The sequence below is a fragment of the Streptomyces sp. NPDC002276 genome (assembly GCF_053891435.1).
In genome coordinates, this window is the sequence record NZ_JBSFCQ010000012.1 from 227662 (window position 1) to 331897 (window position 104236).

Sequence of the window (104236 nt, forward strand, 5' to 3'; positions counted from 1 at the left end):
CGGCCGACGCCGGGCCGGCGAGCGCGGCGACGGTGGGCACGGCTGCCAGCGCGGCACCGCCGGCGAGGAAAGAGCGGCGATTCGTCGAGGACATGGTGATCTGCTCCAGTCGGTCGATGATGTGTGCCAAGGTTCTCCGCGGGACAGGTGAGCGGTCTTCACCGGATTCCGGTGATCTCCCGGACGGCGGTGCGGAGTTGGTGCGGGTGGCCGGTTCAGTAGGGTTCGCCGCCGACGAAGAGGAGAGGTGGGCGCACGGTGACGGACTCCTGGGAGCGGGCCCGGAGGATCCTCGGCGCGGCGGGCATTCCGCCGGACCGCCTCGCCCACCTGCGCCCGATGGGCGGCGGCACCTACAACACCGTCGAGGAACTCACCCTCACCGACGGCGGCCGCTACGTCCTCAAGACCGCGCCCACCGCCCCCGGCCTCGCCCATGAGCGCCAACTCCTCATCTCCGAGGCCGACTTCTACGGCGCCGCCGCCAAGGCCGGGGTGGCGGCACCGCGTGTCGTGGTCCTCGACGGCGACACCCTCCTGATGACCCTCTGCCCCGGCGAACCCTGGGACGACTCCCTCACGGACACCGAAGTACCCGCCCTGCGCACGGAGTTGGGCCGACAGCTGGCCCGCCTGCACGAGATCACCGGCCCCGGCTTCGGCTACCCCTCCGGCGCCCTCGGCCCCCTCGCCCCCGACTGGCGGACCGCGTTCACCACGCTCTACGACGCCGTCCTGGACGATGCCCGCCGCTACCGGGCCTGGCTGCCGCTGCCCGCCGACGACATCGCCCGCACGGCACGCTGCGCCCACGACGCCCTGGACGAGGTCACCGTCCCGCGCGCCGTCCACTTCGACCTCTGGCAGGGCAACATCCTGGTCGACCGCGAGTCCGGAACGCCCCGCATCGGCGGACTCATCGACGGCGAGCGCATGTTCTGGGGCGACCACCTCGCCGACTTCGTCTCGCTGGCGCTGCTCGGCGACATCAGGAAGGACGACGCGTTCCTCGCGGGCTACCGGGAAGCGGGCGGCCGGGCCGAGTTCGACCGGGCGGCCCGCCTCCGTTACGCGCTCTACCGCAGCTACCTCTACCTGATCATGCTCGCCGAGGCGGTCCCCAGGGAGTTCGGCGCGGAGGAGAACCGCTGGCGGCGCGAGCGGGTCGGCCCCGAGCTGCTCGCCGCCCTCGGAGAGATCGACGGGACGGCCTCCACCACGTAGTGTGCATTCCACCGCCCCTTAGTTCAGGGCGTGAATTAAGAGGGTGCGGGGTTCGGAAGGAGCCACATGGCGGGGCGGAACGGGCGCACGGTACGCGACCTCAGGCGGGCCAACCGCACGGCCGTACTGCAACGGCTGTACTTCGACGGACCCCTCAGCCGCTTCGAACTGGGCCCGGTGACCGGACTCAGCTCCGGCTCGGTGAGCAATGTCGTCGCGGACCTCGTCGCCGACGGCCTGGTGGAGGAGGCCGGCAGCGTCGACTCCGACGGCGGCCGACCCCGCACCCTCCTCCAAGTCGCCCCGCACAGCGGCCACATGATCGGCGTCGACGTCGGCGAGACCCGGGTCCGCGTCGAGCTGTTCGACCTCACCCTGACCGAACTCGCCCGCGCCGAACGCCCGTTGGAGCAGCAGCGCTACGAGGTCGAGGTCATCGTGGGCCACATCCGCGACGGCATAGCCGAGGTCCTCGCCGCCGCCGACATCGCACCCGTCCAGCTCCTCGGCGTCGGCATCGGCGTCCCCGGGATAGTCGAGCACACCCCGGACCACGGTGCCGTCGTGCACGGCCAGACCATCGGCTGGGACGCGGTCCCGCTCGAAGAGCTGCTTCGCTCCACCTCCCAACTCCCCGACGCCGTCCCGTACTTCATCGACAACGGTGCCAAGACCCTGGGCCAGGCCGAGATGTGGTTCGGCGGCGGGCGCGGTGCGCGCAACGCGATCGTCGTCCTCTTCGGCTCCGGCGTCGGCGCCTGCCTGGTGACACCCGAGGTGGAGAACGGCCGGGCCGTCGAGTGGGGGCATCTGACCGTACGGGTCCGCGGTCGCCGCTGTCGTTGCGGGGCACTCGGCTGCCTGGAGGCGTACGCGGGCGCCGAGTCGCTGCTCGACCGCTGGCGGGAGCAGGGCGGACGTCCGCCGGAGGGCACCGACGAGGAGACCGCGATGACCGCGCTGCTGGTCGCCGCCTACCCGGCCGAGGGCGCCGAGGCCGACCCGGTCGCGCTCGCCGTCCTGGAGGAGACCGCCGAATACCTCGGCGCGGGCCTCTCCGACCTGATCAACCTGTTCCAGCCCGAGCGCATCCTCATCGGTGGCTGGGCCGGACTCCAGCTCGGCTCCCGTTTCCTGCCCGCCGTCCGCCACCACGCCACCGCGTACGCGCTGCGCCACCCCGCCGGTCGCGTGACCATCGACCTGGGTCTGCTCGGTCCCGACGCGGTCACCGTCGGCGCCGCGATCCTCCCGCTCGCCGACTTCTTCGCCCGCGGGGGCCGCCGCGCCGAGCCCGAACCGGAGGGCCCACCGCCCGCCTGGCGCACGGCACTTGAGGAGCGTGCCCCGCACTGAGGCGACGGGCCGGTGGGAGATGATCACCTCATGAGTGAGAACATCCTGATGTCCGACGCCTGGGTCGCCGCCGTCCCCGTCGAGGAGTGCGGGGAGCCCCTCGTCGATGTGAGCGACGTACTCCTGGTCGACGACCGCAAGAACGAGGACTCCGACAACGGCGCCGAACTCCTCCTGCGCCAAGGCGTGTTGGACCGCCTCCTGAAGGCGCAGGCCCTGCTGCCCGACGGCCTGCGCCTGCTGTTCGTCGAGGGCTACCGCCCGCCGACCCTCCAGCGCCGCTACTTCGAGGGCTACGGCGACGAGTTGCGCGCCGCGAACCCGGACTGGTCCGTCGACCGGATCCGGTCCGCCGCCAGCCGCTATGTGTCCCCGCCCGAGATCGCCCCGCACACCGCCGGCGCGGCCGTCGACCTGACCCTCGCCGACGCCGACGGCCGCGAACTCGACCTGGGCACCCCGATGAACGCCAATCCCGAGCAGAGCGCCGGGGCCTGCTACACCGACGCCGACAACATCACCGCCGAGGCCAGGGCCAACCGCGCCGTGCTGGGCCGGGCGCTCGGCGCGGCAGGCCTGGTCAACTACCCGACGGAGTGGTGGCACTGGTCGTACGGGGACCGCTACTGGGCGCTGGCGACCGGTGCGCCCGCCGCCCTGTACGGGCCGATGGAGGCACCTTGAAAACGGTGTGCTCGGGACTAACCCGCGAAAGCGTTCACACCGGTTAGGTCAGCGGACACCGTCCAGAGACGTGCCGCCTGCTCGGGGTCGGTCGCCCAGGACTTGACCCCGGAGCGCTCTTCGCCGTCGGGGGCGGGCTCCGCGATGTCGCAGTCCTCCAAGTAGACGCCGCCCATGTCGGCGAGCTGGGGCGAGGTCGCCGCCCACACCTCGGTGGCCGCGCCCTGCTGCGGGGTCTTGAAGCCCTCGGGGTTCAGCACGTTGCCCTGCTCGTCGATCCAGCCGCGCTCGACCATCTCCGCCTTGGGGAGGTGGCGCTGCAACGGGGTGATGATGCCGCCGGGGTGGAGCGAGAAGGCCCGTACCCCACGGTCGGCGGCGAGCCTGTCGAGGTGGACGGCGAAGAGGACGTTCGCGGTCTTCGCCTGGCCGTACGCCTCCCACTTGTCGTAGCCGTGGGTCCACTGGACGTCGTCCCAGCGCATCCCGGAGAAGTGGTGGGCGCGCGAGGACACCGAGACCACGCGGGCGCCGCCCGGCTCGATGGCCGGCCACAGCCGGTTGACGAGGGCGAAGTGGCCGAGGTGGTTGGTGGCGAACTGCGCCTCCCAGCCGGGCCCGACCCGGGTCTCGGGGCAGGCCATGATCCCGGCGTTGTCGATCATGTAGTCGACGGTGCGGCCGGAGGCGAGGAACCGCTCGGCGAAGCCGCGCACGCTCTCCAGGTCGGCGAGGTCCAGCTCGTCCACCTCGACGCCGGGCAGCCCGGCCACGGCCTCCCGGGCGGCGTCGGGGCGCCGGGCGGGGACGACCACCCGGGCGCCCGCCTTGGTGAGCGCGCGGGCGGCCTCCAGGCCGAGGCCCGAGTAGCCACCGGTGAGGATCGCGAGCTTCCCGCCGAGGTCGAGGCCCTCCAGGACGTCGTCGGCGGTGCTGTTCGCGTCGAATCCGGAACCGATCTTGTGCTGTGCAGTGGTCATACCAGGAACGCTACGAATTGAAGTGCGCTCGAAGTCAAGCGGAGAGGACGCGCGGACCCGGACAGGGGGAAGCCCCGACCGCGACGGGGGAATCACGGCCGGGGCGGCCAAAGGGGTGGGCACGGAAGGCGGTCGCCTCGCGGCGAAAGGCTCCACAGGGCTTCAGCCGAACGATCTTCCCTGTGGGCGGAGGTTGAGGCCCGGGGACACTGTTCCCTCCGCACCCACGGTCTGTTCAACGGCGAACTACCGGCGAGTGTTCCTGCGCGGTCCGCCGTACTCGGTGATGTGCGTCACTTGCCAGTGGTCCAGTCCAGTAGCTCGTCCGCGGACCAGGTCGTCAGCACCCGTTCGGCGGGCACCCCGCACTCCTCCGCCCGCGCGCAGCCGTTGATCTGCCAGTCGAGCTGACCGGGCGCGTGCGCGTCGGTGTCGACCGAGAACAGCACCCCCGCGTCCACGGCCTTCCGCAGCAGCCGCCTCGGCGGGTCGAGCCGCTCCGGACGGCTGTTGATCTCCACCGCCGTCCCCGACTCGGCGCACGCGGCGAACACCTCGTCCGCGTCGAACTCCGACTCCGGCCGCGCCGCGCCCCCGTCCCGCCCGATGAGCAGCCGCCCGGTGCAGTGCCCGAGGATGTCCGCGTGCGGATTCCGTACGGCGGCCACCATGCGGCGCGTCATGGCGCGGGCCTCCATGCGCAGCTTGGAGTGCACGGAGACCACCACCACGTCGAGCCGCTCCAGCAGCTCCGGTTCCTGGTCCAGCGAGCCGTCGTCGAGGATGTCGCACTCGATGCCGGTGAGCAGCCGGAAGGGCGCCCAGGTCTCGTTCAGCGCGGCCACCACGTCCAGCTGTTCGCGCAGTCGCTCGGGGGAGAGTCCGCGGGCCACGGTCAGCCGGGGCGAGTGGTCGGTCAGTACGGCCCACTCGTGGCCGAGCCGGGCGGCCGTACGGCCCATCTCCTCGATCGGGCTGCCGCCGTCCGACCAGTCGGAGTGGAGGTGGCAGTCCCCGCGCAGCAGGGCCCGCAGCTCCTCGCCGCCGGGGCCGGCCGGGACGGGGGCCTCGGCCTCCAGCTGCTCCAGATAGGCGGGGACCCGTCCGTCCAGGGCCTCGCGGGCCACCTGCGCGGTCTTCGGGCCGATGCCCTTGAGGGACTCCAGCGTCCCGGCCGCCGCGCGTTCGGCGACCTCGCCCTCGGGCAGCGCCGCCAGGATCCTGGCCGCCGTACGGAAGGCGCGTACGCGGTAGGTGGGGGCCAGGGAGCGTTCCAGCAGGAAGGCGATCCGGTCCAGTGCCCGCACGGGATCCATCGAGCCTCCTCCCGCGAGGGGCCCCTGGCCAGGCACCTTGGACCACTCGCGACCGCGTGATGCGTTCTAGGCTCTATTGCATGACCGAAATCGCCAGCCCGCACATCTCGACCCCACGGATCATGGTGCTCAAGGTGCAGCCGGGCACCCCGCCGTTCCGCATCGTGCAGATCGACGGGGAGATGGTCTGCGAGGCCCAGGGCATCACCGACGTGCTGGAGGTCGCGGCCGTGTGCGGCATCACGGTCCGCGACCTGGACGACCCGGACGTGGTCCGCTGGGTCGGCGGGGACAAGTTCACCTGGTTGCCGCATTAGGCCTTACGGATTCAGCCGACCGTCCACTTCTGGTTGGCGCCGCCGGAGCAGGTCCAGATCTGTAGCGGGGTGCCGTTGGCCGAGTTGTTGCCGGTGACGTCCAGGCACTTGTTGGCCTGTGGGTTGACGATGTCGTTCGCCGAGCTGACGGCCCACTGCTGGGCGGCGGAGCCGTTGCAGTCGTAGAGCTGGACCTTCGTGCCGTCGGCGGTGCCGCCGGCGTTCACGTCCAGGCACTTGCCGAGCGCGCGGATCGTGGCGTCGGAGCCCACGGTCCACTGCTGGGCGGCCGAGCCGTTGCAGTCGTAGAGCTGTACGGCGGTCCCGTTGGCGGAGTTCGCGCCGTTGACGTCGGCGCACTTGCCGGCGAGGCCCTTGATCGCCACCCCGGTGGCCGTGTCGCTCGTGGTGACCGACACCGAGTCCACCACCAGCTTGGCCGGGAAGGCCGTGGCGCTGTTCGGGTCGCCCGGCCAGTCGCCGCCGACCGCGAGGTTGAGGATCAGGAAGAACGGCTTGTTGAACGCCCAGGTGTTGCCGCCCACGTCGGCGGGCGTGCGGGTCTGGTAGACGACACCGTCGACCGACCACTTGATCGAGTTGGGCGCCCAGTCGACGGCGAACGTGTGGAAGGCGTCCGCGAAGGCCGCGCCGTTCGCCAGCGTGTAGGCGGCGCCTATCCCGTTGGCGCCGGAGTAGCCGGGGCCGTGGATGGTGCCGTGGATCGTGGAGGGTTCGAAGCCGACGTTCTCCATGACGTCGATCTCACCCGAGTTGGGCCAGCCGACCGAGCCGATGTCGGTGCCGAGCATCCAGAACGCCGGCCACATGCCCTGCCCGCGCGGGATCTGCATCCGCGCCTCGACATGACCGTACTGCGCGCTGAACTTCCCGGAGGTGTTCAGCCGGGCCGAGGTGTACTGGCAAGTGCCGTACCAGCACTGGTAGTTGGCCGGGTTCTCCTTCTTGGCCGTGATCACCAGATGGCCCTGGCCGTCCAGCGCCGCGTTGTTGGTGCCGGACGTGTAGTACTCGCGCTCGTGGTTGTTGACGTTGTCGCCGGTCTCCTGCGTCCACTTCGAGGAGTTGACGGCGCTGCCGGCCGCTCCGTCGAAGGTGTCGGAGAACGTGACGGCGTCGGCCTGGGCGTCCGACGTGGAGGCCGCCCGCGCCGGACCGATCGCGGCGGACGCGACCAGTACGGCGGACAGGGCGGCGAAGAGGCATCTGCGGAGTACGCGTGGGGAGGCCACGGCATTCCCTTCTGTACGGCGGACGTGGGGACCGACACGCCGACTGAGGTGGGGGGTGAAAGCGTCGCCTCTTGATTTAAGAAGTGAGATAAGGAGAGCGTCAATACCTTGGTACGGACCAGTAGTTGAACGTTACGGGCCGGTAGGTGATCGTTACGAAGCGGCCTTCGGCGCTTTGGACGCCTTCGCTGCCTTTGACGTCCTTGCCGCCTTCACGGCCGGCTTCCGCGCGTGTACCGCCCGGCCGAGCCGGCGCCCCAGCAGGACCCAACCCACCAGCGCACCAGTGGTGTTGAGGATCACGTCGTCGATGTCGAAGGCGCGCCCGGTGATCAGCGCGCCCTGCGCGAACTCCACCAGGAGCATCACGGTCGCCGTCAGCAGCAGCACCTTCAGGATGCCGCGCGCCCGGGGCGCGAACACCGGCACCAGCACCCCGAACGGGATGCCGAGCACGATGTTCCCGCCGATCTGCTTCACGGCGTCGCGCATGGCCGGCTGGTCGAGATAGGCCTTCAGGGAGCGGCCCGGGTGCAGGTTGGTGTGCACGAGCGCCTTCGACGCGGGGGACGGCTCCAGGGTCAGCTTGGCCAGTACGACGGCGAACGCCACCATGAACACGAAGCCGAGCAGCATCGACAACAGGCGTAGCGGGAGGGGGAGTTGGTAGCGCTGGGGAGGTGCGGGCTTCGACGGGCGCGGGGCGCGGGCCGCTTTCGGCCCGGCCTCGGTCTTGGGCTCGGTCCTGGTGCGGCGCAGACGTGCGGCGGTACGGCCCATGCGTGAGGTCCTCCGGTCTTCAACTTCCCTGTGTCGTAGGGCGGTTACCCCCGAATCGGCGGAGGATGCCGTGGCGGCGGACGGAACCCGTGTACGGCGCGGGTGCCCGCACACGGGTTGCCGACGGCCGCTCAGGCCGCGTACGAGATGGTCACCGTCGTGAAGCCCAGCGAGCCGAGCAGGCCCTTGAGCATGTTGGTGGTGTTGGTCTCGGCGCGGGTGGTCAGACCGCTGGTCTTCGCCGCCTCGGCGATGTGCTTGGAGGCGAGTTTCTGCACGGCCTGCTCGCTGTTGGGGTTGTCGGAGAAGATGTCGCCCAGGCGGTCCAGCAGACCGCGCTGCTTGGACACCGTGTACGAGTGGTCCGGGTCCAGCGCCGGCTTGCCGAGCGTCGCGTGCGGCAGCGTGATGCTGGCCGACGTGCGGTCACCGTTGACCGTCACGTCCTGCTTGCCGAGCTTGCCCAGGTCGACATAGCCCTCCACGGTGCCCGCGCCGACGTACAGCGTGCGGGTGCCGCGGATCGCGGCGGGCAGGAACTTGGCGTCCTTCTCCAGGTCCACGACGACCTGGAAGTTGCCGGAGGCCGCGTCGTAACGGCTCATGTCCTGAATGGACTTGAGCAGCGCCGGACCCGAACGGTCGTGGGTCTCGGTGCCGAAGATGTCCCGCAGTCCAGGGAGCACGGCAAGCCGCAGCCCGGCGAACAGCACGGCGATGACAACGACGACGGCGGTGAGCACCTTCGCCCAGCCCGGCATGCGCCGGGGTATACGGCTGATGGAAGTCGTCATGGGGACGGCCCTCCCTTCCTCGGTATCCGCATGCCCCCCAAATGCCCGGTCAGGCCGACGCGTTGGTGGAACGGTCGGGCTGACGGGGGCACGGAGGGCGCACAGGCGTGGAAAGTCACTGTTCGGATCGCCAGAAGCCCTGGTCGACCGCGCAGACAGCATTTCCCGGCCGCCTCGCCCCATGCGTCCCGTGACCTTTCCGGATCACGGTCCGGTTCATGTTGTGACACTCGCCTCGGACGCCCCGAACACCCTTCAGCGCGACCGCAGTTCACGGTCACCGGACGGACGTGACCACCACACCCCCTCACCGCGCGTGAGCCCGGGCAGGGCCGACTCCACGTCCCGTACCCGCCGGGCCGGCAGCTCACCGGTGATCAGCCAGGAGCCGACGCCCCCGGTCGTCCCCGTGAACTCGGCGCGACAGGACGCGAGTTGCGAAGTCACCGGCGCGAGCGCGTCCTGCGGGACCTCCGTCTCGAACGCGACGTACGGCTCGTACAGCCGCGTTCCCGCCAGCCGCAGCGCCCGGCGCAGCACGATCGGCGTGAGGCCGCGGAAGTCCCCGGCCGTGCTGAGCGGACCGACGAAACCGGACCGGGTGAGGGTGACCCGGTAGTCCGTCACGGGTGCGCCGTGCAGTCCGCCGAGCAGGGTCGCGTGGACCGTGTCCTCGACGGCCTGGTGGAACGCGCGGGGGAGCGCGCCCAGTTGGGTCTCGTACGCGAAGATCCCGCCGGAGCCGCGCGGTCCCGGTTCGACGCGCAGCCCGATCGTCGCCCAGTAGCGGGTGCCGTCGTGCCACGGCAGTTCGTCGCAGGCCTCGCCGGTCCCGGCCGGGCGTTCCAGGAACCGCACCCGGCTCGGCTCGAAGTCGGCCTCGACGCCGAAGTCCTGGACCAGGGTGGCCGCCAGGACCTCCTTCTGGACCTCGCCGTACAGGAGCAGCACGGTCGCCCCGGAGGCGGCGGGCCGCGCGTGCAGCAGCGGGTCCTGGTCGGCCAGTGTCAGCAGTGCCGAACGCAGCGCCGCCGCCTGTTCGGGACACCGGGCCCGTACGACGGTCTCCAGGGTCGGCGGCGCGAACTGCGGTGCCCGCTCGGTGAGTTCGCCGAGCCGGTCGCCGACCCGGATGTCCTTCGGGCCGGTCAGCGCGCCGATGTTCCCGGCCGTGAGCGGTCCGGGCCGGCCGATCACATCGAGCCGCGTGACCCGCCCGGAGACCTCGACGGCCCGCCCGTCCGCTCCCTGCCGACGGAACGTGAGCCGCTGCTGCGGGGCCACCTCACCGTCGTAGAGCCGCAGATACGCCGTCCGTTCGCGGCCGGGACCGGGGCGTACCGCGAACACCGTGCCGCGAGGGGGGCCCGAACCGGCCGCCGCGGGCGGGATCAACTGGACCAGTCGTGCGACGAGTTCGGGGATTCCCTGGCCGCCGAGGGCCGAGCCGAACAGGAGCGGGTGGATCGAGCCGTCGGCGGTGCGGGTGGCGAGGGCCTTGCTCAGGTCGTCCGGTGTGGGGTGCGGGCCGTCGACGACGGCCGAGAGGACGGACGGGTCGACGTCGGCCAGGGCTTCGGCCAGGTCCGGGTCGCCGGGCGGGCGGGGCAGCACTCGGGCGCCGGGGGTGCCGAGGCCCGTCACGTCCGTCAGCGGTACGACGTGCGGGGTCAGCCGGCGTCGGATGTCCGCCAGGAGGTCGTCGGAGCGGGCGCCCGCGCGGTCGATCTTGTTGACGAAGACCAGCGTGGGCAGCCGTAGCCGCCGCAGGGTCCGCAGCAGGACGCGGGTCCGCGCCTGGACGCCCTCCACGGCGGACAGCAGCAGTACCGCGCCGTCGAGGACTTCCAGGGCGCGCTCGACCTCGGCGACGAAGTCCGCGTGACCGGGGGTGTCGATCAGGTTGATCTGGGTGTCGCCGACGGTGAAGGCGGCGACGGCCGAGCGGATGGTGATCCCGCGCTGTCGCTCGATCGCGCCGTCGTCCGTACGGGTGTCACCCGAGTCGACGCTGCCGAGCCGGTCGGTCGCGCCGTGGTCGAACAGCAGCCGCTCGGTGAGGCTGGTCTTACCGGCGTCGACGTGGGCCAGAATTCCGATGTTCAGGGTGTGCATGCGTGGTCGAGTCCTCAAGAACCGTCGTCCAGTGGGAAGGGCGGTGGATTCCGAGGAGTCGGCGCATGTGAGGGTTCCTGACGGGAGAGGGCACGGACGCGGCCATCATGGCGCCCCCGGCCGGTGGGTCCGCAACCTGTTTTCGGTGTCAGTAGCATGAGGCACGGCCGGGAATGATCATGCGAGGAGCAGATCGTGCGAGACATCGCCGTGTTCAGCGGGAGTGCCCACCCCGAGTTGGCGAAGGAGGTCTGCGCGCATCTCGGTGTACCGCTCAGCCCGACCCGGGTCAGCCGGTTCGCCAACGACTGCCTGGAGGTACAGCTCCAGGCCAACTGCCGGGAACGGGACGTCTTCCTGATCCAGCCGCTCGTCAAACCGGTTCAGGAGAACCTGGTGGAGCTGCTGTTGATGTGCGACGCGGCGCGCGGCGCGTCCGCCGGGCGGATCACCGTCGTCATGCCGCACTACTCCTACGCCCGCTCCGACAAGAAGGACGCCCCGCGCATCTCGCTCGGCGGACGGCTGGTCGCCGACCTGATGGTGGCGGCGGGCGCGAGCCGGGTCCTGGCGATGACCCTGCACTCGCCGCAGGTGCACGGCTTCTTCTCGGTGCCGGTCGACCATCTGCACGCGCTGCGCGAACTCGCCGCGCACTTCCGGCAGTACGACCTCTCGCGCACCACCGTCGTCTCCCCGGACCTCGGCAACGCCAAGGAGGCCGCCGCGTTCGCCCGGCTGATCGGCGCCCAGGTGGCGGCCGGTGCCAAGCAGCGCTACGCGGACGACCGGGTCGTCATCAGCTCCGTCATCGGTGACATCGCGGGCCGGGACGTCATCGTCCTGGACGACGAGATCGCCAAGGGCAGCACGGTGCTCGAACTCCTCGACCGGCTGCGGGAGTTGGGACCGCGATCGATCCGAGTCGCTTGTACGCACGGCCTGTTCGCGGCGGGCGCGCTCAAGCGGATCGGGGAGCAGCCCGACGTACTGGAGATCGTCTGCACCAACACGGTCCCGGTCCCCGAGGAGGAGCGCACCGAGAAACTGCGCATCCTCTCCATCGCCCCGGCGCTCGCCGAGGCCGTGCGCCGCATTCACAACGGCGAGTCCGTCAGCGCCCTGTTCGACGCGCCGCCGAACGAATAGACATGAGGGGACGGAGCAACGCTCGGCAGCACCGAGGTGATCAGGAGGACTCGCCGTGGCGAAGGCGAAGTTCCAGCGGACGAAACCCCATGTGAACGTCGGCACCATCGGTCACATCGACCACGGCAAGACCACGCTCACGGCGGCCATCACGAAAGTGCTCCACGACCGGTTCCCCGACCTCAACCCCTTCACGCCGTTCGACCAGATCGACAAGGCGCCCGAGGAACGGCAGCGCGGCATCACCATCTCGATCGCCCATGTCGAGTACCAGACCGAACGACGGCACTACGCGCACGTCGACTGCCCCGGCCACGCCGACTACATCAAGAACATGATCACCGGCGCCGCCCAGATGGACGGCGCGATCCTGGTCGTCGCGGCCACCGACGGGCCCATGCCGCAGACCAAGGAACATGTGCTGCTGGCCCGGCAGGTCGGCGTGCCGTACATCGTCGTCGCCCTCAACAAGACGGACATGGTCGACGACGAGGAGATCCTGGAACTGGTCGAGCTGGAGGTGCGGGAGCTGCTCACCGAGTACGAGTTCCCCGGCGACGACCTCCCGGTGGTCAAGGTGTCCGCGCTCAAGGCCCTCGAAGGGGACCCGGAGTGGACCGCCTCCGTGCTCGAACTCCTCGACGCCGTGGACGAGTTCGTGCCCCAGCCGGTACGGGACGTGGACCGGCCGTTCCTGCTGCCGATCGAGGACGTCTTCACCATCACCGGGCGCGGCACGGTCGTCACCGGCCGGATCGAGCGCGGGGTGCTGAAGGTGAACAACGAAGTGGAGATCATCGGCATCCACGAGCAGAAGACGAAGACGACCGTCACCGGCATCGAGATGTTCCGCAAACTCCTCGACGAGGGCCGGGCGGGCGAGAACGTCGGACTGCTGCTGCGCGGGGTCAAGCGCGAGGACGTGGAGCGCGGCCAGGTCGTCATCAAGCCCGGATCGGTCACCCCGCACGTGGAGTTCGAGGCCCGCGCCTACATCCTCTCCAAGGACGAGGGCGGCCGGCACACGCCCTTCTTCCACAACTACCGCCCGCAGTTCTACTTCCGCACGACGGACGTGACGGGTGTGGTGACCCTGCCGAAGGGCACCGAGATGGTCATGCCGGGCGACAACACGACCATGCACGTCGAGCTGATCCAGCCCATCGCGATGGAGGAGGGGCTGAAGTTCGCGATCCGCGAGGGCGGCCGGACCGTGGGCGCCGGTCAGGTCACCAAGATCCTCAGGTAGGCGTGGTCTCCGTCTGTTCCAGGGCCGCGTCCAGCGTGGGACGGGGCGGCAGCAGCTGCGCGAGTCCGGTGATCCGGAGGATGCGCAGGGTCAGCGGATGGGTGCAGACGAGGTGCAGCCTGCCGCCCTGGTCGAGCACCCGAAGGCGGGCACGGAAGAGCAGGCGGAGACCCGAGCAGTCGAAGAACTCGACATGCCGCAGGTCCAGCACGATCCGTGCGCCCGGCCTGCCGGTCACCCGGTCCAGATACGGGATGATCTCCACCGCCGCGGCGATGTCGATCTCGCCGCGTAACTCCAGCACCGTGAACCCCCGGTCCTGGTGGATGCGCAGATGCCGGGTGAGCGGCGTGGGTTCCTGCTGCACGACCACATCACCTCCAACAGTCCCCGCCCTGCAAGTTACCCTCGATGGAGTGAATTTGAGCATGTTCGATTGACATATGTCTTCGAATCGAGCCAGACCTTTCTGAGATGTTCCAGCCAGCACTACGACAGCGCGTGCCAGGCCTTGGAAAGTGCCTGGCGGAACTGCTCGCTCTGGTGCGCCGTGAGCTCGCGCACCATCCGCTCCTCCAGCGCCCGCACCGGCCCGGCGCAGCCCGCCAGCAGCTCGCGCCCCTCGCCGGTCAGCAGGATCAGCAGCTCGCGCCGGTTGCGCGGATTGCGCTCGCGGCGGATCAGCCCGCGCCCCTCCAGTGAGCGGACTAGATCGGCGATGGACTGCGCGGTGACGAAGGAGTCCCGGGCCAGCTGCGCCGCCGACAGGCCGTCGTGTCGCTCCAGAACCGTGAGCGCGGTGTACTGGAGTGCGGTGACGCCATAGGGCCTGACCAGCTCGTCCAGGCGTGAGCGGACGACCAGCTCCACCTGCTTGACCATGTACAGCAGGGACGGGAGTGTCTTCGTCGCTTGGGCGCCAACCAGGGATTCAGCCATGGATTCACCCTAGAGCATTGACAGGAAACCTGTCTGTAATGAGACTGCGGACCAGACGAGCAATCAACAGGAATCCTGTTGGTTGAAATCTTGGCAACGATGCTGAGGAGTGGCGATGACCGCCTTCGAGATCGAACCCGGCCGCCTGTTCGTCGGGGGGCAGTGGCGCGAGGCCGCCGACGGAGCGCGCACCGAGGTGGTCGACCCGTCCCGGGGCCGGGTCGTCACCACCGTCGCCGAGGCGGGCCCCGCCGACGTCGACGCGGCCGTCCGCGCCGCCCGCGAGGCCTTCGACAGCGGCCGCTGGTCCGGCCTCAGCGGTCGTGAACGCGGCCGGATCCTGCACCGCGTCGCCGAACTCATCCGCGAGAACGCCGACGAACTCGCCCACCTGGAAAGCCTCGACGTAGGCAAGCCCATCACTCTGTGCCACGCCGTCGACGTCACCAACGCGGCCAACGACTACGAGCACTACGCCGCCCTGGCGTTCTCCCTGGACGGCTCGACCCGCGACACCCCGCTCAACGCCCTCGCCTACACCAAGCGCGAGCCGCTGGGCGTGGTCGCCGCGATCACCCCCTTCAACTTCCCCCTGATCCTTGCCGGTTCGAAGCTCGCTCCCGCCCTCGCGGCCGGCAACACCGTGGTCCACAAGCCCGCCGACGAGACCCCGCTCAGCGCCCTCTACATGGCCGGACTGCTCCAGCGCGCGGGCGTCCCGGACGGCGTCGTCAACGTCGTCACCGGCACCGGACCGGTCGCCGGAGAGGCCCTGCTGCGGCACGCGGGGGTCGACAAGATCGCCTTCACCGGCTCCACCGCCGTCGGACGCCATGCCGCGAGCATCGCGGGCGAGAACCTCAAGCCCGTCACCATGGAACTCGGCGGCAACGCGGCCCACCTCGTCTTCGAGGACGCCGACCTGGAGAAGGCCGTCGGCGCGGTCATCAAGGGCTTCGTCTTCAACACCGGCCAGTTCTGCATGGGCGGCCCCCGCCTCCTGGTCGCCCGCCCCGTCTACAGCACCCTCCTCAACATCCTCGCCGACGCCGTCCCCGGCGTACCGCTCGGCGACCCCCGGCTGCCCGAGACCGTCGTCGGCCCGATGGCGGGGGAGAGGCATCTGCGGAAGGTCGAGGAGTACGTCGACCTCGCCCGCAAGGAGGGCGCCCGCATCGTCTGCGGCGGCGAACGCCTCGACCTGGACGGCGGCTACTACTACAAGCCCACCGTCATCGCCGACCTCGCCAACGACTCCCGGGTGATCCAGGAGGAGATCTTCGGCCCGGTCCTCACCGTGCAGCCCTTCGACACCGAGGACGAGGCCGTCGAACTCGCCAACTCCACACCCTACGGCCTGGCTTCGGGCGTCCAGACCGGCAACCTCGCCCGCGCCCACCGCATCGCGGACCGGCTCCAGGCGGGCATCGTCTGGGTCAACGACTGGGCGATGCTCGACCCCAACGTCCCCTTCGGCGGCGTCAAGGACTCCGGCTTCGGCCGCGAGTACGGCCCCGAGGGCCTCGCCGCCTACACCCGGACCAAGTCCGTCGTCGTCTCGCTCGACTGACCACGCCCACCAAGGAGTTCGTACGATGTCCACCACCACGCGCGCGGCCGTCGTCGAGTCGGGCGGCGCACCCTTCACGCTTGCCGACGTCGAACTGGCCGAGCCGGGCCCGCACGAGGCGCTCGTCCGGGTCGTCGCAACCGGCCTGTGCCACACCGACCTTGGAGTGGCGAGCGGCGGACTGCCCTTCCCGCTCCCCGGAGTTCTCGGTCACGAGGGCGCCGGTGTCGTCGAGGAGGTCGGCTCCGCCGTCACCGGAGTCGCACCCGGCGACCATGTCGTGCTGTCCTTCACGTCCTGCGGAGACTGCCGCAACTGCCGGGGCGGACACCCCGCCTACTGCGCGACCTGGCTGCCGCTGAACCTCATCGGCGGTCGCCGCGCCGACGGCAGCAGCACCATCAGCCGCGACGGGCAGCCCCTCGGTGGACACTTCTTCGGTCAATCCTCGTTCGCGGAGCGGGCGTTGGTCGACGAGCGCAGCCTCGTGAAGGTCGACCCGGACGTGCCGCTGGAGTCGATCGCCCCACTGGGGTGCGGAGTCCAGACGGGGGTCGGTGCCGTCTGGAACGTCCTCAAGCCCCGGCTCGGCGACACGGTCGTGGTGCTCGGCGCCGGGGCCGTGGGCCTGTCGGCGGTGATGGCGGCGGCGCTGACGCCCGCGTCCCGCATCATCGCCGTCGACAGGATCGCCGAACGCCTCCTGCTGGCAAAGGAGTTGGGCGCCACCCACACCGTCAACGCCGGGGAGGCCGATCTCGGGGAGACCCTTGCCGTACTGACGGACGGACACGGCGCCGACGGCGTCGTCGAGTCCACCGGCAGTGTCGCCGTCCTCCGCCAGGGCGCCGACGCGCTCGCCGCCCGGGGCACCCTGGTCGTCGTCGGGGCACCGCCGTTCGGCAGTGAAGTCGCCCTGGACGTCAACGGGTTGATCCCCGGGAGGCGGATCGAGGGCCTCACCCTCGGCGACAGCGAGACGCGGAGCTTCATCCCCGCCCTCGTACGGCTGGTGAAGGAGGGACGGCTCCCGCTGCACCGCCTGATCACGACCTATCCGTTCGCGGACATCGACCAGGCGGTGCGGGACATGAACGAGGGCAAGGCCATCAAGCCCGTGCTCACGTTCTGACGCATCGGCCCCTGCTCAGCTTCCGACCCGGTCAGTCGACCGTCAGCACCAGCTTGCCCGCGGTGCGGCCGGTGGCGCCGAGCGCGTGTGCCTCGGCGGCACCGGCCAGCGGGAACGTCCCGGCGATCGTCGCGCGCAGCTCGCCCGCCTCGACGAGTTCCGCGATCGCCTCCATGTCGGCGCGGTCGGCGTCGACGAGCATCCGGACCGCCCGTACACCGAGCCGCTCGGCCTCCTCGTAGAAGTCGTCCTTGCCGATCGGAATGATCGACACCACGACCCCGCCCGGCCGCAGCACCCGCAGCGACTTGAGTCCTGTCTCGCCGCCGATCGTGTCCAGGACCACGTCGACGTCCTTGACGGCCTCGGCGAAGTCGGTCTCCCGGTAGTCGATCGCCTCGTCCACGCCCAGCTCGCGCAGGAAGTCGTGCTTGCCCGCGCTCGCCGTGCCGATCACATACGCGCCGCGCGCCTTGGCGATCTGCACGGCCACGTGCCCGACCCCGCCGGCCGCCGCGTGGACCAGCACCCGCTGACCCGGCCTGACGTCCGCGTTCTCCACCAGGGCCTGCCACGCGGTCAGCGCGACCAGGGGCAGCGCACCCGCCTGGACGTGGTCGATCGCGGCCGGCTTGTGGACGAAGGCGCGGGCCGGGGCGGCGACGTACTCGGCGTGGGAGCCGTGGCCCCACGGGTAGGACAGCATCCCGAAGACCTCGTCGCCGGGCTGGAACCGGGCGACGCCCACACCGACGGCCTCGACGACGCCGGAGACGTCCCAGCCCAGGACGAAGGGCGGCTCGCCGAGGAATCCGCCGGTCTTCCGGTGCTTCCAGTCGGTGGGGTTGAGCCCGGCGGCCCGCACCCGGATCAGGATCTCGTTGGCGCGCGGCGCGGGCCGCTCGACCTCGACCACTTCGAGGACCTCGGGACCGCCGAGGACGTGCTGACTGACGGCTCGCATCGTGTTCACAGTGCTCATGGTCAACCAGCCTGCCGGGAGCCGCCCGACAAGAAAATGGCACGATGGCCAACCTTCGATAGAATCGTGCCATGCAGCATGTGGAACGGGTCGTGGTCCTGGCGCTCGACGGCGTCTACCCCTTCGAGCTGGGCATCCCCAGCCGTATCTTCGGCGCTGCCGACGGCCGCTACGAGGTGCTGACCTGCACGGTCGACGGCCGTCCGGTGCGCACCAACGCCGACTTCTCGGTCGCGGTGGAGCACGGGCCTGAGATCCTCGAAACGGCGGACACGGTCGTGGTCGCCTCCATGGCCACCCCGCGCATCCCCGAGGGCCTGCCCGCCGAGATCGCCGCCGCCCTCGCCCGGATCCGTCCCGACGCACGCATCGTCTCGATCTGCACGGCCGCCTTCGTGCTCGCCGCCGCCGGTCTCCTCGACGGCCGCCGCGCGACCACCCACTGGCAGGTCGTGGACCGCTTCCGGGCCCTGTATCCGCGGGTCGAACTGGACCCCGACGTGCTCTTCGTCCACGACGGCCGGATCCTCACCTCCGCGGGCGCGGCCTCCGGAGTCGACATCTGCCTGCACATCGTGCGTACGGACCACGGCAGCGAACTCGCCAACACGGTCGCCCGCCGCTGTGTCGTCCCGCCGTTCCGTGACGGCGGCCAGGCCCAGTACATCCAGCAGCCGGTCCCGGACTCCGGCGCCACCAGCACGGCCGCCACCCGCGACTGGGCCCTCGGCCACCTCGACGAACCCCTCGCCCTGAACGACCTGGCCCGCCACGCCGGCATGAGCCTGCGCACCTTCGCCCGCCGCTTCAACGACGAGGTCGGCCTCAGCCCCGGCCGCTGGCTGATCCAGCAGCGCGTCGCCCGCGCCCGCGACCTGCTGGAGGCCAGCGACCTGTCGGTCGACCAGATCGCGGGCCGCGTCGGCTTCGCGACCGGCGCCTCCCTGCGCCAGCATCTGCACGCGGCGATCGGGGTCTCCCCGCAGGCCTACCGGCGGACGTTCCAGGAAGCCCGCTGAACCCGAACGTTTCGGCCCGCCCCCGCGTCGTAGGAACGACACACGAGGGGGAGCGCATGCGCAGAGGGCTCACGGCGGTCGCCGTGCTGGCGGCCGTGACGGCCGTGGGGTGCGGTGACGACGGGGACGGGAAGAACGTCGTGGTCGCGGGCACCCCGCCTGCCACGCCCTACGGCGGACCGCTCTACGTACCTGCCACCGGCACCGACAAGTCGGGTGCCGCGGGACGGGCGCTGGAGTGCGAAGGGACGATGTACGAGGGCGGAGGCGCCGACGCCTGGAGCGAGGGCGACGGCGGCCGGACCCCCGAGGGCGGTCTGCGGGCCTACTTCGACATCGAGCAGCCGGAAGTGCCGCGCACGGGGTACCGGGTCGAGCGCGAGTCGGACGGGCGCGTGCTGTTCTCCTACGACGTCGACGGCCGCACGAAGGTCGCCGTCGTCGTCGCCAAGGACCGTAAGAACAGGCCGGGTTGGGGCCCGGAGTCCAGCGCCTCCTGCGATCCGGCCGAATTCCCGGCGGGCTTCGCGGAGGCGCACGGATACGAGATCTGGACCGACAAGGACGGCCGTCGCGTGGCGACCACGGTGGTGAGGAGCTCGGCCGGGGCCGCGCACTGCGACTGGCAGACGGCGCACTTCCTACAGACCGGTCGGAGAGCGGACGGCGTGACGTATGTCCGTGATCCCGAAGGGCTGTTCTCGACGGACACGCTCTCGGCCCCCTACGACGGCGACGTCCGCCTGCCCGAGGGGGCGCGCGACACCGGATACCGGTTCCACGACTGGCAGTTGTGGTTCACTCCGGACCGGTCGACGGCGTACATCCGTACCTCCGACGGCGTGGAGGCCTGGCCCTCGGCACCGTCCGGCATCGCCTGTCAGTGAGCCGCCGTCACCGGCTCATGTGCAGGGCGACCAGCAACTGCCATACCTGGTCGGCGATTTCCTCCGGCGTGCCCGCCAACAGCCCGTGCAGCCAGTCGGCCAGCACCCCGCCGAAGGTCCCGGCGACCGCCGAGGCGACCAGCGGGGCGTCCGCCGCGCCCGCGAGTTCGCGCTCGCGGAGGCTGTAGGCGCGCAGGTCCCGGTGCAGGACACGGCCCAGTGGACCGCCGCCGCCCGGGCTCAACAGGCCGCGGTACAGGGCCGCGTGGGGGAGCAGACCGGCGAAGAACTCCGGCAGCGCGGGCGGCGCGTGCACCGGGTCGGGCCGCCCGCGCCAGGCGTGCAGCGCCTCCACCGCGTCCCGTACGACGTCCGCGCAGGCGTCGACCGCGAGCGCCTCCAGACCGTCGTAGTGGACGTAGAAGGTGGCCCGGCCGACCCCGGCCCGGCGCGCCAGGGCGGCGACGCCGACCTCCTCCAGGGGGTGCTCGGCGCACTCGTCGAGGAGCGCCTGGCGCAGCCGTGCCCGGGTGCGGGCGGCCCGCGGGTCCTCGGGCTCGGCGCGGGTCACCGGGCGATCAGTACGGCGGCCAGGGCCAGCGCGCCGGGCAGCGCCTGCGCGAACAGGATGCGCCGGTTCGCCGTCACCGCGCCGTAAACGCCCGCGACCACGACACAGCTCAGGAAGAACACCTGGGCGCGGAAGCCGGTCGGGTCGGCGGCGATCAGGCCCCAGATCAGACCCGCGGCGAGAAAGCCGTTGTACAGCCCCTGGTTGGCGGCCATGGGTGCGGTGGCTCTGGCCATCTCGGGGTCGAAGCCGTGCAGGCCGCGCCCGGGCTTCTTCTGCCACAGGAACATCTCCAGCACCAGGATGTACAGATGCAGCGCGGCCACCAGGCCCACCAGCACGTTCGCGAGCGTTTCCACGATCAGCCGACCCCTCGTCGTCTTGGACAGGTGTCCACTATAGCTGGACACCTGTCCACCAACGACCGCTTCAGGCCGCGTACACCTCCGCCCCGCCCACATAGGTGAGCGCCACCCGCGTCTCCGCGATCTCCTCCGGCGGAGCGGCGAACGGATCGCGGTCCAGGACCACCAGATCCGCCAGCGCGCCCGCTGCCACCCGACCGGTGTCGTCGAGATGGTTCGCGTACGCCGAACCAGCGGTGTACGCCGTGAGCGCCTCCGCGAGCCCGAGCCGTTCGCCCGGCAGGAACACGGACTCGGAGCCCCCGGGGTGGACCCGGTTGACCGCGACATGGATGCCCAGCAGCGGATCGGGACTGCTCACCGGCCAGTCGCTGCCCGCCGCGAGGGTGGCCCCGGACCTCAGCAGCGCCCCGAACGGGTACTGCCACAAGGCCCGTTCGGGCCCGAGGAACGGAATCGTCAGCTCGTCCATCTGCGGTTCGTGCGCCGCCCACAGCGGCTGGATGTTCGCGACCGCGCCGAGCCGCGCGAACCGCGCCACGTCGTCCGGGTGCACCACCTGAAGGTGCGCCAGATGCGGCCGGGTGTCACTCGGCCCGTTCGCCTCCCGCGCCGCCTCGACCGCGTCCAGCGCGTTCCGTACGGCCCGGTCGCCCAGCGCGTGGAAATGGCACTGGAACCCGAGCGCGTCCAACTCGACGACGTACTTGGGCAGTTGCTCCGGGTCGATGAAGCTGGTGCCCCGATTGCCCGTGGCGCAGCCGCACTTGTCGAGGTACGGGTCGAGCAGTGCGGCGGTTCCGGTCTCGGCGACCCCGTCCAGCATCAGCTTCACACTGTCCGCCCGGAACCGGCCGTGGCTCAACGCGGCCCGCCGCTCGACGAGTTCGGGGATCTGCTCGGCCCCGCGCTCCCGGTCCCACCACAGCGCGCCGACCACCCGCGCGGTGAGCGAGCCGTCGCGGGCGGCCGTCAGATACGCGTCCGACGGATCGTCCATCCCCGCGAACTTCCCGACGATCGCGTCCTGCCAGGCCGTGATGCCGAGCGCGTGCAGATGCCGCTGGGCGTGCAGCAGCGCGGCCAGCCGGACGGCGGGTGTGGTCGGTGGCGTGAGCCTGCCGACGAGCTGCATCGCCCCTTCTTGGAGCGTTCCAGCAGGCTCGCCCGACGCGTCCCGCTCGATCCGCCCGTCCGCCGGATCGGGCGTGTCCCGCGTGATGCCCGCCAGCTCCAGGGCGCGGCTGTTGACCCACGCGCCGTGATGGTCCCGGTTGGGCAGATACACCGGCCGGTCCGGTACGACCGAGTCCAGCAGCTCCCTCGTCGGCGTGCCGCCCTCGAACGCCTCCATCGACCATCCGCCCCCGGTGATCCACTCCCGCTCGGGATGCGCGTCCGCGTAGGCACGCACGGCGGCCAGCGTGTCCGCCGCCGTCCTCGTCCCCGTCAGATCGCACTGGGTCAGCTCAAGCCCCGCCGGCACCGGATGCACATGCGCGTCCTGGAACCCGGGCAGCAGCAACCGCCCCGCCAGATCGACGACTTGAGTGCCAGGACCGGCGAGCTCGTGCACCTCGGCATGGCCTACGGCCGTGACGCGGTCGCCGGTGACGGCCACGGCGGTCGCCGTGCGGCCCTCGGGGGTGAGGACATGGCCGTTGGTGAAGAGGAGGTCTGCGTGCATGGTCCGTTTCCTTGCGGGGGTCATGAGGAGGTGACGAGCAGCTGCGGGGCGTCGGCGTCGGTGCCCCGACCGGACTGGAAGTAGGGCGACTTGCGTACCCACTTCGCCCAGGCGGCGGCCACGAAACCCGACGCGATCATCGCGGTCGGGGTGAGCAGCAGGAACCAGCCGTTGTCCGCGCTGACTTCGAGGTGGTCGATGGAGGTGTAGAAGGACCAGGCGAGATAGCCGCCGAGCCCCAGCAGGCTCAGGGCGCTCAGCGTGGGCAGCACCACCGCGCGGATGCCCTGTCGCCAGTCCTCCTGGAGGAGGGAGCGGAAGCGTACGGCGGCGGCGACGGCGGTGAGCGCGTAGGAGAGGGCGACGACGATGCCCACGGCGTTCACCGTCGCCATGATCATGTCGGCGAGGCGGGGGATCACCAGCGCCAGTGCGGCAACCGCCGTCGCCAGCGCGCCGATCAGCAGGGTGCCGAGGGCCGGAGTGCCGTAGCGCGCGCTGACCTTGGACCAGACGGGCCCGAGGGTGCGGTCGCGGCTCATCGCGAACATGCCCCGTGCGGTGGGGATCACCCCCGCCTGGAGGGAGGCGACCGCCGAGAACATCAGCGCCACCAACGGCAGCGCGGCCAGTGGCTGGGAGGCGAGGCGGTCGCCGAAGTAGGCCAGGCCCTGGGCGCCGTGGCCCGCCAACTCGCCCTCGGACAGCACCCGTTGGAAGGCGATCGAGCCGAGCAGGAACAGTCCGAGCATCGTCACGAGGGTGATCAGCCCGGCCCGGGACGCGTCGCGCGGGTCGCGCACCTCCTCGTTCACGGTGAACGCGGCCTCGAATCCCCAGTAGCAGAACACCGACAGCAGCAGGCCCTGTGCGAGCGCGGAGGCCGAGGGGATCGCGAAGGGGTCGAACCAGCTCAGGCTGAAGGAGTGCGGGCCGGTGACGATGCCGTAGCCGCAGAACCCGAGCAGGACGACGTACTCGAAGATCAGCAGTCCAGTCTGGAGACGGGCGGCGGTGCGGACGCCGGTGACCGCGGTGAGGGTGACGGCGACCAGGACGACGATCCCGACGGCGGTGGTCTGGGCCGTCGAGCCGGGGTCGAGACCGAGCCCGGCCAGCCGGTGCAGTCCGGCCTCTCCGGCGAGCTGGATCATCGCCGAGCCGGTGACCGCCGTGGTGTACGCGAGGAACGCGATCGTCGCGACGATGTTCACCCAGCCGACCAGGAAGCCGAGCCACGGAGTGAGTGAACGGCCCACCCACACATAGCCGTTGCCCGCGTTCGGCTCGACCTTGTTGAGCCGGGAGTAGGCGCCCGCGATGCCCAGGATCGGCAGGAACGCCAGCAGCATGATGGCCGGCAGATGCAGCCCGACCACCCCGGCGGTCACGCCGAGACCGATGCCGATGCTGGTGGTCGCGGCGGTGCTGGACGCGGCGATGGCGACGCCGTCCAGCAGACCGAGGGACTTGCGCAGTGCGGGCCCCGACGGGGGTGGCGTGTCGATCATGGCGTGCTCTCCGCTCGCACCGGGGGGCCCGAACGGCCCCGGTGAACGCACATGAAACTGCGCGGGCCCTTAACAGGTCAACGGTGTTGTCATAAGGTGCGGTCACCCGGACCCGAGCGACAGAGGAGGTCGTCGTATGAGCGAGCGTGTCGTCCCGGCTGCCGACCGCCGGCGCAGACGCCCCACCAAGCAGGGCGTCGTCCTGTCCGAGGAACTGATCGTCGAGACCGCTCTGAGGCTGATCGAGGAACACGGCGCCGAAGCCCTCTCCGTACGCCGTCTCGGCCGCGCCCTGGGCGCCGACCCCAGCTCCCTCTACCGCTACTTCCGGCACACCGACGACCTGATGCTGGCCGTCGCCGACGAGCTGATCGGCCGCACCCTGCGCACCTGGCGGCCCACCGGCGACTGGCTGGCCGACCTGCGCGACCTGGGCCTGCGCATGCACGCGGGAGCGCTCGCGCACCCGAGGGCGGCGATGCTCAGCTCCTACCGGGTGACCGGGCGGGTGTATGAGATCCAGGCCGTGGAGACGATCCTCGGGGTGCTGCGCGGGGCCGGTTTCCCCGACGCCGACGCGGTACGGATCTACCACGCCTACGTCGACCAGGCCCTCGCCTTCGGCGCCCTCGACTCCGCGAACACGGCGCTGCCGAAGCCCGCCCGCGACGCGGAGGCCGCCGTATGGCAGGCGATGTACGCCCGGTTGCCCGCCGACACGCACCCGCACATCGCGGCCACGGCCCGCCATCTCGTGGCCACCATGCGGCACAGCTCCTACCCGGCCGCGCAGGACCTGCTGCTGAGCGCGGCGGCGGCGCGGCTCGCCGAGATCCGCGCGGCGGCGGAGGGGTGAGCGGCAGACTGGAACCATGACTCAAGAGCCCGCACGCGGCGCGAAGCAGCGCAAGCAGGACACACTCCGCCGACTGGAGCACGACGAGGACGCGTGGCTCGCCACGGCCGGCGCGGACGGGGGAGCGCCCTATCTCGTACCGCTGTCGTTCGTGTGGGACGGCTCCACCCTGCTGTTCGCCACCCCGGCCGCGAGCCCCACCGGCCGCAACCTCGCGGCGACCCGCGTCGCGCGGCTCGGGATCGGACCGACCCGTGACGTGGTGATGATCGAAGGCACCGTGACCATGCTGACGCCCGCCGAGCTGCCCGAGGAGGACGCCGAGATCTTCGCCTCCAGGACAGGCTTCGACCCACGCCGACTCACCACGCCCTACAACTACTTCAGGATCCTGCCGCGGCGCGTCCAGGCCTGGCGGGAGGCCAATGAACTCGACGGGCGCGAGCTGATGCGCGACGGGCGGTGGCTGGTGGCCGACTGAAGGGTGAACCGGCGGGTTCACCGAGAGGTTCACCGAAAGGTTCGCCGATCCAGGCGGGCCGTCGGCATCAACCGGCCGAACGGGGATACCCGTTGGGTGCGTGGCAACCGAACTCGACGCTTGCGCGCCTGAATTCTCGGAGGAACCATGGCACTCGTGACCGCAAGCTTCGTGGTGCTCGACGCGGTCGAGCCGGAGAAACTCGCCGTGTTCTACACGGAGTTGCTCGACGGCGAACAGACGGACATCTCGCTCGACCAGGTGGAGATCAGGGGCGCGGACGGAACCCGGCTGGCGTTCCGCCGCGACGCCGGCGCCATCCCGCCGAGCTGGCCCCGCGCCGAGAACAACCAGCAGGTCCACCTGGACTTCCTGGTGGAGGACCTGGACGAGGCGGAGCGCAGGGTCATCGGCCTCGGCGGACGCGCGCTGGAGACCAAGGACATGCCGGGCCCGTACGAGGAGCGCGTGTACGCGGACCCGGCCGGCCACTCCTTCACTCTCCGCCCGGTACCGCCCACCGCGTCCGAACAGGGCTGAGGCCCCTCAACTCCCTTACTCCCGGCCGCCCTTGTCCTTCGCCGGCCAGACACCGGTCGACCGCTCGATGGCCTTCGCGCCGGTACGGTCCGCCGCGCTGCGCGCCACCGCGAACAGGGCGCCCTGGAGCGCGGCGGCGAACAGGATCTCGCCCCAGCCGCGGTCGCGGTCCAGCGGGTCGGGGGCGTCCTCCTCGTGCCGTATCGCCTTCCACGCAGCGCGGAAGGCGCGGCCCGCGAGGGCGCCGCTCACGATGCCCAGGACCAGGCCGACGGGCTGGTAGACGAGCGGGAGTTTCTTCTTCTTGCTCTTGGCCACGGAGGTCTCCTTCTGCGGACGCGCCGGTCGGGAACCCGACGGTGCCATCGAATCCGGGAGTTCGGTAGAGGGACAGGGATCTTCGGGAGTGGCGGCGCAACGATGTCCGGCACGAGCGGCGGGCGTCCAGGATCACCGGGCCGTTGGCGGGACCGGCGGGCAGCGGAAAGCCCCGCCGCGACGGGGGAGCGCGGCGGGGCCTGGACGTCGGGTGCCCGGCGGGCACCGGTTCATGCGCCTCGGGACAAGGGATTTCCCGGTGGACGCGGAACGGCTGTCGGCGTCAGCTTCCGTCGGCCGGTTCCAGGACGAACACGGGGATCTGCCGGTCCGTCTTCGTCTGGTACTCGGCGTACGGGGGATACGCGGCGACCGCCCGCTCCCACCACTCGGCCTTCTCGTCGCCGGTGACCTCGCGGGCCGTCAGGTCCCACTTCCGCGGGCCGTCCTGAAGCTCCACCCGGGGGTCGGCCTGGACGTTGAAGTACCAGACGGGGTGTTTGGGCGCGCCGCCCTGCGAGGCGACCACGGCATACCGTCCGTCGTGCTCGACCCGCATCAGCGGGGTCTTCCTGATCTTCCCGCTCTTGGCGCCCACGGTCGTCAGCAGGATGACGGGCAGGCCCGTGTCCATCAGGGTCGTCCCCTTGGTGCCGCCGGAGCTCTCGTACAGCTCGACCTGGTCGCGCACCCACTGCGACGGGCTGGGTTCGTACTCGCCCTCAAGAGGCATGGCATTCGTCCCATCTCGCGTTCTACGGCTGTCTCGCATCGGGATTCAACACCAGCGGGCGCGCGATTCATCCACACCGCGACTCTCTTCGGCCACGGCCCCTCCAACGGGCGATGACATCGGATCGGAGGGGACCGCGGGTATGCGAGTGCCCTTTCTCGTCCGGTGATCGTCTTGTGGTCGTGCGAGCCGAGCACGCCGACGCGGTCGTGTTCGGCGAGATCCGGCTGGCCGTCAGGTCCACCGGACGGCCGTATCGCGCCAGGTTCGCCCCGCATCTCACCGTCCGGGACGGGCTGATCGCGCGTCACCACGGGTACGAGGACTGCCTCGCCGTGGCCCGTGCCTTCAGCGACGGACCGGGTCCGCGGTGACCGTGGGACCGGCGAACCGGACCGTAGGGTTCAGCCAGATTGTAGGGACCACCGATCTGGCCGAACTTAAGGTGGCCCTATAGGTGCCTCGGGCATCTAATGAAGATCGGCACGACGCACTCTTCGTCTGCGAGGTCTTCCATGACGGATCTGACGGATCTGACAGCTCCGACCGACCTGACCGAACCCGTCGCCTTCCCCCAGAGCCGCACCTGCCCCTACCACCCGCCCACCGGCTACGACCCCCTGCGCGCCGACCGTCCGCTGACCCGCGTGACCCTCTACGACGGCAGCCCGGCCTGGCTGGTCACCGGCCACTCCACCGCCCGCGCGCTCCTCGCCGACCAGCGCCTGTCCTCCGACCGCACCCGCCCCGGCTTCCCCGCCACCAGCCCGCGCTTCGCGGCGTTCCGGAACCGTACGGCCGCACTCGTCGGCGTCGACGACCCCAAGCACCGCACCCAGCGCCGGATGATGATCCCCGGGTTCACCGTCAAACGCGCCACGGCGATGCGGCCCGACATCCAGCGGATCGTCGACGGACGGCTCGACGCGATGATCGCCGGGGGCGGGCCCGCCGACCTGGTGCCCTCGTTCGCGCTGCCCGTGCCCTCGATGGTGATCTGCGCCCTGCTCGGCGTCCCGTACGCCGACCACGAGTTCTTCGAGGCGCAGTCCCGGCGCCTGCTGCGCGGCCCCACGGCCGAGGAGAGCCAGGACGCCCGCGCCCAACTCGACCACTATCTGGGCGAGTTGATCGACCGCAAGCAGCAGGAGCCGGGCGAGGGACTGCTGGACGATCTCGTCCGGGAGCAGTTGAACGAAGGCGCCCTGGACCGGGACGAGTTGAGCGCCCTCGGTCTCATCCTCCTTGTCGCGGGGCACGAGACGACCGCCAACATGATCTCCCTCGGCACGTTCACGCTGCTGCGCCATCCCGAGCGGCTGGCCGAACTGCGGGCCGATACAAGGCTGTTGCCCGATGTGGTCGAGGAGCTGATGCGGTCGCTGTCGATCGTGGACGGGCTGATGCGGCTGGCCGTCGAGGACATCGACGTGGACGGCGTGACGATCAGGGCCGGTGAGGGAGTGCTCTTCTCCACCTCGGTCGTCAACCGCGACGAGGCCGTCTACAGCGCCCCGGACGCCCTGGACTGGCACCGGCCCGCCCGCCACCACATCGCGTTCGGCTTCGGCATCCACCAGTGCCTCGGCCAGAACCTGGCCCGCGCCGAACTGGAGATCGCCCTGCGCAGCCTCTTCGACCGGCTGCCCACGCTGCGCCTGGCCGCACCGGCGGAGGAGATCCCCTTCAAACCGGGCGACACGATCCAGGGGATGCTGGAACTCCCCGTGACCTGGTAAGAGGCTGCGTTCCATGCACACCGAAATCCACATCGACAAGGACCTCTGCATCGGGGCGGGCCAGTGCGCCCTGGCCGCCCCGGGCGTGTTCACCCAGGACGACGACGGCTACAGCACGGTGCTGCCCGGCAAGGAGGACGGCGCCGGTGACCCGATGCTCCGTGAGGCGGCCCGCGCCTGCCCGGTCACCGCGATCACGGTGACCGACTGACCCGACGGGCCGATCGGGGCCTCGTACGAGCCGGTCGGCCCGCCGTCCCCAGCACCGCCACCTCGACACCCCGCAGCCGCCCCCGGTCCGCGATCACCTCGTACGCCGCGACCCGCCCGCCCTCGACGGTCACCCGCAGCGCGAGCAGCAGCCGTCCGCCCGGGGCGACCACGATGCCCACGTCCCCGTCGACGAGGGCGAGCGCGGCGAACCGGGTCCGGGCGCGCAGCAGTACGGTCCCCTCGGCGACCGCCCGGGCCCCGCGCAGCTCGGCAGGGACCCCGGGCGGCAACGCGGCGGGTTCGGCGTGCCGGACCACGTCCGGGGCCAGGACGTCGAGCAGCGCACCGAGGTCACCGCCCCGCGCGGCGGCGAGGAAGGCCGCGACGACCTCCCGGTGCCGGTCCAGTTCCGCGCCCGGCAGCACCGGTGTGCCCCGCACCTTGTGCCGGGCCCGGCTGGCGAGCTTCTTCGCGGCGGGCAGCGAACGGTCCAGCACCGCCGCGATCCGGTCGAACGGCACCGCGAACAGATCGTGCAGCACGAACGCGACCCTCTCGGCCGGCCCCAGCGCGTCCAACACCACCAGCAGGGCGAGCCCCACCGAGTCGGCGAGCACGGCCTCGTCCTCGGGCACCTCACCGGCGCTCGGCTCCGGCAGCCCGTCGCCGTAGGGGTCCTCCCGCCGGGACGCGCGGGTGCGCAGCAGGTCGAGGCAGATGCGGGAGACGACCGTCGTCAGCCAGGCGGCGAGGTTGTCGATGTCGTCGCCGCCCGCGCGGCTCAGCCGCAGCCAGGTCTCCTGGACCGCGTCGTCCGCCTCGGCGAGCGAGCCCAGCATGCGGTGGGCGACGGCCCGCAGCCGCCCGCGCTCGGCCTCGAACCGCTCGGCCAGTTCGTCGTGCCCGCGCATGGGTCACCTTTCCTCGTCGTGCTCCGTCACCTCTCCGACGCACCCGAACCGACCGAGGTGACCACACCATGCTGCTGCACATCGACTCCAGCGCCGACACCACCGCCGACTCCGTGACCAGGCGACTCACCGAGACCTTCGCGCGGACCCACGGCACGGCGGACCACCGTCACCGCGACCTGTCCGCCGAACCGGTGCCGCCGATCACCCCCGCCTACACCACCCTCGGCCGCCGCGTGGAACGCGAGGGCTTCGTCCCGCCGGCCAAGGTCCCCGCGCTGATCGAGAGCGCCGCCGAGCAGCACGAGTGGGACCTGACCCGCCCGTACCTCACCGAACTCCTCGCCGCCGACACGGTGTTGCTCGGCGTCCCGATGTACAACTTCTCGATCCCCGCGAGCCTGAAGGCGTGGATCGACCGCGTCACCTTCCCCGGCGCACTCACCGATCCCGACACCGGCGAGAGCCTGCTGCGCGACACCCGAGTGGTCGTGGTCATGGCCCGTGGCGGCGGTTACGGCCCCGGCACCCCGCGCGAGCACTTCGACTTCCAAACGCCTTATCTGCGCGCCTACTTCGGCAACCTCGGCGTACCGCCGGAGCACCTCCACCTGGTCGCCGCCGAGCTGACCAGGGTCGACGTCATGCCCCAACTGGCAGGCCTGGAGGACCAGGCGGCGGCCTCCCTCGCCCGGGCCCGCGCCACGCTCACGACCCTCGCCGCCGCCTGACCTCAGCTGGCCCGCAGCAGCGACCGGACCGCCTCGCGCGCTTCCGCCGCCGGCTCCGCGCTCCCGGTGATGCCCGCCGTGACCATGGCCCCCTCGGCCAGCAGGAACACCTGCCCGGTCAGTACGGCGGGCAGCCCGGCGTCATCCACGAGACCGGCCAGATAGTCGCGGAACGCCCGCTTGTGCGCCCGGACTTGGGCCACCACGCGCTCCGAGCTCGCGCCGAGTTCGCCGTAGGAGTTGATCCATGCGCAGCCCCGGAAGTCGGGCTCGTCGAACCACTGCTCCAGCCAGTCGAAGACGGCCGGAATTCGCTCCCGTGGATCATCGTGCCGCTCGACGTGCTCGGCGAGGCGCCCGCGCCAGCGCAGGTCACGCCGTTCGAGGTACCCCTCCACCAACTGGTCCTTCGCCGGGAAGAGTTGGTAGAGCCGCTTGAGGGAGAGCCCGGAGGCGGTGCGGACGGCGTCCATGCCGACAGCCTGTATGCCCCGGCCGTAGAACAGCTTCTCGGCGGCGTCCAGCGCCTGCTTCCGGGCGACTGCGCTGTCCATGAAACGACCCCTCCTTGACGCGAGAACGACCGTTCTCTAGGTTAGCAGTCGCCCGGAGAACGCTCGTTCTCGCCCTGCTCCCCGCTCTGGAGACGACCATGGCCGACCGTCCGCCCCTCCCGCCCTTCACCCGCGAGACCGCGGCGCAGAAGGTGCAGGCCGCCGAGGACGCCTGGAACACCCGTGACCCGCAGCGAGTCGCGCTCGCCTACTCGGAGGACTCGGCCTGGCGCAACCGCGACACCTTCGTCACCGGCCGCGCCGAGATCGTCGAGTTCCTCACCGCCAAGTGGGAACGCGAGCACGAGTACGCCCTGCGCAAGGACCTCTGGGCCTACGACGGCAACCGCATCGCGGTCCGCTTCCAGTACGAGTGCCGGGACGCCGACGGACAGTGGTGGCGGTCGTACGGCAACGAGCTGTGGGAGTTCGACGAGCACGGGCTGATGACCCGGCGCGAGGCGAGCATCAACGACACGCGCATCGAGGAGAAGGAACGGCGTCTGTTCGGGGCACGGCCGGAAGCCGAACGCGGGCGGTCGTTCCCGCTTCAGTAGGCTCCCCGGGTGACCGAACAGGACTCGAAGGCCTTCCTCTACGTCGTCGTCTGCGCCGCCGGTATCGCCGCGGACGTCACCGAGCTGATCACCGCCGCACAGGAGCGGGACTGGGAGGTCGGGGTCATCGCGACGCCGGTCGCGATGGGCGGCTTCTTCGACACGGCCGCCGTCGAGGCGCAGACCGGCCGCCCGATCCGTTCGGCGTGGCGAACTCCCGGAGATCCGCGCCCCTTTCCGCCCCCGGACGCCGTGATCGTCGCGCCCGCCACCTTCAACACGATCAACAAATGGGCGGCCGGTACGGCGGACACCCTCGCCCTCGGCACCCTCTGCGAGGCGTACGGCCTCGGTGTCCCGACCGTCGTACTCCCTTGTGTGGCCGACGCGTTGGCCACCCACCCCGCGTACCGGGCGAGCCTGGCCCGACTGCGCGAGATGGGCGTCCGCTTCGGGGAGCCGTACTCCGGCGCGGCCCAACAGGACGGCGGGCGGCCGGAGTTCGGCTGGACGAAGGCGCTGGACCTGCTCTAGGAACAGGTCACGGTCGGCCCGGCGAGCATGCCCCCGGTGTAGAGCGTCTGGCCCTGGGGCATCCAGTAGCCCAGCTTCGAAACCACCGTGGAACAGCGGGACTTGAGGGTGACCCGGACCACCACGGTGTCCGGGTGCCCCGGCTGGAGATCGGTGAGCGCGCAGTCCAGGGCGTGCGGGAGCCGGTCCTGCGCGGGGTGGCGGCCGACCAGCGGATTGACGCAACGGGCGTCGTTCGTGGTCAGTTCCGCCCCCGTGCCCTCCTCCGCGATGAGCCCGAACCGCGCGCTGCCGTCGCCCTCGTCGCTGTGCCGCCGAACCGTGTACGTCAGCGTGGTCACGGAGTTCGGCGCCAGCGTGCTCCGGTCGACCTCGATGGAGTGCGTCGCCTTCGGCCTGGGCGCGGTCAGCGTGAGCGTCGCGCGGACCGTGCCCTGCACATCGACCCCCTCGGGCATCGAGCGGACGCGCACGGTGGCCGTGAAGTCGTACGTCCCCGGCCCCGGATACTGCCCCGACCCGGGCAGCGTGCCGGACGCGACCGTCTCACCGGCGCGCCGCGCGGTCCAGGTGCCCGAGGTGCGGCACGCGTAGTGGACGGTCGACCGGAGCTGCCGGCAGGTCGCGGGCGCCGAGACCGCCATGGTCGGGGTGCCGCTGCCCGCGCAGAGACTGACCATGGCATGCGCTCCGTGCGGGCCGTGCAGGGTGCCCGCGGGCGCGCACAGCGTCGACGGCGGCTCGGGCGGGGGCGGCGCAGGGTCGGTGTCACCCCATGCGGGCGACACCAGGGCCAGCGGCAGCACGGCCGCCCCCAGCAAGGTCCTCAGTCCGGTCCAACGTCTCGGCACGGCGTTCCTCCCGTACGGCCACGACCGGCCGGGCGCCGGTCGTCCGCACCGAGGATGCGCACCCGCGCGAGCCGCCCGACCGCTCCCACGCCGCGCGTCCGGGGCCGGTCACACCAACGCCGGACGCCGGTCGGTGCCCGAGGAGCGCGGCGCCCGCGGCTCTCCGGGCGCCCGCACCACGAGGCCGGTGACGGAGACGCGGCCGTCGTCGAGGGCCGCGGACGTGCCCGACTTCGAGCACTCGCGAAGTCGTACGCTCCAGAGCGGTACCGAACTCGAAGGCAGGAGCAGCAACGATGCAGTACGTGAAGCTCGGTTCGACCGGCCTGGACGTCTCGCGGATCTCTCTGGGCTGCATGACCTACGGACTTCCGGACCGCGGCACCCACGAGTGGACCCTCGACGAGGAGGCGTCGCGTCCGCTGATCCGGCAGGCGCTGGAGGCCGGGATCAACTTCCTCGACACCGCGAACGTCTACTCCGACGGCACAAGCGAGGAGATCACCGGCCGGGCACTGCGCGACTTCGCCCGCCGCGACGAGGTCGTGCTCGCGACGAAGGTGCACGGCCGCACCCGCCCCGGCCCCAACGGCGCCGGGCTCTCCCGCAAGGCGATCATGTCCGAGATCGACCACAGCCTCGCGCGCCTCGGCACCGACTACGTCGACCTGTATCAGATCCACCGCGCCGACCCGCACACCCCGGTCGAGGAGACCATGGAGGCGCTGCACGACCTGGTCAAGGCGGGCAAGGTCCGCTACATCGGGGCGAGTTCGATGTTCGCCTGGCAGTTCGCCAAGCACCAGCACATCGCGGAGCGGCACGGCTGGACCAAGTTCGTGTCCATGCAGAACCACTACAACCTCCTCTACCGCGAGGAGGAGCGCGAGATGCTGCCGCTCTGCGCGGACCAGGGTGTCGGGGTGCTGCCCTGGAGCCCGTTGGCGCGGGGCCGTCTCACCCGGGACTGGGGCACCACCACCGAGCGCAGCAGCACCGACAACTTCGGCAACCGCCTCTACCAGGACGGCGACCGGACGATCGTCGAGGCGGTCACCCGGATCGCCGGCGACCGGGGTGTCCCGCGCGCCCAGGTCGCCCTCGCCTGGCTGCTGCACCAGGGCACGGTGGCCGCACCGATCATCGGCGCGGCCAAGCCGCAGCACATCGAGGACGCCGTCGCCGCCGTCGAACTGGAGCTGAGCGACAAGGAGATCGAGGAGCTGGAGCAGCCCTACGTTCCGCACGCGATCAGCGGTCATTCCTGACGCATCGTCAACATGCTTGGTTTCAGGGTGAGTTGATACGAAGCGTCAGTGCGGGCCGTGCGGTGCGAACTCCGTGCCGCACGGTCCCGCTCCGGCGCTCTCCGCGAGCGGCACCCGTTCACCGCTCATCGTGATCGTGCGGTAGAAACTCCCGATCCGGTCGGCCGAGCGGCCCACGTAGTGCCCGATGAACGAACGCCGGAAGCGGTCCGTGCTGCGATTGGGCCCCGAGCCGTGCACCAGGCTGCCGTTGAAGAACAGGACGTCCCCGGGCGCCATGTCGACCGGCACCGCCGAGAGGCCGGGCGGCGGGGGAACGTACTCGCGGGCGAAGGACAGCCCGGCGTCCGCCTCCTCCGGGCAGAACACGTCCATGCGATGGGTGCCGGGCACGACCTCCAGGCCGCCGTTGTCCCGGTCGATCTCGTCGCAGGCGATCCACGCGGCCACACAGGTTCCGGGCTCGGCCCGCAGATAGAAGTTGTCCTGGTGCAGCGCCTGGCCCCGGGCCCCCGGCGGCTTGAAATAGAACATGCTCTGCGCGGCCAGCACCTCTTCGCCGAACAGGGTTTCCAGGATGGCCCGCAGCCGCGCGTCCAGCAGGAAGCGCAGGGCGAGTTCGTCGATCTCGTGCGGGTGCATCACCCGGGGGTACGCGAGCAGGGGATCGCCGCTCGGGCGCGGCGCGAAGTGGCCGGGCACCGGACCCGCCGCGTGCAGTGCCGTGAACCGGGCGCGGAGCCGGTCGATTTCGTCGTGACCGAACAATCCGCGCGCGACCGTGAACCCGTCCTCCTCGAACGCGCCGATGTCCGTGGCTGTCATGCGGGACCTCCTCGGTGTGGTGTCACTCCACAGTGTCAGGAGGTCGGGCGCCCGCCTATTGGTTGGTCGTGAACGCTCTCGACGGTGCGGGGGTGGCAGGTGTCAACTCCCGTGGCGGCACGGTCCGGTCGGGCGATCGGCCCGGCGGTTCGAACATGACCTGGGAAGACGGGAGGAGCGGCGGTGTCCCCGACCGGTGTGCCGGACGTGCCTGGCCGCCCCCGGCCAATGGTTTTGGGATTTCCCGTGTGGATACGGTGGCAATCCCATAACGGACCCCATTGACGAATCGTCAAATGAAGGGTGCCGGAACGCAATGCACAAAACCTCGGGAGACCTTGTTCCGTCTCGCTGACCTGTGCAAAGGTGTGCCTGTCGGCGTGCGGACATTAGATGATTCCCCTCTGCGCGCACGAGGCCGCTCCCGTACGCCACCCCCCTTGCTTCAAAAGAGCTGCCCCAGGCGGATGTTGGAGTTGCCGTCAATCGGACGGGCGGACCCTGTCGGCTCGTCGGCACAGTCGCATACCCGCCGGTATGGACTATATTCCGCGTTTCACCTGGAGGAATGCAGCCGTGACGGACCCAGGTCCCTCGAATTCCCCGACTTCCGCTCACCACTTCGAAGTGACCGACGAACAGCTCAGCGCCGAGCTGAAGAAGTGGACGGGGACGACGCCAGCGCTGCAACCGGTCGGCGAACTGCTGGACCGGCACTGGGAAGCCGCCTTCGCCTATGCGGGGCTGTGCACCGACGGGCCGCACCATGCCGGAATGCTCACCACGGCCGCTTTCACCCGGCTCTTCGGGGAATCCCTGCGGCAGTCCGGACCGACCGCCGCCTGGCGGCCCCAGGTTCTGGTCACCGTCCGCCGTATCGCCGCGGAATGGGACACCGACCGCCGCCAGGAAATGCTCCACCCCGACCTGCGCTCGGCGGCCGGTGACGGCGACCGCGTCGCGGCCCGGCTGCTCCCCGTGCCCGAACGGCGCCTGCTCTCCCGGGCGTTCCAGCGGCTGCCCCAGACCGCCCGCACCCTGCTGTGGCACCTGGAGGTCGAGAACGAGCCGGCCGCGATCGCCGCCGGACTCGTCGGTCTCGACGAGGAGGGCGCCCGCATCGAACTCGGCCGCGCCGTCGTCCGGTTGCGCGAGGAATGCCTCCTGGTCCACCGCGAACTCGCTCACGACGACGAGTGCCAGCTCTACATCCGGCTGCTGGACGTCACCTTCCGGCGCGGCGGCGCGGAGGTCGACCCGGACCTGGGCATGCACCTCACGGTCTGCAAGCACTGCCGGCACACCGCCGACCAGCTCAACCAGTTCAACGCCGGACTCGGTGTGGCGCTCGCCGAAGCGGTGCTCGGCTGGGGCGCACGCGCCTACCTGGAGGTCAGGTCTGGCAGCCGCAACCTGCCCGCGCAGGTGTCGTCCGCCTCGACCGAACTCGCCGTGCGCTCCGGTCCGCGCCGCGGCGAACTCAGAACGGCCCACAAGGCGGCCCGCCGCGTCCGCCGCCGCAACCTCACCGCGGCCGTGCTGACCGTGAGCGGACTGGTCGTCCTCCCGCTCGTCCTGTGGTCCGCCGGCGGCTCCGGCGGTGCCAAGAGCACGACCGAGAACCAGGCCACCGGCGCCTCCGGCACCGGCAAGGAGTCCGCCAACCCCTCCTGGGTGGGCGCCAACGACACCACGCAGGGCACGCTCAGCGGCCGACTGCACAACGTGGACTCCGGCCTGTGCATCGGCATCGAGGGCAACAAGCCGCTCAAGGGCGCCGAGGCCGAACTACAGACCTGCTCATCGGCGGCCGGCCAGCAGTGGTCGTACGAGACCGACGGACAGCTGCGCAGCACCGCCGACCCCGGCCTCTGCCTCGACTCGCATCTCGCCTACGAGGTGACGCTCGCCCCCTGCACGAGCGCGACCTCGGCGACCGCGAAGAACATCCGCTACGACTTCACCCTTCAGGGCATCCTCGTACCGCGCTGGAACCAGGACCAGGCACTGACCCCCGCCTCCACGGACGGCGGCGGCGCGCTCGTCCTGAAGACGCGGGCGGACGGCACGGCGCAGCGCTGGGTCTTCGACACGTCCAAGGCCGACCCGCAGATGCAGGTCGTCAACTGGGACACCGACAGCACCGACACGCCGACCGCCACCACCAAGAAGGCGTCCCCGACGGCGACGCCGACCCCGAAGGCCACGCCCACTCCGACGCCGAGCGCGTCGACCCCGCAGCCCGCTCCGACGACATCCGCGCCGACCTCGGACTACTGCGACTACTACCCGACCTACTGCTCGGGTGGCGGCAGCCAGGGCGGCTGGGGCGGAAACGGCGGTTGGGGCGGCGGCGGGCACTACGGCCACTGAGCCTCAGTGCGGATGCGGCGGTGGCGGCGGCAGGGTCGAGATGCCCGGCGCCGCCTCCGGCCACACCAGCAGCACCGGACAGGGCGCGTGATCGACGGCGAACCGGACGGCGGGCCCGAGACTGTGCGGGCCCAGCCGGGCCCGGTCGCCGTCGCGGGCCAGCACCAGCAGATCCGCGTCCCCGGCGGCGGCCACCACCTCCCGCTCCACCCGCCCGGCCCGCTCCATCGGGGTGCAGGGCCGCCCCAGCCGCTCGGCCGCCGCCTCCAGCAGCTCCGCCGCGGACGTGCTGCCCAGATCCTCCAGCCGGGTCCCGGGATCACGCGCCGGACTGCCCCGCCCGAGCAGCCCGGCGAACGCCCCGTGCGCGAGACCGGGCACGTCCGGCCCGCTGACATGCAACAGCACCACCTCGGCATCCTCCGGCGCATGCGTCCGTACGGCGTCCACACAGGCGGGCCAGGTGCCCTCGACCAGCCAGGCGATCACACGCATTCGGTCTCCCTCGGTGTCAGAGAACCTGGAGCGACACCCACAGTGCCACCGTCGCCGGGACGAGCGCGGACGGCACGGCGAGCAGCCCCAGCTTCGTGAACTCCTTGAGATCCACGCCGTGTTCGTGCTGATGCACGATCCGCCGCCACAGCAGCGTCGCGAGCGACCCGGCGTAGGTCAGGTTCGGCCCGATGTTCACCCCGAGCAGCACGGCGAGCACGGCCCCCGGCCCGGACTGCGCGGTCAACGGCAGCAGCACCAGCACGGCCGGCAGGTTGTTGATGAGATTCGCCAGTACGGCGGCCAGCGCGGCGATCCCGAGCAGGGCCGCGATCCCGGTCCCGCCGGGCAGCAGGTGTCCGAGCGCGTCGGAGAGCCCGTTGTCCACGACCGCCCGCACCACGATTCCGAGCGCCAGCACGAACGCCAGGAAGGACGGTGCGGCGGCCCGCACGACCGTCAGCGGGGTCGCCTGCCGCCGTAGGAGCCCCCGGACCGCCATGACGAGCGCCCCGGCGAACGCGGCCCACGCCGGGTCGATGCCGATCGCCGAGGTCAGCACGAACCCGGCGAGCGTGCAGGCGACGGTCGCCAGCGCGAACACCGGCAGCTCGGGCGTGTCGCCGGAGGACGGCGAGGGCGCGGCCGTAGCCAGATCGCGGGCGAAGAACTTGCGGAACACCAGATACTCGGTGCCGATCGCCACCAGCCACGGCAGCGCCATCAGCCCGGCGAACCGGGTGAAGCTCAGGCCGCTCGCCGCGAACGCGAGGAGGTTCGTGAGGTTGGAGACCGGCAGCAGCAGCGAGGCCGTGTTCGAGAGATGCGTGCAGGCGTAGACGTGCGGTTTGGGACGCACGCCCATCCGGGATGCCGTCGCGAACACGACCGGCGTCAGCAGCACGATGGTGGCGTCGAGGCTGAGTACGGCCGTGATCGCGGAGGCCAGCGCGAACACCGCCGTCAGCAGCCGACTCGGGCTGCCCTTCGCCCACTCGGCCATCCACGCCCCGCAGGCCCTGAACAGGCCCTCCACATCGCAGAAATGGGCGAGCACCAGCACCGCGGCCAGGAACCCGACCACCGGCCCCAGCTGCTCGGCCTCCGCCCGCGCGTGGTCGAGCGAGATCGCCCCGGTGGCCACGGCGATCCCGGCGGCCGGGACCGCCATCACCGCCTCCGGCCACCCGAAGGGCCGGACGACGGCCCACACGAGGACGGCGACGAGCAGGACGACGGACAGGGCTTCGGCGAGCGGGGTGTTCAGGGGACGGTCCTCCGGGACGCGGGACGTGGTGCCCGCCCCATGTAACCAGGCCGCGGCGCGCAACCCGTGCTCAGGCGCCCGTACCCGCGCTGAACACCGTCAGTCGTACCGAGGACGAGTTCCCCGACACCGGCACCGCGCCGTTCGTCCACGTCACCTTCAGCGGGTCCTTCTCGTCGGGCGGCGTCACCACCAGCGTGGCGGGGGTGGCCGTCTTCGCGCCGCTGATCTCGGGGTTGGAGAAGGTCAGGCCGGCCCAGGCGCTCTGGCCCGGCTTCAGCGTGACGGTGGTGGCGGTGCCGCCCGTCTCGCGCACGGGGTTCGGGCCCAGCTGGGCGCCGGACCCGTTCACGAACGCGGCGCCGGGAAAGCCGCGGACCGTGCAGGTACGGCCGGACATGTTGGTCAGGACGATCGGGAAGTTCTCCTGCCCGGCGCCCGGGTCGTTGCCGCCCACGTTCGCCCGCAGCTCGGAGGTGTGGCACCGGCTGCTGCTCGCGGCGGAGGTGTCGGAACCCGTGGAGGACGACGAGGAGGTGGAGGAACCCGACGAGTTCGAGTCGGACCCGGTGGCGGTGTCGGAGCCGCTCGACGAGGTGACCGGGGTACCGGACCCGTCGGCCGAGGGGTCGCCGCCGGCGGGCGCGGCCGTACCCGACTGGGTCTGCGGGCTGCTCACCGTGCCGCTTCCGTCGCCGCAGGCCGTCGTCAGGCCCAGTACGGCGACCGCGCTCACGAGCAGGGCCGCCCGGCGCAGGGACTGGGACGTGTTCGCCATCTTCAACACTCCTGGTGGTTCACCCCACAGCGCCTCGCGCGCTGTCACAGGGATCCGATGCGCGTGCGCACCGAAAGGTTCGCCGGATCGACGACTTTTTACGACAGTGACTACGACAGTGGATCAAGTGACTACGACAGTGGATCAGGTGACGCGGAGCGAGCGCAGTATCCGCGAGGTCGCGTCGCCGCTGTGCTGCCGTATCTGGACGTACACCTGCGGCTGGGCGGCGCCGCCCACGCCGCGCAGCGCGGTCTCCGAGAGGGTGCCGGTACCGCCCGAGCAGTCGCTCCAGGTGCGGATCGTGCCGCGCCAGGTGGCGCTGGAGTAGGCGTGGCTGCCGTCGTAGTGGCAGCCGGAGTGGGCGATGCCGTCCACCTCGGTCGCCACGCTGCCGTGCTCGCTCAAACCGACGAACACGCCGTTCACGTCCGCCGAGAGGTCCGGCCACTTCGCCAGGTCGTCGGCGACGGCCAGCCCCGGTTCCTGCCCGGCGCTCAGCCCGATCGAGTGCGGATCCCAGCCCGAGTCGCGCAGCTGACGGCCCCACGCGCCCGGCACCTCGACCACCACCCGCCCGGTGCTGTCCTTGACCGTCAGCACCGAACTCCCGGACGACGACGACAGGTTCATCACCGCGACGCCCGTCCCCGCGGCCACGACGACGAACAGCCCCGCCATCATCGCGACCCCCCGGTGCCGGCCGCGCGGTCTGTGCACCGGGGCGGCCTCGGCGGCCAGCCGCTCCAGCTCCTCCGCGAACGCCCGCGCCGTCGGCCAGCGCCGCTCCCGGTCCGGCTCCAGCGCCCGCAGCAGGGCCCGCTGCACCTCGGGGGAGAGATCGGGCCGCAGCCGGTCCGGCCGTACGACCTGACCGGGCGCCCCCGGAACCGTGCCGGTGACCATCTCGTAGCCGAGCGCGCCCAGGCTGTACACATCGGCCCGCTCATCGATGCCCGAGCCGGGCTGCGCCTGCTCCGGCGGCTGATAGCCCGCCGAACCCGCTGCCAGGGTGAGACCCGAGGCCTGCGCCAGGCTCTTCGCCAGGCCCAGGTCGGCGAGCAGGACCCGCGCGGTGCCGTCCGGGGCGGTGCGCAGCAGCACATTGGTCGGCTTGATGTCCCGGTGCACGATCCCCGCCTCGTGCAGCGCGGCGGCGCCCCGGGCGGCCAGCGCCGTCAGCCGCAGCACCTCGGGCACGGGCAGCGGACCGGCGGCGAGCAGATCGGCGTAGGTGCCGGCGTCGGCGTACTCCATCACGAAGTACGGCCGTCCGTCGGGGAGTTCACCGATGTCGTAGACCTGCACCACCCGGTTCGAACCGGCCCTGCGCAGCAGCCGGGCCTCGGAGAGGAAGCGCTCGCGGATGTCCATGCGGTGCGCCCAGTTGTCGGCGAGGACCTTCACCGCGACCGGGGCTTCGAGCTCGTCGTCGTGCGCGAGCCAGACCGTGCCGAACGCGCCGCTGCCCAGGCGGCGTTCAAGGCGGTAGCGGCCGATCTGTTCGACGTAGTGCATGGGACTATCATGCCTGCTCGGAGATCGAGGCGGAGGAGTGGATCCAGTGCACGACACGGCGCCGACCGAGGAGCTGGCCAGGCGCGCGGCAGCCGGTGACACGGCCGCACTCGACGCGCTGCTCAGGACGATCCAGCCCGACGTGGTACGGCGGTGCGGGCGGTTCCTGCCGTGCCGCGAGGACGCCGAGGAGGCCGCGCAGGACGTACTGCTGCAAGTCGCCCGGAAGATCGGCACGTTCGAGGGCCGCAGCCTCTTCAGCACCTGGCTGTACACGGTCGTCGCCAACGGCGCCCGGCAGAAGTACCGCGAGCTGAAGCGGCGGGCCGCCGAGCAGCCGGCCGAGATCGACGTGTCGCAGCATGTCGACCCACGCACCACGAGTGTGATCGCCGGGTCGAAGATCGACCTCCTGGAGGCGATCGAGCGCCTTGAGAGGGAGTCCCCGCACCTGGTCGAACCGCTGGTGTACCGGGACATCTGCAAGCTGGAGTACGCCGAGATCGCCGAGCGCCTGGGCATCCCGCTCGGCACGCTGAAGTCCCGCCTGCACGAGGCCCGCCGCCAGGTCAGGCCCTGGCTGACCGACCTGTCCTGACCCTGACGCTCAGGCCTCGTCGAAGAGGGACAGCTCGGCCCAGATCGTCTTGCCGTCGGTCGTGTGGCGGCTGCCCCAGCGCTGGGTGAGCTGGGCGACCAGCAGCAGCCCGCGTCCGCCCTCGTCCCAGGTCTTGGCGCGGCGCAGATGCGGGGCCGTGTGGTTGGTGTCGGAGACCTCGCAGATCAGCGTGGCCGCGTCATGGATGAGCCGGAGCCGGATGGGGTGCGCGCCGTAGCGGATGGCGTTGGTGACCAACTCGCTCACCACCAGCTCGGCGGTGAACCCGGCCTCGCTCATGTTCCAGGTGTCAAGCTGCTCGACGACCTGTTTGCGGATCGGGGCGACGAGTGAGGGGTCGGCCGGGATGTCCCAGGTCGCCACCTGCTCGGCGGGCAGCCCCTGGGTGCGGGCCAGCAGCAGGGCCACGTCGTCGGCGGCACCGCCCAGCGGGAGTACGGAGTGCAGGATCCGGTCGCAGGTCTCGTCCAGCGAGTCCGAGGGGGCGTACAGCGCGTCGAACAGCAGCCGGTGACTGTGGTCGAGATCCCGGTCGCGGTTCTCGACCAGGCCGTCCGTGTACAGCGCGAGCACGGTGCCCTCGGGCAGCTCGAACTCGGCCGATTCGAAGGGCAGTCCGCCCAGGCCGAGCGGTGGTCCCGCGGGCAGGTCGATGTGCTCGGGCGGGCCGCCGGGCCGGATCATGATCGGCGGCGGATGTCCGGCGCGGGCCAGTGTGCAGCGCCGGGACACCGGGTCGTACACCGCGTACAGACAGGTCGCGCCGACCTCGCCCGGGCTGCCCTCGCCGCCGGCCTCCGCGGACAGCCGTACGACCAGGTCGTCGAGGTGGGTCAGCAGTTCGTCCGGGGCCAGGTCGATGTCGGCGAGGGTGCGGACGGCCGTGCGGAGTCGGCCCATGGTGGCGGAGGCCTGGATGCCGTGGCCGACGACGTCACCGACGACCATGGCGACCCGCATCCCGGACAGCGGGATCACGTCGAACCAGTCGCCGCCGACCCCGGCACGCGCCGCCGGCAGATAGCGCGAGGCGGCCTCCAGGGCGGCCGTGCGCGGCAGTTTGCGGGGGAGCAGGCTGCGCTGGAGGGCCAGCGCGGTATCGCGTTCGCGGGAGAAGCGGCGGGCGTTGTCGATACAGACCGCGGCGCGCGCGGTGACCTCCTCGGCCAGCAGCACGTCGTCCTCGGTGAACGGGTCGATGCGCCGGTACCGGGTCAGCACCGCCACGCCGAGGGTGACGCCCCGGGCCTGGATCGGTACCGCCATCGAGGAGTGGATGCCGTACTCCTGGACGCGCCGGGTGCGGGTTTTGTCCCAGGACAGCCAGAGTTCCAGGGCCCGGTCCGAGGCCACCAGGGTGCGGCCCGCGACCAGCGCGTCGGCCTGCGGGGACTGGGTGGGGTACAGGTCCGACTGGCCCGGCTTGGCGACGGCCTCGGGGCTGCCCTGCTGCACCGAGGCGTGCGCGGCCCGGCGCAGCCGCACCGGCGCGACGATCGCCGTCGGCAGCTCACCGCCGTGCTCCTGCGGGTCCAGCAGATCGATGCTCACGAAGTCGGCCAGCGCGGGCACGCAGACATCTGCCAGCTCCTGGGCCGTACGGGTGACGTCGAGGGTGGTGCCGATGCGGACGCTCGCCTCGTTGACGAGTTGCAGCCGCTCCCGCGCGAGGTAGTTCTCGGTGAAGTCGTGCGCGGCCAGACACACGCCCCGCACCCGTCCCTGGGTGTCGGTGATCGGCGCCATCCGGGCCAGCCAGGCGTGCGCGGCGTCCTCGCCGCCGGTGCGCATGTAGATCTGGAAGTCCTGGGCGGTGCCGGAGGTGAGCACGCGCAGCATGTACTGCTCCAGCTCCGAGCTCTGCGTCTTGCCGCCGATCTCGGTGATCCGCAGGCCCTGGATGCGCTCCTCGGGCAGGCCGATCACCTCGGCCATCGCGTCGTTGACCCGGCTCAGCCGCAGGTGCTCGTCGTAGACCGCGATGGCACACGGCGACTGGGTCAGCGCGGCGGTCGCGAGGGGGTCCTCGTCGGCCCGGGGGCCGCCGCCCTCCAGCGGTGTCACGACCAGCCAGTCGCCCGGACCGCCGTCCCGGGGGCGCCGATGGTGGGCCAGCAGCCACACCGGCACGGCCCGGCCGTCCCGGTGCCAGAGCGTGACGGTGCCGTCCCAGCGGGCACTGGTGGGGACCGGGAGGGCCCCGGTGCCACCGGCCAGCAGCCGTACGGCCGGGCGGCCCACGACCTCGGTCGCGGTGTGGCCGAGGAGTCGCTGTGCTCCCTCGTTCCACTCCACCAGCGTGCCCGCGTCATCGATGACAACCCGCGCCGTCGCGGCATCGTCGAACGGGTAGACCGGTCTCATCGTCGCCACTCCATCGCGCGCACTCACAGTGAACAACCACGCCACTTGTGTTCCAGCCTAGTGCGTCACAGTCGCGCGCGGACTAGAACCCCCAGGCCCGGGAAGTTCGGCCGACAAGGGCGAAAACCGGCCGAAGCGGTGCTCGGGACGGGTGGCCGCCCCCGCACCCTTGACGGCCCGACATGGCACCCCGTCAGAATCTGTTCGGTCACGATCAGTTGTGAGTACTTCTGGGCCCTGATGAGGGAGAGCCGCCATGACGGTCACTCGCAGATCGGTTTTGATCGCTTCTACGGCCGCGCCGACGGCCGCATCACTCCTGGCCACCCCGGCCGCACGCGCCACGGCGGGCGTGTCCGGCCGCCACACCGTCGCCCTGCGGGACGGCTGGCGCTTCGCGCTGGTCAACCCGGGTGGGATCACCGACCCGACCGGCGCCTACGCGGACGCCGCCGCACCGGACTACGACGACTCGGCCTGGCGCGAGGTCGCGGTCCCGCACGACTGGAGCATCGAGCAGACCCCCACCACGGCGAACGGCACCACCAGCGGCACCGGCTTCTTCCCCGGCGGCCTCGGCTGGTACCGGATCGCCTTCACCCTGCCGTCGGCCTTCGCGGGCAAGCGGATCTCGGTGGAGTTCGACGGCGTCTACATGGACTCCTACGTCTACTGCAACGGCACGCAGGTCGGCCAACACCCGTACGGATACACGGGGTTCGCCTTCGACCTCACCGACCTGCTGCACACCGACGGCAGTACGGAGAACGTCGTCGCGGTCACGGTGCGGAACCAACTGCCCAGCAGCCGCTGGTACTCGGGCAGCGGCATCTACCGCGAGGCACGACTCGTGATCACCGAACCGGTGCACGTCGAACGCTGGGGCACGTACGTCACGACGCCCGACATCACCGCCGAGCGGGCCGTCGTACGGGTGCGGACGTCCGTCCTGAACGAGTCCGGCGCCGCGGCCGAGGTCGAGATCGGATCGCGGGTCGTCGACCCCGGCGGCCGGACCGTGGCCCGCGCCACCTCCACTGTCGGGGTTGCCGACCGCGGTACCGAGACCCACGAACTCACCGTCCCCAGACCCAAGTTGTGGGACATCGAGACCCCGGACCACCGCTACACCCTGGAGACCGAACTGCGGGTGGGCGGCAAGCGGGTCGACACCTACCGCACGACCTTCGGCATCCGCGGCTACCGCTTCGACCCCGACGAGGGCTTCTCCCTCAACGGAACTCCCGTCAAGATCAAGGGAGTAGACCTCCACCACGACCAGGGTGCCCTCGGATCCGCGATCAGCCTCGACGCAGTGCGCAGGCAGTTGAGCATCATGAAGTCGATGGGCGTCAACGCCTTCCGCACCTCCCACAACCCGCCCTCGGCGCAAATCATCGAGGCCTGCGAGGAGTTGGGCATCGTGATGATGGTCGAGGCCTTCGACTGCTGGCACACCGGCAAGACGACCTACGACTACCACCGGTTCTTCGACACCTGGTGCGAGTCGGACGCCACCGAGATGGTCCGCGCCGCCCGCAACTCGCCCGCCGTGGTGCTCTGGTCCATCGGCAACGAGATCCCCGACTCGACCTCCACCGCCGGGCTCGCCATGGCCGACCGCATCATCGCCGCCGTCAAGGCGGCCGACGACAGCAGGCCCGTGGTCATCGGCTCCGACAAGTACCACTCCGTACCGGCCAAGGGCTCCGCGGCCGACCTCATGCTCGCCAAGCTCGACGGCCTGGGCCTCAACTACAACACCGCCAAGTCCGTCGACGCCCTGCACGCCGCCTATCCGCACCTGTTCCTCTTCGAGTCGGAGTCCTCCTCCGAGACCTCGACCAGGTCCACCTACCAGGAGCCGGAACACCTCAACACCGGCGAGAACCACACCCCGGGCGGACGCGCGACCTCGTCCTACGACAACAACCTCTCCTCCTGGACGATGAGCGGTGAGTACGGCCACAAGAAGGACCGCGACCGGAAATGGTTCGCGGGCCAGTTCCTGTGGTCCGGCATCGACTACATCGGGGAGCCCACCCCGTACAACGTGTTCCCGGTCAAGGCGTCCTTCTTCGGCGCCGTCGACACGGCCGGCTTCCCGAAGGACATGTACCACCTCTTCCGCAGCCAGTGGACCGACGAGCCCATGGTCCATCTGGTGCCGATGACCTGGAACCACGAGCCGGGCGACACGATCGAGGTCTGGGCCTACGCCAACGTCGACACCGTCGAGCTGTTCCTCAACGGAAAGTCCCTGGGGACCCGGACGTTCGACACCAAGAAGACCACCGACGGCCGCACCTACCTGGAGACCACCGAGGCCAGCGGCGACGACAAGACCTTCATCACCGGCCCCTACCCCGGCAGTTACACCAGCCCGAACGACAGCGCGGGCAAACTCCACCTCGGTTGGAAAGTGCCGTACGAGCCGGGGGAGTTGAAGGCGGTGGCGAGCAGCGGTGGCAGGAGGGTCGCTACGGACCTGCTGCGCACCGCAGGCGCCGCGCATGCCGTGCGTCTCACGGCCGACCGCAAATCCCTTGCCGCCGACGGCCGTTCACTGGTCTTCGTGACCGCGGACGTGGTCGACGCCCAGGGCGTCGTGGTGCCGGATGCCGAGGATCTGATCGCCTTCGAGGTGCGGGGCGGTTCCCTGGCCGGGCTGGACAACGGGCGGGAGGAGAGCGCCGAGCGCTACCAGTCGAGCACCCGAACCGCCTTCCACGGCAAGGCGCTTGCGATCGTGCGGTCAGGGACGAGGGCGGGTGCGCTGAAGGTGACGGCGCGGGCGGAGGGGCTGCGGACCGGCACGGTCACCGTCCGTACGACGCCTGCCCGGAGCGTGGCCGCGACACCGGCGCAGCACTTCGCGGCCGACCACCCGGCACCCCCGAACCACCCCGTGGCGGACGCCAGTTACTCGGGCCGCCCCGACACCCTTCCGGCCGCCGTGCTCGACGGTGACCCGGCCACCGGCTGGTCCAACGCCTTCGCCAAGTCGGCCACGGCGCTGCTGCCCGCCTTCAGCGGCGCCCGCGAGAAGGACTGGGTGTCGGTGGACTGGGGGAGGGCACGGTCCTTCGACCGGGTGGAGGTGTCGTTCACCGTGGACGCGACGCACAGTCTGCCCGCGGCCGTGGCGGTCGCGGTGTGGGACGGCGGTGGGTGGGTGCCGGTCGAGGGGACGGCCGTCGACTGGGCCACGGCCTCGGACAGTCCGACCGTCGTCACCTTCGACGCGGTGCGAGGCTCCCGGCTGCGGCTGACCTTGACGAGTAGTCGTCCAGGGGTGGTCCAAGGGGCCGTGCGGATCAGCAAGTTGGAGGCGCCCGCCGGTTAGCGGGCGGGCGCTCGCTCGCGGTCCGGACGGGAATCTGGCCTGTCCGGACCGTTGACGGGATGTCATGTCTCGAACAGCATGACCAGGGTCCCGTGCATCTGGGAGCGCTCCCATCACGTGACCGGAGCGTGTCCCCGCCTCTCTGACGAGGAGCCCAGACGTGAAACGACGCAGAACCACCCTGCTCGCCGCCACGGCCCTCCTCGCGGCGGCCCTCACCACCCTGCCGGCGGGCCCGGCCGGAGCCGACGAGGTCAAACAGGTCAGGAACGGCACCTTCGACACCACCACCGCGCCCTGGTGGACGACGAGCAACGTCACCGCGGGCCTGTCCGACGGACAGCTCTGCGCGGACGTGCCTGGCGGCACCACCAACCGCTGGGACGCCGCCGTCGGCCAGAACGACATCACGCTGGTCAAGGGCGAGTCGTACAAGTTCGCCTTCACGGCGTCGGGTTCGCCCGCCGGGCATGTGGCGCGGGCGATCGTCGGGCTGTCCGTGTCGCCGTACGACACCTACTACGAGATCAGTCCCGAGCTGAGCGAGACGGGCAACTCCCTTGCTTACACGTTCACTTCGCCCGTCGACACCTCGCAGGGGCAGGTCGCCTTCCAGCTCGGCGGGAGTGCGGAGGGCTGGCACTTCTGCATGGACGACGTGTCACTGCTGGGCGGTGTGCCGCCGGAGGTGTACGAGCCGGACACCGGACCGCGTGTGCGGGTCAACCAGGTCGCGTATCTGCCGGGCGGTCCGAAGAACGCGACGCTGGTGACCGCGTCGACGGCCGTGCTGCCCTGGGAGTTGAGGAACGCGGCCGGTGCGGTGGTCGCGCACGGGCGGACCGTGCCGCGTGGCACCGACGTGGCGTCCGGGCAGAACGTGCAGTCCATCGACTTCGGTGCGTACCGGGGGCGCGGCGAGGGCTTCACGCTGGTGGCGGACGGCGAGACGAGCCGGGCCTTCGACATCGGAACCGCCGCCTACGAGCGGCTGCGGCTCGACTCGCTGAAGTACTACTACACGCAGCGCAGCGGCATCGCGATCCGCGAGGACCTGCGCCCCGGCTACGCCCGCCCGGCCGGTCACCTGGACGTCGCCCCCAACCAGGGCGACGCGAACGTACCCTGCCAACCGGGCCTGTGCGACTACACACTTGACGTCACCGGCGGCTGGTACGACGCGGGGGACCACGGCAAGTACGTCGTCAACGGCGGTATCTCCACCTGGGAGTTGCTCAGCACCTACGAACGCTCGCTGCTGGCCCGCACCGGACAGCCCGCGAAGCTGCGCGACGGAACCCTCGCCATCCCGGAGAGCGGCAACAAGGTGCCGGACGTGCTCGACGAGGCGCGCTGGGAGCTGGAGTTCCTGCTGAAGATGCAGGTGCCGGACGGGCAGCCGCTGGCGGGCATGGCCCACGACAAGGTCCACGACGAGCAGTGGACGGGACTCCCGCTGCTCCCGAGCCAGGACCCGCAGAAGCGCGAACTGCACCCGCCGACCACGCAGGCGACGCTCAACCTCGCGGCCACGGCGGCGCAGGCGGCCCGCCTGTACCGGCCCTACGACCGGGAGTTCGCGGCGAAGGCCCTCAAGGCGGCGCGGAAGGCATGGGCGGCGGCGCTCGCCCACCCCACGGTCTACCCGGACCCGAACGACGGCACCGGCGGCGGCGCCTACCCCGACGACAACGCCACCGACGAGTTCTACTGGGCGGCGGCCGAGCTGTATCTCACCACGGGAGAAAGGCAGTTCGCCGACCACGTCACCAACTCCCCCCTCAACACGGCCGACATATTCGGCGGCCTCGGCTTCGACTGGGCACGGACGGCCGCCCTCGGCCGACTCGACCTCGCCACCGTCCCGAGCCGCCTGCCCGGCCGCGACAAGCTCCGCCGCTCGGTGATCGAGGGCGCGGACACCTACCTCGCCACGCTACGAACGCAGCCCTACGGCATGCCGTACGCACCGCCCGGCAACCTCTACGACTGGGGTTCCAACAGCCAGATCCTCAACAACGCGCATGTCATCGCCACCGCGTACGACCTCACCGGCGCCGCGAAATACCGTGACGGCGCGCTCCAGAGCATGGACTACATCCTCGGCCGCAATGCCCTCAACATGTCGTACGTCACCGGCTACGGCGAGGCCAACTCCCACAACGAGCACAGCCGTTGGTACGCCCACGAACTCGACCCGAACCTCCCGAACCCACCGAACGGCACCCTGGCGGGCGGCCCCAACTCCTCCATCCAGGACCCCTACGCACAGAGCAAACTCACCGGCTGCGTAGGCCAGTTCTGCTACATCGACGACATCCAGTCCTGGTCGACGAACGAGACGGCGGTGAACTGGAACGCGGCGCTGGCCTGGATGGCCTCGTTCGCGGCGGATCAGGGATGATCTCCGGATGAGCAGATTCGCCGAGGTCGTCGTGCTGGCCCTGCACGCAGACGAAGTGATGGAACCGCTGACCCGGGACGATCCGGAGCGCACCTGGCGTGGCCGGTTCGTCCCGATCGAGAGCCAGTGGGGGACGTCGTTCGGCGCGGGATGGGCCACCGAGTTCGAGCGCATGCGCCCACGGGAGGGGCTTCTGAAGCATCTGGAGTCGCTCCCGTGGCCCTGGCCGGGGAGCGTCCAGGTCCTGATCCACGACCAGGACGACGACTGCTTCGGACTGTGGATGCTCCATGACGGAAAGCTCGTGGAGGTAACCCTCCCGCACACCCGCCGGTTCCACCAACCGGCCCCGCCCACCGAGGAGTTCCCACCCGATCCGGGTTACCTTCTGCGGACGGACCATGCCCGCGAGCTGCCCGAACAGACCCCGGAGCACCTCCGGGATCCGCGGGCGGCTTGGTAGTCGGGCGTCAGGGCTCGCGTTCCATGAGTTCCCTCGGGCGCTTGTGCGCGGTGAGTGTGTGCAGTTCCGCCGGGTCCAGTGGCCGGTGGACCTCCACGTACTCGCCGTGCGGCAGCCGTTTGATCACGCCTGTCTCGCGGCCGTGCAACACCAGCTCCGCGTCCCGGAGTTGGAGGCCCAGGCAGATGCGGCGGGTGACGACGAACGCGAGGACCGGGACGGCGAACACCGCGACCCGGACCATCCACGTCACCGTGTTGATCGACAGGTGGAGGCGGGTCGCCACGATGTCGTTGCCGCCGCCCGCCAGGAGGATCAGGTAGAGGCTGATCCAGGCGACCCCGAGGCCCGTGCGGTTGGGGCGGTTGCGGGGGCGGTCCAGGAGATGGTGCTCGTGTTTGTCGCCCGTCCGCCAGGACTCCAGGAACGGGTACGCGCCGATGAGGACGAGGAGGAGCGGGAACACCACGATCGGGATCAGTACGCCGAGCACCAACGTGTGGCCCCACAACGTGACTTCCCAGCCCGGCATCACACGGACCAGCCCCTCCGCAAAGCCCAGGTACCAGTCGGGCTGGGCGCCCGTGGAGACCTGGTCGGCGCGGTAAGGGCCGTAGGACCAGACGGGGTTGATGGACGCCACCGCCGCGAGGACGGTGAGCGCGCCGAAGACCAGGAAGAAGAAGCCGCCCGCCTTCGCCAGGTACACCGGCATGAACGGGGAGCCCACCACGTTGCGTTCGGTGCGGCCGGGGCCCGCGAACTGGGTGTGCTTGTGGTGGACGACCAGGATGAGGTGGACGACCACGAGGGCCGCCATCACGCCTGGGATCAGCAGCACGTGCAGTGAGTAGAAGCGGGACACGATGTCGTGGCCCGGATACTCGCCGCCGAACAGGAACATCGACAGATACGTCCCGACGACCGGGACCGAGAGCAGCGCGCCGTCGACGAAGCGCATGCCCGTGCCCGACAGCAGGTCGTCCGGGAGCGAGTAGCCGAAAAGGCCCTCGAACAGACCGAGGAACAACAGGGTCCAGCCGAACAGCCAGTTGAGCTCGCGCGGCTTGCGGAACGAGCCCGTGAAGAAGTGCCGCATCATGTGCGTCAGCATCGCGGCGATGAACACCAGCGCCGCCCAGTGGTGCAGTTGACGGACCAGCAGCCCGCCGCGCACGTCGAAGCTGATGTGCAGCGTCGAGGCGTAGGCGTCTGACATCCGGATGCCGTTCAGGGGGACGTAACTCCCGTGGTAGGTCACCTCGTTCATGGACGGGTGGAAGAACAGGGTCAGATACACGCCGGTGAGGATCAGCACCACGAAGCTGTACAGACAGATCTCGCCGAGCAGGAACGACCAGTGGTCCGGGAACACCTTGCGCAAATACTGCTTGCCCAGCGCGTAGACGCCGAGCCGGCCGTCGAACCAGTCGGCGACGCGCTCGCCCCGCGAGGACTCGGAGGGGTCGGAAGGGCCGGAAGGGGTGGTCACTGGTTCTCCTCCTCGTCCTTGTGGATGTGCGTGAGCTTCTCGGGGTTGGTCACGATGTAGACCCCGGACACCTGGTCGCCCTCGGGGGTGAGGTCCATGACCATCACCGCGTACGGCGCGTCGCCCTCGAACAGCACGGCCGCGTCGTCGCCGTTGACGCGCCGGAAGTGCAGCTCCAGATCCTGCGGACTGCGCCTGCCCGCGAAGGAGTTGATGAGGCGGACCGCCTTGTCCCGGCCGTGCACCGGGCGCAGTCCCGCCGGTTTCCGGTTGCCCCCGCTGTCCGTCCAGACCGTGACGTCCGGCGCGAGGATCTCCATCAGCGAGGCGATGTCCCCGCCGACCGCGGCCCGCACGAACCGTTCCGTCGCCTCCCGCCGCACCCGGGGATGCGCCTCGTACAACGGCCGCCGCGCGTGCACATGCGCCCGCGCCCGGTGCGCGAGCTGCCGTACGGCGGCCGGGGTGCGGTCGATGATGTCCGCGATCTCGGTGTGGGCGTACCCGAACACCTCGTTGAGGACGAACACCGCCCGCTCCAGCGGACTCAGCGACTCCAGCACCACCAGCATGGCCAGCGAGACGGACTCGGCGCGCAGCGCCGGGTCGACCGGGTCGTCGGCCGGGCCGAGCAGCGGTTCCGGCAGCCACGGGCCGACGTACGTCTCGCGGCGGCGGCTGATCGCGGCGCGGCGCTGAAGCGCGTGGTTGACGGCGATCCGGACGAGATAGGCGCGCCGGTTGGTGATGGTGTCGAGCGCGGAACGGCGGGCGCGTGCCGTCCAGGACAGCCAGGTCTCCTGGAGGACGTCGTCGGTGTCGGCGACGCTGCCCAGCATGTTGTAGACGAGGCCGAACAACAGCTCCCGATGGTCCATGAAGTCATCGGTCGCCTCTTCGGTGACAGCGATCTCGGACATACCCGCGCCTCCCCAGTGCGTGCTCACTACTGCGAGGGGTGCCGGGCGCCGGAGTGTGACATCTGAGGGCGCCAATGTGACGTACGTCTCCGCGTGTTGGTGCCGTGTCACACCCGCCGGCCGCCCCGGCCTCTTGACCGCGAGTCCTACGCAAGGAGACCGGCATCGTGCTCAAGAAGTGGCACGGCGACTCGTGGGCGATCCTCATCGCGCTCTCGCCGGGCAGCGGGGCGGCGCTCCTGCCATCGCTGAACAGGCTTTTCTGGGACGGGAGTTGTCGGCGGTGGGGGTTCTGGGTCGTTTGACAGGCGCGGGCCGGTGGGGGCTGGGCGCGCAGTTCCCCGCGCCCCTGGAGGACCTGGCTTCGCCGGTCCAACCTATGACGCGTCGTGGAACACCAACCCCAACGCGTGCCGCCTGCCGGACCGTACCGTGCTCACCCCGTGCCGCATCGCCCCCGCCGACCACCCGCGCTTCGACCGTACGGGGCGGTCCCTCGTGGTGAACACCAGGCCGTGGCCCTGCCGCAGTGGGGTCGCGGTGCCGCGGGACTGGGCCCGGGGCCGCTGTTCGACCATCAGGAACTCGCCGCCCGTGTAGTCGGTGCCGTACTCGTCGAGGCCGATCACCACCTGGAGCGGGAAGACCAACTCGCCGAACACATCGCGGTGCAGGGCGTTCCAGTCGCCCTCGCCGTAGCGGAGCATGATCTGCGCCGAGCGGCCCTGGCCGGCCCCGTGGCAGCGCGCCAGCCACTCGTCCAGGTCGTCCGGCCAGGGGGCCCGGCGGCCCAGGCGGGCCGCCCAGTCGCGGGCGATCGGCAGCAGTCGCGGATACAGCGCGGCGCGCAGCGCGGCCACCGGTGCGGGCAGGTCGTGGGTGAAGTAGCGGTACTCGCCGGAGCCGAAGCGGTGCCGGGCCATGTCCACGGTGGTGCGGAACAGTTCCGGCTTCTCGTACAGCGCGGACAGGTCGCGGCACTCGGCGGGCGTCAGCAGTTGCGCGGTCGGCGCGCTGCCGTACAGGTCCAACTCCTCGGCCAGAGCTGGCCAGTTGGTGCGGTCCATGAGTGCGTCCTCCCTCAGCCGAGCATCGGTTGCAGCGCGCCCTCGTGCGTCAGCAGCCGCACCTTGCGCTCGACACCGCCGGCGTACCCCCGCATCGAGCCGTCCGCGCCGATCACCCGATGGCACGGGCGCAGCACCAGCAACGGGTTGGCGCCGATCGCCGCGCCCACCGCCCGGACCTCGGCGCGCGGCACCCCCAGCCGCTCGGCGAGCACGCCGTAGGTCGTCGTGGTGCCGTAGGGAATCTCGTCGAGGGCCCGCCACACCCGCTGCTGGAACTCCGTTCCCTCGGCGGTGAACGGGAGTCGGAAGCGGGTGAGGCGGCCGGCGAAGTACGCGGAGAGCTGCCGGGCCGCCTCGGCGAAGGCCGGGTCGTCGGGGTGCTCGTCGGCGCCGGTACCCGGGCGGGCCGGGATGGAGAGGGAGGTGAGTGTCGTACCGTCGGGCGACTGTTCGCCGGTGAGGAGCAGCTCGCCCAGTGGGCTGTCGAGGCGTGTGCGGATGGTGTTCATACGGTCGAGTCTGCTCCGGGACGGCGGTCGGGTCCGGCGGTATTCGGACATGGCGCTGGGGTACGCCGGGTACCGGCTGGTGTGCCTCCTGACCTGGTGGTATTTACGGGTAAGTACCCGAGCGGTACCGTGAGGTCATGCCAGCTCTCAACGTGGAGTTCAGCGATCGCGAGCTAGAGGACCTGCGGCAGATCGCCAAGGAGCGCGGTACGTCGATGAAGGCCCTCGTCCGGGAGGCCGCCGCCGCCGACATCGCCCGGCACCGGGCGTTGCAGGAGGGCGCGGAGGCTTTCCGCCGTTTCTTCGCGACGCACGCCGACGAGTTCGCCGCGGCCTTCCCCGAGGACGAACCGGCGGCCAAGGGCGAGGGACGGGTCGCCTGACGCATGCCCGCCATCCATATCGACGTGCCGTGGCTCCTCCAGCGCCATGAGGAAGTCCTCCCGGACCAGCCCACCATCAACGACTTCTCGGCGTTGGTGGCGGCCGTCGCCCGGCACCGCGTCGACCCGCCCCGCCTCGGTGTCGACTCCGACCCGGCCTGGCGGGCCACCGCCCTGCTGCACACCCTCGCCCTGCTCAAGCCCCTGCCGTCCGCCAACGCCCGCTTCGCCTGCGCCACGGCGGTCGCCTACATGTTCGTCAGCGGGGTCGGCATCGACCCGCCGTACGGTGCGCTCGTCGACCTGACCCGTGATCTGATCTCCGGGAAGACGGACGTGTACGGCGCGGCGGAACGGCTGCGTTCCTGGCAGATCTGAAGGTCATCGGTCCTCGTGCGCCGGTGACGTTTCATCGGGTACGCCTTCTCCGGACACGGCGAGGCTGCCCAGCAGGCCCAGCAGTTCCGCGCTGCGGCTGCCCGGCTCGGCGTGGAAGACGACCACGCTCAGGGCGTCCGTGCCCGGGATCTCGAACTTGTTCGACCGCAGCTCGAAGTCGCCGACCAGCGGATGGCTGAGGAGACTGGTCCGCCCGACCATCGGCCGTACCTCGTGCCGACTCCACAGCAGCCGGAACCGCTCACTGCGCACGGACAGCTCGCCCACCAGCTCCACCAGCCGCGGATCGTCGACGTCCGGCCCGATGTGGCCGCGCAGCGTCGCCACGCCCTCGGCGGTCAACTCCTCCCAGTCGCGCCGCAGTTCGCGTTCGGCGGGGTCGAGGAACACCGCCCGCAACAGGTTCGCGCCCGGCACATAGCTCGGGGACAGCGCCCGGCACAGCGCGTTGGCCGCGAGGCAGTCCGTGAACCGGTTCTGGACGTAGGCCGGATGCGTCGACCAGGTGTCCAGCAGTTCGCGGACGCTCGCCGGAACCGTCTCGGGCCTCCTGCCCCGCCTTCGGGACGTGGTCGGCCGTTCCGGTTGCGTCAGGCTCAGCAGATGGGCGCTCGCGGCGGTATCGAGGCGCAGCACCCGGGCCAGCGCCTCCAGCACCTGCGCCGACGGGTTGCGGTCCCGGCCCTGCTCAAGGCGCAGGTAGTAGTCGGAGCTGATACCGGCCAGCAGGGCGACCTCCTCCCGGCGCAGCCCCGGCACCCGGCGCAGTCCGCCGCCGCTCAGGCCCACGTCCTCGGGCCGGACCCGCTCACGGCGGGCCCGCAGAAACTCGCCGAGCGCGTTCTTGGCGTCCACACCCACCACCGTAGATCCGAATCCCCGCAGGTGGGTGTCCCCGTCACTACCAGGAACATCCGGGTACTGCCTGCCCGGCCGCCACGGGCGCAGAGTCGGTCACAGGACTCACCACCTACCGAAAGGCGCGCCACCATGGCCGACACCGTCTCCGGCGGCACCCTCACCCCGGCCGAGGGCCTCACCCTCACCCGCATGGGATACGGCGCCATGCAACTGGCCGGCCCCCATGTCTTCGGCCCGCCGAAGGACCGCACCGAAGCGGTGGCCGTCCTGCGCGAGGCCGTCGAGCGGGGCATCACCCACATCGACACCAGCGACTTCTACGGCCCGGTCGTCGTCAACGAGATCATCAAGGAGGCCCTCCACCCCTACCCCGACGACCTGCACATCGTGACCAAGGTCGGCGCCCGGCGCGGTCCCGACGGCAGCTGGATCATGTCCCGGCACCCCGAGGACCTCAAGGCACAGGTCTACGACAACCTCCGCAACCTCGGGCTCGACGCCCTCGACGTGGTCAACCTCAGGCTCGGCGCCCAGGACAGCGCGGACGAGGAGTCGATCGGCGAGAAGTTCGGCGCCCTGGCGGAACTGCGGAAGGCGGGGCTGATCCGGCACCTCGGGCTGAGTACGGTCTCCGCCGCCCAGCTGGCCGAGGCGCAGGCCATCGCCCCGGTGGTCACCGTGCAGAACCTCTACAACCTGGCCAACCGGCAGGACGACGCCCTCGTCGAGCGGTGCGCGGCGGAGAACATCGCGTTCGCCGCGTACTTCCCGCTCGGCGGCTTCACCCCGCTCCAGTCGAAGACCCTCGCCGAGGTCGCCGCCCGGCTGGACGCCTCGCCCCAACAGGTCGCCCTGGCCTGGCTGTTGCAACGCTCGGCCACCACCGTCCTGATCCCGGGCACCTCGTCCCGCGCCCATCTGCGCGAGAACATCGCCGCCGCCGACCTGGTGCTGCCCGCCGACGCGATCGCCGAACTCGACACCATCGGCGGCGAGACCGAGGCCGTGTGAAGGGAGGGCGGGGGTGGGCCGCCCCCGCCCTCGGGGCCGCCGACCGAGGGCGGGAGGAGCAGGGTCGGCGGCCGTTTGGCGCGGGAGAGCCGCCGTCCAGCGCGTGGCCTCCGAGAAGGGCCGAATCCAGTGGACCGCTCACTGTGCCGCGCCGGGAGCGTGCGCGACGCACCGGAGTGTGCGCGTGGTTCACACGGGGCGCATGGAAAGTCGAAAGCCGGTGCGAGGGAAGCGGAGTTGCCGGTGCCTCTGACTTCCTTTCAAAGGTATGGATGTTGCCCAAGTGCCTTGTTGGGTTCAGTGGGTTGTGCAAGGGTGAAACGCCCGCGCGAGGGTAATGCCCGGGGCTCATTCACCCGTTGATGAACCGAATCCGAGGAATCTACTCCGTGTCCCTCCCTCCCCCTCCTCGTCCTCCTTACCCTCCGCCGGACAGTGGGGCTCCCGAGGAATCCGACGAGACCCTGGCCGCCCGGCTGCGGGGCCGCCCGGAGGGTGAGGCCGCGCATTCCGTCGCGCTGCTGATGGCGCGGCACTGGCGGCCGGTCCAGGATTACGCGGAAGTCTGTCTCGCCGCCACGGGCAGTGTCCCCGCCATGGCCGCCGCTGCCGCCTTCCACCGGGTGTTCGACCGGCTGACATTCGGCGAACCCGGCGTGGCACTGCGCCCCCGGCTGCTGCTGACCGTGCGTGACACGATCCGGGAGTGGGCGGCGGAGGAGCGAATATCCGGTGTTCTGCCGGACCTGGAGAAACCCTCCGGGGGCCGCGCGATGCGTTCTGCCAAGTCCATGACACCCGAAAATCGCAAGCTCGCCGAGCGGTCTTTCCAGACCCTTCAGCCGTTCGCCCAGTGTCTGCTCTGGCACACCGAGGTCGAGGCCGAGACGATAACCGTGCCGGCGGCACTGCTCGGGATGGATACCGACACCGCGTCGGCCGCTCTCCAGCAGGCGCACGAAAAATTCCGCGAGGGCTGTGTACGCGCCCACCGGGAACTCGCGCCGACCAAGGAATGCAGCTTCTACAACCGTCTCCTCGACGTCCCCATTCGACGCGGCGGCACACTGCTGCCCGATGTCCAGCAGCATCTCGCCCAGTGCCGCTACTGCCGATTCGCCGCCGAACAACTGAGTTATTTCGAAGGCGGGTTGGGAGTCCTGCTCGCTGAGGCGGTGCTCGGCTGGGGAGCCCGCGCCTACCTCGCGTCGCGCCCCGGCCGCGCCCGGCCCGCCACCCGGACACGGACCGCCGGCCGGCACGGCGGGCACGGTGGGCACAGCGGCGGCGGCACGGGACGGCACCGCTTGCTCTCCCGGCTTCCCGCGCCCGGCCGCCGCATCGTGGACGCGGCCAGGTCGGCCGGGTCCGGCCGGTCGTCCCGCTCGCTCTTCGTCGGTGCGGGACTGATCGGCGCCGGGGTCGTCGCGAGCGTCGTCGCCGTCAGCCTGTGGCCGGACAACGGCGGCACCGCCGACCCGGTCGCCTCCACCAGCGGGAACGGCGGCTCCGGCCATGTGTCGTCCTCGGCGCCCGGCACCGCCCGGCTCCCCGCCGTACCCGGGCAGACGAGGCTGCGCAACGCCGCCGCCGACCTGTGCCTGGACATCCGGGGCACCGTGAAGGCCGGCGCCGACACCGCTCTCGCGACGTGCTCCTCCGCCGAGACCCAGGAGTGGTCGTACGGGACCGACGGGCTGTTGCGCAGTGCGGCGGACTCCGGGCTGTGCCTGGACTCGCACGCGGACGCCGGGGTCGTCGTCCTCGGCACCTGCGCGGACGCGAAGGCCAAACGCGGCAACGATGTCCGCTACGACCTCACCGTGCGGGGCGAGTTGCTGCCCCGCTGGGACTCCGGGCTCGCGCTCACCACGACCACCGCCGACCCGGGCGCCGACATCGTCCTCAAGGTCCGCGACGGCTCCACCGCGCAACGCTGGCTGACCGACTCGGTCTCGGCCAGCCCCGGTTCGCTGTCGATCGCCGGCACGGGAACCCCGTCCCCACGTCCCGCGCACAACGCGGACCGGCTCAGCTGACGACATCACCCGGCCGCTCACCCGTCAGGAAACCGGCCGCGTTCTGTACGGCGGCCAGCGCGATCCGGACGACGGTCTCCCGGGTCACACCGCCGACGTGCGGCGAGAGCACCACGTTCGGGGCCTTGAGCAACCGCAGTGCGGGGGTGGGCGGTTCGGGATCGAAGACGTCGAGTCCCGCACCGGAAAGGGCGCCCGCTTCGAGGGCGTCGGCCAGGGCTTCCTGGTCGATCAACGCGCCCCGCGCGGTGTTGACGAGGAACGCGGTCGGCTTGAGCAGCGCCAGCCGCTCGGCGTTCAGGAGATGCCGGGTCTCGTCGGTGAGCGGCGTGTGCAGCGTGACGTAGTCGGAGAGGCGCAGCAGTTCGTCGAGCGGGACGTGACGGGCGCCGCCGAGCCGCGACGTCGTCTCCTCGGGCACGGGACGCCGGCCGGCGTAGACGACGGTCATGTCGAACGCGGCTGCTCTGCGGGCGACTTGCCGTCCGATGGCGCCCAGTCCCACGATGTCGAGGGTCTTGCCGGACAGCTCCGTCAGCGAACTCTGGAGCCGGGGCAGCGCCCAGTCGCCGTCGACCAGCGCGGTGTGCGCGGGGACGATTCGCTTGGCCAGCGCCAGCATCAGGGCGAAGGTCTGCTCGGCCACGTTCTGTTCCTCGGCGCCGCTGGAGCCGATGTTGCAGACGAGCACCCCCTGGGCCCGCGCGGCGTCCAGGTCGACATAGTCGAAGCCGTGGCTCGCGCACTGCACCAGCTCCAACTCCGGTGCGGCGGCGAGGTGTTCGGCGGTCACGGGGGAAAGCGCGGTGATGACGACGTGCGCTGCGCGGAGAGCGGCCGGGTCCTCGTCGACGACCTCGACGACGGTGACGTGCACCCCGTCGGGGAGCAGGGCCGCCAGTCCGGCTCCCGCTCTGCGACCGCCGATGTGGGGTGGGACGACGGCCAGGACGTGCTTCTTGGGGGTCATGGGGAGTCCTCGTCGAGGTGGGGGCTCAGGAGCCGGTCAACTCGCCCAGGACGCGGGCCAGTTCGCGGGGACGGGAGAACATCGGCCAGTGGCCCGTCTCCATGCGGACCAGCTCCCAGTGCCCGCTCGCGACCAACTCGTCCGCCGGGGCCGGCAACTCGTCGCCGTCGAGCAGGCACTTGACGTAGGTGGCCGGGAGATCGGCCAACGGGTGGGCGAGGACCGCCGGTTCGGTGAGGGTGGCACCCGGGTGCGGGGTCCCGTCGGTGACGATGCGGGCGATCTGCTCGTCCGTGAGGTCCTGGCCCGTGTAGTCGGCCGGGTCCAGGGGCGGCCAGACACCGCCGCTCTCGTCGAGCGACTTCCTGATGTGGTCGCTCGGGAAGCCGTCCAGGAACGACTTCCCGTCCACCGGCACGTTCGAGTCGACGAACACCACCCGGGCCAGCCGGTCGCCGATCCGCTCCGCGGCCTGGCCCACAGGGACACCCGAGTAGCTGTGCCCGACCAGGACCACGTCCCGGAGATCGAGGCGCTCGACCTCGTCGACGATGTCCTGGACATGGGTCTGCTGCCCGGCCGGAACCCCCTGCTTCTCCGCCAGCCCGGACAGGGTCAGCGCATGCACTCCATGCCCTGCCTCACGCAGCTCGGGCACCACCTCGTCCCACGCCCACGCACCGAGCCACGCGCCTGCCACCACCACGAATCGAGTCATGGTCCAAACGTAACGGCCGGGTCTGACAGTGACCTTCCGGGGCGATCAGACCGCCCGTGCGACAGCCCGGACCGGCGCGCCGTCCGCCCCCGGCAGCCGTAGCGGGAACAGGAACAACTCCAGGTCCGGGAGGTCCACCACCTGGTCAAGTCCCGTGAGGTTCTCGGCGATCACTCCGCCCGCGCCGCACAGCACCCGGTGGGCGGGCAGGCCGAAGTCGGCCGTCGTATCGCCCGGTTCGGGCGTCGGATCGACACTGAGCGCGTCGACCGCGACCGTACGGACGCCCGCCTCGACGAGGGCTTCGGCGGCCTCCGGAGTGAGCCACGGGTGGGCGAGGTAGTCGTCGGTGCCCCAGTGTGCCGACCAGCCCGTGGCCAGCACGAGCAGCGAACCCGCGCGCGGGCGGAGCCGGTTGAGGGCAGGTGCCAGCAGGCCGGGGGTGATCGGCGCCCTGGCCGGCAGACCCCGTACGTCGGCCACGACCGCGTGCCCGCCGAAGCGCTCCAGGGGCAGTTCGTCGAGGCGGGGCCAGCTGTCGTCCACGTGATATGGGGTGTCGACATGCGTGCCGGACTGCGAACCCATGCGCAGGTGAAGGACGTTGACGCCGTCGCGGGGGACGGTCAGGGCGGGGGAGACCTCGACCGCCGGGTCACCGGGATACACGGGCATCCCGGTGACGACGGGCACGGAGAGGTCGATCCAGCCGGACATCAGCTGCCCTCGGTGACGAGTGCGGGCGCGGTCACTGCTCCAGGGCCGGTGATCGGCGGCACCGGGACCTCGACGGTACGGGCCAGCCGCGCGCCCTCCGGCCCGTACACCGCGCGGGGTTCGGGGAACAGCCGGAGCAGCGACAGGAACAGCACGGCGGCCACGGCGAGCGAGAGCGGCAGGCTGATGTCGACGCCGTTGGCCAGGTCGCCGAGCGGGCCGACGAACTGCCCCGGGATGTTGGTGAACAGCACGCCCACCACGGCGGCCACCCACCAGGCGGTCATGCCGCGCCAGTTCCAGCCGTGCGCGAACCAGTAACGCCCGCCGCGCTGACGGCGGTTGAAGACCTGGAGGGCGTCCGGGTCGTACCAGCCGCGCCGGGTGTAGAAGCCCAGCATCATCACGACCATCCACGGTGTGGTGCACGTGATGATCATCGTGGCGAAGGTGGAGATCGACTGCACGAGGTCGAGGCCGAAGCGCCCGATGAAGATGAACGCGATGGACAAGACGCCGACCAGCAGGGTCGCCTGGACGCGCGACAGCCGGGGGAACACCGACGAGAAGTCGAGCCCGGTGCCGTAGAGCGAGGTCGTGCCTGTCGACATGCCGCCGATCAGAGCCAGCAGACACACCGGCAGGAAGAACCAGCTCGGTGAGATGGCGAGGAGGCCGCCCACGAAGTCGGGGGCGGACGGGTCGACGTACTTGGGGGCCTTCGTGGCGATGATGCTCGCGGTCGCCAGCCCGAAGACGAACGGCAGGAGCGTCGCGATCTGGGACAGGAACGCGGCACCGACCACCTTGCGGCGCGGGGTGTTCGCCGGGATGTAGCGCGACCAGTCGCCGAGGAACGCGCCGAACGACACCGGGTTGGAGAGCACGATCAGCGCCGCGCCGATGAACGACGGCCAGAACAGCGACTGCGTGGCCGCGTCCGCCGAGGACGTGAAGACTCCGGCGTACGACGGGTCGAAGTCACCGGCGAACGCGATCGCGCCGAGCAGGAACAGGACCGTCGCGGACGTCACGGCGATCTTGTTGACGAACAGCATGAACCGGAAGCCGTAGACGCAGACCGCGAGGACCAGTCCGGCGAACAGCGCGTACGCGACGACGTACGACAGCGTGCTCTGCTCCAGGCCGAAGAGCCGGTGCGCGCCGCCGACCAGGGCGTCGCCCGAGCTCCACACCGAGATGGAGAAGAAGGCGACTGCCGTGAGGAGGGACAGGAACGAGCCGACGACCCGGCCGTGCACGCCCAGGTGCGCGGAGGAGGCGACCGCGTTGTTCGTGCCGTTGACCGGGCCGAACACCGCCATCGGGCAGAGGATCACGGCGCCTATGACGACTCCGAGGAGCGTGGCCGCGAGGCCCTGCCAGAAGGAGAGGCCGAACAGGATGGGGAAGGCGCCGAGGACACAGGTGGAGAAGGTGTTGGCACCGCCGAACGCGACCCGGAACAGGTCGAGCGGGGTGGCGGTGCGGTCCGCGTCGGGGATGCGCTCGACGCCGTAGGTCTCGACCTCGGTCAGGGACTGGCTCGGCGCGGCGGGGGAGGGGGCGGGCTGCGAGGACAAGGGGGCTCCAGCGGGGGACGGCGGTGGAGCGCGGGGTGGCGCGGTGGCGGTGTGGACGGCTGGTCACGCGCGCGGGGTGGGCGGGGTGAGCGGATGCCGTCCTCAGGGTGTCCGCCGACGTTACGGTCGGCCGTCATACCCGCACCAGAGGACGGTTCATCCATCTTTTGTGCCGTGGGTGGAGGAATCGTCCACCCTGAGGCCGTGTGGCCCTGTGGTCACTCGCTGTCGGCCGGGGTGTCCTCCGGTTCGGTGTCGGGGCCCTGGGCGCGGACCCGCTGCACGTGTTCGAGGGAGTCGCGCAGTTCGGCGAGCCAGTCGTCGGTGTGCCGCTGGACGAGGCGCACGCACCAGGCGAGCGCGTCGCTGCGGCTGCGGGCCACGCCGGCGGCGATGAGGGTGTCGAGGACCTGGCGCTCGGGCTGGCGCAGGCGGGTCATGACGGGGGCGGAGATGTGGGTGAACAGGGAGCGTTCCCCGGCGCACTCCACGCCCCACGAGACCTTCCGGCGGAACCGGTGCTCGGCCTCGCGGGCGACCGCGATCCGGGTCTCCCGGGTGCGCTCGCGGAACTCCTGGACGCGGCCCTGGACCGCGGCCTCCTTCTCGGCGTCCGAGACGTCCTCGGCCAGCCTGGGCGCGGGGATGCGGCCGATGACGGTGACCTCCTCGCGGTCGACCGTGACCTCGACCAGCTCCTCGAAGAGGTCGTCGGGCAGACGGCCGGTGAACCAGCCGCGAAGCTTCTCCTGCTGCTCTGTCGTAATCATGTAATGACGATTACTCGCGAGCACCGTGAACGCAAGGGGCTGCGGCGGAGTGCGCCGAGAGCTGAAGCGGAATGTTTCGGGACTGTTTCAGGACGATTGGCGAGGGCGGGTAAACCGGCCAACCGGCCCGATTCGGCGCTCGCGAAGCCCATGGTTCCGGGGTCCGCGCGTTCGAATTCTGTGACTTCACGCCACTGATTCAACACGCAAGGTTACTGAAACCTGTGGGTCGGATGTGTGTTCCGGCGGTGGACTCGGCAGAGTGGCGCCCGCCGGTTCGGCACCGACCGAGCGGGACCGGCCTCTAGCGGAAGGATGCACACAATGCGGAACACCGCGCGCTGGGCAGCGACTCTGGGCCTGACGGCCACCGCCGTCTGCGGGCCCCTCACCGGGACCGCCCTCGCGGCCCACGGCACCGGCCCGTCCGCGCTCTACGCCCCGTCGGCCCTGGTGCTGACCATGGGCCACGGGGACGACGCCGCCCTCGCGACACCGGAACGCGCCGTGACCCTCACCTGCGCGCCCACCTCCTCCGGCACCCACCCGTCCGCCGACCGGGCCTGCGCCGAACTGCGCGGAATCGGCGGCGACTTCGACGCCCTGGCGGCCCGGAGCGATGTGCTCTGCAACAAGCTCTACCGCCCCGTCGTCGTCACGATCGAGGGTGTCTGGCAGGGCAAGCGCGTCTCCTACGAGCGCGTCTTCTCCAACGAGTGCGTGAAGGACTCCTACGGGTACGGAGGTGTCTTCACGTTCTGAGGGGCCGGGGTCGCACGGTCTCCGTGAGCATCAGGAAGGGTCCGTAGCTGGGGAGCGCGTGCCCCTGTCGCGGAGTACCGCGATCCCGCACCAGGGGTCGGCCGGGCGGTGTGGGGTCGCCCGGGCCGGCCCCTGTTCTCATTGTGGCTTCTCCTCCTGGGAGGGCATCGCGCGCAGCGGCGGAAAGCGGCCGGACAGCCCCGAGGCGCGCAACAACCGGTCAATGCGCGGCCCGTCGGAGACGACCCGCAGCCGCCCGCCGCGCTCCCTCGCCCGCCGCTCGGCCCGGCACAGGACGCGCAGTCCCGAACAGTCGAGGAACTCGACGGGCCGCAGATCCACCAGTACGTCGGGCTCCGCGACCGCCGTCGCGGCGTCCAGGTGCTCGACGACCAGGCCGGCGGTGGCCATGTCGATCTCGCCCGAGACCTCGACCACCGTGAAGGGGCCGTACGGCCGTGTACGGGCACAGGAGTTGGCCGCGGGACTGTCGCGTTCGTCCGCTTCGGCTGTCATGGCCGCTCCACCTCGGCACGGGGCGCTTTCGGTCTCGGTAGTTACCCCGGAGAAGCCCTGAACATCCATGACACGCCGCCCGCAAGATCTGGTTCACTCGACATGGTGAACTTCGGTCAGAAGGGTTGACTTTCTGTCAGTAAGGAATTGGTGAGGGGCCGCCGTCTCCCTGCGGACGGCGACCCCTCGGTCCTTGCGGCTCGTCTCTCGGTGGAGCCGACTACATGTGGACGACCGGTGCGGCGTCGGCGTCCTGCTGCGGAACCCCGCGGCGGTAGAGCCCGAGGGCGATCAGCGTGCCCGCGCCGAACAGGCCCGCCGACCACCAGAACGCGGTGGTGTAGCTCTCGATCGTGGCCTGCGCCTGGACCAGCTTGCTGGTCGCGTCCTTCCCGGCCAGGTAGTCCGTCGCGGCGCTCGCGGCCAGCGTGTTCAGCAGCGCCGTACCGATCGAACCGCCCACCTGCTGCATGGCGTTGACCGTCGCCGAGGCGACACCCGCGTCCTCGGCGGCCACCCCGCCCGTGGCGAGCTGCATCGCCGGCGGCATCACCATGCCGAGGCCCGCGCCGATCACGATCAGCTGCGGCAGGACGTGGGTCGAGTAGGAGGAGCCGACCCCGATGCCGGTCAGCCAGGCCATGCCGACCATGGCGATGGCGAAGCCGAGCGGAATGACGACCTTCGGGCCGAGGCGCGGCACCAGGACCGTGGTGCCCACCTGCGCCATGACCATCAGGGCGCCGATCATCGGCAGGAACGCGACACCGGTCTTGGTCGGGCTGAAGCCCAGGTTCAGTTGGAGGTAGTAGGTGAGGAAGAGGAACACGCCGAACATGCCCGAACCGGTGATCAGTACGGCGAGGAACGAGGCGCCCCGGTTGCGGTCGAGCAGGATGCGCAGCGGCAGCAGCGGGTGCTCGGCACGGTTCTGCCACCAGACGAAGGCCGCCAGCAGGACGACGCCCACGATCAGGAAGCCCCAGGTCTGCGGCGAACTCCAGTCGTGCGTCTCGGCGTTGGAGAAACCGTAGACGAGGGAGAACAGACCACCGGCGACCAGTACCGTGCCCGGCACGTCCAGCTTGGAGCCCGCCGCGTCGCGGTGGTTGGAGAGCAGGACCCAGCCGCCGGCGAAGGCGACGAAGGCGATGGCGACGTTGACGTAGAGCGTCCAGCGCCAGTCGAAGGCGTCGGTCAGCACACCGCCGAGCAGCAGGCCCACCGCACCGCCGGCGCCCGCGATGGCGCCGTACACGCTGAAGGCCCGGGCGCGCTCACGGGCGTCCGTGAACGTCGTGTTGAGCAGGGAGAGCGCGGCCGGTGCGAGCAGCGCGCCCGCGACACCCTGGAGGGCACGCGCGGTGACCAGCATGCCGAAGCTGTTGGCGGCACCGCCGAGGGCGGAGGCGCCGGCGAATCCGACGACGCCGACGAGGAAGGCGGTCTTGCGGCCGAAGAGGTCGGCGATCCGGCCGCCGAGCAGCAGCAGGGAGGCGAACGCCAGGGCGTACGCGGTGACGATCCACTGCCGGTTGCCGTCGGAGAAGCCGAGATCCTTCTGGGCGGACGGCAGGGCGATGTTCACGATGGTGGCGTCGAGGACGACCATCAGTTGAGCCACGGCGACGATCGCGAGGATCCACCACCGCTTCGAGGAGGACGCGGCCTGCGCCTCCGTGACACCCGACTGGGTGTCTTCGGTCAGTGTCTTCTGGGACATCGGGAACCACTCCAGGGAAGTCGTTCAGTCGTTCGGGGTTCACCAAAACGTAAACGAAACGGTTTCGTACACATCGACACTAGAGCACTTTCAGCGAAACGGCAACGTTTCGCTGGGGATGGGGATCCAGGCATGCGCAAGGGCAGGTTCGAGGCCGACGGGGCCGGGCTGTACTACGAGGTGCGCGGCAGCGGCCCGGCGCTGTTGATGATCAGCGGGGCCGGGGGAGACGCCGGCTACTACGACGGCGTCGCGGAGATCCTTTCCGACGCTTTCATGGTGATCTCCTACGACCGGCGCGGCAACTCGCGCAGCACCGGCAGGTCCGTGACACCGATGGACCTCGCCGTCCAGGCCGCCGACGCCCGCGCGCTCGTCGACGATCTGGCCGACGGACGCGCGCTGGTGTTCGGGAACAGCGGGGGCGCGATCATCGGACTCACGCTGGCCGCACTGCACCCGGAGGTGATGACGGGCCTGATCGCCCATGAACCGCCCGCCGTGAACGTCCTGCCCGACGGCGACCCCGGGCGCGGCTTCTTCGCCGAACTCGCCGCGCTGTACGCACAGGGCGGAGCCCCGGCCGCGGGCCGCCGCTTCGCCGAGACGACTCGGGGCGAGGGCACATACCGCTGGCCCGCCGACCTCTGGAAGCGGTTCCTGGGAAACCAGGACCACCTCTTCGGCACGGAGTGGCCGGGCTTCGCCGCCTTCCGGCCCGACGAGACCGCGCTCAAGTCGGCCCCGTTTCCCATCCTGTTGGGCGCGGGAGCGGAGGACCGGGGCACGTACTACGCCCGCCCGTCGATCGAGATCGCCCGCCGCATCGGGGCGCCGTGGGTCGAGTTCCCCGGCATCCACATGGAGTTCCTGCGTGACCCGGCCCAATTCGCCGCCGCTGTCCGGGTGTTGGCGACACAACTGCACAGCCGCGACGGCGACGTCCCCGCGCTCTGGAAGGGCGCGGCTCAGTGAGAGTCGAGCAGCTCCGCGACCAACACCCGCCGCAGCCAGGCCCGGTAGGCCTCCAGTGTCCAACCCCGGTGCCTGCGCAGGAGTTGATGCATGTGCGGTGACGCGAGCGCGTAGAGCGTGTCGGCGGCGGTGCGTGCGTCGAGACCCGGACGAAGGGCTCCGCGCTCCTCAAGTGCCGTGGTCAGGGCCAGATGTACGCCGTAGGTCGCCGCGGCACCGGCGTCCGCCGAGGCCCGCATGTCGGGATCGGCGCCCGCCGCCTCCACGGTCACCATGATCAAGTCGCCTGCGCGCTCCAGCAGTTCGGCGGTCTGGTCGACGCTGCGGCCGATCGCGCGCCCGGGGTCGGGCTCGTCCCGGATCTCCAGGGTCTCGGGGCGCTCCGGCACGGCGACCGGCTCCTCGTCGCCGGCGATCGCGACACCGAGGGTGTGCCCGAACAGGGCCGCCTTGGTCGGGAACGCGTCGTAGAGCGTGCGCTCGCCGACACCGGCCAGTGCCGCCACCTCCTTCATGCGCGTGCCCGTGAACCCCTTCTCCGTGAACAGCCGCGAAGCCGCCTCCCGGATGCGGGCGCGGGTCGCCGCGGCCGTCTCGGCGCGCCTGGCGGAGCGGTAGGGCCGCTTCTGGTTGACGGGGTCGGGCATGGGGAGGAGTCTAGAAGAAAATCGTCGCAGTCGTACTGCGGTGAAATGGTCAGGGCGATGAGGAGTGTGGGTGTTATGCCGGAACTCGCCGGAATCCATCACGTGAAGATGCCCGTCACCGATCTCGACCGCTCGCGCGACTGGTACGGCCGCGTCCTCGGCTTCAAGGTCACACACGAGTTCCCGGACGCGGACGGGGTCGTGCGCGGGGTGGCGGGGGAGGTTCCCGGGCTCGGTGATTCGATGCTCTGTCTGCGCGTCAACTCCGAGGCGGCACAAGGCTGTCAGGGCTTCGATCCGGTCAGCTTCGCGGTCCGGGACCGGGCCGACGTCGAGGCCTGGGCCGCCCACCTCGACACCCTCGGCATCCCGCACTCGCCGGTGATCGAGGCCTCGATCGGCTGGCTGCTGGTGTTCAACGACCCCGACGGCCTCGACCTGCATCTGTACAGCTGGGCGGCGCACGGGGTGGATCACGGGGGCGTCGCGGGGTACGGCCGCCCGGTTTCCTGAACATCGTGCATTCCTTGACCGGTATACAACCGGGGAGGCCTGCGGTCTGAGTCAGCCCAGCACGTCGAAGCATCTACGGGTGCTGCGGGACGCGGGCCTGGTCCGGGTACGGCAGGGCGCACAGCGCCGCGTCTACGCCCTGGACCCCGCCCCGATCACCGCACTCGACGCCTGGCTCGCGCCCTACCGGAAACCCGTCCCGAAGGACTGATCCGCCATGTCCGTCGACCTCACCGGCACCTGGCTCGCCCTCGGCGACGGCCGCCCCGCCGTCCGTTTCAGCCGCGTCTACGACCAACCCCTGGACCGGGTCTGGCAGTTCGTGACCGACCCCGACGAACTCGCCCAGTGGTTCCCCTCGCGTGCCGAGTTCGAGCTGCGCCCCGGCGGCACGGCCACCTTCAGTGGGAGGTGTGCCTCGCTGTACTGGGCGCGAAGGCCCGAGGCGAGCGAGTCCAGGGACCGCACGCCGGTGCCGGTGTGCCCTGGAAGGCGTTCTACGACGGGTACTTGGCGGCCGGGACTCTCTCCGGCGCTCCCGTGCCGGGCCTGGACTGACGTATCCCGGTCCCGGCCGGACCGTCACGTCATCTGCCGCCGCACCAGCTCGTGCAGTCGCCCGCCCGTGTCCGCCAACAGCTGGGCGGGCGGCCCCTGTTGAGCGACCTTGCCGTCCTCCATGACGACGACACGGTCCGCGTCCAGCACCGTCGACAGGCGGTGCGCGATGACGATCCGGGTGGCGTCGAGGGCCTTGGTGCTCTCGATCACCGTGCGCTGGGTCTCGTTGTCGAGGGCGCTGGTCGCCTCGTCGAAGAAGAGGATGCGCGGTCGGCGGATCAACGCCTGGGCGATCATGAGGCGTTGACGCTGGCCGCCCGAGACCGCGCCGCTGCCCGCGACGATGGTGTGCAGGCCCATCGGCATCCGCCTGATGTCCTCGGCGAGGCCCGCCATCTCGGCCGCCGCCATCGCCTCCTCCGGCGTGAACGGCTCGGTGCCGCAGATGACGTCCAGGATGGAACCGGTGAACGGCTGCGCGTGCTGGAGCACCACCCCGCACTGCCGCCGTACGGCCGACTGGTCGAGGGCGCCGAGGTCCTGGCCGTCGTAGAGGACGCTGCCCGAGACCGGTTTGTCGAAGCCGATGAGGAGGCGCAGCAGGGTGGACTTGCCGCAGCCGCTGGGGCCGACGATCGCCACGAACTCGCCCGCGCGCACCTGGAACGACACATCGTCGAGGACGAGGGGGCCGTCGTCGGCGTACCGGAAGGACAGGCGGCGGGCCTCGATCGCGCCCGACAGGCGGCCGGGGCGGGTGCTCGCGGTGCGGACCTCCGGGGCCGCGTCCAGGACCGGCCTGATCTCCTCGAACAGCGGTAGCGCGGAGACCACGGAGACGAAGGCACCGGTCAGGCTGGTGACGGAGGTCAGGACCATCGTCACCGAGGTGTTGAAGGTCAGGAAGGTGGCGGCCGACATCGAGCCGCGTGCCGGGCCCGCGAGCAGCATGAACATCAGCAGGGTGCAGACGGGCAGGTACACCGCGCCCAGCACCGTGGTGAGGTTCTTGATCCGGCCGACCTTCTGCTGGAGTTCACGGCTGCGCGCGAACTCGGCGGCCCAGGCGGCGTAGGCGTAGTTCTCGGCCGCCGCCACTCGCAACTTCGGTAGTCCGCGCAGGGTTTGGAACGCCTGGTTGTTCAGCTTGTTGCTGAGCACGACCAGCTTGCGCTGCCAGCGCACCTGCCACAGGCCGAGTCCCAGGAACACGGCCGCGATCACCACGAGCATGCCGATCGCCGTGAACGCCATGGATGGGCTGTACCAGAACAGCAGGCCCAGGTTCATCGCGCCGACCGTCAGCGACTGGGCGACCACGGGCCCGACTCCCGCCAGCAGGCGGCGAATCGAGCTGATGCCCATCGCCGCGCTCGCCAGCTCTCCTGTCGAGCGTTCGGTGAAGAACTTCGTGGGCAGCCTCAACAAGCGGTCCCAGACGGCCGGTTGGAGCGTGGCCTCGATCCGGCCCTCCAGGCGGAGGATCGTGAGGTTCTCCAGCAGCATGAAGGCCGCCGCGACCACGCTCGTCACCATCACGGCCAGGCAGACCTGCATGATCAGGTTCGTCTGCGCCTTCGGTACGAACTCGCCGAGCACCTTGCCCGTCGCAATGGGCACGAGTGCTCCGATCGCGACCGTGACCAGTCCGCTGATCAGCAGGTTGGAGAGGTCGCTGCCGGTGCCCTGCATGCTGAAGTGGAGCAGCCTCAGCGGACTGAGCCGTCGCTCGGGCAGCGGGCGGTAGAACATCACCGCGCGCGGCTCGAACTCCTCCGCGTTCGCCTTCTCGATCGGCGTCTCGCGGCCGGTCGCCGGATGGACGGCCACGTAGCCGCCGCGCCGCCACAGCAGTGCGACCGGCGCCCCGGACAGTGCCCGATGGCCCACCAGCGGACCGATGTTGTCCCGCCACCAGCGTCCGTCGAGCCGTACGGCCCGTACCCGGACGCGGGAGGTGAGGGCGATCCGCTCGACCGGATCGAGGCGGTCGCTCTCGCTGCCGCTCTGCGCGGGTTCGGCGAGTGCGATGCCGGCCGCCTCGGCGACCAACTTGCAGGCCGCGTACGACGCGTCGGCGTCGGCCGCCGTCGTGCGCCGGGCCGACGACCTGCCGATCGACGCGAGCAGCGTCCGGTCGGCCTGGGCGCGTACCGCCTCACCGGCCTTGATACCGGCGGCGGTTCGGGTCTCGTGGGTGCGCTCCAGCTGCTCGATCCACTTGTCCAGCGTGGAAAGGAGGCGGTACTGCTGGTCGACCATGCCTTCCCAGACACCCGGGTCCATCAGCAGATCGGCCGCCGCCTCCGCGCCGTACAACGACCCGTACTGCACGCTGCCCGGCGGCACTTGCATCCAGAACACGTCGTCGTCGGTGAGCGCGGCGGCCCGTTCGGTCGCCATCGGGGCCTGGAAGAGGATGGAGAGACCGCGGCCCACGCCGAGGGCCAGGGCGTATTCGAGGGGGCTCGAAGTCGGGGGCACGTACTGGGGGTTGCCGTACTCGTCGTACGACCAGGTCTGGGTGTTCGCGGGCTGGTACAGCTCGCGCAGGTTGATGCGGTGCACCACGCAGTCCCGCAACGGGCGTGCCACCAGGGTGTGTTGGGGTCCGGTGACCGGGCCGAGCAGCAGTGAGCCCGCCTCCAGCCGGCCGAGGTGGTGCCAGTGGCCCTGCTGTACGGCGTCCACCGCGAAGAGGTCGATGGCGCCCGACGCGACCAGCCACAGCACCTGCGGACCTTCGAGGTCGAGGCGGTTGAATCCGGTGCAGTCGATCGGCGTGCCCAGGGACCCCAGTGCGCCGAGGACCAGGTCGCCTTCCTGAACTGACGTCATCTCAGCGCTCCTTGACCAGCGTGGCGTACGTGCCACCGGCCGCGACCAGGGCGTCGTGCCGCCCGCGTTCCACGATCGTGCCGTGTTCGAGGACGACGATCTCGTCGCTGTCGCGCACGGTGCTGAGCCGGTGCGCGATCACCACACAGGCGCAGCCACGCTTGCGCAGGTTGTCCATCACGATCAGCTCGGTCTCCGCGTCCAGGGCGCTCGTCACCTCGTCGAGCACGAGGATGCTGGGCCTGCGCACCAACGCCCTTGCGATCTCCAGGCGTTGGCGCTGACCGCCGGAGAAGTTGCGCCCGTCCTGCTCGACCCGGCTGTGGATGCCGCCGGGCCGCCGCATCACCATGTCGTACAGGGCCGCGTCCCGCAGCGCGTCCGTCACCGCGTCGTCCGGGATGGAGGGGTCCCACAGCGCGACGTTGTCGCGGACCGAGCCCTCGAAGAGGAACACGTCCTGGTCGACGAAGGACACGGAGGCGGCGAGCGCGCCGCGCGGGATGTCCTCAAGGCGGTGGTCGTCGATACGGATCACGCCCTCCCATGGTGTGTAGAGACCCGAAATCAGCCTGGACACCGTGGACTTGCCGCTGCCGGAGCCGCCGACCAGCGCCACCTGCTGGCCCGGTCCGACGGTGAGCGAGAAGCCGGTGAGGAGGGGCTTGTCGAGGGGGCTGTAGCCGAAGGTGATGTTCTCCAACTCGACGTGCCCTTGCAGCCGGCGGGTCGAATCGGCGCCGCCCGCACGGGAGTAGAGGGGATCGGCCTGGAAGTTCTCGACGTCCTTGAGGCGGGCCACGTCCGCCGCGAAGTCCTGGATGCGGCCCGCGACGCCGTTGAGCCGGGTGATCGGCGCGGTGAAGCGGGTGACCAGGGCCTGGAAGGCGACCAGTAGACCGACCGAGATGCCCCCCTCCACGGCCCGCATGCCGCCGATCCACAGGATCAGCGCGCTGTTGAGGGAGGCGAGCGTCGGCGCGACCACGCCCAGCCAGGCGCTCGGCACCCCGAGGCGCTGCTGCTCCTCCAGGGTGGTGGCGTGCTGCCCGGCCCACTTGCGGAAGTAGCCGTCCTCGCCGCCGGTCGCCTTCATCGTCTCGATCAACTGGAGCCCGGTGTAGGCGGTGTTCGTCAACCGGGCGCTGTCGGCACGCAGTTTCGCCGTGCGGGTCGCGCGCAGCCGGATGACGACCCGCATCGCCACCACGTTCAGCAGCGCGACGCCTATGCCCACATAGGTGAGTTGGGGATCGTAGGTGTAGAGGAGCACCGCGTAGAGCACCACGACCACCGCGTCCACGCCCGCCGCCGAGAGGTCGCGGGCCAGCGTCTCGGCGACGGAGTCGTTCGACTGGAGGCGCTGCACCAGGTCGGCCGGGCTGCGCTGGGAGAAGAACGTCACCGGCAACCGCAGCAGATGGCGCAGGAAGCGGGCGCTGGAGAGGGTGGAGGAGATGATGCGGCCGTGCAGCAAGTTCGCCTGTTGCAGCCAGGTCAGCACCAGGGTGAGCAGCACACAGGTCCCCATGGACGCGAACAGCACGCCCAGCAACGAGGTTTGACCACCTATCAGGAACATGTCGATGTAGGTCCGGCTGAGTGCGGGTATCGCCGCGCCGACCAGGACCAGCAGCAGGCTGGAGAGGACGGCGGCGGGCATCGTGCCCGCGGTGCCGCGCAGCCGGGCGGGCATCGCGCCCAGGACGCCCGGCTTGCGCCCGCCCTTCTCGAAACCCTCGCCCGGTTCCATCACCAGCACGACTCCGGTGAAGCTGGAGTCGAAGTCCTCCATGGGCACGAACCGGCGGCCCTTGCCGGGGTCGTTGACGTACACCCCGCGGCGGCCGAGGCGGCGGCCCATGCCGTCGTAGACGACGTAGTGGTTGAACTCCCAGAACAGGACTGCGGGGGACCGCACTTCGGCGAGGGCGGCGGTGTCCATCTGCATGCCCTTGGCCGTGAGGCCGTAACTGCGGGCCGCCTTCAGCAAGTTGCTGGCGCGGGAGCCGTCGCGGGAGACACCGCAGGCGATGCGCAGTTCCTCCAGCGGGACGTGGCGGCCGTAGAAGCCGAGGACCATCGCGAGGGAGGCGGCGCCGCATTCGACGGCCTCCATCTGGAGGACGGTGGGTGAACGGACCGTCTTTGCACGGCCCTTGGGGACCGGGCGTTTCGGCGGGGCGGAACGGCGCCGGGAACGGGTGTCCTGTGCGGGGCTCACGGCAGCAGCCAATCGAGGGGACGCTGATCGGCCAGCCGGATCGAGGCCGAGGCCATGGTCATGGAGGTGAGGGCGAAGGGCGGTCCGTCGGCGGACGACCACTTGTAACCGCTCTTCGTGCGGGCCGACTTGTCGAGCCTCACCAGCACGGCCACCGGTCTGCCCTTCTTGGTGAACTGCTCGCCGAGTTGGCTGTCCCCGAGGAACGCGGCGATCTGCTGCGCCGACTCGGCGGACCGGTCCACCGCCTTCACATGGCCGCGCAGCACGCCGTACGTCTGTGTCGGCACCGAGGACACGGTCAGGTCGACGGCGGCGTTCGCGGGGATGGCGGCGGCGTTCTCGGCGGGGACGTACACCGTCGCGTAGAGGGGGTCGGAGGCGCGTGCGACCTTCTCCACGGCGGCGACGTTCGCGCCGGTCTGGATGATCTGGCCGATGGTGGCGGCGAGCGCGGTGATCCGGCCCGCGGCGACCGTGCGTACGACGGAGTCGCCGTCGGCCGTACGGACCCGCAGGACAGGGGAGTTGGCCGGCAGCCGCTCGCCCTCCTGGGCGACGACGGCCGTGACCTGGCCCGCGACCGGGCTCTGGAGGATGTAACTGCCCTCCCCGTGCGTGAGGACGGCGGACGCCCCGACCGTGGAGGCCACGGAACCGGTCACCGCCCACACGGACGCGGCGGCAACCACGACCACTGTCACGCAGAGCACGAGCCAGCCCTGCGGACGCGCGAACCGCACCGGAAGATCCAGCTCCTCGGGCGACTGGAGCTTGGCGAGGGCCTGTTGGCGGAACTGCATGAATCTCCCTCACCTATGAAGGCGCTGGCGACTGGCCCGGCGAGTGAGCCGCTTCGGAGGTGAACCGAGCCCCAAAAAAAGGGGGCACCGGAAAGTCCCGGAGCCGGGAAACGGCTCCGGGACTCGGTGGGACAAGGCGCGATCAGAGACCGGCGACCAGGTTCGTGACCGGGGCCACGTTCAGGCCGGTGGTGCCCTCGACCGTGCCGATGACCGAGTCGACCAGGCCGGAGACCGGGACAACGCCGTCGACCAGGCCGGTGACGGTGCCGAGGGCGTTCAGGGAGAGACCACCGGAGACGTTGTCGAGCTCGGCGTCGGAGATCTCGACGGTCTGGACCTGGGGGGTGGAGTTCATGGGGGAACTTCCCTTCATATGGATATTCACAAGGGGGGAGCGGCCCCCTCTGGGGACAGACGACGGCCGCGACCGCAGGCGCCGGGCGCCGTTTCCGGAGCCCTGGTGGCTCCTGCGGTGCGATGGATCAAAGCACGCTGCGAACGGGCGCAGCCAATCAAACTCCTGTCCCACCAGGGCACTTGAGCCTCAGGGGGCGCGAACCGTGCAGGCGTGGGCACGAGGTGTCGGCGACTTCTTCACACGCCGCACGGCATCGCTTCGCGGGAGGGCTTGCGGAGCCGAAGCGGAATCGGGCACTCCCCACCAAAGGCGTTTCCGGGGGCGTGTGCATGTGCAGATCCGTCGAGTCCGGTGACTTCGTTGGGTACGCGCTGTGCAGATTCCCTGAAGCGAGGATTCCGCTCACCGTTCTCGACGGACCGTCACCGACCGGTCGCGTTCGGTTCTGGTCGGGGAGGGAGTGAACTGGGCGCGTGCGCACGGCGGTTCGGGCGGCCACCGATTCGATCAAGACATCCACCCGCTCGCCGGACACCCCGCCCGAAGAGCCCGTCATGCCGGTGGCACAGGCCCGCAGCCACCTCGTACCCCTGCCAGGTCAGGACCGGGACATGGCCGATTCGCGTTTTCGCAAAGGAAGTTGAGAAACGGAATTGAACACCTCACGTGACACGTGCGTATCAACGGGCATCCAGGCGCCCCCATAAGCCGCCACCCCCGGCGGCACAGACCCCGGTCCCCAGGAGGTCGAGAAGTTTGAGTCACAAGCGAATTCCGAAGCGCAAGGCCGCGATAGCTGTCGGCGGTGTCGCTGCACTCGGAGCGGCGGCGATCCTGCTGCCGAACGCCAACGCGTCCCAGGACAACTCGGCAGGCGCCGCCACCCCCAAGACCCTCAAGGCGACCGGCGCCTCGGACCTCTCCTCGCAGATCGCCGGACTGCTCGGCGACGCCTTCGCCGGGTCCTACTACGACAGCGCCACCCAGCAGCTCGTCGTGAACGTGATCTCCGGCGACAACAACAACGTCGTCGTACAGGCGGAGAAGGCCGGCGCCAAGGTGCGTCAGGTGCAGAACAGCACCGCCGAACTCACCGCCGCCGCCCAGGTGTTGAAGACCAAGGCCACCATCCCCGGTACCGCCTGGTCCGTCGACCCGAAGACCAACAAGATCCAGGTCCTCGCCGACAGCACCGTCACGGGCAGCAAGTGGGACACCGTGCTGTCGACCGTCAAGAGCCTCGGCACGAGCATGGCCACGGTCAAGAAGACCGCCGGCTCCTTCAAGACCCTGGTGTCGGGCGGCGACGCCATCTTCGCCCAGACCGACCAGGGCGGCGTCCGCTGCTCCCTCGGTTTCAACGTCACCGCGAGCGACGGCACCCCCGCCTTCCTGACCGCCGGACACTGCGGCGTCGCGGCGAAGCAGTGGTCCGACACGCAGGACGGCCAGCCGATCGCCACGGTCGACCAGGCCGTGTTCCCCGGCAACGACTTCTCCCTGGTGAAGTACGACGACACGGCCACCCAGACCACGAGCGACGTCAACGTGGGCAACGGCCAGACCGTCCAGATCAACCAGGCCGAGGACGCCACGGTCGGCACCCAGGTCTTCCGGATGGGCTCCACCACCGGTCTGCACGACGGCACGGTCACCGGACTCGACGCGACCGTCAACTTCCAGAGCGAGACCGACCCCAACGGTGTCGACACCGTCAACGGCCTCATCCAGACGGACGTCTGCGCCGAGGCGGGTGACAGCGGCGGCTCGCTCTTCACCCAGGACGGCGGCGCGGTCGGCCTCACCTCCGGCGGCAGCGGCGACTGCACCAGCGGCGGCGAGACCTTCTTCCAGCCGGTCACCGCCGCGCTGACGGCGACCGGGGCCACCCTCGGCGACGCCGGTGCGGGCGCGGGTGCCGGTGCGGGCGACGACACCGCCACGGCGGACCCGTCGGCGACCGCGGCCGACCCGTCGGCCACCGACGGCACCGGCGACCAGTCCGGAGCCGTGGACCCGTCCGCGACCGACGGCACGGGCGACCAGTCCGGCACCGGCGACGCGACGGGTGACGGAACCGGCGAGGGCACCGGTGACGGCACCGGAGCCGACGACGGCTCCTCGCTCACCTCAAGCCACTGATCCGACCCCTTCCTTCAGGTCGGCGGTGGATCGGTCCGGCCCTCCGGCGGGAGGGCCGGACCGCCCTGCGTGAACGTCAGTCAGTCGGGGCCCGGCTCCCGGGCCCGCAGCAGAAGCAGCGCCACGTCGTCGATCCGCTCGCGCGCCGAGGCGCTGTGCCGCACGAGTTCGTCGGCGATCTCCTCCAGCGGCAAGTCCCCTGCCGCCGCGAGGCGTTGGCCCAGTTCGGCGAGGGCGTCCTCGATGTCGACACCGGGCGACTCGATCAGCCCGTCGGTGTAGAGCGCGAGCACCGAACCGGGCGCGAGATCCACCTCCGTCGTCGGATAGGTCGCGTCCGCGTCGATGCCCAGCAGCGGACCACCGGCCAGGTCCAGCACCCGGACCCGCCCGTCCGGTCGGCGCAGCAACGGCGGCGGATGACCGGCACGCGCCATCACGGCCGTACCGCGCGCGGGATCCAGCCGTAGATACAGACAGCTCGCGAACAACTCCACGCCCAGGTCGATCAGCAGCCGGTTGGTGCTGCGCATGACCTCCTCCGGGGCCTGGCCGACCGTCGTGTAGGCGCGGACGGCCGTCCGGATCTGGCCCATCAGCCCGGCCGCGGTCACGTTGTGCCCCTGGACGTCGCCGATCACCGCGGCCGGACCCTCGGTCGTCACCAGGTCGTAGAAGTCGCCGCCGATCTCCATGCCCTGAGTGGCGGGCAGATAGCGGGCGGCGGCCTCGATACCCGGCAGCGGCGGCAGCGAGTGCGGCAGCAGCGCCGCCTGGAGGCCGTGGGCCAGCCGGTTCTTCGCGTCGTAGAGCAGCGCACGCGCCAGCGCCTGCGCGATCAGCCCACCCAGACTCGTCAGTACGGCCCGCTCGTCCGCGGGGAAGACATGCGGCTCGGCATAGGCCAGCACACAGGTGCCGACCGGGCGCCCGGACGCGATCAGCGGCAGATACGCCCAGGCCGCGAACACGTCGGGCGTGGAGGGCAGGTCCGGATAGAGCCGTTCCATCTCCTGCCGGGAGTCGAAGAACGCGGGCATACCGCTGTTCAACGCGGCCGTCCCCGGCGTCGACCGGGTCAGTGGCATTCCGTCGAAGCGCTCGACGAGATCTGGGTCCGGATAGCCGCGGTGCCCCAGCACATGCAGCCGCCCGCCCCGCGAACCGAGCACCACCAGCGCCTGACTGCCGACGGCAGGGGCGACCTCGTCCGCGATCAGCTGCACCACGTCCTCCACCCCGACCGCCTCGGTCAGCGCTCCCGCCAGGCTCAGCACCTGCGAGATGGACACCAGCCGCGACGGCCCCTCGCCCGGTCGTGGCGCCGCCCGGCCCAGCTCCGTCACCGCCCGCGCCCGGCTGATCCGCACACTCAGCCCGGTCGTGTTCGGATACATCCGGAACGACAGCCACTCGCCCGGCGGACGCAGCGCCACGAACGACGTCACCTGCTGACTGAGCAGCGCGGCCCGGTAACGGTCCTCGTACACCGGGTCGTTGAGCCACGGCACCGCCGCCCACAACTGGGTGCCCAACAGACTGCTCACCGACATCCCGAGCAGCTCCCCGGCCGCCGCGTTCGCGAAGCCCACCCGCCCGTGCAGATCCAGCGAACACAGCCCGTACGGCAGCCGGGCCACCATCCGCGCCGCCTCGACCGTGCCCAGCGTCCCGGCCACACTCGTCGCGGGGCCGGTGGCGAGCAGATCGGGTTCCGCCCGCGCCGGGCGCCGCTCTTCTACGGCCCGCTCCAGCCGCATCGCCAACCGGTCGCAGGCGGTGGTCAGCTGCTCGCGGTCCCGGTCGGACAGCACCGGAGGATGCGAACCGGGCCAGGTCACGAAGACCGAGCCGTAGACCGTGGACCCGGTCGCCACCGGCACCGCCGCCAGCGCGAAGGGATACGGCAGCACGACCGCGATCCGCGGATAGCGGCGGGCCATGTCCTCCTCGCCGCCGACCCAGATCAGCCGCCGCTCCCGCACCGCCTCGGCGACCGGGATCGGCGCGCTCAGCCCGACCCGCTCCCAGGGTGCGGCGAACGCCCGGGGCAGGCCCGCCATCACCGCCATCTCCAGCACCGGTTCCTCGGGCGTCAGCAGATAGACCGCGCCCGAGTGCGCGTGGACGGCGTCCATCATCGCGGCCAGCGCGAGCGACAGCATCGGCCGGCCGGCCGGTGCCCGCGCCTGCCGGGACAACTGCCCGTCTGACACGCCGACCACCTCCTCGCCCGGCCGTGCCGTTTCAGGGCTCAGGCCCAGGCTCCACCCTGAGGGCCCGACGCGCACGGCGAGCGGCACCGCCACCAAGGCACTGAGGGCCATCCGGCCCCTCATCTCCACGGAACGGTCACAGGGGCTGCGCAGTCGCCGCATAAGCGCTGTAATTGCGGACGTGGTCAGTGAGGGCGCTGAGGGACGCAGAGCGAGAACGCTGCGGGCCGAACTTGCCCTCAAAACGCTCACCACCGATCTCGACTCCCGCGAACGGCTGCGCCGGGTCCTCGAACAGGCCCTCGTCTTCGCCGCTGCCACCTTCGCCGGGGTGTACACGTCCGGTGAGGCCGACCTGCTGTGCCTGGTCGAGTCGGTCGGCGTGCCACGGACCCTGTACGGACTGCGGGACGGCTATCCGGCGTCCGGGGGAGCGCCCGTCGCCGAGGCGCGGCGCGGCGGGCACCCGGTCTGGCTCGGCCCCGAGGAACTGGCCGTCGGCTGCGACTCGCGCCGGCTGCCGACCGGGGAGTTCCATCTGGCGGCCCTGCCCGTGCGCGGGGACCGGGGCGGTGGCTGTCTGCTCGCGGTGAGCGAGCACCCGGCCGGGTTCGACACCGAGGACCGCGCCTGTCTCACACTGATCGCCGAGGCGGTCGCGATCCCGCTCCCGGACGAGGCCGTGGCGGGCGGGGAACTGCCCGCGGGCTCCTTCGACCTGGCCATGGACACCGGACGCGTCGAGATCGGCGGCGACATCCTCACGCTGTTCGGGCTCGGCCCGGGAGACTTCGACGGCAAGGTCGAGACCCTCCTCGGACTGACCGTGCCCGAGGACCTGCCCTCGCTGATGTCCGTCGTCGAGGCCGACCACATGGCTATCGGCGACCGCGAGTTGGAGTTCCGGGTCCTTCAGCCCTCGGGCCCGCCGAAGTGGCTGCGGCTGCGCGGGCGGCTCCTGCCCGGCGGCGACGGCCGCCCGGCCCGTCTCGTCGGCACCGTCGGCGACGCCTCCCAACTGCGCTCCGGCGTCAACGACGTGGCCCGCGTCCAGCGTCTCGCCGCCGCGCTCGCCATGGCGGGCACGGTCCGTGACGTCAGCCAGGCCGTGGTCGCCGCGCTGCGCAAACCGCTCCGCGCCGACCGCATCGCGCTCGCCGAACTGGAGGGCGACCGGCTCGTCGTCACCGTCCTGGACCCGCCCGAACCGGAGTCCTGGCCCGAGCTGTGGCGCCAGGAGTGGCGCAGCGAATGGCCGGACGCGCCCGTCCGTACGATGCCCTCCCTCGCCGCCGCCCTGCGCGAGGGCCGCGCCGCGATCTGGCCCGCGGGCACCGACCTGGAACCGGCCCTCGCCGAGGTCGGACCGGGCGGCCTCGCCGTGCTGCCGCTGTCCGCGGGCGGCCGGGTGTCCGGGGCCTGTCTGATCGGCTGGGACGACCCGCACGTTTTCGGCCCCGACGAACGCGCCCTGCTCACCGCCTCCGCCGGCCTCGCCGGACAGGCCCTGATGCGCGCCCACGCCTTCGACGCCGAACACGAACTCGTCGGCATGCTCCAGCGCCAGCTGCTGCCGCGCCGACTGCCGAAACTGCCCGGCGGGGTCGCCGTCGCCCGCTATCTGCCGACCACGGCAGGGCTTGAGGTCGGCGGCGACTGGTACGACGTGATCCCGCTGCCCGACAACCACGTGGCCCTCGTCATCGGCGACGTCCAGGGACACAACGCGGGCGCCGCCACCCTCATGGGCCAGATGCGCACAGCGCTGCGCGCCTACGCCGTCGAGGGACACCCCCCGGACGTCGTCGTCTCGCACGCCAACCGGCTCCTCATCGACCTGGAGACCGACCTCTTCGCCACCTGCTGCTACGTCGACGTCGACATGGAGGAAGGTTCCGCCTGGTACGTACGGGCCGGTCATCTGCCGCCCGTTCTGCGCCACCCGGACGGCAGCACCGAGATCCCCGAGCTGGACGGCGGCCCACCGCTCGGCGTGGTCACCCAGGCAGACTTCCCGATGAGCCCGCTGCGGCTCCAGCCCGGCACCGTCATCGCGCTGACCACCGACGGCCTCGTGGAGTCCAAGGAGGCCGACATCGACGAGGGCCTCGACCGGCTCGCCCATGGCCTCGCCCTCTCCGACCCCGCCCACCTCGGCCTCGTCGCCGACGCCCTGCTCGGCAACGCCCGCCGCGACGACGACGTGGCCCTGCTCCTCATGCGCTACGACGGCCTCGCCACCCGCCCCCGGCGGGAGAACTGGACGGTGTGGCGCGTCCCCGAGGCGGCCCGGCACGCCCGCCGCTTCACCAAGCGCACCCTGCGCGTGTGGGGCGTCACCGACGAGGTCGACACCATCCTCCTCGTCGTCTCCGAGCTGGTCACCAACGCGCTCGTGCACACCGACGGCCCGGTCCGCCTCGACCTCACCCTCGTCAACCGCCGGTTCCGTGTCGCCGTCGCCGACTCCTCGCCGCGCACCCCGGTCAAACCGACGAGCATCGGCTGGGAGGCCACCGGCGGCCGGGGGATCCTCCTCGTCGAGGCCATGTCGGCGGCCTGGGGCACGGTGCCGGTGAGCGGCGGCAAACAGGTGTGGGCGGAGATCGCGCTCGACCGGTAGACGGCCGCACGGGTGCCCGTCGGAGCGCGTAGCGGCAGGTCGGAGCGGCTGCGGACGTTCCCCGTGATGGGGTGCCTGCTTGTGGCACACACCTTCGAAGAACTGGTCGAGAAGCAGCGCGCGGCCGACCAGGCGCGCGCCAGGGTCAAGGAGATGCGGGACGCCCTCGGAGCCCCCGCCCACGAACCCTGGACCGAGGCCCAGACCGAGACCTACGAGACCGCGTGGCGGGCCTGGCGCGATCTGAGCCGTGACGCGCAGACCGCGGTGGGCGAGTACGCGAAGGACGAGGCGCTGGACCGCGCCGCGGTCACCGCGGACGTGGAGCGGGCGGCGGGCGATTTGTCCGACCCGCCGGTCGATTAGACACCTCCCGTTCCACCTATCGTTGGGTGGTCGTAATAAACGAACATAGGGAGGAACGATGCACGTCCAAAGATGACGCTAAGGTGAAGCGATGAAGGCTCTCGTTCTCTCCGGCGGCACTGGATCCCGCCTGAGGCCGATCACACACACATCGGCAAAACAGCTCGTCCCGGTGGCCAACAAGGCCGTCCTTTTCTACGGGCTCGAATCACTCGCCGACGCGGGCATCACCGAGGTCGGCATCATCGTCGGTGACACCGCGGCGGAGATCGAGGAGGCGGTGGGCGACGGGTCGAAGTTCGGCCTACAGATCACCTACATCCCGCAGGACCGCCCCCTCGGACTGGCCCACGCCGTCCTGATCGCGCGCGAGTACCTCGGCGACGACGACTTCGTGATGTACCTCGGCGACAACTTCATCGTCGGCGGCATCACCGGCCTCGTCGAAGGCTTCCAGGCCAACAAGCCCGACGCGCAGATCCTGCTCACCCACGTGCCCGACCCCCGCTCCTTCGGCGTCGCCGAACTCAGCGAATCCGGCCAGGTCATCGGCCTGGAGGAGAAGCCCGAGCACCCCAAGAGCGACCTCGCCCTGGTCGGTGTCTACCTCTTCACGCCCGCCATCCACGACGCCGTGCGCGCCATCAAGCCGTCCTGGCGCGGCGAGCTGGAGATCACCCACGCCATCCAGCAGCTGATCGACGACGGCGCCGACGTGCGCTCCTCGGTCATCCACGGCTACTGGAAGGACACGGGCAACGTCGTCGACATGCTCGAAGTCAACCGGACCGTCCTGGAGAGCATGGACCGCCGCATCGACGGCGAGGTCGACGACGCCTCCGAGACCATCGGCCGCGTGGTGATCGAGGAGGGCGCGCGCATCGAGCGCTCCCGCATCGTCGGACCCGTCGTCATCGGTTCCGGAACCGTCGTGAGCGACTCCTACGTCGGACCGTTCACCTCGGTCGCGGAGAACTGCAAGATCACCGACAGTGAGCTGGAGTTCTCCATAGTGCTTCAGGACTCGTCCATCGCCGGGGTGGGCCGGATCGAGTCCTCGCTCATCGGCAAGCACGTCGAAGTGACCCCCGCTCCGGGGGTACCCAGCGCCCACCGCCTCGTTCTCGGAGACCACAGCAAGGTGCAGATCCGTTCATGAATCTCCTCGTCACCGGCGCCGCCGGCTTCATCGGTTCCACGTACGTCCGCACACTCCTCGCCTCGGACGCGGCCGACGCGCCCCGCATCACGGTGCTGGACAAGCTCACGTACGCCGGCACGCTCGACAACCTGGAAATAGGCCACCCGCGCCTGGAGTTCGTCCAGGGCGACATCTGCGACGCCGAACTGGTCGACAAGCTGATGGCCGAGGCGGACCAGGTCGTCCACTTCGCCGCCGAGTCCCACGTGGACCGCTCGATCAACGGCGCCGCCGACTTCGTCCGCACCAACGTGGTGGGCACCCAGGTCCTGCTGGACGCCGCCCTGCGCTACACCGTGCCGTTCGTGCACATCTCCACCGACGAGGTCTACGGCTCCATCGAGACCGGCTCCTGGCCCGAGACCCACCCGCTGGCGCCGAACTCGCCGTACTCCGCGTCGAAGGCCTCCTCCGACCTGCTCGCCCTGGCCTACCACCGCACCCACGGCCTGGACGTCCGCGTCACCCGCTGCTCGAACAACTACGGGCCGCACCAGTTCCCCGAGAAGGTCATCCCGCTGTTCGTCAGCAACCTCCTCGACGGCAAGAAGGTCCCCCTCTACGGCGAGGGCCTCAACGTCCGCGACTGGCTGCACGTCGAGGACCACTGCCAGGGCATCGAGCTGGTGCGCACCAAGGGCCGGGCCGGCGAGGTCTACAACATCGGCGGCGGCACCGAGCTCAGCAACAAGGAACTCACCGGTCTGCTCCTCGAAGCCTGCGGCGCGGACTGGGACTCGGTCGAGCGCGTCGAGGACCGCAAGGGCCACGACCTGCGCTACTCCGTCGACTGGTCCAAGATCCACGACGAGCTGGGCTACACCCCGAAGCATGACTTCACCACCGGCCTCGCGGACACCGTCGCCTGGTACCGCGACAACCGCGCCTGGTGGGAGCCCCTCAAGGCCCGGGTGGAGCGCGCCTGATGAAGTGGCTGGTCACCGGTGCCGGCGGGATGCTCGGCCATGACGTACTGGACGAACTCGCCCGCCGCGGTGAGCAGTTCGTCGGTCTCGACCGCGCCGCCCTGGACATCACCGACCCCGCGTCGGTGGACCGGGCGTTCGCGGAGCACCACCCCGACGTGGTGGTGAACTGCGCGGCGTACACCGCCGTCGACGACGCCGAGACCGACGAGGAGCGGGCCCTTCGCATCAACGGCGAGGGGCCCCGGCTCCTCGCCCGCGCCTGTGCCGCCTCGGGCGCGCGCCTGGTGCATGTCTCCACCGACTACGTCTTCGACGGCGAGGCCCGCTCCACGCCGTACCCGGAGAACCATCCCACCGCACCCCGCACCGCCTACGGCCGCACCAAACTCGCGGGCGAGCAGGCCGTGTTGGAGGAACTGCCCGGTGGGAGCGCGATCGTCCGCACGGCTTGGTTGTACGGAGCCTGTGGGGGTAACTTCGTCCGCACGATGATCGAGCTGGAAGCACGTCGCGACACTCTCGACGTCGTCGACGACCAGCACGGACAGCCGACCTGGAGCGCCGACGTCGCCGTACGGATCGCCGATCTCGGCGCCCGTATCGGGCAGGTCGAGGGCGCGCACGGGGTGTTCCACGCGACCAGCTCCGGCGAGACCAGCTGGCACGGTCTCGCCCAGGAGGTGTTCCGGCTCATCGACGCCGACCCGGAGCGGGTCCGCCCCACCACGAGCGCTGCCTTCGTCCGTCCCGCGCCCCGCCCCGCCTACAGCGCCCTCGGGCACGAGCGGTGGCGGGAAGTCGGTCTGGAACCGCCAAGGGACTGGCGGTCCGCCCTGCACGAAGCACTTCCTCACATCCGCAAGGAGATTTCTTCGTGAAACGCCATGAGTTCCTGCGGGGACTCCACAAGTCAACCGCGAACCGCAACTACCTGGAGATCGGCGTCAACGACGGCCGCAGCCTGACGCTCTCCCGGGTGCCGAGCGTCGCGATCGATCCCGCGTTCAAGGTGGTCACGGAGATCCGCTGCGACGTCCACCTGGCCAAGGCGACCAGTGACGACTTCTTCGCCCGGGACAACCCGCTGGTGCACCTGCGCGGCGGCCGCCACCCGCTGCGTCAACTGGCCCGCAACCGGAGCCCGTTGGGCTGGTGGAAGACCGTCACGCTGGATCTGTCGTTCATCGACGGCATGCACCTCTTCGAGTACGCGCTGCGCGACTTCATCAACGTGGAGAAGCACTCGGACTGGGCCAGCGTCATCGTCTTCGACGACATGCTGCCGCGCAGCATCGACGAGGCGGCCCGCGACCGGCACACCGACGCCTGGACCGGCGACGTGTACAAGCTGGTCGAGATCCTCGCCCGCTACCGTCCCGACCTGGTGACCGTCCTGGTCGACACCCAGCCCACGGGTCAGCTCGTGGTCTTCGGCGCCGACCCGAACAACACCGTCCTCAAGGACAAGTACGACGAGATCATCGCCGAGTTCGAGGTCCCGGACCCGCAGAAGGTGCCCGAGGCGATCCTGGAGCGCACCACCGCGGTGAAGCCCGAGGCGCTGCTGAACGCCGGCTTCTGGGGCCCCCTGGCCAAAGCCCGTGACCGCGGGACCAAGCGGTCCCGCGGCTGGGAGCCCCTGCGCCGCTCGGTGGAGCAGCTCAGCGTCAGCCGCTGAGCTGCCCACTCCGCAGTCGCTCGTAGTAGGCGGAGCAGTCCGCGTAGGACGGAAGAAGTCCTGACTGCTCCGCCTCTGCCAGTGTGGGCGCCTCGGCGTCCTTCTCCGAGAGCACCGGCTCGAAGCCCTCGGGCCAGTCGATGCCGAGCGCCGGGTCGAGCGGGTTGATGCCGTGCTCACGCCCCGGCGAGTAGCCCGTCGAGCACAGGTACACGACCGTCGCGTCGTCGGTCAGGGCCATGAACGCGTGCCCAAGCCCCTCGGCGAGGAACACGGCGTGGTTGCTGTCGTCGTCCAGCCGGACGGCCTCCCACCGACCGAACGTGGGAGAGCCGACGCGGATGTCCACGATCACGTCGAGGACGGTGCCCCGCACGCACTTGACGTACTTGGCCTGGCTCGGCGGCACGTCGGAGAAGTGCACTCCGCGCACCACACCGCGCCGCGAGACCGAGCAGTTGGCCTGCGCCAGGTCCAGGTCGTACCCGGTGGCCTCGCGGAACTCCTCGCCGCGGTACCACTCGTGGAAACTGCCCCGGTCGTCGGGGAAGACCTTGGGTTCCAGGACCCAGGCGCCTTCGATTCCCAGTGCTCGCACGTTCTTCCGTCCTCCATGACTTGCTTGCTCGGTGCTACTTGCTCAGGGCGCGCTTCAGCTTGCGCGCCACCCGGTAGGCCAGCCCCGGCTTGGGCTTGGCGGCCACCGGCTTCGGCGCGGGCTTGGGCTCGGCGGGCTTGGTCTTCGGGGCGGCCTCCACCCGGATACCGCCGGCGTCACCGGCCAGCCGCACCGGCAGGGCCAGGAAGCGCTGCCCGGTGGCGGCCGGGGTCAGGCACACCGACGCGTTCCACGCCAGGTCCTTCAGCTCGGCGGCGGGCACCTCGGCCGCGAGCCGCGCACCGGAGGACTCGGGGGAGACCACACCGGGCACGTCCAGGGTCGTACCGGACGACTTGTGGGTCAGGCGCAGCAGTACGTCCGTGGTGGCGGCGACGTAGAAGGGGAGCAGGACGCCGACGCGGGCGCCGGTGACCGTGAAGTCGTCGGTCTTGAGGTCGCCGAGGCCGAGGCGCTTGCTCGCCTTGTCGACGTCGAGGGAGAAGTTGCCGTGCGGCTCGGTGTAGTACGGCAGCAGCACCTGGCCGGCGACGACACCGGCGTGCCCGGCGTTCTCGCCGTGCTGCGGGACCGGGCCGAGGCGGCACTCCTTGTTCCAGGAGCCGATGACGACCCGGACGTAGGTGTCCCAGAGGCCCTCGCCGAGCGGGACGCCACCGGCCGCGGTGGCGGGGTCGATCGTGGCCGTGGCGTGCAGCACCAGGCGGACGCCGGTGCCGTCGGCGACCGTCTCGTGCGAGATCTGCACGGGCTGGAAGTGCGAGGCGGCGCTGGTGCGTTCGCGGACGACGAGGTCGGCCGTCGCCTTCTTGAAGTTGAGGGTGGCGTCGGCCGTCAGCATGGCGGTCGCCTCGGCGAGGGTCTTCGGCTCCGGTTGCTTGGGGGCGGGAGCGCCCTTGGCCTCGAAGATCGCCGGCTTGCCGTCGACGACGAACTCGGCCCGGTAGTGGACCAGCAGCTTGCCGTCCCGCCACTCGATCTCGCCCGGGACCGCCGTCGGCTTGAGGGCGGCCTCCCACTCGGCCAGCTCGACGAGGTCGTCGTAGCGGTCGGCGGCGGCGAGGGCGGCGACGACCCGCAGGCGCGGGCCGAGACCGGCCGCGACACCGGGGCCGAAGCGCTCGGTCATGACACCGCGCATCTCCTTGAGGAGTTCACGGCGGTAGTCGTCGGGGGCCTTGAGGAGCCGGGCGCCGCCGAGGCGCTCCATCATCTCGACGCGCAGCCAGCGGCGGAAGATCTTGTCGCGGGCCGGACCGGGCTCGGTGTACTTCTCGACGACGTCGAGCGCCTCGCGCAGGTTCTTGAAGTAGCCGACGGGGTCGAAGCGCTGGAAGCCGGCGTTCGAGGCGTCGTCGCGCTTGATGTGGTAGTAGCAGACGTAGTCGCTGAGCACGGAGACGTTGTCGGCGGCGAGGTAGGCCTCCGTGAAGAAGACGTGATCCTCAAGGCGGCGACGCCCCTCGGGGAACCGCAGGTTGATGCGGTCGAGGAACGCGCGGCGGACCATCTTGTGCGGGGTGAGGCTGTCCATCAGCGGCGCGGTCTCGACCGACGCGTGCGGGTAGTTCTTGCGGAACAGCTCCACGGGTACGGCGCGGCCCTTGCCTGCCATCTTGCCGACGATGACGTCGGCGCCGTTGGCCACGCCGTAGTCGTACATCCGCTCAAGGGCCTCGTCACCGAGGTAGTCGTCGTTGTCGACGAACATGACGAACTCGCCCTTGGAGGCGGCGATGCCGACGTTGCGGGGCTTGCCCGACCAGCCCGACGCCTCCTGGTGGATGACGTGGAAGTGGGGGTGCTCGGCGGCGATCTCGTCGAGCCGCGCGGGCGTGCTGTCTGTCGAGCCGTCGTCGACGAAGATCGCCTCGTACTCGTCGTTAGGCAGCGACTGCCTGAGGAGAGAGGAGATGCAATCCTCGATATAGGGCCCTGGGTTGTACACAGGGACGACGACACTGACCTTGACCGACATCCGGCTTCTAGCCCCCTTGTTTGCGCTGACCGTCCCCCGTTGCGGAACGGCGCGAGTGGGGTGATGCTAACCCGCTCTGTCTCGATGCCGCCCATTGGGCTGTTGTTGGGCAACGGTTAACCCGCGGTGGATCGAGGTCGGCTCCCGTCGTGGGTCTTGGCCAGAAGTTCCAGGATTTCGGCCGACGTGCCCGTTTCGCCCAGGCGCGGGAAGATTCGCTCGATGCTGTGGGCGTGCGAGACGGGGTCCAGGTCGGTCATCGCGTCCGTGGCCAGGGTCACGTGATAGCCGTGTTCGTGGGCCGCGCGGGCGGTGGACTCGACGCCGATGCTGGTGGCGATGCCGGTCAGCACGATCTGCGTGACACCGCGGCGCCGCAGCCGCACGTCGAGGTCGGTGCCGTGGAAGGCGCCCCAGTTCCGCTTGGTCACCTGGATGTCGCCGGGGTGCCCCGACAACGCGTCGACGACGACGTCCCAGCCCTCCGGGCGGGCCGCCGCACCCCCGGCACGCCGCTGCTCGGTGCGACCGGGAACCGCGTCCACGCCGTCGGCGGCGAAGCTGACCCGGACCAGTACGACGGGAAGTCCGGCGGCCCGGAACGCGTCGGCCAGTGCGACGGTACGGGCGACGACCTCGGGCCCGCTGTACGGCTGGGTCGGGGCGCCGACGATGCCGCCCTGGAGGTCGATCACGACGAGGGCGGTACGCGGGTCGAGGGTGGTGAGTGCCATGGGGGAGGCCTTTCAGGAGGTGCGGGGGCTCAGCCGGTCGGCCGGGTGGGCTTCGGTGTCACCGCTCCGACAGCCGTCCCAGCAAGGTCAGCGCGTCGATGATCGTCCGTCGTTCCCGCTCGGTGTAGCGGTCCTCGAAGGCGCGCGTGAGCCATTCCTCGCGGACCTGGCGGTTGTCCTCGACGCGTGCGCGGCCCGCTTCGGTGAGGGTGACCAGTTGTCTGCGGCCGTCCTCGGGGTCGGGGCCGCGCCGGATCAGCCCGTGCCGGTCGAGGGCGGTGAGGGTGGCGGCCATCGACTGCGGCCTGACGCCCTCGGCGGACGCCAGCGCGCTGGCCGTGGCCGCGCCGTGCTTGCCGACCAGGGTGAGCGCCGACTCCTGCGAGGGGGTCAGGTCCTCGTCCGTCGCGACCTCGCGGATCCGGCGCCGCAGCCGGCTGAACACCACCCGCAGGTCTCGCGCGGAGCGGGTGGCGGAGTCCGAGATGCCGGCCGGTGTCCGGGAGTGCTGCTGGTCCATGGGCGTCACCGTAGAACCGGCAGTGGAAACTGTCCAGTCGCAACTGAACAGTCCGGCCTGGAGATCTCTTCGAGTGCACTACTCTGTGCGCCGACAGAGGTAGTGAGGGCGAACGGGGAGCGGATCGCGATGAACGAGCACTCAGCGGGCGGAACGGCCCCGATCGACTCGTCCGTGGCACATCCGGCCCGCGTCTACAACGCCTGGCTGGGCGGCAAGGACAACTACCCCGTCGACCAGGAGGCCGCCGAACTGGCCGCCGCAGCCAACCCGGAGATCGTCCCCGCGGTCCGCGCCAACCGGGCCTTCCTCGGCCGGGCCGTCCGCGAGCTGAGCGGCAGGGCGGGCATCCGCCAGTTCCTCGACATCGGCACCGGCATACCCGCCGCGGACAACACCCACGAGGTGGCCCAGCGCGTCGACCCCGGGGCACGCGTCGTCTACGTCGACAACGACCCCATCGTCCTGGCACACGCGCGTGCCCTGCTCGTCAGCAGCAGGGAAGGCGCGACGGACTACCTGGAGTCGGACCTGCGCGACGTGGACCGCATCCTCGCCGCCGCGGCCGAGACCCTCGACCTCTCCCGGCCGGTGGGCCTGATGCTGGTGGCGATCCTCCAGTACGTCCCCGACCGCGACGACCCCTACACCGTCACCCGCCGTCTCCTGGACGCGCTCGCCCCCGGCAGCCACCTCGTGCTCTCCCACCCGGCGGCCGACATCGGCGCCGAGGAGGTCGCCGAGTCGATGCGCGTCTACAACGAACGCGCCGCCGAACACGCGGGCGCCACCCCGCGCACCCACGCCGACGTCACCCGCTTCTTCGACGGCACGCAGATCCTCGACCCGGGCGTCGTCCAACTCCCCGTCTGGCGCCCGGACCCCGAGGACACCCCGGCGACCGGTCCCCTCCCGATGTGGTGCGGAGTGGGCGCCAAGCCCTGACAGCGGCGCGCCCCTAGGCTGACCCCGTGCGTCTGCTCCTGATGTCCGACACCCATCTCCCCAAGCGCGCCAAGGAACTCCCCGCGCGACTCCTCGCCGAACTCCCGCGCGCCGACGTCGTGTTCCACGCCGGCGACTGGGTCGACACCGACACGCTCGACCTGCTGGAGAGCCGCAGCCGCCGCCTCGTCGGTGTGTACGGCAACAACGACGGCCCCGAGCTGCGCGCCCGGCTCCCCGAGGTGGCGTACGCCGAACTCGGCGGCCTGCGCTTCGGCGCCGTGCACGAGACGGGCCCAGCCCAGGGCCGCGAGGCGCGCTGCGCGGCCCAATTCCCGGACCTGGACGTGCTGGTCTTCGGACACAGCCACATCCCCTGGGACACCACGGCCCCCACCGGTCTACGGCTGCTCAACCCGGGCTCCCCGACCGATCGCCGCCGCCAGCCGCACTGCACCTACCTCACGGCGACGGTCACCGACGGCACCCTGACGGATCTCGTACTGCACCGGCTGCCACCGAGGTGACCCACCGTTCACCCGGCCGACGCCCGGTGGATCGCCCCGGCCACTCCCGTCAACGGCACCCCTGTGCCGCTCCACCGCAGCGCGACGATCTCGGCGGCCACGGACACGGCCACCTCCTCCGGGGTACGAGCCCCGAGGTCCAGTCCGATCGGTGAGCGCAGCCGCGCCAACTCGCCCTCGCCCAGGTCGGATTCGAGCAACCGCTTCATCCGGTCGTCGTGCGTACGGCGGCTGCCCATCGCCCCGATGTACGCGGCCGGCCGGCGCAGCGCCTCCTCCAGCAGCGGTACGTCGAACTTCGGGTCGTGGGTCAGGACGCAGATCACCGTCCGCTCGTCGGTGTCCGTACCGGCCAGATACCGGTGCGGCCAGTCCACGACCACCTCGACGCCGGCCGGGAAGCGCTTGGGCGTAGCGAACACCGGGCGGGCGTCGCACACCGTGACCCGGTAGCCGAGGAAGTCACCGATCCGGGCCACCGCCGCCGCGTAGTCGATGGCGCCGAAGACCAGCATCCGGGGCGGCGGCGCGAAGGAGTGCAGAAACACGGTGACGGAGTCCTCGCGTCGTTCCCCGCGCGGCCCGTAGTGCCGCAACCCCGTTGCCCCGAGGGCGAGTTCACCGCGCGCGTCGGCGGTGACCGCCACATCGAGACCGGTCGTGCCGAGGGTGCCGCCCACCGTGTCCGGCCGGACCGCGAGGGTGGCGCCGAGCGGTGCGGGTCCGTCGATCACGGTCGCCACCGTCACCGGTTCGTGGGCGGTGACCGACCGCGCCACCGCCCCGAACGTGGGATCGGCCTCCGGCGTGACGGGCCGTACCAGCACGGTGATCTCGCCGCCGCAGGTCAGCCCCACCGCGAAGGCGTCCTCGTCGCTGTACCCGAAGGTCTCCAGACGCGCCTCGCCGCTCGCCACCACCTCCCGCGCCAGCTCGAAGACCGCCCCCTCGACACAGCCCCCGGACACACTGCCCAGGACCTCGTCGTCCGGGCCCACGGCCATGGCCGCCCCGGGGTCGCGCGGCGCGCTGCGGCTGACCGCGACGACGGTGGCCAGGCCGAACGGTTCCCGCGCCGCGTACCAGCGACCGAGCTCCGGGAGGATCTCCCGCACGCCGTGCTCCTCTCACCGCCGCAGTCCCCTGTACGGACGTTAATCCGTTGCCGCCGCCCCCGCCGCTCTGCTGCACTGATCGGTGTCCGTCAGCGACGACCGAGGAGCTCCGAGATGCGCACACCGTTCATGTCCACCCAGGAAGGAAGGCCCTCCTCAGCAAAGGACATGACACCAGGTGCACTTGCTCAACCTCGGCATCCTCGCGCACGTAGACGCGGGTAAGACCAGCCTGACCGAACGACTGCTGCACTCGGCCGGTGTGATCGACGAGATCGGCAGCGTCGACGACGGCAGCACCCGCACCGACACGCTCGCACTGGAGCGGCAGCGCGGTATCACCATCAAGTCAGCCGTCGTCTCCTTCCCGGTCGACGACGTGACCGTCAACCTCATCGACACCCCGGGCCACCCGGACTTCATCGCCGAGGTGGAGCGTGTGCTCGGCGTGCTGGACGGCGCCGTCCTGGTCGTCTCGGCGGTCGAGGGCGTCCAGCCGCAGACCCGCGTCCTGATGCGCACGCTCCAGCGGCTGCGCATCCCCACGCTTCTCTTCGTCAACAAGATCGACCGCCGTGGGGCACGCCACGACGAGCTGCTGCGGGAGATCTCCGACCGGCTCAGGGCGGCGGTCGTACCGATGGGCACGGTCGAGGACATCGGCACCCCGGCGGCCCGTTTCCGGCCGGGCCTCGATCCGGGCGCGGCGGCCGTCCTCGCCGACCACGACGACGAACTGCTCGCCGCCTACGTCGAGAACACCGTGCCGCACGACCTCCTGCGCACCGCCCTCGCCACCCAGACCCGCCAGGCCCTCGTGCACCCGGTCTACTTCGGCTCCGCCATCACCGGCGCCGGCGTGGACGCGCTGATCACCGGCGTCAAGGAACTGCTCCCGACAGCCGAGGGCGACCCCCAAGGCCCGCTCTCCGGCACGGTGTTCAAGGTCGAACGCGGACCGGCGGGGGAGAAGGTCGCCTACGCGCGGATGTTCTCCGGCACCCTCCGCACCCGCGACCGGATCACCTTCGGGGACGCCGGCGAGGAGGGCAAGGTCACCGCGATCAGCGTCTTCGACCACGGCACGGACATCGGCACCGACTCCGTCCCGGCGGGCCGGATCGGCCGGCTGTGGGGCCTCGGCGAGATCAGGATCGGCGACGCGATCGGAGTACCGAGGACGGCGTACGAGCACTTCTTCGCGCCGCCGACCCTCGAAACCGTCGTCGTCCCGGGCCCGGACACCGACCGGCGCGCCCTGCACCTCGCGCTCACCCGACTCGCCGAACAGGACCCGCTGATCGGCCTGCGCCACGACGAGGTGCGCCAGGAGACCGCGGTCTCCCTCTACGGCGAGGTCCAGAAGGAGGTCGTCCAGGCCACGCTGGCCGACGAGTTCGGGGTGCGGGTCACCTTCCGCGAGACGACACCGCTGTGCGTCGAGCGCCCGGTCGGCACGGGCGCGGCGGCAGAGTTCGTCAAGAAGGACGAGAACCCGTTCCTCGCCACGGTCGGCCTGCGCGTCGACCCGGCGCCGGTCGGCTCGGGGGTGCGGTTCGCCCTCGAAGTCGAGCTGGGCGCGATGCCGTACGCCTTCTTCAAGGCCGTCGAGGACACCGTGCGCGAGACGCTCGGGCAGGGACTGCACGGCTGGCGGGTCACCGACTGCGTCATCACCATGACGCGCTCCGGCTACTGCCCCCGGCAGAGCCACGCCCACCAGGGCTTCGACAAGAGCATGTCGAGCACCGGCGCCGACTTCCGCGGGCTGACCCCGCTCGTCCTCGTCGAGGCGCTGCGGCGGGCGGGAAGCCAGGTGTACGAGCCGATGCACCGGTTCCGCGTCGAGGCCCCGGCCGACACCCTGGGCGCCCTGCTGCCGGTCCTTGCCGAGGTGCGTGCCGTACCGGGGACCACCGAGACGCGAGGGGCGCTCTGTGTTCTGGAGGGAGTGGTACCCGCGGCCCAAGTGCACGGCCTTGAGCGGCAGTTGCCGGGGCTGACGCGGGGCGAGGGGGAGTGGGAGAGCGTCTTCGACCACTACGCGGCCGTCGCGCACGGCACGGTTCCGGAGCGGGCGCGCACCGACCACAACCCGCTGAACCGGAAGGAGTACCTGCTGAACGTGACGCGCCGGGTCGGCTGAAAATGTTTCAAGAGGGCTTGCAGAGTGGGAACTTACTCGTGAGTCAGAAGTGTTGACAGTGTCCGGAAACCACCGGACTGTAGTGGACATGACGAATGTCCGGGCGCGTTTGATCGTTGTCCTGGTTGTCCTCTGCGGATTCCTGTCGGTGCTGGGCGCTGGGCCAGCAACCGCCGCCACCCCAACCGACTCCCTCTGGTTCGACGGCTCTGCGCTGACCGTTCAGAACGGCAGCTTCGTGGACAGTTACGGCCGCCAGGTCGTGCTGCGCGGTTACAACGTCTCCGGCGAGACCAAACTGGCGGAGAACGACGGTCTCCCCTTCGCCTCGGTCGCCGACGCGAAGAAGTCCGCGACCGCGCTGCGCGCCCTCGGCGGCGGCAACTCGGTCCGCTTCCTGCTCTCCTGGGCGTACGCCGAACCCGTCCGAGGCCAGGTCGACACCACGTACCTGGCCGCCGCCACCGCCCAGATGCAGGCGTTCCTCGACGCCGGCATCCGCGTCTACCCCGACTTCCACCAAGACCTCTACTCCAAGTACCTGTTCAACAGCGGAAGTTGGTACACCGGCGACGGCGCCCCCAAGTGGGCGGTGGCACTGGGGAGTTACCCCCAGGAGTCCTGCGGGATCTGCCTCTTCTGGGGCCAGAACATCACCCAGAACTCGGCCGTCACCAAGGCCCAGTACGACTTCTGGCACAACAACTACGGCCTCCAGGACTCCTTCCTGACCACCGCCCAGTCGACCATGACGTACATCCAACAGCACCTGACCACCGACGAGTTCGCGGGTGTCGTCGGCTTCGACCCGTACAACGAGCCTTTCGCGGGGACCTACGACTCGGGCCAGACCAGCCGGACTTGGGAGCAGAACCTGCTCTGGCCGTTCTATGTGAAGTTCCGCGCGCGGATGGACGCGGCCGGCTGGAGCGCCAAGCCCGCCCTCGTCGAACCGAACCTCTTCTGGAACTCCAACATCTCCAGCCAGGTGCAGGAGGGCGGACTCCTCGACGCGGGCACGCTCGGCTCGCGCTATGTCTTCAACACCCACTTCTACGACCAGAAGGCGATCTCCGGCATCCTGATGTGGGGGAACGCGGCCGACGGCCAGTACTCGACCGACTTCGGCACGGTCCGTGACCGAGCCTCCGCGGCCGGTACCGCCGCCATCGTCAGCGAGTTCGGACATCCGCTCTCCGGCACGGTCTCCGGCAAGGCGCCGACCGTCCTCAAGGCGATGTACCAGGCCCTCGACTCCCGCCTGCCCGGGGCGAGTTGGTGGTCCAACCCGGCCGGCTCCGGCCCGGTCCTGTCCGGCACCCAGTGGCAGTGGGACATCTACAACGGCCGCCACAACGAGCTGATGAACGACAACCCCGACAAGGTGCTCACCACCGGCGACGCCTGGAACGACGAGGACCTCTCCGCCGTCAACATGACCTCCACCGGCACGGTGACACTCCGTCAGGACGCCCGGCTGCTCGACCGGATCTACCCGAGCGCGACCGCCGGCACCACGGTCGCCTTCACCTACGAGGACCGCTCCCGCGACGGCTCCACCACCCTCACCTGGAACCCGGTCCCCAGCACCCTCCCGAACGTGTCCTCGCTGGTCGGCTCCGGCCAGTACGGCCTGCTGATGTGGCGCTCCAACAGCTCCACCGCGCCGACCGAACTCCACCTCCCGGCGTCCTTCCCGGCCGCGTCCACCACCGTGGTCTCGGACCTGGGAGCCGTCTCGGGTGTCCCGGCGTACACGTCGTCGACCCCGATCGGCTACGCCAACGAACCGGGCGGCACCGGCAGCCACCGCCTGCTGCTCTCGGCCTCCGGCTCGGGCACCCTGCACTACGCCCTGATCACCAACGGCGCGTCGAGCCCCTCCTCGACACTGCTGAGCGCGGCCAAGTCCGAACTGGCCGCATGGGCGGCGGCGCACAGCTGAACAGCATCGAGGCACCGGTCCTCCGAGGGGCCGGTGCCTCGACATGTGAAGACATTCGTACAAATGCGAATTCGGAGTGAACTTGATGAAAAGCGAGGAAGGAGTGCTCTTTTCCGCAACACCACGAACACGACAAGATTGGCCGGTGGTCAAAAAGACAGAGGTGTCACAGTGACGGGCAGGCTCAAAGCGCCGACCGGTCGTTACGGCGGCAAGTCCGCCGAGCAGCGACAGGCCGAGCGACGCGGACGCTTCCTGGACGCCGCGCTCCAGCTCTTCGGCGGCACCCCCGGCTACCGCGGCACGACCGTCGCGGCGCTCAGCGAGGCCGCGGGGCTGTCCACCCGGCAGTTCTACGAGGAGTTCCGCAGCCTGGAGGACGTGCTGGCGGCGCTCCACCTCCAGGTCAACGACTGGGCCGAGAAGGCCGTACTGGCCGCGCTCGACGCCGCCGACCGCCTGCCGCTGGTCGAGCGGGCGACCGCGATCTTCCACGCCTACGCCGCGAACGTCACCGGCGACCCGCGCCGTATCCGCATCACCTTCGTCGAGATCATCGGCGTCAGCCCACGCCTTGAGGAACAGCGGCTGGCCCGCCGCGCCCGCTGGATCAACCTCATCCGCGGCGAGGCGAGGGCCGCCGCCCTGCGCGGGGAGGCGGCGCGGCGCGACTACCGCATCGCCGCGACGGCGTTCATCGGCAGCGTCAACGGCCTGCTCCACGACTGGAGCGCGGGCTGGGTGGACGCCACGCTCGACGAGGTCGTCGACGAACTGGTCCGACAGCTCGTGGGCATCATGCAGCCACCGGGCTGGAAGGGCGAGGACTAGGTCGACTCGTCGGTCGCGTACTCGTCCAGGCGGCGGGCCAGCGCGCGCACGAGGTCGCGCAGGGCGGCGGGCCGCTCGACGACGAACGGGCGGTCGAGGGCCGCGAGGACGGGCGGGATCCAGTCCAGCCGCTCGGCCCGGATCCGGACCCGGACCCAGTCGTGGTCCTCGTCGGCCGTGGTCAGGGTGGCGATCCCGGCCGGAAGACGCCCGCGAATGTGGTGCTCGTTCCCCTGGATCCGCAGTGACACGTCGTGTCTCCACGGCGTGCGCGCGAGGCTGTCCAGCACCGTGGCCGCCGGGTCGAACTCCACCGGCACGTCGAACGAGCCGGAGCGCACACGCAGTGCGGTGACCCGGTCCAGGCGAAAGGTGCGGACCTCCCCGTCGGCCGGGTCGGCGCCGGTCAGATACCAGCGCCCGGCATGCGCGACCAGCCCGTACGGCAGGACCGTACGGTCGCTGGTACGGCCCTGTCGGTCGGTGTAGCCGAGCGCCACCGGCCGCCGATGGAGCGCGGCCTCGGCGAGTTCGAGCAGCACCTCCGTCTCCGGGGCGGTGGCGGCACGTGGTCGCGCGGTGAAGTCGGCGGTGTCGAGCAGGGCGTCGAGCCGTCGGCGCAGGGCGGCGGGCAGGACCCGCAGCAGTTTCGCCGTGGCGCTCTCGCCCGCCGCGGCCGACGCGGTGACGAGCCCCGCCCGCCGGCCGGCCAGCAGACCGAGCACCACGGCGAGTGCCTCGTCGTCCGTGAGCATCAACGGCGGCATCCGATAGCCGGGAGCGAGCCGATAGCCGCCGTAGCGACCGCGGACCGAGTCGACCGGCACGCCCAGCTCCAGCAGCTGGCCGACGTAGCGGCGGACCGTGCGTTCGTCGACGCCGAGCCGCGCGGCCAGGTCGGGGACGGTGCGGAGGCCGCCGCCCTGGAGGATCTCCAGCAGGGCCAGCACGCGGGCGGTCGATGTGGTCACCCGGAAAGTCTGCCTCGGATACCGGGCGGAAGCTGTCCGGTATCGGTCCTAGCGTGAGAGACGTCCGTTCATCCGACGCCACCGTGTACAGGAAGCCGCCATGAACTTCGTCTCGATCCGTGTCATCACCGACGACGTCGCCCGTCTCGTCGGGTTCTACGAACAGGTCACCGGGGTCACGGCCACATGGTCGACCCCCGACTTCGCCGAACTCGTCACCCCCGCCTGCACGTTGGCGATCGCGAGCACCCGCACGGTGGCCCTCTTCGGCACCGGCTCCGCACAACCCGCCGCCAACCGCTCGGTGATCACCGAGTTCCGCGTGCCGGACGTCGACGCCGAGTTCGACCGCCTGGCACCCCTCGACTGCGAGATCGTCCAGAAGCCGACGACGATGCCCTGGGGCAACCGCTCCCTCCTCTTCCGCGACCCCGACGGCAACCTGGTCAACTTCTTCACGCCGGTCACCCCCGAGGCCGTGGCATGACAGCGACGCTAGGTCAGTGTGTCGAGGGCCGCGAGGACGGGAGCCGTGCCGTCCTCGGCCCGCACCCGGGCACCGAGGGCCCGGGCGCGCTCGGCGAAGGCGGGCTCGCGGGTGGCCCGTACGAGTGCGGCGGACAGGGTGTCGGCGGTGAGCCCGCGCAGCGGTACGGCGCGGGGCGCCACGCCCAGGGCGACCAGACGGGCGGCCCAGAAGCCCTCGTCGAACTGGATCGGCACCGGCACGGCCGGCACCCCGGCGCGCAGCCCGGCCGCGGTCGTGCCCGCACCGCAGTGATGGACCACGGCCGCCATCCGCGGGAACAGCGCCGCGTGCGACACCTCGCCCACGGTCAGGACGTCGTCTCCGGCCGCTTCGAGACCGCCCCACCCGCGCTGGATCACCCCGCGCAGCCCGGCCCGCCGCAGCGCGCGCACGATCTCCCCACTCAGCCGCTCCGGATCGGGCACGGTGGCACTGCCGAGCCCCACGAACACCGGAGCGGGCCCCGAGTCGAGGAAGTCCCGCAGTTCCGGCGGGAGTTGGGCGTCTCCGTCGTACGGCCACCAGTAGCCGGCCACCGTGAGCCCGGGCCGCCAGTCGGCCGGGCGGGGCACGATCAGCGGGCTGAAGCCGTGCAGGACGGGCCAGTTGTGCGCGTCGCGGGACCGGAGCGCGGTGCCGGGACGGGTGCGGGCCAGACCCAGGCGGGAGCGCACCTCCGGTACGGCGGTGGCGAAGACGTGCTCCACCGCCCGGTTCACCCCGTGCCCGGCGACCCGGTTGCCGACCGTGCCCCAGGAGCCGCCGCCGAGCACCGGCGGAGCGAACTCCCCTGTGGGCGCGAGGGGTTGGAGATACACGCCCATGCTCGGCAACGACAGTCCCTCGGCGATGGCATGCCCCAGCGGCCCCAGCGAACTGGACAGCAACAGCACGTCGCTCGCCCGCGCGGCCGTCAGTAGATCGTCGGTCATCCGCCCGACCACCGCCCGCGCCATCGCGACCACCCGCAGCAACTTGCCCCCGCCCGAGGCGCTGCGATGCAGCGCGCGCCCCCGCGAGGACTCCAACTCGGCCCGGGGATCGACCGGTAGGGAATGGAAACCGACCCCCGAACCCCCCACCAGGGGCGCGAAGCCTCCGTGGGTGACGAGGGTGACCTCGTGCCCCGCCCGGGCCAGGGCATGGCCGAGTCCGGTGTACGGGGCCACATCGCCCCGGGATCCCGCTGTCATGATCGCTACGCGCACGCCGGTCAGTATCGCGTCCGCAGGCCGACGAGTGGGGGATCTCCACGGGCCCCGCGGGCATTCCAACTGCCCCTCGTGTCACAGCCGTTGACTTCACCCTCCGGTGGCTCTACTTTCAGCGCGCCGTTTCGTTCGGTTGCCCGATCCTTGTTCGAGATATCGGCAAAGGAGCCGCATGTTTCGCACTCCCGTCCTGCGTGCCCTCGCGATGGCCGCAGCCGCAGTCACCCTGCTTCTCTTCACCAGACCCGCCCCCGCGGACCCGCTCCCCACGGCCCCGGTCGCCTCAACGACCCGTCAGATAGCCGTGCCCACCGCACCGATGGGCTGGGCGTCCTGGAACAGCTTCGCCGCGAAGATCGACTACAGCGTCATCAAGGCGCAGGTCGACGCGTTCGTCGCCTCGGGCCTCCCGGCGGCCGGCTACAACTACATCAACATCGACGAGGGCTGGTGGCAGGGCACCCGCGACAGCGCGGGCAACATCACCGTCGACACCAGCGAGTGGCCCGGCGGGATGAGCGCCATCGCCACCTACATCCACAGCAAGGGCCTCAAGGCCGGCATCTACACCGACGCCGGCGCGAACGGCTGCGGCTACTACTACCCGACGGGCCGCCCCGCAGCCGCCAACACCGGCAGCGAAGGGCACTACGCCCAGGACATGCTCCAGTTCTCCCAGTGGGGCTTCGACTTCGTGAAGGTCGACTGGTGCGGCGGCGACGCCGAGGGCCTGGACGCGGCCACCGCGTACAAGTCGATCAGCACGGCCGTCGCCACGGCCGCGGCCACCACCGGCCGCCCGCTGACCCTCTCCATCTGCAACTGGGGCTACCAGAACACCTGGAACTGGGCCACCGGCCTCGCCCCCATGTGGCGGACCAGCACGGACATCTACTACTACGGCGGCACGGCGTCCCAGGCGAGCGTGCTCTCCAACTTCGACCAGACCCTGCACCCGGCCGCCCAGCACACCGGCTACTACAACGACCCCGACATGCTCACCGTCGGCATGACCGGCCTCACCGCGGCCCAGAACCGCACCCACATGGCCCTGTGGGCGATCTCCGGCGCCCCACTGCTCGCCGGCAACGACCTCACCACGATGACCAGTGAGACCGCCGCGATCCTCAAGAACTCGGACGTCGTCGCCGTCGACCAGGACGCGCGCGGACTCCAGGGCGTCAAGGTCGCCGAGGACACCACCGGCCTCCAGGTCTACGGCAAGGTCCTCTCCGGCACCGGCAACCGCGCGGTCGTCCTCCTCAACCGCACCTCCTCCGCCCAGAACATCACCGTCCGCTGGTCCGACCTCGGCCTGACCAGCGCCTCCGCCACGGTCCGCGACCTGTGGGCGCAGTCGAACCTCGGCTCGTACGCCACGAGTTACACCGTCAGCGTCCCGGCGGGCGGCTCGGTGCTGCTGAAGGTGAGCGGCGGCACCGAAGCGGCGAGCACCAACTACACCGCCACCTCCACCGGCAAGTACACCTCGGTCAGCGCGGCGAGCACCGGCCTCGACGTCGTCGACATCCCCTACACCAACACCGGCTCCACCGCCGTCACCGGCACCCTCCAGGTCAACAGCCAGACCGCGACGACGGTCTCCTTCCCGCCGACCGGCTCCAGCCAGGGCACGGTCTCGGTCCAGGTCAACCTGTCGAAGGGCTCCGCCAACTCCCTCACCTTCACCGGCAGTTCACTGCCGACCCTGGGAGCGGTCAACGTCCAGCCCATCCCCGGCACGAACGGAAACCTGGTCGTCGGCACCGGGTCCGGCCGCTGCGCCGACGTCTACAACAACACCATCACCAACGGCACCCAGGCCGAGATCTGGGACTGCAACGGCGGCCAGAACCAGGCCTGGACGTACACCTCCCGCAAGGAACTCGTGGTGTACGGCAACAAGTGCCTGGACGCCTACAACAACGGCACCACCAACGGCACCAAGGTCGTCATCTGGGACTGCAACGGCCAGAACAACCAGAAGTGGACCGCCAACTCCGACGGCACCCTCACCAACGTCAACGCGGGCCTGTGCCTGGACGCGTCCGGCGCCGCCACGGCCAACGGGACCCTGCTCATCCTGTGGACCTGCGGCACGGCGAACAACCAGAAGTGGACGCTGACGTAGTCGTAGCGCGTGTCCCGCCGGTCGTCAGGGCCGGCGGGATGTGTGGTTCTAGGCGAGCGCGGCGATGACCAGTCCTGTCGCCGCGAGCAGCGCGCACGCCAACAGCCAGGCGGCGAGCAGGCGTTGGCGCAGTCCTCGGTACGTCTCCTCGTACTCGCCCCGCAACTGCCTGCCCCGCTCGGCCGTACGCTCCCAGGAGGCGCGGGAGAGTTCGAGATACTCCGCCTCGAAGTGCCGTTCCACATCGGCCCGTTGGCCGTCGGTGAGCCAGTCGAGCCGGGCGGTGAAACGCGCGGCGGCGGCACGACCCTCCGTGTGGGTGGCCGCGATCAGCAGGTGCCCCTCGATCTCGTTGAGGAACGTCCCCGGGGCCAGGGGGTGTTCGTCCATGGCGGTCATCGTGACGTCAACTCCCGTTCCAGGGCCGGGACATCGGGGTGGTGCAGGTCGAACGCCGGGGATTCGCTGCGGATGCGGGGGAGGGTGAGGAAGTTGTGCCGGGGCGGCGGGCAGGACGTCGCCCACTCCAGTGAACGGCCGTAGCCCCATGGGTCGTCGACCTCGACCTTCTCTCCATACTGCGCTGTCTTCCAGACGTTGTAGAGGAACGGCAGGATCGACAGCCCGAGCACGAACGAGAAGATCGTCGACACCGTGTTGAGGGTCGTCAGGCCCTCCACCGCGAGGTAGTCGGGAATCCGGCGCTGCATCCCGTTCACGCCCAGCCAGTGCTGGACCAGGAAGGTGCCGTGGAAGCCGATGAACAGCGTCCAGAAGGTGATCTTGCCGAGGCGCTCGTCGAGCATCTTGCCGGTCATCTTCGGCCACCAGAAGTGGAAGCCGGAGAACATCGCGAACACGACCGTGCCGAACACCACGTAGTGGAAGTGCGCGAC

The 104236-nt window shown here is 70.7% G+C and carries 101 protein-coding genes and 1 pseudogene (1 of these 102 cut by a window edge); 49 read left to right on the forward strand and 53 right to left on the reverse strand.

Annotated elements, in window-relative coordinates; all coding sequences use genetic code 11:
• A protein-coding gene (locus ACWIHT_RS28990) for an MBL fold metallo-hydrolase (protein ID WP_456171235.1) crosses the window boundary here: on the reverse strand, positions 1-130 show its 5' end (the start). 950 nt of this gene lie to the left of the window's left edge; 130 of the gene's 1080 nt are visible here — the first part of the coding sequence; the start codon lies at positions 128-130; its stop codon lies off the left edge, out of view.
• A gap of 128 nt (positions 131-258) precedes the next feature.
• On the opposite strand from ACWIHT_RS28990, the gene ACWIHT_RS28995 reads away from it, so the two are divergent.
• The 3 genes from ACWIHT_RS28995 to ACWIHT_RS29005 all read left to right on the forward strand — a co-directional run bounded on the left by ACWIHT_RS28995 (position 259) and on the right by ACWIHT_RS29005 (position 3264).
• Positions 259-1224 (forward strand): phosphotransferase family protein, encoded by a 966-nt coding sequence (locus ACWIHT_RS28995; RefSeq protein ID WP_456171236.1) that lies wholly within the window; start codon positions 259-261, stop codon positions 1222-1224.
• 66 nt (positions 1225-1290) lie between these two features.
• A complete protein-coding gene (locus ACWIHT_RS29000; RefSeq protein ID WP_456171237.1) occupies positions 1291-2580 on the forward strand; it encodes an ROK family protein in 1290 nt (429 codons plus the stop codon).
• A gap of 30 nt (positions 2581-2610) precedes the next feature.
• Positions 2611-3264 carry a M15 family metallopeptidase gene (locus ACWIHT_RS29005; protein WP_456171238.1) on the forward strand — a complete coding sequence of 218 codons (654 nt, stop codon included), beginning with the start codon at positions 2611-2613 and terminating at the stop codon, positions 3262-3264.
• 17 nt (positions 3265-3281) lie between these two features.
• Here ACWIHT_RS29005 and ACWIHT_RS29010 read toward each other — a convergent pair whose 3' ends face one another.
• Complete coding sequence (locus ACWIHT_RS29010) at positions 3282-4244, reverse strand: SDR family NAD(P)-dependent oxidoreductase (RefSeq protein WP_456171239.1); 963 nt, start codon at positions 4242-4244, stop codon at positions 3282-3284.
• 293 nt (positions 4245-4537) lie between these two features.
• Complete coding sequence (locus ACWIHT_RS29015; protein WP_456171240.1) at positions 4538-5560, reverse strand: PHP domain-containing protein; 1023 nt, start codon at positions 5558-5560, stop codon at positions 4538-4540.
• A gap of 80 nt (positions 5561-5640) precedes the next feature.
• Between ACWIHT_RS29015 and ACWIHT_RS29020 the strand changes: the two genes are divergently transcribed.
• Positions 5641-5877, forward strand: a complete 237-nt coding sequence (locus ACWIHT_RS29020; protein WP_456171241.1) for a hypothetical protein — start codon at positions 5641-5643, stop codon at positions 5875-5877.
• Positions 5878-5888: 11 nt separating this feature from the next.
• Here the strand turns inward: ACWIHT_RS29020 and ACWIHT_RS29025 are convergent, their stop codons facing one another.
• From ACWIHT_RS29025 to otr(A), 4 genes are all read right to left on the reverse strand, one after another.
• Positions 5889-7130 (reverse strand): ricin-type beta-trefoil lectin domain protein, encoded by a 1242-nt coding sequence (locus tag ACWIHT_RS29025; protein ID WP_456171242.1) that lies wholly within the window; start codon positions 7128-7130, stop codon positions 5889-5891.
• Between the two features lie 153 nt (positions 7131-7283).
• The gene (locus ACWIHT_RS29030) at positions 7284-7910 is read right to left on the reverse strand and encodes a VanZ family protein (RefSeq protein WP_456171243.1); all 627 of its coding nucleotides are present in this window, start codon (positions 7908-7910) and stop codon (positions 7284-7286) included.
• Between the two features lie 131 nt (positions 7911-8041).
• Positions 8042-8704 carry a DUF4230 domain-containing protein gene (locus tag ACWIHT_RS29035; protein ID WP_456171244.1) on the reverse strand — a complete coding sequence of 221 codons (663 nt, stop codon included), beginning with the start codon at positions 8702-8704 and terminating at the stop codon, positions 8042-8044.
• A gap of 255 nt (positions 8705-8959) precedes the next feature.
• Complete coding sequence (gene otr(A) / locus ACWIHT_RS29040) at positions 8960-10819, reverse strand: tetracycline resistance ribosomal protection protein Otr(A) (protein ID WP_456171245.1); 1860 nt, start codon at positions 10817-10819, stop codon at positions 8960-8962.
• A 195-nt stretch (positions 10820-11014) separates the two neighbouring features.
• Here otr(A) and ACWIHT_RS29045 point away from each other — a divergent pair, with 195 nt between their 5' ends.
• Entirely contained in the window at positions 11015-11968 is a 954-nt protein-coding gene (locus tag ACWIHT_RS29045; RefSeq protein ID WP_200709939.1) for a ribose-phosphate diphosphokinase, read from the forward strand.
• A 55-nt stretch (positions 11969-12023) separates the two neighbouring features.
• On the forward strand, positions 12024-13217 hold the full coding sequence (gene tuf / locus ACWIHT_RS29050) for an elongation factor Tu (RefSeq protein ID WP_200709938.1): 1194 nt from the start codon (positions 12024-12026) through the stop codon (positions 13215-13217).
• Here tuf and ACWIHT_RS29055 read toward each other — a convergent pair.
• On the reverse strand, positions 13210-13647 hold the full coding sequence (locus tag ACWIHT_RS29055; protein WP_456171246.1) for an anti-sigma factor antagonist: 438 nt from the start codon (positions 13645-13647) through the stop codon (positions 13210-13212). The genes tuf and ACWIHT_RS29055 overlap by 8 nt on opposite strands.
• A gap of 59 nt (positions 13648-13706) precedes the next feature.
• Positions 13707-14156 (reverse strand): MarR family winged helix-turn-helix transcriptional regulator, encoded by a 450-nt coding sequence (locus tag ACWIHT_RS29060; RefSeq protein WP_456171247.1) that lies wholly within the window; start codon positions 14154-14156, stop codon positions 13707-13709.
• Between the two features lie 115 nt (positions 14157-14271).
• On the opposite strand from ACWIHT_RS29060, the gene ACWIHT_RS29065 reads away from it, so the two are divergent.
• Positions 14272-15726 (forward strand): aldehyde dehydrogenase family protein, encoded by a 1455-nt coding sequence (locus tag ACWIHT_RS29065; protein WP_456171248.1) that lies wholly within the window; start codon positions 14272-14274, stop codon positions 15724-15726.
• Between the two features lie 25 nt (positions 15727-15751).
• Positions 15752-16858, forward strand: a complete 1107-nt coding sequence (locus ACWIHT_RS29070) for an NAD(P)-dependent alcohol dehydrogenase (protein WP_456171249.1) — start codon at positions 15752-15754, stop codon at positions 16856-16858.
• Positions 16859-16889: 31 nt separating this feature from the next.
• Here the strand turns inward: ACWIHT_RS29070 and ACWIHT_RS29075 are convergent, their stop codons facing one another.
• Positions 16890-17840, reverse strand: a complete 951-nt coding sequence (locus ACWIHT_RS29075) for an NADP-dependent oxidoreductase (protein ID WP_456171250.1) — start codon at positions 17838-17840, stop codon at positions 16890-16892.
• Between the two features lie 71 nt (positions 17841-17911).
• Here ACWIHT_RS29075 and ACWIHT_RS29080 point away from each other — a divergent pair, with 71 nt between their 5' ends.
• Positions 17912-18859: a GlxA family transcriptional regulator gene (locus ACWIHT_RS29080; RefSeq protein ID WP_456171251.1), complete on the forward strand. Its 948-nt coding sequence runs from the start codon at positions 17912-17914 to the stop codon at positions 18857-18859.
• A 56-nt stretch (positions 18860-18915) separates the two neighbouring features.
• Positions 18916-19746 (forward strand): hypothetical protein, encoded by an 831-nt coding sequence (locus ACWIHT_RS29085; RefSeq protein WP_456171252.1) that lies wholly within the window; start codon positions 18916-18918, stop codon positions 19744-19746.
• Between the two features lie 7 nt (positions 19747-19753).
• Here ACWIHT_RS29085 and ACWIHT_RS29090 read toward each other — a convergent pair whose 3' ends face one another.
• From ACWIHT_RS29090 to ACWIHT_RS29105, 4 genes are all read right to left on the reverse strand, one after another.
• A complete protein-coding gene (locus tag ACWIHT_RS29090; protein WP_456171253.1) occupies positions 19754-20317 on the reverse strand; it encodes a TetR/AcrR family transcriptional regulator in 564 nt (187 codons plus the stop codon).
• Positions 20314-20676, reverse strand: a complete 363-nt coding sequence (locus tag ACWIHT_RS29095) for a DUF1304 domain-containing protein (protein ID WP_355911344.1) — start codon at positions 20674-20676, stop codon at positions 20314-20316. Before ACWIHT_RS29095 ends, ACWIHT_RS29090 begins: the two co-directional genes overlap by 4 nt.
• Before the next feature lie 70 nt (positions 20677-20746).
• Entirely contained in the window at positions 20747-22369 is a 1623-nt protein-coding gene (locus tag ACWIHT_RS29100; protein ID WP_456171254.1) for an amidohydrolase, read from the reverse strand.
• Positions 22370-22389: 20 nt separating this feature from the next.
• The gene (locus tag ACWIHT_RS29105; protein ID WP_456171255.1) at positions 22390-23880 is read right to left on the reverse strand and encodes an APC family permease; all 1491 of its coding nucleotides are present in this window, start codon (positions 23878-23880) and stop codon (positions 22390-22392) included.
• 136 nt (positions 23881-24016) lie between these two features.
• On the opposite strand from ACWIHT_RS29105, the gene ACWIHT_RS29110 reads away from it, so the two are divergent.
• The 3 genes from ACWIHT_RS29110 (at position 24017) to ACWIHT_RS29120 (ending at position 25757) form a co-directional block, all read left to right on the forward strand.
• On the forward strand, positions 24017-24736 hold the full coding sequence (locus tag ACWIHT_RS29110) for a TetR/AcrR family transcriptional regulator (RefSeq protein WP_456171256.1): 720 nt from the start codon (positions 24017-24019) through the stop codon (positions 24734-24736).
• A 16-nt stretch (positions 24737-24752) separates the two neighbouring features.
• Positions 24753-25217 carry a pyridoxamine 5'-phosphate oxidase family protein gene (locus ACWIHT_RS29115; protein ID WP_456171257.1) on the forward strand — a complete coding sequence of 155 codons (465 nt, stop codon included), beginning with the start codon at positions 24753-24755 and terminating at the stop codon, positions 25215-25217.
• A 147-nt stretch (positions 25218-25364) separates the two neighbouring features.
• Positions 25365-25757 carry a VOC family protein gene (locus ACWIHT_RS29120; protein WP_456171258.1) on the forward strand — a complete coding sequence of 131 codons (393 nt, stop codon included), beginning with the start codon at positions 25365-25367 and terminating at the stop codon, positions 25755-25757.
• Between the two features lie 15 nt (positions 25758-25772).
• On the opposite strand, the gene ACWIHT_RS29125 is transcribed toward ACWIHT_RS29120, so the two are convergent.
• Together ACWIHT_RS29125 and ACWIHT_RS29130 are read right to left on the reverse strand one after the other, a co-directional pair.
• On the reverse strand, positions 25773-26075 hold the full coding sequence (locus tag ACWIHT_RS29125; protein WP_456171259.1) for a DUF4235 domain-containing protein: 303 nt from the start codon (positions 26073-26075) through the stop codon (positions 25773-25775).
• A gap of 283 nt (positions 26076-26358) precedes the next feature.
• Entirely contained in the window at positions 26359-26808 is a 450-nt protein-coding gene (locus ACWIHT_RS29130) for a nitroreductase family deazaflavin-dependent oxidoreductase (protein WP_456171260.1), read from the reverse strand.
• 182 nt (positions 26809-26990) lie between these two features.
• Between ACWIHT_RS29130 and ACWIHT_RS29135 the strand changes: the two genes are divergently transcribed.
• From ACWIHT_RS29135 to ACWIHT_RS29145, 3 genes are all read left to right on the forward strand, one after another.
• Positions 26991-27182, forward strand: a complete 192-nt coding sequence (locus ACWIHT_RS29135) for a nuclear transport factor 2 family protein (protein ID WP_456171261.1) — start codon at positions 26991-26993, stop codon at positions 27180-27182.
• A 141-nt stretch (positions 27183-27323) separates the two neighbouring features.
• Positions 27324-28547 (forward strand): cytochrome P450, encoded by a 1224-nt coding sequence (locus ACWIHT_RS29140; RefSeq protein WP_456171262.1) that lies wholly within the window; start codon positions 27324-27326, stop codon positions 28545-28547.
• Between the two features lie 13 nt (positions 28548-28560).
• Positions 28561-28758, forward strand: a complete 198-nt coding sequence (locus tag ACWIHT_RS29145) for a ferredoxin (RefSeq protein ID WP_200709921.1) — start codon at positions 28561-28563, stop codon at positions 28756-28758.
• Here ACWIHT_RS29145 and ACWIHT_RS29150 read toward each other — a convergent pair.
• The gene (locus ACWIHT_RS29150; protein WP_456171263.1) at positions 28742-29671 is read right to left on the reverse strand and encodes a sigma-70 family RNA polymerase sigma factor; all 930 of its coding nucleotides are present in this window, start codon (positions 29669-29671) and stop codon (positions 28742-28744) included. The two genes, ACWIHT_RS29145 and ACWIHT_RS29150, sit on opposite strands and share 17 nt — an antisense overlap.
• A 68-nt stretch (positions 29672-29739) precedes the next feature.
• Between ACWIHT_RS29150 and ACWIHT_RS29155 the strand changes: the two genes are divergently transcribed.
• Positions 29740-30402 (forward strand): FMN-dependent NADH-azoreductase, encoded by a 663-nt coding sequence (locus tag ACWIHT_RS29155; protein ID WP_456171264.1) that lies wholly within the window; start codon positions 29740-29742, stop codon positions 30400-30402.
• Between the two features lie 2 nt (positions 30403-30404).
• Here the strand turns inward: ACWIHT_RS29155 and ACWIHT_RS29160 are convergent, their stop codons facing one another.
• Positions 30405-30956 carry a TetR/AcrR family transcriptional regulator gene (locus ACWIHT_RS29160; protein ID WP_456171265.1) on the reverse strand — a complete coding sequence of 184 codons (552 nt, stop codon included), beginning with the start codon at positions 30954-30956 and terminating at the stop codon, positions 30405-30407.
• A gap of 98 nt (positions 30957-31054) precedes the next feature.
• On the opposite strand from ACWIHT_RS29160, the gene ACWIHT_RS29165 reads away from it, so the two are divergent.
• Together ACWIHT_RS29165 and ACWIHT_RS29170 are read left to right on the forward strand one after the other, a co-directional pair.
• Positions 31055-31513, forward strand: coding sequence for a nuclear transport factor 2 family protein (locus ACWIHT_RS29165; protein WP_456171266.1), 459 nt, complete (start codon positions 31055-31057; stop codon positions 31511-31513).
• A gap of 9 nt (positions 31514-31522) precedes the next feature.
• Positions 31523-32047, forward strand: coding sequence for a flavoprotein (locus ACWIHT_RS29170; protein WP_456171267.1), 525 nt, complete (start codon positions 31523-31525; stop codon positions 32045-32047).
• Here the strand turns inward: ACWIHT_RS29170 and ACWIHT_RS29175 are convergent.
• Positions 32044-32898: a hypothetical protein gene (locus tag ACWIHT_RS29175; protein ID WP_456171268.1), complete on the reverse strand. Its 855-nt coding sequence runs from the start codon at positions 32896-32898 to the stop codon at positions 32044-32046. The genes ACWIHT_RS29170 and ACWIHT_RS29175 overlap by 4 nt on opposite strands.
• Before the next feature lie 108 nt (positions 32899-33006).
• Complete coding sequence (locus ACWIHT_RS29180; protein WP_456171269.1) at positions 33007-33192, reverse strand: hypothetical protein; 186 nt, start codon at positions 33190-33192, stop codon at positions 33007-33009.
• 2 nt (positions 33193-33194) lie between these two features.
• Between ACWIHT_RS29180 and ACWIHT_RS29185 the strand changes: the two genes are divergently transcribed.
• Positions 33195-34166: an aldo/keto reductase gene (locus ACWIHT_RS29185; protein WP_456171270.1), complete on the forward strand. Its 972-nt coding sequence runs from the start codon at positions 33195-33197 to the stop codon at positions 34164-34166.
• Between the two features lie 45 nt (positions 34167-34211).
• Here ACWIHT_RS29185 and ACWIHT_RS29190 read toward each other — a convergent pair whose 3' ends face one another.
• Positions 34212-34991 carry a phytanoyl-CoA dioxygenase family protein gene (locus tag ACWIHT_RS29190; RefSeq protein WP_456171271.1) on the reverse strand — a complete coding sequence of 260 codons (780 nt, stop codon included), beginning with the start codon at positions 34989-34991 and terminating at the stop codon, positions 34212-34214.
• A gap of 576 nt (positions 34992-35567) precedes the next feature.
• Here ACWIHT_RS29190 and ACWIHT_RS29195 point away from each other — a divergent pair.
• Positions 35568-37364, forward strand: coding sequence for a ricin-type beta-trefoil lectin domain protein (locus ACWIHT_RS29195; RefSeq protein WP_456171272.1), 1797 nt, complete (start codon positions 35568-35570; stop codon positions 37362-37364).
• Between the two features lie 3 nt (positions 37365-37367).
• Here the strand turns inward: ACWIHT_RS29195 and ACWIHT_RS29200 are convergent, their stop codons facing one another.
• The 4 genes from ACWIHT_RS29200 to ACWIHT_RS29215 all read right to left on the reverse strand — a co-directional run bounded on the left by ACWIHT_RS29200 (position 37368) and on the right by ACWIHT_RS29215 (position 41422).
• A complete protein-coding gene (locus ACWIHT_RS29200; protein ID WP_456171273.1) occupies positions 37368-37859 on the reverse strand; it encodes a universal stress protein in 492 nt (163 codons plus the stop codon).
• Positions 37860-37875: 16 nt separating this feature from the next.
• On the reverse strand, positions 37876-39189 hold the full coding sequence (locus ACWIHT_RS29205) for an arsenic transporter (RefSeq protein ID WP_456171274.1): 1314 nt from the start codon (positions 39187-39189) through the stop codon (positions 37876-37878).
• Between the two features lie 7 nt (positions 39190-39196).
• Entirely contained in the window at positions 39197-39904 is a 708-nt protein-coding gene (locus ACWIHT_RS29210; RefSeq protein WP_456171275.1) for a DUF4232 domain-containing protein, read from the reverse strand.
• 144 nt (positions 39905-40048) lie between these two features.
• Positions 40049-41422 (reverse strand): serine/threonine-protein kinase, encoded by a 1374-nt coding sequence (locus ACWIHT_RS29215; protein WP_456171276.1) that lies wholly within the window; start codon positions 41420-41422, stop codon positions 40049-40051.
• A gap of 46 nt (positions 41423-41468) precedes the next feature.
• Between ACWIHT_RS29215 and ACWIHT_RS29220 the strand changes: the two genes are divergently transcribed.
• Positions 41469-42020 (forward strand): RNA polymerase sigma factor, encoded by a 552-nt coding sequence (locus tag ACWIHT_RS29220; RefSeq protein WP_456171277.1) that lies wholly within the window; start codon positions 41469-41471, stop codon positions 42018-42020.
• A gap of 9 nt (positions 42021-42029) precedes the next feature.
• Here ACWIHT_RS29220 and ACWIHT_RS29225 read toward each other — a convergent pair whose 3' ends face one another.
• Positions 42030-44405 (reverse strand): SpoIIE family protein phosphatase, encoded by a 2376-nt coding sequence (locus tag ACWIHT_RS29225; protein ID WP_456171278.1) that lies wholly within the window; start codon positions 44403-44405, stop codon positions 42030-42032.
• A 256-nt stretch (positions 44406-44661) separates the two neighbouring features.
• Here ACWIHT_RS29225 and ACWIHT_RS29230 point away from each other — a divergent pair, with 256 nt between their 5' ends.
• From ACWIHT_RS29230 to ACWIHT_RS29240, 3 genes are all read left to right on the forward strand, one after another.
• A complete protein-coding gene (locus tag ACWIHT_RS29230; protein ID WP_456171279.1) occupies positions 44662-47751 on the forward strand; it encodes a glycoside hydrolase family 2 TIM barrel-domain containing protein in 3090 nt (1029 codons plus the stop codon).
• A 160-nt stretch (positions 47752-47911) separates the two neighbouring features.
• Entirely contained in the window at positions 47912-50155 is a 2244-nt protein-coding gene (locus ACWIHT_RS29235) for a glycoside hydrolase family 9 protein (protein WP_456171280.1), read from the forward strand.
• A gap of 7 nt (positions 50156-50162) precedes the next feature.
• The gene (locus ACWIHT_RS29240) at positions 50163-50618 is read left to right on the forward strand and encodes a hypothetical protein (protein ID WP_456171281.1); all 456 of its coding nucleotides are present in this window, start codon (positions 50163-50165) and stop codon (positions 50616-50618) included.
• A gap of 7 nt (positions 50619-50625) precedes the next feature.
• Here ACWIHT_RS29240 and qcrB read toward each other — a convergent pair whose 3' ends face one another.
• Both qcrB and sigJ read right to left on the reverse strand, forming a co-directional pair.
• A complete protein-coding gene (gene qcrB, locus ACWIHT_RS29245; RefSeq protein ID WP_456171282.1) occupies positions 50626-52110 on the reverse strand; it encodes a cytochrome bc1 complex cytochrome b subunit in 1485 nt (494 codons plus the stop codon).
• Entirely contained in the window at positions 52107-53030 is a 924-nt protein-coding gene (gene sigJ, locus ACWIHT_RS29250) for an RNA polymerase sigma factor SigJ (protein ID WP_456171283.1), read from the reverse strand. Before sigJ ends, qcrB begins: the two co-directional genes overlap by 4 nt.
• Before the next feature lie 167 nt (positions 53031-53197).
• Here sigJ and ACWIHT_RS29255 point away from each other — a divergent pair, with 167 nt between their 5' ends.
• Complete coding sequence (locus tag ACWIHT_RS29255) at positions 53198-53335, forward strand: hypothetical protein (RefSeq protein ID WP_456171284.1); 138 nt, start codon at positions 53198-53200, stop codon at positions 53333-53335.
• A gap of 72 nt (positions 53336-53407) precedes the next feature.
• Here ACWIHT_RS29255 and ACWIHT_RS29260 read toward each other — a convergent pair whose 3' ends face one another.
• The gene (locus ACWIHT_RS29260; protein WP_456171285.1) at positions 53408-54097 is read right to left on the reverse strand and encodes a 2OG-Fe(II) oxygenase; all 690 of its coding nucleotides are present in this window, start codon (positions 54095-54097) and stop codon (positions 53408-53410) included.
• Positions 54098-54111: 14 nt separating this feature from the next.
• The gene (locus ACWIHT_RS29265; protein ID WP_456171286.1) at positions 54112-54609 is read right to left on the reverse strand and encodes a methylated-DNA--[protein]-cysteine S-methyltransferase; all 498 of its coding nucleotides are present in this window, start codon (positions 54607-54609) and stop codon (positions 54112-54114) included.
• A 137-nt stretch (positions 54610-54746) separates the two neighbouring features.
• On the opposite strand from ACWIHT_RS29265, the gene ACWIHT_RS29270 reads away from it, so the two are divergent.
• Both ACWIHT_RS29270 and ACWIHT_RS29275 read left to right on the forward strand, forming a co-directional pair.
• The gene (locus tag ACWIHT_RS29270) at positions 54747-54992 is read left to right on the forward strand and encodes a hypothetical protein (protein ID WP_019068554.1); all 246 of its coding nucleotides are present in this window, start codon (positions 54747-54749) and stop codon (positions 54990-54992) included.
• A 3-nt stretch (positions 54993-54995) separates the two neighbouring features.
• Positions 54996-55370 (forward strand): hypothetical protein, encoded by a 375-nt coding sequence (locus ACWIHT_RS29275; RefSeq protein WP_019068555.1) that lies wholly within the window; start codon positions 54996-54998, stop codon positions 55368-55370.
• Positions 55371-55373: 3 nt separating this feature from the next.
• Here the strand turns inward: ACWIHT_RS29275 and ACWIHT_RS29280 are convergent, their stop codons facing one another.
• Positions 55374-56246 carry a helix-turn-helix domain-containing protein gene (locus ACWIHT_RS29280; protein WP_456171287.1) on the reverse strand — a complete coding sequence of 291 codons (873 nt, stop codon included), beginning with the start codon at positions 56244-56246 and terminating at the stop codon, positions 55374-55376.
• A 135-nt stretch (positions 56247-56381) separates the two neighbouring features.
• Between ACWIHT_RS29280 and ACWIHT_RS29285 the strand changes: the two genes are divergently transcribed.
• Complete coding sequence (locus ACWIHT_RS29285) at positions 56382-57263, forward strand: oxidoreductase (RefSeq protein ID WP_456171288.1); 882 nt, start codon at positions 56382-56384, stop codon at positions 57261-57263.
• 389 nt (positions 57264-57652) lie between these two features.
• Positions 57653-59302 (forward strand): RICIN domain-containing protein, encoded by a 1650-nt coding sequence (locus ACWIHT_RS29290; RefSeq protein WP_456171289.1) that lies wholly within the window; start codon positions 57653-57655, stop codon positions 59300-59302.
• Here ACWIHT_RS29290 and ACWIHT_RS29295 read toward each other — a convergent pair.
• The 5 genes from ACWIHT_RS29295 to ACWIHT_RS29315 form a co-directional block, all read right to left on the reverse strand.
• Positions 59295-60272, reverse strand: a complete 978-nt coding sequence (locus ACWIHT_RS29295; RefSeq protein WP_456171290.1) for a 2-hydroxyacid dehydrogenase — start codon at positions 60270-60272, stop codon at positions 59295-59297. The genes ACWIHT_RS29290 and ACWIHT_RS29295 overlap by 8 nt on opposite strands.
• A 25-nt stretch (positions 60273-60297) precedes the next feature.
• Entirely contained in the window at positions 60298-60990 is a 693-nt protein-coding gene (locus ACWIHT_RS29300) for an alpha/beta fold hydrolase (protein WP_456171291.1), read from the reverse strand.
• Between the two features lie 45 nt (positions 60991-61035).
• On the reverse strand, positions 61036-61707 hold the full coding sequence (locus ACWIHT_RS29305; RefSeq protein ID WP_456171292.1) for a cyclase family protein: 672 nt from the start codon (positions 61705-61707) through the stop codon (positions 61036-61038).
• Positions 61707-63290, reverse strand: coding sequence for a purine-cytosine permease family protein (locus ACWIHT_RS29310; RefSeq protein ID WP_456171293.1), 1584 nt, complete (start codon positions 63288-63290; stop codon positions 61707-61709). Before ACWIHT_RS29310 ends, ACWIHT_RS29305 begins: the two co-directional genes overlap by 1 nt.
• Before the next feature lie 218 nt (positions 63291-63508).
• A complete protein-coding gene (locus ACWIHT_RS29315; RefSeq protein ID WP_456171294.1) occupies positions 63509-64060 on the reverse strand; it encodes a hypothetical protein in 552 nt (183 codons plus the stop codon).
• A 324-nt stretch (positions 64061-64384) separates the two neighbouring features.
• On the opposite strand from ACWIHT_RS29315, the gene ACWIHT_RS29320 reads away from it, so the two are divergent.
• On the forward strand, positions 64385-64822 hold the full coding sequence (locus tag ACWIHT_RS29320; protein ID WP_456171295.1) for a protease inhibitor: 438 nt from the start codon (positions 64385-64387) through the stop codon (positions 64820-64822).
• Between the two features lie 138 nt (positions 64823-64960).
• Here the strand turns inward: ACWIHT_RS29320 and ACWIHT_RS29325 are convergent, their stop codons facing one another.
• On the reverse strand, positions 64961-65338 hold the full coding sequence (locus tag ACWIHT_RS29325; RefSeq protein WP_456171296.1) for an STAS domain-containing protein: 378 nt from the start codon (positions 65336-65338) through the stop codon (positions 64961-64963).
• Between the two features lie 220 nt (positions 65339-65558).
• Positions 65559-67061, reverse strand: a complete 1503-nt coding sequence (locus tag ACWIHT_RS29330; RefSeq protein WP_456171297.1) for an MFS transporter — start codon at positions 67059-67061, stop codon at positions 65559-65561.
• 132 nt (positions 67062-67193) lie between these two features.
• On the opposite strand from ACWIHT_RS29330, the gene ACWIHT_RS29335 reads away from it, so the two are divergent.
• Positions 67194-68036 (forward strand): alpha/beta fold hydrolase, encoded by an 843-nt coding sequence (locus ACWIHT_RS29335; protein ID WP_456171298.1) that lies wholly within the window; start codon positions 67194-67196, stop codon positions 68034-68036.
• Here ACWIHT_RS29335 and ACWIHT_RS29340 read toward each other — a convergent pair.
• Positions 68030-68683, reverse strand: a complete 654-nt coding sequence (locus ACWIHT_RS29340) for a TetR/AcrR family transcriptional regulator (RefSeq protein WP_456171299.1) — start codon at positions 68681-68683, stop codon at positions 68030-68032. The genes ACWIHT_RS29335 and ACWIHT_RS29340 overlap by 7 nt on opposite strands.
• A gap of 75 nt (positions 68684-68758) precedes the next feature.
• Here ACWIHT_RS29340 and ACWIHT_RS29345 point away from each other — a divergent pair, with 75 nt between their 5' ends.
• From ACWIHT_RS29345 to ACWIHT_RS29355, 3 genes and pseudogenes are all read left to right on the forward strand, one after another.
• The gene (locus ACWIHT_RS29345; RefSeq protein WP_456171300.1) at positions 68759-69196 is read left to right on the forward strand and encodes a VOC family protein; all 438 of its coding nucleotides are present in this window, start codon (positions 68759-68761) and stop codon (positions 69194-69196) included.
• Positions 69156-69389: pseudogene (locus tag ACWIHT_RS29350) on the forward strand (ArsR/SmtB family transcription factor); the annotation flags it as partial. The gene ACWIHT_RS29345 and the pseudogene ACWIHT_RS29350, both read left to right, overlap by 41 nt.
• Positions 69390-69413: 24 nt before the next feature.
• A complete protein-coding gene (locus ACWIHT_RS29355; protein ID WP_456171301.1) occupies positions 69414-69857 on the forward strand; it encodes an SRPBCC domain-containing protein in 444 nt (147 codons plus the stop codon).
• Here ACWIHT_RS29355 and ACWIHT_RS29360 read toward each other — a convergent pair.
• From ACWIHT_RS29360 to ACWIHT_RS29375, 4 genes are all read right to left on the reverse strand, one after another.
• Positions 69779-72595, reverse strand: coding sequence for an NHLP bacteriocin export ABC transporter permease/ATPase subunit (locus ACWIHT_RS29360; RefSeq protein ID WP_456171302.1), 2817 nt, complete (start codon positions 72593-72595; stop codon positions 69779-69781). The genes ACWIHT_RS29355 and ACWIHT_RS29360 overlap by 79 nt on opposite strands.
• A 1-nt stretch (position 72596) precedes the next feature.
• On the reverse strand, positions 72597-74819 hold the full coding sequence (locus ACWIHT_RS29365; RefSeq protein WP_456171303.1) for an NHLP family bacteriocin export ABC transporter peptidase/permease/ATPase subunit: 2223 nt from the start codon (positions 74817-74819) through the stop codon (positions 72597-72599).
• Positions 74816-75622: an HlyD family efflux transporter periplasmic adaptor subunit gene (locus ACWIHT_RS29370; RefSeq protein WP_456171304.1), complete on the reverse strand. Its 807-nt coding sequence runs from the start codon at positions 75620-75622 to the stop codon at positions 74816-74818. The genes ACWIHT_RS29365 and ACWIHT_RS29370 overlap by 4 nt, the downstream gene beginning before the upstream one ends.
• Positions 75623-75764: 142 nt before the next feature.
• The gene (locus ACWIHT_RS29375; RefSeq protein WP_431248729.1) at positions 75765-75980 is read right to left on the reverse strand and encodes a type A2 lantipeptide; all 216 of its coding nucleotides are present in this window, start codon (positions 75978-75980) and stop codon (positions 75765-75767) included.
• Positions 75981-76739: 759 nt separating this feature from the next.
• Here ACWIHT_RS29375 and ACWIHT_RS29380 point away from each other — a divergent pair.
• Positions 76740-78125, forward strand: coding sequence for a S1 family peptidase (locus ACWIHT_RS29380; RefSeq protein ID WP_456171305.1), 1386 nt, complete (start codon positions 76740-76742; stop codon positions 78123-78125).
• Between the two features lie 80 nt (positions 78126-78205).
• Here ACWIHT_RS29380 and ACWIHT_RS29385 read toward each other — a convergent pair whose 3' ends face one another.
• Complete coding sequence (locus tag ACWIHT_RS29385; RefSeq protein WP_456171331.1) at positions 78206-80350, reverse strand: SpoIIE family protein phosphatase; 2145 nt, start codon at positions 80348-80350, stop codon at positions 78206-78208.
• Positions 80351-80522: 172 nt separating this feature from the next.
• Between ACWIHT_RS29385 and ACWIHT_RS29390 the strand changes: the two genes are divergently transcribed.
• From ACWIHT_RS29390 to ACWIHT_RS29415, 6 genes are all read left to right on the forward strand, one after another.
• Positions 80523-82964, forward strand: a complete 2442-nt coding sequence (locus ACWIHT_RS29390; protein WP_456171306.1) for a SpoIIE family protein phosphatase — start codon at positions 80523-80525, stop codon at positions 82962-82964.
• Between the two features lie 81 nt (positions 82965-83045).
• On the forward strand, positions 83046-83330 hold the full coding sequence (locus ACWIHT_RS29395) for a hypothetical protein (RefSeq protein WP_456171307.1): 285 nt from the start codon (positions 83046-83048) through the stop codon (positions 83328-83330).
• Positions 83331-83421: 91 nt separating this feature from the next.
• Positions 83422-84489, forward strand: a complete 1068-nt coding sequence (locus ACWIHT_RS29400) for a glucose-1-phosphate thymidylyltransferase (RefSeq protein WP_431248724.1) — start codon at positions 83422-83424, stop codon at positions 84487-84489.
• Positions 84486-85457, forward strand: a complete 972-nt coding sequence (rfbB, locus tag ACWIHT_RS29405) for a dTDP-glucose 4,6-dehydratase (protein WP_456171308.1) — start codon at positions 84486-84488, stop codon at positions 85455-85457. Before ACWIHT_RS29400 ends, rfbB begins: the two co-directional genes overlap by 4 nt.
• Positions 85457-86338: a dTDP-4-dehydrorhamnose reductase gene (rfbD, locus tag ACWIHT_RS29410; protein WP_456171309.1), complete on the forward strand. Its 882-nt coding sequence runs from the start codon at positions 85457-85459 to the stop codon at positions 86336-86338. Before rfbB ends, rfbD begins: the two co-directional genes overlap by 1 nt.
• On the forward strand, positions 86335-87138 hold the full coding sequence (locus ACWIHT_RS29415) for a class I SAM-dependent methyltransferase (protein ID WP_456171310.1): 804 nt from the start codon (positions 86335-86337) through the stop codon (positions 87136-87138). Before rfbD ends, ACWIHT_RS29415 begins: the two co-directional genes overlap by 4 nt.
• Here the strand turns inward: ACWIHT_RS29415 and rfbC are convergent.
• The 4 genes from rfbC to ACWIHT_RS29435 all read right to left on the reverse strand — a co-directional run bounded on the left by rfbC (position 87128) and on the right by ACWIHT_RS29435 (position 90989).
• A complete protein-coding gene (gene rfbC / locus ACWIHT_RS29420; RefSeq protein ID WP_456171311.1) occupies positions 87128-87736 on the reverse strand; it encodes a dTDP-4-dehydrorhamnose 3,5-epimerase in 609 nt (202 codons plus the stop codon). The two genes, ACWIHT_RS29415 and rfbC, sit on opposite strands and share 11 nt — an antisense overlap.
• Positions 87737-87770: 34 nt before the next feature.
• Positions 87771-89735, reverse strand: a complete 1965-nt coding sequence (locus tag ACWIHT_RS29425; RefSeq protein ID WP_456171312.1) for a glycosyltransferase family 2 protein — start codon at positions 89733-89735, stop codon at positions 87771-87773.
• Positions 89736-89851: 116 nt separating this feature from the next.
• Positions 89852-90469 (reverse strand): isochorismatase family protein, encoded by a 618-nt coding sequence (locus ACWIHT_RS29430; RefSeq protein ID WP_456171313.1) that lies wholly within the window; start codon positions 90467-90469, stop codon positions 89852-89854.
• A gap of 58 nt (positions 90470-90527) precedes the next feature.
• Entirely contained in the window at positions 90528-90989 is a 462-nt protein-coding gene (locus ACWIHT_RS29435) for a MarR family winged helix-turn-helix transcriptional regulator (RefSeq protein WP_456171314.1), read from the reverse strand.
• Positions 90990-91118: 129 nt separating this feature from the next.
• On the opposite strand from ACWIHT_RS29435, the gene ACWIHT_RS29440 reads away from it, so the two are divergent.
• Together ACWIHT_RS29440 and ACWIHT_RS29445 are read left to right on the forward strand one after the other, a co-directional pair.
• Positions 91119-91934, forward strand: a complete 816-nt coding sequence (locus ACWIHT_RS29440; RefSeq protein WP_456171315.1) for an SAM-dependent methyltransferase — start codon at positions 91119-91121, stop codon at positions 91932-91934.
• Positions 91935-91960: 26 nt separating this feature from the next.
• Positions 91961-92461 carry a metallophosphoesterase family protein gene (locus ACWIHT_RS29445; RefSeq protein ID WP_456171316.1) on the forward strand — a complete coding sequence of 167 codons (501 nt, stop codon included), beginning with the start codon at positions 91961-91963 and terminating at the stop codon, positions 92459-92461.
• An 8-nt stretch (positions 92462-92469) separates the two neighbouring features.
• On the opposite strand, the gene ACWIHT_RS29450 is transcribed toward ACWIHT_RS29445, so the two are convergent.
• The gene (locus tag ACWIHT_RS29450; RefSeq protein WP_456171317.1) at positions 92470-93576 is read right to left on the reverse strand and encodes an XdhC family protein; all 1107 of its coding nucleotides are present in this window, start codon (positions 93574-93576) and stop codon (positions 92470-92472) included.
• Positions 93577-93754: 178 nt separating this feature from the next.
• Between ACWIHT_RS29450 and ACWIHT_RS29455 the strand changes: the two genes are divergently transcribed.
• The 3 genes from ACWIHT_RS29455 (at position 93755) to ACWIHT_RS29465 (ending at position 98498) form a co-directional block, all read left to right on the forward strand.
• The gene (locus tag ACWIHT_RS29455) at positions 93755-95722 is read left to right on the forward strand and encodes a GTP-binding protein (RefSeq protein WP_456171318.1); all 1968 of its coding nucleotides are present in this window, start codon (positions 93755-93757) and stop codon (positions 95720-95722) included.
• 88 nt (positions 95723-95810) lie between these two features.
• A complete protein-coding gene (locus tag ACWIHT_RS29460; RefSeq protein ID WP_456171319.1) occupies positions 95811-97667 on the forward strand; it encodes a cellulase family glycosylhydrolase in 1857 nt (618 codons plus the stop codon).
• A 171-nt stretch (positions 97668-97838) separates the two neighbouring features.
• On the forward strand, positions 97839-98498 hold the full coding sequence (locus ACWIHT_RS29465; RefSeq protein WP_456171320.1) for a TetR/AcrR family transcriptional regulator: 660 nt from the start codon (positions 97839-97841) through the stop codon (positions 98496-98498).
• Here the strand turns inward: ACWIHT_RS29465 and ACWIHT_RS29470 are convergent.
• Complete coding sequence (locus ACWIHT_RS29470; RefSeq protein WP_456171321.1) at positions 98495-99469, reverse strand: helix-turn-helix transcriptional regulator; 975 nt, start codon at positions 99467-99469, stop codon at positions 98495-98497. The genes ACWIHT_RS29465 and ACWIHT_RS29470 overlap by 4 nt on opposite strands.
• 100 nt (positions 99470-99569) lie before the next feature.
• On the opposite strand from ACWIHT_RS29470, the gene ACWIHT_RS29475 reads away from it, so the two are divergent.
• Entirely contained in the window at positions 99570-99956 is a 387-nt protein-coding gene (locus ACWIHT_RS29475; protein ID WP_456171322.1) for a VOC family protein, read from the forward strand.
• Between the two features lie 8 nt (positions 99957-99964).
• Here the strand turns inward: ACWIHT_RS29475 and ACWIHT_RS29480 are convergent, their stop codons facing one another.
• Complete coding sequence (locus ACWIHT_RS29480) at positions 99965-101191, reverse strand: glycosyltransferase (protein WP_456171332.1); 1227 nt, start codon at positions 101189-101191, stop codon at positions 99965-99967.
• A 190-nt stretch (positions 101192-101381) separates the two neighbouring features.
• Here ACWIHT_RS29480 and ACWIHT_RS29485 point away from each other — a divergent pair, with 190 nt between their 5' ends.
• Entirely contained in the window at positions 101382-103340 is a 1959-nt protein-coding gene (locus ACWIHT_RS29485; protein ID WP_456171323.1) for a ricin-type beta-trefoil lectin domain protein, read from the forward strand.
• A 48-nt stretch (positions 103341-103388) separates the two neighbouring features.
• Here the strand turns inward: ACWIHT_RS29485 and ACWIHT_RS29490 are convergent, their stop codons facing one another.
• Positions 103389-103730, reverse strand: coding sequence for a hypothetical protein (locus ACWIHT_RS29490; RefSeq protein WP_456171324.1), 342 nt, complete (start codon positions 103728-103730; stop codon positions 103389-103391).
• Between the two features lie 5 nt (positions 103731-103735).
• Positions 103736-104236 (reverse strand): cbb3-type cytochrome c oxidase subunit I (locus ACWIHT_RS29495; protein WP_456171325.1); only part of this gene is annotated, 501 nt, incomplete at its 5' end.

What these genes read in the sequence shown, in the direction of transcription:
- ACWIHT_RS29000 (WP_456171237.1), top strand. Translation starts at nt 1,291, where the DNA reads ATGGCGGGGCGGAACGGGCGCACGGTACGCGACCTCAGGCGGGCCAAC.
- ACWIHT_RS29005 (WP_456171238.1), top strand. Translation starts at nt 2,611, where the DNA reads ATGAGTGAGAACATCCTGATGTCCGACGCCTGGGTCGCCGCCGTCCCC.
- ACWIHT_RS29010 (WP_456171239.1), bottom strand. Translation starts at nt 4,244, where the DNA reads ATGACCACTGCACAGCACAAGATCGGTTCCGGATTCGACGCGAACAGC.
- ACWIHT_RS29015 (WP_456171240.1), bottom strand. Translation starts at nt 5,560, where the DNA reads ATGGATCCCGTGCGGGCACTGGACCGGATCGCCTTCCTGCTGGAACGC.
- ACWIHT_RS29020 (WP_456171241.1), top strand. Translation starts at nt 5,641, where the DNA reads ATGACCGAAATCGCCAGCCCGCACATCTCGACCCCACGGATCATGGTG.
- ACWIHT_RS29030 (WP_456171243.1), bottom strand. Translation starts at nt 7,910, where the DNA reads ATGGGCCGTACCGCCGCACGTCTGCGCCGCACCAGGACCGAGCCCAAG.
- ACWIHT_RS29035 (WP_456171244.1), bottom strand. Translation starts at nt 8,704, where the DNA reads ATGACGACTTCCATCAGCCGTATACCCCGGCGCATGCCGGGCTGGGCG.
- ACWIHT_RS29055 (WP_456171246.1), bottom strand. Translation starts at nt 13,647, where the DNA reads ATGCTCAAATTCACTCCATCGAGGGTAACTTGCAGGGCGGGGACTGTT.
- ACWIHT_RS29060 (WP_456171247.1), bottom strand. Translation starts at nt 14,156, where the DNA reads ATGGCTGAATCCCTGGTTGGCGCCCAAGCGACGAAGACACTCCCGTCC.
- ACWIHT_RS29065 (WP_456171248.1), top strand. Translation starts at nt 14,272, where the DNA reads ATGACCGCCTTCGAGATCGAACCCGGCCGCCTGTTCGTCGGGGGGCAG.
- ACWIHT_RS29070 (WP_456171249.1), top strand. Translation starts at nt 15,752, where the DNA reads ATGTCCACCACCACGCGCGCGGCCGTCGTCGAGTCGGGCGGCGCACCC.
- ACWIHT_RS29075 (WP_456171250.1), bottom strand. Translation starts at nt 17,840, where the DNA reads ATGAGCACTGTGAACACGATGCGAGCCGTCAGTCAGCACGTCCTCGGC.
- ACWIHT_RS29080 (WP_456171251.1), top strand. Translation starts at nt 17,912, where the DNA reads ATGCAGCATGTGGAACGGGTCGTGGTCCTGGCGCTCGACGGCGTCTAC.
- ACWIHT_RS29085 (WP_456171252.1), top strand. Translation starts at nt 18,916, where the DNA reads ATGCGCAGAGGGCTCACGGCGGTCGCCGTGCTGGCGGCCGTGACGGCC.
- ACWIHT_RS29100 (WP_456171254.1), bottom strand. Translation starts at nt 22,369, where the DNA reads ATGCACGCAGACCTCCTCTTCACCAACGGCCATGTCCTCACCCCCGAG.
- ACWIHT_RS29105 (WP_456171255.1), bottom strand. Translation starts at nt 23,880, where the DNA reads ATGATCGACACGCCACCCCCGTCGGGGCCCGCACTGCGCAAGTCCCTC.
- ACWIHT_RS29110 (WP_456171256.1), top strand. Translation starts at nt 24,017, where the DNA reads ATGAGCGAGCGTGTCGTCCCGGCTGCCGACCGCCGGCGCAGACGCCCC.
- ACWIHT_RS29115 (WP_456171257.1), top strand. Translation starts at nt 24,753, where the DNA reads ATGACTCAAGAGCCCGCACGCGGCGCGAAGCAGCGCAAGCAGGACACA.
- ACWIHT_RS29120 (WP_456171258.1), top strand. Translation starts at nt 25,365, where the DNA reads ATGGCACTCGTGACCGCAAGCTTCGTGGTGCTCGACGCGGTCGAGCCG.
- ACWIHT_RS29130 (WP_456171260.1), bottom strand. Translation starts at nt 26,808, where the DNA reads ATGCCTCTTGAGGGCGAGTACGAACCCAGCCCGTCGCAGTGGGTGCGC.
- ACWIHT_RS29140 (WP_456171262.1), top strand. Translation starts at nt 27,324, where the DNA reads ATGACGGATCTGACGGATCTGACAGCTCCGACCGACCTGACCGAACCC.
- ACWIHT_RS29145 (WP_200709921.1), top strand. Translation starts at nt 28,561, where the DNA reads ATGCACACCGAAATCCACATCGACAAGGACCTCTGCATCGGGGCGGGC.
- ACWIHT_RS29150 (WP_456171263.1), bottom strand. Translation starts at nt 29,671, where the DNA reads ATGCGCGGGCACGACGAACTGGCCGAGCGGTTCGAGGCCGAGCGCGGG.
- ACWIHT_RS29155 (WP_456171264.1), top strand. Translation starts at nt 29,740, where the DNA reads ATGCTGCTGCACATCGACTCCAGCGCCGACACCACCGCCGACTCCGTG.
- ACWIHT_RS29160 (WP_456171265.1), bottom strand. Translation starts at nt 30,956, where the DNA reads ATGGACAGCGCAGTCGCCCGGAAGCAGGCGCTGGACGCCGCCGAGAAG.
- ACWIHT_RS29165 (WP_456171266.1), top strand. Translation starts at nt 31,055, where the DNA reads ATGGCCGACCGTCCGCCCCTCCCGCCCTTCACCCGCGAGACCGCGGCG.
- ACWIHT_RS29185 (WP_456171270.1), top strand. Translation starts at nt 33,195, where the DNA reads ATGCAGTACGTGAAGCTCGGTTCGACCGGCCTGGACGTCTCGCGGATC.
- ACWIHT_RS29190 (WP_456171271.1), bottom strand. Translation starts at nt 34,991, where the DNA reads ATGACAGCCACGGACATCGGCGCGTTCGAGGAGGACGGGTTCACGGTC.
- ACWIHT_RS29200 (WP_456171273.1), bottom strand. Translation starts at nt 37,859, where the DNA reads ATGCGTGTGATCGCCTGGCTGGTCGAGGGCACCTGGCCCGCCTGTGTG.
- ACWIHT_RS29210 (WP_456171275.1), bottom strand. Translation starts at nt 39,904, where the DNA reads ATGGCGAACACGTCCCAGTCCCTGCGCCGGGCGGCCCTGCTCGTGAGC.
- ACWIHT_RS29215 (WP_456171276.1), bottom strand. Translation starts at nt 41,422, where the DNA reads ATGCACTACGTCGAACAGATCGGCCGCTACCGCCTTGAACGCCGCCTG.
- ACWIHT_RS29225 (WP_456171278.1), bottom strand. Translation starts at nt 44,405, where the DNA reads ATGAGACCGGTCTACCCGTTCGACGATGCCGCGACGGCGCGGGTTGTC.
- ACWIHT_RS29230 (WP_456171279.1), top strand. Translation starts at nt 44,662, where the DNA reads ATGACGGTCACTCGCAGATCGGTTTTGATCGCTTCTACGGCCGCGCCG.
- ACWIHT_RS29240 (WP_456171281.1), top strand. Translation starts at nt 50,163, where the DNA reads ATGAGCAGATTCGCCGAGGTCGTCGTGCTGGCCCTGCACGCAGACGAA.
- sigJ (WP_456171283.1), bottom strand. Translation starts at nt 53,030, where the DNA reads ATGTCCGAGATCGCTGTCACCGAAGAGGCGACCGATGACTTCATGGAC.
- ACWIHT_RS29260 (WP_456171285.1), bottom strand. Translation starts at nt 54,097, where the DNA reads ATGGACCGCACCAACTGGCCAGCTCTGGCCGAGGAGTTGGACCTGTAC.
- ACWIHT_RS29265 (WP_456171286.1), bottom strand. Translation starts at nt 54,609, where the DNA reads ATGAACACCATCCGCACACGCCTCGACAGCCCACTGGGCGAGCTGCTC.
- ACWIHT_RS29270 (WP_019068554.1), top strand. Translation starts at nt 54,747, where the DNA reads ATGCCAGCTCTCAACGTGGAGTTCAGCGATCGCGAGCTAGAGGACCTG.
- ACWIHT_RS29275 (WP_019068555.1), top strand. Translation starts at nt 54,996, where the DNA reads ATGCCCGCCATCCATATCGACGTGCCGTGGCTCCTCCAGCGCCATGAG.
- ACWIHT_RS29285 (WP_456171288.1), top strand. Translation starts at nt 56,382, where the DNA reads ATGGCCGACACCGTCTCCGGCGGCACCCTCACCCCGGCCGAGGGCCTC.
- ACWIHT_RS29295 (WP_456171290.1), bottom strand. Translation starts at nt 60,272, where the DNA reads ATGACCCCCAAGAAGCACGTCCTGGCCGTCGTCCCACCCCACATCGGC.
- ACWIHT_RS29300 (WP_456171291.1), bottom strand. Translation starts at nt 60,990, where the DNA reads ATGACTCGATTCGTGGTGGTGGCAGGCGCGTGGCTCGGTGCGTGGGCG.
- ACWIHT_RS29305 (WP_456171292.1), bottom strand. Translation starts at nt 61,707, where the DNA reads ATGTCCGGCTGGATCGACCTCTCCGTGCCCGTCGTCACCGGGATGCCC.
- ACWIHT_RS29315 (WP_456171294.1), bottom strand. Translation starts at nt 64,060, where the DNA reads ATGATTACGACAGAGCAGCAGGAGAAGCTTCGCGGCTGGTTCACCGGC.
- ACWIHT_RS29320 (WP_456171295.1), top strand. Translation starts at nt 64,385, where the DNA reads ATGCGGAACACCGCGCGCTGGGCAGCGACTCTGGGCCTGACGGCCACC.
- ACWIHT_RS29325 (WP_456171296.1), bottom strand. Translation starts at nt 65,338, where the DNA reads ATGACAGCCGAAGCGGACGAACGCGACAGTCCCGCGGCCAACTCCTGT.
- ACWIHT_RS29330 (WP_456171297.1), bottom strand. Translation starts at nt 67,061, where the DNA reads ATGTCCCAGAAGACACTGACCGAAGACACCCAGTCGGGTGTCACGGAG.
- ACWIHT_RS29335 (WP_456171298.1), top strand. Translation starts at nt 67,194, where the DNA reads ATGCGCAAGGGCAGGTTCGAGGCCGACGGGGCCGGGCTGTACTACGAG.
- ACWIHT_RS29340 (WP_456171299.1), bottom strand. Translation starts at nt 68,683, where the DNA reads ATGCCCGACCCCGTCAACCAGAAGCGGCCCTACCGCTCCGCCAGGCGC.
- ACWIHT_RS29345 (WP_456171300.1), top strand. Translation starts at nt 68,759, where the DNA reads ATGCCGGAACTCGCCGGAATCCATCACGTGAAGATGCCCGTCACCGAT.
- ACWIHT_RS29355 (WP_456171301.1), top strand. Translation starts at nt 69,414, where the DNA reads ATGTCCGTCGACCTCACCGGCACCTGGCTCGCCCTCGGCGACGGCCGC.
- ACWIHT_RS29360 (WP_456171302.1), bottom strand. Translation starts at nt 72,595, where the DNA reads ATGACGTCAGTTCAGGAAGGCGACCTGGTCCTCGGCGCACTGGGGTCC.
- ACWIHT_RS29370 (WP_456171304.1), bottom strand. Translation starts at nt 75,622, where the DNA reads ATGCAGTTCCGCCAACAGGCCCTCGCCAAGCTCCAGTCGCCCGAGGAG.
- ACWIHT_RS29375 (WP_431248729.1), bottom strand. Translation starts at nt 75,980, where the DNA reads ATGAACTCCACCCCCCAGGTCCAGACCGTCGAGATCTCCGACGCCGAG.
- ACWIHT_RS29400 (WP_431248724.1), top strand. Translation starts at nt 83,422, where the DNA reads ATGAAGGCTCTCGTTCTCTCCGGCGGCACTGGATCCCGCCTGAGGCCG.
- rfbB (WP_456171308.1), top strand. Translation starts at nt 84,486, where the DNA reads ATGAATCTCCTCGTCACCGGCGCCGCCGGCTTCATCGGTTCCACGTAC.
- rfbD (WP_456171309.1), top strand. Translation starts at nt 85,457, where the DNA reads ATGAAGTGGCTGGTCACCGGTGCCGGCGGGATGCTCGGCCATGACGTA.
- ACWIHT_RS29425 (WP_456171312.1), bottom strand. Translation starts at nt 89,735, where the DNA reads ATGTCGGTCAAGGTCAGTGTCGTCGTCCCTGTGTACAACCCAGGGCCC.
- ACWIHT_RS29430 (WP_456171313.1), bottom strand. Translation starts at nt 90,469, where the DNA reads ATGGCACTCACCACCCTCGACCCGCGTACCGCCCTCGTCGTGATCGAC.
- ACWIHT_RS29435 (WP_456171314.1), bottom strand. Translation starts at nt 90,989, where the DNA reads ATGGACCAGCAGCACTCCCGGACACCGGCCGGCATCTCGGACTCCGCC.
- ACWIHT_RS29440 (WP_456171315.1), top strand. Translation starts at nt 91,119, where the DNA reads ATGAACGAGCACTCAGCGGGCGGAACGGCCCCGATCGACTCGTCCGTG.
- ACWIHT_RS29460 (WP_456171319.1), top strand. Translation starts at nt 95,811, where the DNA reads ATGACGAATGTCCGGGCGCGTTTGATCGTTGTCCTGGTTGTCCTCTGC.
- ACWIHT_RS29475 (WP_456171322.1), top strand. Translation starts at nt 99,570, where the DNA reads ATGAACTTCGTCTCGATCCGTGTCATCACCGACGACGTCGCCCGTCTC.
- ACWIHT_RS29480 (WP_456171332.1), bottom strand. Translation starts at nt 101,191, where the DNA reads ATGACAGCGGGATCCCGGGGCGATGTGGCCCCGTACACCGGACTCGGC.
- ACWIHT_RS29485 (WP_456171323.1), top strand. Translation starts at nt 101,382, where the DNA reads ATGTTTCGCACTCCCGTCCTGCGTGCCCTCGCGATGGCCGCAGCCGCA.
- ACWIHT_RS29490 (WP_456171324.1), bottom strand. Translation starts at nt 103,730, where the DNA reads ATGGACGAACACCCCCTGGCCCCGGGGACGTTCCTCAACGAGATCGAG.